Source organism: Mesorhizobium sp. LSHC420B00, assembly GCF_000503055.1.
GTDB lineage: Bacteria > Pseudomonadota > Alphaproteobacteria > Rhizobiales > Rhizobiaceae > Mesorhizobium.
Genome location: NZ_AYVY01000019.1, coordinates 1 through 112,363, shown reverse-complemented (window position 1 = coordinate 112,363; position 112,363 = coordinate 1). Strand labels below are relative to the sequence as shown.

General features: G+C 62.9%; 110 protein-coding genes, 2 tRNA genes, 1 other RNA gene, 6 pseudogenes and 2 riboswitches (1 of these 121 cut by a window edge). Of the genes and pseudogenes, 79 read left to right on the top strand and 40 right to left on the bottom strand.

The genetic code is table 11. From position 1 onward, the window contains the following. Window positions 1-100: the start of a TetR/AcrR family transcriptional regulator gene (locus X760_RS62695; RefSeq protein WP_023720820.1), read on the bottom strand. 590 nt of this gene lie to the left of the window's left edge; 100 of the gene's 690 nt are visible here — the first part of the coding sequence; the start codon lies at window positions 98-100; its stop codon lies off the left edge, out of view. Window positions 101-268: 168 nt separating this feature from the next. Between X760_RS62695 and X760_RS62690 the strand changes: the two genes are divergently transcribed. Both X760_RS62690 and X760_RS62685 read left to right on the top strand, forming a co-directional pair. After that, window positions 269-1,474: a multidrug effflux MFS transporter gene (locus X760_RS62690; RefSeq protein WP_023720819.1), complete on the top strand. Its 1,206-nt coding sequence runs from the start codon at window positions 269-271 to the stop codon at window positions 1,472-1,474. A 101-nt stretch (window positions 1,475-1,575) separates the two neighbouring features. Next, entirely contained in the window at window positions 1,576-2,355 is a 780-nt protein-coding gene (locus tag X760_RS62685; protein WP_245278654.1) for a LysR family transcriptional regulator, read from the top strand. Window positions 2,356-2,463: 108 nt separating this feature from the next. On the opposite strand, the gene X760_RS62680 is transcribed toward X760_RS62685, so the two are convergent. Beyond that, window positions 2,464-3,204: an SDR family oxidoreductase gene (locus X760_RS62680; protein WP_031194509.1), complete on the bottom strand. Its 741-nt coding sequence runs from the start codon at window positions 3,202-3,204 to the stop codon at window positions 2,464-2,466. Between the two features lie 403 nt (window positions 3,205-3,607). Here X760_RS62680 and X760_RS62675 point away from each other — a divergent pair, with 403 nt between their 5' ends. Then, window positions 3,608-5,404, top strand: coding sequence for an acetolactate synthase 3 large subunit (locus X760_RS62675; RefSeq protein WP_023720817.1), 1,797 nt, complete (start codon window positions 3,608-3,610; stop codon window positions 5,402-5,404). A gap of 82 nt (window positions 5,405-5,486) precedes the next feature. Here X760_RS62675 and ssrA read toward each other — a convergent pair. Next, window positions 5,487-5,842, bottom strand: a transfer-messenger RNA (tmRNA) gene (ssrA, locus tag X760_RS75075). A 162-nt stretch (window positions 5,843-6,004) separates the two neighbouring features. On the opposite strand from ssrA, the gene X760_RS62670 reads away from it, so the two are divergent. From X760_RS62670 to X760_RS0138785, 7 genes and pseudogenes are all read left to right on the top strand, one after another. After that, a complete protein-coding gene (locus X760_RS62670; protein WP_023676702.1) occupies window positions 6,005-6,316 on the top strand; it encodes a DUF2853 family protein in 312 nt (103 codons plus the stop codon). A 113-nt stretch (window positions 6,317-6,429) separates the two neighbouring features. Then, a complete protein-coding gene (locus tag X760_RS62665; RefSeq protein WP_023720816.1) occupies window positions 6,430-7,224 on the top strand; it encodes a thymidylate synthase in 795 nt (264 codons plus the stop codon). A gap of 273 nt (window positions 7,225-7,497) precedes the next feature. Further along, window positions 7,498-8,289, top strand: a complete 792-nt coding sequence (gene modA / locus X760_RS62660; protein ID WP_031194508.1) for a molybdate ABC transporter substrate-binding protein — start codon at window positions 7,498-7,500, stop codon at window positions 8,287-8,289. 15 nt (window positions 8,290-8,304) lie between these two features. Next, window positions 8,305-9,009: a molybdate ABC transporter permease subunit gene (gene modB, locus X760_RS62655; protein WP_023720814.1), complete on the top strand. Its 705-nt coding sequence runs from the start codon at window positions 8,305-8,307 to the stop codon at window positions 9,007-9,009. After that, window positions 9,006-10,118, top strand: a complete 1,113-nt coding sequence (gene modC, locus X760_RS62650) for a molybdenum ABC transporter ATP-binding protein (protein ID WP_023720813.1) — start codon at window positions 9,006-9,008, stop codon at window positions 10,116-10,118. Before modB ends, modC begins: the two co-directional genes overlap by 4 nt. Before the next feature lie 81 nt (window positions 10,119-10,199). Further along, window positions 10,200-10,370 (top strand): annotated as a pseudogene (locus X760_RS78080) (LysR family transcriptional regulator); the annotation flags it as partial. A gap of 70 nt (window positions 10,371-10,440) precedes the next feature. Further along, window positions 10,441-10,686: pseudogene (locus X760_RS0138785) on the top strand (LysR family transcriptional regulator); the annotation flags it as partial. 33 nt (window positions 10,687-10,719) lie between these two features. Here the strand turns inward: X760_RS0138785 and cobF are convergent. After that, on the bottom strand, window positions 10,720-11,493 hold the full coding sequence (cobF, locus tag X760_RS62645; protein WP_023720812.1) for a precorrin-6A synthase (deacetylating): 774 nt from the start codon (window positions 11,491-11,493) through the stop codon (window positions 10,720-10,722). Window positions 11,494-11,634: 141 nt separating this feature from the next. Between cobF and X760_RS62640 the strand changes: the two genes are divergently transcribed. The 5 genes from X760_RS62640 (at window position 11,635) to X760_RS62620 (ending at window position 17,041) form a co-directional block, all read left to right on the top strand. Continuing rightward, the gene (locus X760_RS62640; RefSeq protein WP_023720811.1) at window positions 11,635-12,645 is read left to right on the top strand and encodes a DUF4424 domain-containing protein; all 1,011 of its coding nucleotides are present in this window, start codon (window positions 11,635-11,637) and stop codon (window positions 12,643-12,645) included. Next, entirely contained in the window at window positions 12,645-13,163 is a 519-nt protein-coding gene (locus tag X760_RS62635) for a dihydrofolate reductase (RefSeq protein WP_023720810.1), read from the top strand. Before X760_RS62640 ends, X760_RS62635 begins: the two co-directional genes overlap by 1 nt. A 160-nt stretch (window positions 13,164-13,323) precedes the next feature. After that, window positions 13,324-14,418, top strand: a complete 1,095-nt coding sequence (gene hflK, locus X760_RS62630; protein WP_023720809.1) for an FtsH protease activity modulator HflK — start codon at window positions 13,324-13,326, stop codon at window positions 14,416-14,418. Continuing rightward, window positions 14,418-15,380 (top strand): protease modulator HflC, encoded by a 963-nt coding sequence (locus tag X760_RS62625; RefSeq protein ID WP_023720808.1) that lies wholly within the window; start codon window positions 14,418-14,420, stop codon window positions 15,378-15,380. Before hflK ends, X760_RS62625 begins: the two co-directional genes overlap by 1 nt. A 143-nt stretch (window positions 15,381-15,523) precedes the next feature. After that, window positions 15,524-17,041, top strand: coding sequence for a DegQ family serine endoprotease (locus X760_RS62620; protein ID WP_023720807.1), 1,518 nt, complete (start codon window positions 15,524-15,526; stop codon window positions 17,039-17,041). Window positions 17,042-17,088: 47 nt separating this feature from the next. Here the strand turns inward: X760_RS62620 and X760_RS62615 are convergent, their stop codons facing one another. Both X760_RS62615 and serB read right to left on the bottom strand, forming a co-directional pair. After that, a complete protein-coding gene (locus tag X760_RS62615) occupies window positions 17,089-17,661 on the bottom strand; it encodes a GNAT family N-acetyltransferase (protein ID WP_023720806.1) in 573 nt (190 codons plus the stop codon). Further along, on the bottom strand, window positions 17,658-18,545 hold the full coding sequence (gene serB / locus X760_RS62610; protein WP_023720883.1) for a phosphoserine phosphatase SerB: 888 nt from the start codon (window positions 18,543-18,545) through the stop codon (window positions 17,658-17,660). The genes X760_RS62615 and serB overlap by 4 nt, the downstream gene beginning before the upstream one ends. Here serB and miaA point away from each other — a divergent pair. The 3 genes from miaA (at window position 18,535) to X760_RS62595 (ending at window position 20,934) form a co-directional block, all read left to right on the top strand. Next, complete coding sequence (gene miaA, locus X760_RS62605) at window positions 18,535-19,503, top strand: tRNA (adenosine(37)-N6)-dimethylallyltransferase MiaA (protein WP_023720805.1); 969 nt, start codon at window positions 18,535-18,537, stop codon at window positions 19,501-19,503. The two genes, serB and miaA, sit on opposite strands and share 11 nt — an antisense overlap. Window positions 19,504-19,607: 104 nt before the next feature. Continuing rightward, complete coding sequence (locus X760_RS62600; RefSeq protein WP_023720804.1) at window positions 19,608-20,402, top strand: GGDEF domain-containing protein; 795 nt, start codon at window positions 19,608-19,610, stop codon at window positions 20,400-20,402. Window positions 20,403-20,547: 145 nt separating this feature from the next. Further along, complete coding sequence (locus X760_RS62595; RefSeq protein ID WP_023720803.1) at window positions 20,548-20,934, top strand: ester cyclase; 387 nt, start codon at window positions 20,548-20,550, stop codon at window positions 20,932-20,934. Window positions 20,935-20,978: 44 nt separating this feature from the next. Here the strand turns inward: X760_RS62595 and X760_RS62590 are convergent, their stop codons facing one another. Next, window positions 20,979-22,808 carry an ATP-binding protein gene (locus X760_RS62590; protein ID WP_023720802.1) on the bottom strand — a complete coding sequence of 610 codons (1,830 nt, stop codon included), beginning with the start codon at window positions 22,806-22,808 and terminating at the stop codon, window positions 20,979-20,981. A gap of 151 nt (window positions 22,809-22,959) precedes the next feature. Here X760_RS62590 and X760_RS62585 point away from each other — a divergent pair, with 151 nt between their 5' ends. From X760_RS62585 to X760_RS62530, 12 genes and pseudogenes are all read left to right on the top strand, one after another. Next, window positions 22,960-23,526 carry an XRE family transcriptional regulator gene (locus X760_RS62585; protein WP_023720801.1) on the top strand — a complete coding sequence of 189 codons (567 nt, stop codon included), beginning with the start codon at window positions 22,960-22,962 and terminating at the stop codon, window positions 23,524-23,526. A gap of 4 nt (window positions 23,527-23,530) precedes the next feature. Further along, window positions 23,531-23,845, top strand: coding sequence for a hypothetical protein (locus X760_RS62580; RefSeq protein WP_023720800.1), 315 nt, complete (start codon window positions 23,531-23,533; stop codon window positions 23,843-23,845). Window positions 23,846-23,906: 61 nt separating this feature from the next. Continuing rightward, window positions 23,907-24,431, top strand: a complete 525-nt coding sequence (locus X760_RS62575; protein WP_023720799.1) for a GNAT family N-acetyltransferase — start codon at window positions 23,907-23,909, stop codon at window positions 24,429-24,431. 231 nt (window positions 24,432-24,662) lie between these two features. Then, on the top strand, window positions 24,663-26,459 hold the full coding sequence (locus X760_RS62570) for an acetolactate synthase 3 large subunit (RefSeq protein ID WP_023720798.1): 1,797 nt from the start codon (window positions 24,663-24,665) through the stop codon (window positions 26,457-26,459). A 66-nt stretch (window positions 26,460-26,525) separates the two neighbouring features. Then, entirely contained in the window at window positions 26,526-27,098 is a 573-nt protein-coding gene (gene ilvN / locus X760_RS62565) for an acetolactate synthase small subunit (protein ID WP_023720797.1), read from the top strand. Between the two features lie 60 nt (window positions 27,099-27,158). Continuing rightward, window positions 27,159-27,755, top strand: coding sequence for a LysE family translocator (locus tag X760_RS62560; RefSeq protein ID WP_023720796.1), 597 nt, complete (start codon window positions 27,159-27,161; stop codon window positions 27,753-27,755). 168 nt (window positions 27,756-27,923) lie between these two features. Next, complete coding sequence (locus X760_RS62555) at window positions 27,924-29,177, top strand: efflux RND transporter periplasmic adaptor subunit (protein ID WP_023720795.1); 1,254 nt, start codon at window positions 27,924-27,926, stop codon at window positions 29,175-29,177. After that, window positions 29,174-32,202: pseudogene (locus X760_RS62550) on the top strand (efflux RND transporter permease subunit). Before X760_RS62555 ends, X760_RS62550 begins: the two are co-directional and overlap by 4 nt. A 56-nt stretch (window positions 32,203-32,258) precedes the next feature. Next, window positions 32,259-32,864: a nitrile hydratase subunit alpha gene (nthA, locus tag X760_RS62545; protein WP_023720794.1), complete on the top strand. Its 606-nt coding sequence runs from the start codon at window positions 32,259-32,261 to the stop codon at window positions 32,862-32,864. Further along, on the top strand, window positions 32,861-33,520 hold the full coding sequence (gene nthB / locus X760_RS62540; protein ID WP_023720793.1) for a nitrile hydratase subunit beta: 660 nt from the start codon (window positions 32,861-32,863) through the stop codon (window positions 33,518-33,520). The genes nthA and nthB overlap by 4 nt, the downstream gene beginning before the upstream one ends. Then, the gene (locus tag X760_RS62535; protein WP_023720792.1) at window positions 33,507-33,869 is read left to right on the top strand and encodes a nitrile hydratase accessory protein; all 363 of its coding nucleotides are present in this window, start codon (window positions 33,507-33,509) and stop codon (window positions 33,867-33,869) included. Before nthB ends, X760_RS62535 begins: the two co-directional genes overlap by 14 nt. Before the next feature lie 146 nt (window positions 33,870-34,015). After that, window positions 34,016-35,143 (top strand): ATP-dependent RecD-like DNA helicase, encoded by a 1,128-nt coding sequence (locus X760_RS62530; RefSeq protein ID WP_023720791.1) that lies wholly within the window; start codon window positions 34,016-34,018, stop codon window positions 35,141-35,143. Window positions 35,144-35,153: 10 nt separating this feature from the next. On the opposite strand, the gene X760_RS62525 is transcribed toward X760_RS62530, so the two are convergent. Beyond that, entirely contained in the window at window positions 35,154-35,558 is a 405-nt protein-coding gene (locus tag X760_RS62525) for an STAS/SEC14 domain-containing protein (protein WP_023720790.1), read from the bottom strand. A gap of 114 nt (window positions 35,559-35,672) precedes the next feature. Here X760_RS62525 and X760_RS62520 point away from each other — a divergent pair, with 114 nt between their 5' ends. From X760_RS62520 to X760_RS0138770, 4 genes and pseudogenes are all read left to right on the top strand, one after another. Further along, window positions 35,673-36,413 carry a pyridoxine 5'-phosphate synthase gene (locus X760_RS62520; RefSeq protein ID WP_023720789.1) on the top strand — a complete coding sequence of 247 codons (741 nt, stop codon included), beginning with the start codon at window positions 35,673-35,675 and terminating at the stop codon, window positions 36,411-36,413. Between the two features lie 71 nt (window positions 36,414-36,484). After that, complete coding sequence (locus X760_RS62515; protein ID WP_023720788.1) at window positions 36,485-38,467, top strand: potassium transporter Kup; 1,983 nt, start codon at window positions 36,485-36,487, stop codon at window positions 38,465-38,467. 158 nt (window positions 38,468-38,625) lie between these two features. Next, a pseudogene (locus X760_RS0138775) lies at window positions 38,626-40,476 on the top strand (potassium transporter Kup); the annotation flags it as partial. 5 nt (window positions 40,477-40,481) lie between these two features. Continuing rightward, a complete protein-coding gene (locus X760_RS0138770; RefSeq protein WP_031194503.1) occupies window positions 40,482-40,799 on the top strand; it encodes a hypothetical protein in 318 nt (105 codons plus the stop codon). Between the two features lie 41 nt (window positions 40,800-40,840). On the opposite strand, the gene X760_RS62510 is transcribed toward X760_RS0138770, so the two are convergent. Then, window positions 40,841-41,731: an SDR family oxidoreductase gene (locus X760_RS62510; RefSeq protein ID WP_023720787.1), complete on the bottom strand. Its 891-nt coding sequence runs from the start codon at window positions 41,729-41,731 to the stop codon at window positions 40,841-40,843. A 136-nt stretch (window positions 41,732-41,867) separates the two neighbouring features. Between X760_RS62510 and X760_RS62505 the strand changes: the two genes are divergently transcribed. Beyond that, entirely contained in the window at window positions 41,868-42,278 is a 411-nt protein-coding gene (locus tag X760_RS62505) for a helix-turn-helix domain-containing protein (protein WP_023720786.1), read from the top strand. A 255-nt stretch (window positions 42,279-42,533) separates the two neighbouring features. Here X760_RS62505 and X760_RS62500 read toward each other — a convergent pair whose 3' ends face one another. Next, on the bottom strand, window positions 42,534-43,259 hold the full coding sequence (locus X760_RS62500; protein WP_036245317.1) for a glutathione S-transferase family protein: 726 nt from the start codon (window positions 43,257-43,259) through the stop codon (window positions 42,534-42,536). Between the two features lies 1 nt (window position 43,260). Further along, window positions 43,261-43,566, bottom strand: a complete 306-nt coding sequence (locus X760_RS62495; RefSeq protein WP_023720784.1) for a Rieske (2Fe-2S) protein — start codon at window positions 43,564-43,566, stop codon at window positions 43,261-43,263. A 100-nt stretch (window positions 43,567-43,666) separates the two neighbouring features. Between X760_RS62495 and X760_RS62490 the strand changes: the two genes are divergently transcribed. Further along, window positions 43,667-44,119, top strand: coding sequence for a MarR family winged helix-turn-helix transcriptional regulator (locus X760_RS62490; RefSeq protein ID WP_023720783.1), 453 nt, complete (start codon window positions 43,667-43,669; stop codon window positions 44,117-44,119). A 37-nt stretch (window positions 44,120-44,156) separates the two neighbouring features. Here the strand turns inward: X760_RS62490 and X760_RS62485 are convergent, their stop codons facing one another. Continuing rightward, a complete protein-coding gene (locus X760_RS62485) occupies window positions 44,157-44,585 on the bottom strand; it encodes a DUF1772 domain-containing protein (RefSeq protein ID WP_023720782.1) in 429 nt (142 codons plus the stop codon). Between the two features lie 155 nt (window positions 44,586-44,740). Here X760_RS62485 and X760_RS62480 point away from each other — a divergent pair, with 155 nt between their 5' ends. The 5 genes from X760_RS62480 to X760_RS62460 all read left to right on the top strand — a co-directional run bounded on the left by X760_RS62480 (window position 44,741) and on the right by X760_RS62460 (window position 49,286). Continuing rightward, on the top strand, window positions 44,741-45,394 hold the full coding sequence (locus X760_RS62480; RefSeq protein ID WP_023720781.1) for a TetR/AcrR family transcriptional regulator: 654 nt from the start codon (window positions 44,741-44,743) through the stop codon (window positions 45,392-45,394). Between the two features lie 23 nt (window positions 45,395-45,417). Continuing rightward, on the top strand, window positions 45,418-46,437 hold the full coding sequence (ilvC, locus tag X760_RS62475; RefSeq protein ID WP_023720780.1) for a ketol-acid reductoisomerase: 1,020 nt from the start codon (window positions 45,418-45,420) through the stop codon (window positions 46,435-46,437). A gap of 238 nt (window positions 46,438-46,675) precedes the next feature. Beyond that, entirely contained in the window at window positions 46,676-47,653 is a 978-nt protein-coding gene (locus X760_RS62470; RefSeq protein ID WP_023720779.1) for a DUF3592 domain-containing protein, read from the top strand. Window positions 47,654-48,148: 495 nt separating this feature from the next. Next, window positions 48,149-48,670 carry a hypothetical protein gene (locus tag X760_RS62465; RefSeq protein ID WP_023720777.1) on the top strand — a complete coding sequence of 174 codons (522 nt, stop codon included), beginning with the start codon at window positions 48,149-48,151 and terminating at the stop codon, window positions 48,668-48,670. Then, window positions 48,663-49,286 (top strand): hypothetical protein, encoded by a 624-nt coding sequence (locus X760_RS62460; RefSeq protein WP_023720776.1) that lies wholly within the window; start codon window positions 48,663-48,665, stop codon window positions 49,284-49,286. The genes X760_RS62465 and X760_RS62460 overlap by 8 nt, the downstream gene beginning before the upstream one ends. Window positions 49,287-49,297: 11 nt before the next feature. Here the strand turns inward: X760_RS62460 and X760_RS62455 are convergent, their stop codons facing one another. Continuing rightward, window positions 49,298-49,582: a hypothetical protein gene (locus tag X760_RS62455; protein WP_023720775.1), complete on the bottom strand. Its 285-nt coding sequence runs from the start codon at window positions 49,580-49,582 to the stop codon at window positions 49,298-49,300. Between the two features lie 175 nt (window positions 49,583-49,757). Beyond that, on the bottom strand, window positions 49,758-50,345 hold the full coding sequence (locus X760_RS62450) for a BA14K family protein (protein WP_023720774.1): 588 nt from the start codon (window positions 50,343-50,345) through the stop codon (window positions 49,758-49,760). A gap of 187 nt (window positions 50,346-50,532) precedes the next feature. On the opposite strand from X760_RS62450, the gene X760_RS62445 reads away from it, so the two are divergent. Both X760_RS62445 and X760_RS62440 read left to right on the top strand, forming a co-directional pair. Beyond that, complete coding sequence (locus X760_RS62445) at window positions 50,533-51,645, top strand: endonuclease/exonuclease/phosphatase family protein (protein WP_023720773.1); 1,113 nt, start codon at window positions 50,533-50,535, stop codon at window positions 51,643-51,645. A 7-nt stretch (window positions 51,646-51,652) separates the two neighbouring features. Further along, on the top strand, window positions 51,653-52,381 hold the full coding sequence (locus X760_RS62440; RefSeq protein WP_023720772.1) for a hypothetical protein: 729 nt from the start codon (window positions 51,653-51,655) through the stop codon (window positions 52,379-52,381). Here the strand turns inward: X760_RS62440 and X760_RS62435 are convergent. The 4 genes and pseudogenes from X760_RS62435 to X760_RS62420 all read right to left on the bottom strand — a co-directional run bounded on the left by X760_RS62435 (window position 52,378) and on the right by X760_RS62420 (window position 55,959). Continuing rightward, on the bottom strand, window positions 52,378-52,620 hold the full coding sequence (locus X760_RS62435; RefSeq protein WP_023720771.1) for a hypothetical protein: 243 nt from the start codon (window positions 52,618-52,620) through the stop codon (window positions 52,378-52,380). The genes X760_RS62440 and X760_RS62435 overlap by 4 nt on opposite strands. A gap of 113 nt (window positions 52,621-52,733) precedes the next feature. Continuing rightward, window positions 52,734-53,951 carry an ABC transporter permease gene (locus X760_RS62430; protein ID WP_023720770.1) on the bottom strand — a complete coding sequence of 406 codons (1,218 nt, stop codon included), beginning with the start codon at window positions 53,949-53,951 and terminating at the stop codon, window positions 52,734-52,736. 2 nt (window positions 53,952-53,953) lie between these two features. Continuing rightward, complete coding sequence (locus tag X760_RS62425; protein WP_023720769.1) at window positions 53,954-54,661, bottom strand: ABC transporter ATP-binding protein; 708 nt, start codon at window positions 54,659-54,661, stop codon at window positions 53,954-53,956. A gap of 4 nt (window positions 54,662-54,665) precedes the next feature. Continuing rightward, a pseudogene (locus X760_RS62420) lies at window positions 54,666-55,959 on the bottom strand (efflux RND transporter periplasmic adaptor subunit). Window positions 55,960-56,070: 111 nt separating this feature from the next. Here X760_RS62420 and X760_RS62415 point away from each other — a divergent pair. Together X760_RS62415 and X760_RS62410 are read left to right on the top strand one after the other, a co-directional pair. After that, on the top strand, window positions 56,071-56,991 hold the full coding sequence (locus X760_RS62415; protein WP_023720768.1) for a PhzF family phenazine biosynthesis protein: 921 nt from the start codon (window positions 56,071-56,073) through the stop codon (window positions 56,989-56,991). A gap of 345 nt (window positions 56,992-57,336) precedes the next feature. Beyond that, window positions 57,337-57,412 (top strand) — tRNA-Lys (locus X760_RS62410). A gap of 78 nt (window positions 57,413-57,490) precedes the next feature. Here the strand turns inward: X760_RS62410 and X760_RS62405 are convergent. From X760_RS62405 to X760_RS62370, 8 genes are read right to left on the bottom strand one after another with little or no spacing between them, the layout of a single operon-like run. Next, the gene (locus X760_RS62405) at window positions 57,491-58,231 is read right to left on the bottom strand and encodes a hypothetical protein (RefSeq protein ID WP_023720767.1); all 741 of its coding nucleotides are present in this window, start codon (window positions 58,229-58,231) and stop codon (window positions 57,491-57,493) included. Window positions 58,232-58,257: 26 nt separating this feature from the next. After that, on the bottom strand, window positions 58,258-59,268 hold the full coding sequence (gene cobT, locus X760_RS62400; RefSeq protein WP_023720766.1) for a nicotinate-nucleotide--dimethylbenzimidazole phosphoribosyltransferase: 1,011 nt from the start codon (window positions 59,266-59,268) through the stop codon (window positions 58,258-58,260). A gap of 24 nt (window positions 59,269-59,292) precedes the next feature. Then, a complete protein-coding gene (gene cobS / locus X760_RS62395) occupies window positions 59,293-60,054 on the bottom strand; it encodes an adenosylcobinamide-GDP ribazoletransferase (protein ID WP_023720765.1) in 762 nt (253 codons plus the stop codon). Next, window positions 60,051-61,364: a cobyrinate a,c-diamide synthase gene (locus X760_RS62390; RefSeq protein ID WP_023720764.1), complete on the bottom strand. Its 1,314-nt coding sequence runs from the start codon at window positions 61,362-61,364 to the stop codon at window positions 60,051-60,053. Before X760_RS62390 ends, cobS begins: the two co-directional genes overlap by 4 nt. Next, entirely contained in the window at window positions 61,361-62,167 is an 807-nt protein-coding gene (gene cobA, locus X760_RS62385; protein ID WP_023720763.1) for a uroporphyrinogen-III C-methyltransferase, read from the bottom strand. The genes X760_RS62390 and cobA overlap by 4 nt, the downstream gene beginning before the upstream one ends. Continuing rightward, window positions 62,164-62,928 (bottom strand): precorrin-4 C(11)-methyltransferase, encoded by a 765-nt coding sequence (cobM, locus tag X760_RS62380; RefSeq protein ID WP_023720762.1) that lies wholly within the window; start codon window positions 62,926-62,928, stop codon window positions 62,164-62,166. Before cobM ends, cobA begins: the two co-directional genes overlap by 4 nt. Further along, complete coding sequence (locus X760_RS62375) at window positions 62,925-63,305, bottom strand: cobalamin biosynthesis protein (protein ID WP_023720761.1); 381 nt, start codon at window positions 63,303-63,305, stop codon at window positions 62,925-62,927. The genes cobM and X760_RS62375 overlap by 4 nt, the downstream gene beginning before the upstream one ends. Next, on the bottom strand, window positions 63,302-64,543 hold the full coding sequence (locus X760_RS62370; RefSeq protein WP_023720760.1) for a bifunctional cobalt-precorrin-7 (C(5))-methyltransferase/cobalt-precorrin-6B (C(15))-methyltransferase: 1,242 nt from the start codon (window positions 64,541-64,543) through the stop codon (window positions 63,302-63,304). The genes X760_RS62375 and X760_RS62370 overlap by 4 nt, the downstream gene beginning before the upstream one ends. Before the next feature lies 1 nt (window position 64,544). Here X760_RS62370 and X760_RS62365 point away from each other — a divergent pair, with 1 nt between their 5' ends. Further along, the gene (locus tag X760_RS62365; RefSeq protein WP_023720759.1) at window positions 64,545-65,327 is read left to right on the top strand and encodes a cobalt-precorrin-6A reductase; all 783 of its coding nucleotides are present in this window, start codon (window positions 64,545-64,547) and stop codon (window positions 65,325-65,327) included. On the opposite strand, the gene X760_RS62360 is transcribed toward X760_RS62365, so the two are convergent. From X760_RS62360 to X760_RS62325, 8 genes are all read right to left on the bottom strand, one after another. Next, a complete protein-coding gene (locus X760_RS62360) occupies window positions 65,291-66,055 on the bottom strand; it encodes a precorrin-3B C(17)-methyltransferase (RefSeq protein WP_023720758.1) in 765 nt (254 codons plus the stop codon). The genes X760_RS62365 and X760_RS62360 overlap by 37 nt on opposite strands. Beyond that, complete coding sequence (locus X760_RS62355) at window positions 66,052-66,810, bottom strand: precorrin-2 C(20)-methyltransferase (protein ID WP_023720757.1); 759 nt, start codon at window positions 66,808-66,810, stop codon at window positions 66,052-66,054. The genes X760_RS62360 and X760_RS62355 overlap by 4 nt, the downstream gene beginning before the upstream one ends. Then, a complete protein-coding gene (locus X760_RS62350; protein ID WP_156948158.1) occupies window positions 66,807-67,460 on the bottom strand; it encodes a precorrin-8X methylmutase in 654 nt (217 codons plus the stop codon). The genes X760_RS62355 and X760_RS62350 overlap by 4 nt, the downstream gene beginning before the upstream one ends. Further along, window positions 67,457-68,926 (bottom strand): precorrin-3B synthase, encoded by a 1,470-nt coding sequence (gene cobG, locus X760_RS62345; RefSeq protein WP_023720755.1) that lies wholly within the window; start codon window positions 68,924-68,926, stop codon window positions 67,457-67,459. The genes X760_RS62350 and cobG overlap by 4 nt, the downstream gene beginning before the upstream one ends. Then, window positions 68,923-72,729, bottom strand: a complete 3,807-nt coding sequence (locus X760_RS62340) for a cobaltochelatase subunit CobN (RefSeq protein ID WP_023720754.1) — start codon at window positions 72,727-72,729, stop codon at window positions 68,923-68,925. The genes cobG and X760_RS62340 overlap by 4 nt, the downstream gene beginning before the upstream one ends. Window positions 72,730-72,747: 18 nt before the next feature. Next, a complete protein-coding gene (cobW, locus tag X760_RS62335) occupies window positions 72,748-73,800 on the bottom strand; it encodes a cobalamin biosynthesis protein CobW (RefSeq protein WP_023720753.1) in 1,053 nt (350 codons plus the stop codon). Further along, a complete protein-coding gene (locus X760_RS62330) occupies window positions 73,797-74,231 on the bottom strand; it encodes a DUF1636 family protein (protein WP_023720752.1) in 435 nt (144 codons plus the stop codon). The genes cobW and X760_RS62330 overlap by 4 nt, the downstream gene beginning before the upstream one ends. A 37-nt stretch (window positions 74,232-74,268) precedes the next feature. Beyond that, window positions 74,269-74,473, bottom strand: a riboswitch (cobalamin riboswitch). 29 nt (window positions 74,474-74,502) lie between these two features. After that, the gene (locus tag X760_RS62325; protein WP_023720751.1) at window positions 74,503-75,702 is read right to left on the bottom strand and encodes a winged helix-turn-helix domain-containing protein; all 1,200 of its coding nucleotides are present in this window, start codon (window positions 75,700-75,702) and stop codon (window positions 74,503-74,505) included. A 337-nt stretch (window positions 75,703-76,039) separates the two neighbouring features. Between X760_RS62325 and X760_RS62320 the strand changes: the two genes are divergently transcribed. The 23 genes from X760_RS62320 (at window position 76,040) to X760_RS62210 (ending at window position 99,279) form a co-directional block, all read left to right on the top strand. Beyond that, on the top strand, window positions 76,040-76,405 hold the full coding sequence (locus X760_RS62320) for an NADH-quinone oxidoreductase subunit A (RefSeq protein ID WP_023720750.1): 366 nt from the start codon (window positions 76,040-76,042) through the stop codon (window positions 76,403-76,405). Further along, window positions 76,396-76,977 carry an NADH-quinone oxidoreductase subunit B gene (locus X760_RS62315; RefSeq protein ID WP_023720749.1) on the top strand — a complete coding sequence of 194 codons (582 nt, stop codon included), beginning with the start codon at window positions 76,396-76,398 and terminating at the stop codon, window positions 76,975-76,977. Before X760_RS62320 ends, X760_RS62315 begins: the two co-directional genes overlap by 10 nt. Before the next feature lie 5 nt (window positions 76,978-76,982). Further along, the gene (locus X760_RS62310; RefSeq protein WP_023720748.1) at window positions 76,983-77,585 is read left to right on the top strand and encodes an NADH-quinone oxidoreductase subunit C; all 603 of its coding nucleotides are present in this window, start codon (window positions 76,983-76,985) and stop codon (window positions 77,583-77,585) included. Next, the gene (locus X760_RS62305) at window positions 77,586-78,776 is read left to right on the top strand and encodes an NADH-quinone oxidoreductase subunit D (protein ID WP_023720747.1); all 1,191 of its coding nucleotides are present in this window, start codon (window positions 77,586-77,588) and stop codon (window positions 78,774-78,776) included. It abuts the gene before it with no gap. Further along, the gene (locus X760_RS62300) at window positions 78,773-79,180 is read left to right on the top strand and encodes a hypothetical protein (protein WP_023720746.1); all 408 of its coding nucleotides are present in this window, start codon (window positions 78,773-78,775) and stop codon (window positions 79,178-79,180) included. The genes X760_RS62305 and X760_RS62300 overlap by 4 nt, the downstream gene beginning before the upstream one ends. A gap of 35 nt (window positions 79,181-79,215) precedes the next feature. Continuing rightward, on the top strand, window positions 79,216-80,271 hold the full coding sequence (gene nuoE, locus X760_RS62295; protein ID WP_023720745.1) for an NADH-quinone oxidoreductase subunit NuoE: 1,056 nt from the start codon (window positions 79,216-79,218) through the stop codon (window positions 80,269-80,271). 10 nt (window positions 80,272-80,281) lie between these two features. Further along, complete coding sequence (gene nuoF, locus X760_RS62290; protein ID WP_023720744.1) at window positions 80,282-81,586, top strand: NADH-quinone oxidoreductase subunit NuoF; 1,305 nt, start codon at window positions 80,282-80,284, stop codon at window positions 81,584-81,586. A 78-nt stretch (window positions 81,587-81,664) separates the two neighbouring features. Beyond that, window positions 81,665-82,360: an NADH-ubiquinone dehydrogenase subunit gene (locus X760_RS62285; protein ID WP_023720743.1), complete on the top strand. Its 696-nt coding sequence runs from the start codon at window positions 81,665-81,667 to the stop codon at window positions 82,358-82,360. A gap of 74 nt (window positions 82,361-82,434) precedes the next feature. Next, window positions 82,435-84,516, top strand: coding sequence for an NADH-quinone oxidoreductase subunit NuoG (gene nuoG, locus X760_RS62280; RefSeq protein ID WP_023720742.1), 2,082 nt, complete (start codon window positions 82,435-82,437; stop codon window positions 84,514-84,516). Window positions 84,517-84,518: 2 nt separating this feature from the next. Beyond that, complete coding sequence (nuoH, locus tag X760_RS62275) at window positions 84,519-85,571, top strand: NADH-quinone oxidoreductase subunit NuoH (protein WP_023720741.1); 1,053 nt, start codon at window positions 84,519-84,521, stop codon at window positions 85,569-85,571. Then, complete coding sequence (gene nuoI / locus X760_RS62270) at window positions 85,571-86,062, top strand: NADH-quinone oxidoreductase subunit NuoI (RefSeq protein WP_023676622.1); 492 nt, start codon at window positions 85,571-85,573, stop codon at window positions 86,060-86,062. The genes nuoH and nuoI overlap by 1 nt, the downstream gene beginning before the upstream one ends. Before the next feature lie 118 nt (window positions 86,063-86,180). Then, complete coding sequence (locus tag X760_RS62265; protein ID WP_023720740.1) at window positions 86,181-86,801, top strand: NADH-quinone oxidoreductase subunit J; 621 nt, start codon at window positions 86,181-86,183, stop codon at window positions 86,799-86,801. Window position 86,802: 1 nt separating this feature from the next. Then, the gene (gene nuoK / locus X760_RS62260; RefSeq protein WP_023676620.1) at window positions 86,803-87,111 is read left to right on the top strand and encodes an NADH-quinone oxidoreductase subunit NuoK; all 309 of its coding nucleotides are present in this window, start codon (window positions 86,803-86,805) and stop codon (window positions 87,109-87,111) included. Window positions 87,112-87,121: 10 nt separating this feature from the next. After that, a complete protein-coding gene (nuoL, locus tag X760_RS62255; protein WP_023720739.1) occupies window positions 87,122-89,095 on the top strand; it encodes an NADH-quinone oxidoreductase subunit L in 1,974 nt (657 codons plus the stop codon). Continuing rightward, window positions 89,095-90,600 (top strand): NADH-quinone oxidoreductase subunit M, encoded by a 1,506-nt coding sequence (locus X760_RS62250; RefSeq protein ID WP_023720738.1) that lies wholly within the window; start codon window positions 89,095-89,097, stop codon window positions 90,598-90,600. Before nuoL ends, X760_RS62250 begins: the two co-directional genes overlap by 1 nt. 17 nt (window positions 90,601-90,617) lie before the next feature. After that, on the top strand, window positions 90,618-92,054 hold the full coding sequence (nuoN, locus tag X760_RS62245) for an NADH-quinone oxidoreductase subunit NuoN (protein WP_023720737.1): 1,437 nt from the start codon (window positions 90,618-90,620) through the stop codon (window positions 92,052-92,054). 4 nt (window positions 92,055-92,058) lie between these two features. Beyond that, window positions 92,059-92,880 carry a biotin--[acetyl-CoA-carboxylase] ligase gene (locus X760_RS62240; RefSeq protein WP_023720736.1) on the top strand — a complete coding sequence of 274 codons (822 nt, stop codon included), beginning with the start codon at window positions 92,059-92,061 and terminating at the stop codon, window positions 92,878-92,880. An 84-nt stretch (window positions 92,881-92,964) separates the two neighbouring features. Beyond that, window positions 92,965-94,635, top strand: a complete 1,671-nt coding sequence (locus X760_RS62235) for a ribonuclease J (protein ID WP_023720735.1) — start codon at window positions 92,965-92,967, stop codon at window positions 94,633-94,635. Between the two features lie 105 nt (window positions 94,636-94,740). Next, a complete protein-coding gene (mce, locus tag X760_RS62230; protein ID WP_023720734.1) occupies window positions 94,741-95,145 on the top strand; it encodes a methylmalonyl-CoA epimerase in 405 nt (134 codons plus the stop codon). Further along, window positions 95,142-95,426: a DUF1467 family protein gene (locus X760_RS62225; protein WP_023720733.1), complete on the top strand. Its 285-nt coding sequence runs from the start codon at window positions 95,142-95,144 to the stop codon at window positions 95,424-95,426. The genes mce and X760_RS62225 overlap by 4 nt, the downstream gene beginning before the upstream one ends. Before the next feature lie 561 nt (window positions 95,427-95,987). Next, a complete protein-coding gene (gene proS / locus X760_RS62220) occupies window positions 95,988-97,316 on the top strand; it encodes a proline--tRNA ligase (RefSeq protein WP_023720732.1) in 1,329 nt (442 codons plus the stop codon). Next, window positions 97,313-98,599, top strand: coding sequence for a lipoprotein-releasing ABC transporter permease subunit (locus X760_RS62215; protein ID WP_023720731.1), 1,287 nt, complete (start codon window positions 97,313-97,315; stop codon window positions 98,597-98,599). Before proS ends, X760_RS62215 begins: the two co-directional genes overlap by 4 nt. Beyond that, entirely contained in the window at window positions 98,596-99,279 is a 684-nt protein-coding gene (locus X760_RS62210; protein ID WP_023720730.1) for an ABC transporter ATP-binding protein, read from the top strand. The genes X760_RS62215 and X760_RS62210 overlap by 4 nt, the downstream gene beginning before the upstream one ends. A 404-nt stretch (window positions 99,280-99,683) precedes the next feature. On the opposite strand, the pseudogene lipB reads toward X760_RS62210, so the two are convergent. Then, window positions 99,684-100,503 (bottom strand): annotated as a pseudogene (gene lipB / locus X760_RS62205) (lipoyl(octanoyl) transferase LipB). A gap of 177 nt (window positions 100,504-100,680) precedes the next feature. On the opposite strand from lipB, the gene X760_RS62200 reads away from it, so the two are divergent. Continuing rightward, window positions 100,681-100,765: transfer RNA gene (locus X760_RS62200), tRNA-Leu, on the top strand. 143 nt (window positions 100,766-100,908) lie between these two features. On the opposite strand, the gene X760_RS62195 is transcribed toward X760_RS62200, so the two are convergent. Further along, window positions 100,909-101,730, bottom strand: coding sequence for a phosphatase PAP2 family protein (locus tag X760_RS62195; RefSeq protein ID WP_023720728.1), 822 nt, complete (start codon window positions 101,728-101,730; stop codon window positions 100,909-100,911). 429 nt (window positions 101,731-102,159) lie between these two features. On the opposite strand from X760_RS62195, the gene X760_RS62190 reads away from it, so the two are divergent. Both X760_RS62190 and X760_RS62185 read left to right on the top strand, forming a co-directional pair. Next, entirely contained in the window at window positions 102,160-102,477 is a 318-nt protein-coding gene (locus X760_RS62190; protein ID WP_023720727.1) for a metalloregulator ArsR/SmtB family transcription factor, read from the top strand. Then, window positions 102,474-102,956 carry an SRPBCC family protein gene (locus X760_RS62185; RefSeq protein ID WP_031194498.1) on the top strand — a complete coding sequence of 161 codons (483 nt, stop codon included), beginning with the start codon at window positions 102,474-102,476 and terminating at the stop codon, window positions 102,954-102,956. The genes X760_RS62190 and X760_RS62185 overlap by 4 nt, the downstream gene beginning before the upstream one ends. A gap of 197 nt (window positions 102,957-103,153) precedes the next feature. On the opposite strand, the gene X760_RS76560 is transcribed toward X760_RS62185, so the two are convergent. Then, window positions 103,154-103,375, bottom strand: a complete 222-nt coding sequence (locus X760_RS76560) for a hypothetical protein (RefSeq protein ID WP_156948157.1) — start codon at window positions 103,373-103,375, stop codon at window positions 103,154-103,156. Between the two features lie 277 nt (window positions 103,376-103,652). Here X760_RS76560 and mgtE point away from each other — a divergent pair, with 277 nt between their 5' ends. Beyond that, on the top strand, window positions 103,653-105,071 hold the full coding sequence (mgtE, locus tag X760_RS62180) for a magnesium transporter (protein WP_023720724.1): 1,419 nt from the start codon (window positions 103,653-103,655) through the stop codon (window positions 105,069-105,071). A gap of 139 nt (window positions 105,072-105,210) precedes the next feature. Further along, window positions 105,211-105,597 (top strand): MerR family DNA-binding transcriptional regulator, encoded by a 387-nt coding sequence (locus X760_RS62175; RefSeq protein ID WP_023676566.1) that lies wholly within the window; start codon window positions 105,211-105,213, stop codon window positions 105,595-105,597. Window positions 105,598-105,616: 19 nt separating this feature from the next. Here X760_RS62175 and X760_RS62170 read toward each other — a convergent pair whose 3' ends face one another. Both X760_RS62170 and X760_RS62165 read right to left on the bottom strand, forming a co-directional pair. After that, window positions 105,617-106,123 (bottom strand): isoprenylcysteine carboxylmethyltransferase family protein, encoded by a 507-nt coding sequence (locus X760_RS62170; protein ID WP_023720723.1) that lies wholly within the window; start codon window positions 106,121-106,123, stop codon window positions 105,617-105,619. Window positions 106,124-106,139: 16 nt separating this feature from the next. Beyond that, window positions 106,140-107,138: a DUF1624 domain-containing protein gene (locus X760_RS62165; protein ID WP_023720722.1), complete on the bottom strand. Its 999-nt coding sequence runs from the start codon at window positions 107,136-107,138 to the stop codon at window positions 106,140-106,142. A gap of 247 nt (window positions 107,139-107,385) precedes the next feature. On the opposite strand from X760_RS62165, the gene X760_RS62160 reads away from it, so the two are divergent. Then, on the top strand, window positions 107,386-108,585 hold the full coding sequence (locus X760_RS62160; RefSeq protein ID WP_023720721.1) for an MFS transporter: 1,200 nt from the start codon (window positions 107,386-107,388) through the stop codon (window positions 108,583-108,585). Here X760_RS62160 and X760_RS62155 read toward each other — a convergent pair. After that, window positions 108,564-109,757: an aromatic ring-hydroxylating dioxygenase subunit alpha gene (locus X760_RS62155; RefSeq protein WP_023720720.1), complete on the bottom strand. Its 1,194-nt coding sequence runs from the start codon at window positions 109,755-109,757 to the stop codon at window positions 108,564-108,566. The two genes, X760_RS62160 and X760_RS62155, sit on opposite strands and share 22 nt — an antisense overlap. Window positions 109,758-109,897: 140 nt before the next feature. After that, window positions 109,898-110,094: riboswitch (cobalamin riboswitch) on the top strand. Between the two features lie 35 nt (window positions 110,095-110,129). Here X760_RS62155 and X760_RS62150 point away from each other — a divergent pair. The 4 genes from X760_RS62150 to cobO are packed head-to-tail and all read left to right on the top strand — an operon-like array spanning window position 110,130 to window position 112,240. Then, complete coding sequence (locus X760_RS62150; protein ID WP_023720718.1) at window positions 110,130-110,309, top strand: CbtB domain-containing protein; 180 nt, start codon at window positions 110,130-110,132, stop codon at window positions 110,307-110,309. Between the two features lie 15 nt (window positions 110,310-110,324). Beyond that, window positions 110,325-111,107: a CbtA family protein gene (locus tag X760_RS62145; RefSeq protein ID WP_023720717.1), complete on the top strand. Its 783-nt coding sequence runs from the start codon at window positions 110,325-110,327 to the stop codon at window positions 111,105-111,107. Beyond that, entirely contained in the window at window positions 111,100-111,621 is a 522-nt protein-coding gene (gene cobU / locus X760_RS62140; protein ID WP_023720716.1) for a bifunctional adenosylcobinamide kinase/adenosylcobinamide-phosphate guanylyltransferase, read from the top strand. The genes X760_RS62145 and cobU overlap by 8 nt, the downstream gene beginning before the upstream one ends. A 1-nt stretch (window position 111,622) precedes the next feature. Continuing rightward, complete coding sequence (cobO, locus tag X760_RS62135) at window positions 111,623-112,240, top strand: cob(I)yrinic acid a,c-diamide adenosyltransferase (protein ID WP_023720715.1); 618 nt, start codon at window positions 111,623-111,625, stop codon at window positions 112,238-112,240. Window positions 112,241-112,363 lie beyond the last annotated feature (123 nt).

Here is a 112,363-nt window from a genome sequence, read left to right as displayed (position 1 = left end):
TTTCGCGGCAGAAGACCGAGGCGGCGGCGTCGACAATCGACATCCGCTTGGCTTCATGGCCCCGCGGCGGGAAAATGTCAGGAGAAACGTTGAGCTTCATGCAAAACTATATAGAGGTGGTTGACGAATTAGACAAGCCTGTCTAAATTTGTGGACCTGCACGAAGGGAGTTTCGTTCCGGAGAAGAGTCGGAACTCCACGGGATGGAACGTCCTAGGGTTACACGCCGGTCCTCGGCGGCAACCAGAATTCGAAAGAGCCTGCTATCATGAACGCCAAATTCCTCCGCATTGCGGTCGTGCTCGGCCTATTGTCCGCCATCGGCCCGTTTGCCATCGACATGTATCTTCCGGCCCTTCCGTCAATCGGCGAGGATCTGCATGCCGGCACTGCCGCGGTGCAAATGAGCCTGCTGATCTTCTTTCTTTCCATGGGCTTCGGCCAGATCGTCGTCGGACCGATCTCCGACATGGTCGGCCGCAAGCTGCCGCTCTACGGCGGCCTGGCGCTGTTCATGGTCGGCGGCGTCGGCTCGGCGCTGGCTCCCTCGATCGAATGGCTGATCGCCTTCCGCTTCCTGCAAGGGCTCGGCGCCAGCGCCGGCATGGCCGTGCCGCGCGCGATCGTGCGCGATCTGCATACCGGCACCGAGGCCGCCAAGTTGATGTCGCTGTTGATGCTGGTGTTTTCGGTGTCGCCGATCCTGGCGCCACTGACCGGTAGCCAGATCATCGAGAATTTCGGCTGGCGCGCCGTGTTCTGGACGGTGACGGGCGCGGCCGTGCTCGCCACCATCCTGCTGGCGACCTCGCTCAAGGAGACGCGGCCGGTCGAGGAGCGCGCCGGGTCGTCCTTCGGGACGGCACTTTCCGGCTACCGCTTCCTGATGGGCGACCGCAACTTCCTTGGCCTGACGGCCATCGCCGGCTTCGGCATTGCGAGCTTCTTCGTCTATCTGTCGAGCTCGTCCTTCATCCTGATCGACCATTACGGGCTGTCGCCTTCGGTCTACAGCGTGTTCTTCTCGATCAATGCGGTTGCCTTCATCGGCATGTCGCAGCTGACCGGGTTGCTGTCGGAGCGGTTCGGGCTGCAGCGCGTGGTACGCGTCGCGGTGACCGGCTATGCGACGACGATGGTGGTGTTGTTCGCGGTGATGGCCTCGGGTGTCGACCGGCTCGACGTGATGGCGGCCCTGCTGTTCGTCGGCTACGGTTTCCTCGGCCTGGTTATCCCGACCACGTCGGTGCTGGCCATGGAAGAGCATGGTGAGATCGCCGGCACGGCGTCGGCGCTGATGGGCACGCTGCACTTCGCCATCGGCGCGGTCGCCATGGGTGTCGCCGGCGTGTTCTTTGACGGCACGCCGCTGCCAATGGTGGCGGGCATCACGCTCTGCGCGGCGATCTCCTTCACGCTGGCCAAGGTAACGCTCGGCCGCAGCCGCGAAGCTGCGGAAGCGCCGGCGGAGTAAGCTTCTCCTAGCGAGACAAAAAAGGCCGGGCGATGTTCCCGGCCTTTCACGTTTGCGATCCCGGTTCAAAGCAGCCTATGCCTATATGACGGGTTCAGGACATGCAGCTTCGACATCTCAAGACATTCGTGGCGGTCGCCACCACCTTGAACATCACACGCGCCTCCGAGCGGGTTCATCTTGCCCAATCGAGCGTGACGGAACAGATCCAGGCGCTGGAAGCCGATCTGGGCACGTCGCTGTTCGACAGGTCACGGCGTGCCTTGAAGCTGACGGCGGCGGGACAGCGCCTGCTGGACTACGCAAACGATCTCCTCGACCTCGCGGACGAAGCCCGTTCCGCTGTCGCCGACGCGAGCGGCACGGTTGCCGGTCGCCTGACTGTCGGCGGCCTGGAGACGCTTTGCGTTACGCGCTTGCCAGCCTTGCTGAGCGAATTCCACCGGCGCTATCCAGACGTGGAACTGAACCTCCAGGCGGACGATAGCGGCCGGTTGCGTGCCGGCGTGGCCAGCGGGGCGCTGGACGTGTCTTTGCATTTCGGGGCCGCCCCGGTGGCGGCGCCGGAGCTGCGAAGCGAGCAGGTGGCAGAAGAAGAGCTCGTCATCATAATGCCGGCAAATCACCGGTTGGCCGGATATTCTGCCATAACGCCCGACGATCTGGCTGACGAGGCCTTCCTCGTCACCCAGCCCGGTTGCGTCTACAGGCGGATGTTCGACGAAACGTTTGCCGCAACGTTGCCTGACCATCCAAAACTGGTCGGCGAGTTCGCCAGCATGGGCGCGATACGGGGCCTTGTTGCAGCCGGTCTTGGATGCGCGCTGGTCCCGCGTCTCGTGGGTTCTGCGGCTGACGCCAATATCGTCGTGCTGCCTTGAGTCGGAAGCAGCCCGGTGACGCCGGTCACCATGGTATGGCGCCACCGGCGCATTCAAGCGCCGGTCTTGCAACTGTTCCTCGCAATGGTTCGCGAGGTCTGGCCATCACTAGACCAATCGCTGGCCACCATCGACATGAAGCACGGTTCCGGTGATGAAGCCGTTATGCATCAGGGACGTGATAGCTTGGGCAACGTCGGCTGCCCGGCCGATCCGGCCGACGAGCAGACGCTTTGCCATGGCGTCCAGCGCAGCCGTCTTTCCGCTGCCGACGACGGCATCCCAAATCGGCGTGTCGACCCAGCCCGGCGAGACGACATTGACGCGGATCGGCGCCAGTTCGACGGCAAGCGCGTAGGCGAGTGAGCCAAGGGCCCCATTAACGGCTGCCACCACCGAGCCTTTCGCCGCCGGACGATAGGCGGCGATGCCCGAGGTCAGCGTGATCGACCCCCTGGGCGTCAGACGAGGCGCGCCGTGTTTGGCGAGAAGAAGCGGCCCGACGATTTTGGAATCCATCACTTTCCGCGCTATCGAGACGTCCATCTCGGGAAGCAACACATAGACGCCGATGATGTCGGCGGCGGTCGAGACGATGTGGTCGAGCGTACCGACGTCCTCGAACAGGCGCTGGACCTCGTCCTCGCTTGTGACGTCGGCTGCGATCGTCCTCAGCCTTTCCGGGTGAGGCAAGTGCTGCCGTGCGGCCGACAACCGGTCCTCGGAGCGGCCGACGATCGTAACCTCGGCGCCGGCAGCAAGCTGCTGTTCGGCAAGCGACAGCCCCATGCCGGAACTGCCGCCAACGATCAGGATGCGTTCGGGTTTTGGCGTGGTTTCCTGGTTCATCTTATCTCCATCAGGTAGCTCGCGGGGCGTGACCGACACGCGGCGAGAAACTGAAGCCTTGTTCGACAAAGGCAGGGGAGAAGGGAAACGGGAAGATACGAATGCTGCCATCGGAGGTTCCGATGATGGAAAGCCCTTGGGTTTTCGCCTCAGCCTGAGACGCCTCAGCCTGAGACGTTGACGATGCGCGATTTTCTGTGTAGCAGCGATCATCATGAAGATCGCAATGGTTCTTGCAGTGGTAGGAAAGCGCACGGGCAGGATGGTGTAACCATCCGGCGACAGCCACTCGTGCGCGACAAACAGGCTCCCGACGGGGCCTTTTTTATGCCCGAAATTCTTCTTACGCCCGATTTCGGCGATGCCCCGTCAACCCATCCTCATCACGCTACGGGACAGAACCATGACAAGCGATAATTCCATTCAGGATACGAGCAACCGCATGACAGGAGCGGAGATCGTTCTCCGCGCACTCAAAGACAATGGTGTGGAGCATATTTTCGGCTATCCCGGCGCGGCTATTTTGCCGATCTATGACGAGATATTCCAGCAGGACGACATCAAGCATATCCTCGTGCGCCATGAACAGGGCGCCGGCCATGCCGCCGAGGGTTACGCCCGGTCCACGGGCAAGGTCGGCGTGATGCTGGTCACGTCAGGCCCAGGCACGACGAATGCCGTGACGCCCCTGCAGGACGCGCTGATGGATTCAGTGCCGATTGTCTGTCTGTCCGGACAAGTGCCGACAACATTGATCGGCTCCGATGCCTTTCAGGAATGTGACACGATTGGCATCACGCGATCCTGCACCAAGCACAACTCTTTGGTCAAAGACGTCAATGACCTGGCGTCAGCGATCCATAGGGCGTTCCACATCGCCCAGTCAGGGCGACCGGGGCCGGTTCTCGTCGACATGCCAAAGGACGTTCTGTTTGCGTCCGGCATGTACACGCCGCCTTCGGACGTTGCTGCGCTGAAAAATTATCAACCGAAGCTGCAGGGCGACATCAACAAGATCGGCCAGGCGATAGCGCTGATGGCCAATGCCAGCCGTCCCGTTATTTATGCCGGCGGCGGCATCGTCAATTCCGGCCCGGAAGCATCGACATTGCTCCGGGAGCTGGTTCAACTGACCGACTTTCCGGTCACCTCGACGCTTATGGGCCTTGGAGCTTACCCCGCCTCCGGCAAGAACTGGCTCAAGATGGTCGGTCTGCATGGTTCCTATGAGGCGAACATGGCGATGCACGATTGCGACGTCATGATCTGTATCGGCGCGCGCTTCGATGACCGCGTGACCTCGCGTGTGGATGCTTTTTCGCCCAACTCCAGGAAGATACATATCGATATAGATCCGTCCTCGATCAACAAGAACGTCCACGCCGATATCGGCATACAAGGCGATGTCGGCAATGTTCTGGGGGACATGGTTCGTCTATGGCGCGCATTATCTCAGAAACCGGATGGAAGCCGCCTTCAGGACTGGTGGAGAAAGATCGCCGCCTGGCGCGCATGCAATTCGTTCTCCTATGAGATGAACAACGACGTGATCATGCCGCAATATGCGGTGCAGCGCCTTTACGAGCTGACGAAGGATCGCGACACATACATCACCACTGAAGTCGGCCAGCATCAGATGTGGGCGGCCCAATTCTACGGCTTCGAAAAGCCGAACCGCTGGATGAGTTCGGGCGGCCTGGGGACGATGGGTTACGGCCTGCCGGCGGCGCTCGGCGTGCAGATCGCTCATCCGGACAGCCTCGTCATCGATATCGCCGGCGACGCGTCGGTTCAGATGACCATGAAAGAGCTGTCGACGGCAGTCCAGTACGACGCGCCGATCAAGATATTCATCCTGAACAACGGATATATGGGCATGGTTCGCCAGTGGCAGCAAATCCTTCATGGCAACCGCCTCGCGCATTCCTATTCCGAGGCCTTGCCCGATTTTGTCAAATTGGCCGAGGCGTTCGGAGCGGTCGGCCTGCGCTGTGACAAACCAGCCGACCTTGACGATGCGATACAGGAAATGATCGACGTGGACCGGCCGGTGCTCCTCGACTGTCGTGTTGCCAAGCTCGCCAATTGTTTTCCGATGATCCGGACGGGCAGAGGGCACAATGAGATGCTGTTGCCCGATGAGGCTACTGGTGAAACATTCGCCGGTGCGATCGACGCGGTCAGCCAGGGGCTGGTATAAACGCCGCGGCGTCTTGAGCGTATCAGGGCGCATAAAAAGCCCAGCCGGCGAGGCCTGCAGCTGCACATATCAAAAAAGAAGAAATGGAGGTTTCTGTTGCCAGGTACCTCCGAACCCCGCCTAGAAGTGCGAACCACTAGGGCTTGAATTGAAGCTATCGCACCGCTTACGCGGCGAGACGTGCTTCCGCATAGTTGTCGTTGGCAACTATAAGTTTAGCCCGATAACGGTGGTACAATGCCGGGCAAAAGTACGATCTTTACACCTTCGTCGATCCTATTTCGCCCCCAGCAAAAGCCGCTCTTGAGCAGCGGTTTTTGGTGGAGGCGCCGGGTACCGCCCCCGGGTCCGAACGGCTTATTTCATCGCCTGTTTATCACCATAGTCGGTCCAGCCGACGAGGCGAATATAGGGACTGGCGGTGGAAAATGAAAGGCCGGAATGCCACTTTCGTCCGTGTCAAAGTGGATCATCAAGGGGTTGACTTGCAGCCGGTCTCAACCGAAGCTTTGTGGCGGTTAGGAGACCCAGCGCACAGTTGCGGCAGCGCGCCACAATCCTCATCGACCGGATCCCGTGGCGCCGACGAGGGGAAATTCGATGGCCGATTATCTCGCAGACGTAAAAAAATATGATGCGGCGGCGGATGCCGACGCGGTCGCCAAGATCGTCAAGCATCTGGGCATCGCGCTCAGGAACCGCGATTCCTCGCTGGTGTCCTGCACCGACCCGGAGGAACTGAAGCGCGTCAGGAACAGCTGGGTCGCTGGCAAGCTCGGTGTCACCGACGGCGCCAAGGCGGATGCGGCTATCGAAAAGACCTGCAAGGCGATGGCGGCCGACAACAGCAAGAGCCGGGTGACGTTCTATTATCTTGTCGCCAAGGATCTGGGCATGCTCGGCTCGCTCTGAACAAACTCGCCGCTGATGCTGGCGAGGCTTCTGCTGGAATTGTCTCGCTTTGCTGTGTTCGGCCGACGGTCATTCGGCTATGATGGCTGACAACCCGAATCGGACCGGAGCCGATGCGCCACTATCTCGACCTTCTGAAGCATGTGCTGGAAAACGGCGCAGATCGCGGCGACCGTACCGGCACCGGAACACGCTCGATATTCGGCTACCAGATGCGCTTCGACCTGGCCCGCGGCTTTCCGGTCACCACCACCAAGAAGCTGCACCTCAAGTCGATCATCCATGAGCTTTTGTGGTTCCTGGCCGGCGACACCAACATCAAATATCTCAACGATCACGGCGTCTCGATCTGGGATGAGTGGGCCGACGAGAATGGCGATCTCGGCCCGGTCTATGGCAAGCAATGGCGTTCGTGGCCGGACGGTCATGGCGGCGCCATCGACCAGATTGCGAATCTTCTGAAGGAGATACGCAAAAATCCTAACTCGCGGCGGCTGATCGTTTCGGCGTGGAACCCTGCCGAGGTAGAGGCCATGGCGTTGCCGCCCTGCCACTGCCTATTCCAGTTCTATGTTTCGGAAGGCAAGCTTTCCTGCCAGCTCTATCAGCGCTCCGCCGACATCTTTCTCGGTGTGCCCTTCAACATCGCTTCCTATGCGTTGCTGACGCTGATGGTGGCGCAGGTGACCGGATTGAAACCCGGCGATTTCATCCACACGCTCGGCGACGCGCATCTTTACTCGAACCATTTCGAGCAGGCGCGCGAACAATTGCGGCGTACGCCCAAGGCGTTGCCGACGCTATGGATCAATCCCGAGGTGAAGGATCTCTTTGCCTTCGGCTTCGAGGATTTCCGGCTCGACAACTATTTCGCCGACGCGACGATCAAGGCGCCGATCGCGGTTTAGCACCCTACCTGACTGTGCATATCGAAATTGCCTACTGCGGCTACGCCCTCGGACGTTGTCAGCATCCATCTTGATCGACCGACGTCTGTGGTGCGCGCAACAGATTCCATGCGATATTTTCTTCGACCTCGATACCGCTGTATCTAAGGAGGTTATCGCAGGCGGAGAAAACCGCAGCTCAGAATGCCGTCGCCTGGTAAAGAGCCTTTCCTTGTTATGTTCACATGGATATATCGATGGACGGCTTCGGGCGATCCGAGACGAGGAGAGTTCATGCTGGCGCGCAAAGGTTCGACGACGATTGCCATCGCGGGTCTCGCTGCCATGCTGATGGCCGCGGTGCCGGCGGCCCATGCCGATGACAAGGTGGTCGTGTTTGCCGCGGCGAGCCTGAAGGACGGGCTCGATGCCGTCAACAAGGCCTGCGAGGCCAGTGTCGGCGAGGCGGCAACCATTTCCTACGCGGCGAGCTCGGCGCTGGCCAAGCAGATTGAAAGCGGCGCGCCGGCGGACGTGTTCATCTCGGCCGATCTCGACTGGATGAAATATCTTTCCGACAAGGAGCTGACCAAGCCCGACACCGAAGTGAAATTGCTCGGCAACCAGATCGTGCTGATCGCGCCGCAGGATTCCAAGGTTGAAACCAGGATTGAAAAGGGTTTCGATCTTGCCGGGCTCGTGGGTGACGGCAAACTTGCCATGGGCGATTTCAAGGCGGTGCCGGCAGGCAAATACGGCAAGGCGGCGCTCGAATCGCTCGGTGTCTGGTCTTCCGTCGAAGGCAACGTGGCGCAGGCCGAGAATGTGCGCGCCGCCCTAAAGCTGGTGTCGACCGGCGAGGCAGCACTCGGCATCGTCTATGCCACCGACGCGCATGCCGAGCCTGGCGTGAAGGTGGTCGGCACTTTCCCCGACAATACACATCCGCCGATCATCTATCCGGTTGCCCAGCTTGCGGATTCGAAGGGCAAGGATACCCCGGCATTCCTGAAATGCCTGCAATCCGCCAAGGCTGGCGAACTCTTCAAGGCGCAAGGTTTTACCGTGCTTGCGCCGAGCAACTGACGAACGGCCCTGAGCATGAGCTGGCTGCTGGATCTCGCTCCCGACGAATGGAATGCGGTCCGACTGTCCATCAAGGTGGCGACCGTGGCGATGATTGCCAGCCTGCCGCCGGGCGTAGCGATCGCTCTTGTGCTCGCCCGCGGCCAGTTCTGGGGCAAGACGCTGCTCAACGGGCTGGTGCATCTGCCGCTGATCCTCCCGCCGGTGGTGACCGGCTATTTGCTGCTTTTGACTTTCGGCAAGCGCGGTCCGGCCGGAGCTTTCCTGGCCGAACATATCGGCATCGTTTTTTCCTTTCGCTGGACCGGCGCCGCGCTCGCCTGCGGCGTGATGGGTTTTCCGCTGATGGTGCGGGCGATCCGGCTGTCGATCGAAGCGGTCGACCGCAAAATCGAGGCGGCCGCCGGCACGCTCGGCGCCAATCCATTATGGGTGTTCGGCACGATCACGCTGCCGCTGATCCTGCCCGGCCTGATCGCCGGTGCGATCCTCTCCTTCGCCAAGGCGATGGGCGAATTCGGCGCGACGATCACCTTCGTCTCCAACATTCCGAACGAGACGCAGACGCTGCCGTCGGCGATCTACACTTTCACGCAGGTTCCCGGCGGCGACGCCGGCGCGCTCAGGCTGACGCTGATCTCGATCGTCATCTCGATGGCGGCACTGGTCGCCTCGGAAGTGCTGGCGCGACGCGTCGGCCGGCGGATGGACATCGAATGACGGTTCAGGTCGACATCAGCCACCGGCTTGGCGATTTCGCCGTCAATGCCCGCTTCGAAAGCGCCGGGCGGCTGACTGCGCTGTTCGGGCCTTCCGGCTCCGGAAAGACGACGCTGATCAACCTGATTGCCGGGCTGATCCGCCCCGACAAAGGCCGTATCGCGGCCGACGGCCGTGTGCTGGTCGATAGCGATGCCGGCTTGTTCATGCCGAAGCACAAGCGGCGGATCGGCATGGTGTTCCAGGACGCGCGGCTGTTTCCGCATATGAGCGTGGCGAGCAATCTGCGCTATGGCCGCTGGTTCACGCCGGCTGCTGAGCGCTACGCGGATATCAATGGCGTGGTCGAACTGCTCGGGATCGGCCATTTGCTCGACCGGCGGCCGGCAAAACTCTCCGGTGGCGAGAAGCAGCGCGTGGCAATCGGCAGGGCGCTGCTTGCCAGTCCGAAATTGCTGCTGATGGACGAGCCGCTGGCGTCGCTCGACGAGGCGCGCAAGGCCGAGATCTTGCCTTATATCGAGCGGCTGCGCGACGAGACGAAAATCCCGATCGTCTATGTCAGCCACTCGATCGCCGAAGTGGCGCGGTTGGCGAGCGACGTCGTGGTACTGATGCAGGGCAAGGTCGCTGCTTCCGGTCCAACCGGAGTGATCATGCAGCGTCTGGATCTATTGCCGGCCGAAGAGCGCGGCGAGGGCGGTGCCGTGCTGGATACCGCGGTTCTGCGCCACGACGAGGCGTTTGGCATGACCGTGCTTGGCTCGGCGGCGGGCGAGATCCGTGTGCCGCTTCTGGCAACGCCGGTCGGTGCGCCGGTGCGCGTCCGCATCCGCGCCCGCGACGTGATGATCGCCACCGAGCAGCCGGTTGGCCTCAGCGCGCTCAACATATTCCCGGGCGCGATCATGGCGATAAAGCCGGGCGAAGGGCCTACGGTCGAGATCGGCATCGACTGCAATGGCGCAACCGTGCTTGCCCGCATCACTGAACAGTCGCGGCAGACGCTAGGGCTCCAGCTTGGTCGAAAGGTCTTCGCGGTGGTCAAGACGGTGAGCTTCGACCGGGCAAATACCGGCGCCGGCCTCCCCGCCGAGGCGGATGGGTGAACGGCCGATGATTCGCTATATCGTGTTGGAATAGCGGTATCGCTGGAGAACTTGTAGAATGGCGTGACCGCGGAGGAGCAAATGCCGTCGCTGAGCTTGCGGATAAATCTCGATCCAGATGGCCGCATCGGGCCGGGCAAGATCGAGCTTCTGGAACAGATCGCTGCCTTCGGCTCGATTTCGGCCGCGGCGCGCGGCATGGAGATGTCCTACAAGCACGCTTGGGATCTGGTCGAGGACATGAACCGCGTGAGATCGGAAGAGCACACGTCTGAACTCCAGTCACTTAGGCATGTCGTATGCCGTCTTCTGCTTGAAAAANATTTCGGCCGCGGCGCGCGGCATGGAGATGTCCTACAAGCACGCTTGGGATCTGGTCGAGGACATGAACCGCGTGTTCGGCAAGCCGCTGGTTGCGGCACAGACGGGCGGCAAGAAAGGCGGTGGCGCCCAATTGACGTCGGTCGGGCTTGCGGTGGTCAGCCGCTTCCGCGCCATCGAGCGGGCTGCGTCTTCAGCAGCGGCGGCGCATATGGAGGCGCTGCAGGCCGAGATCGATGCTGCGTGAACTCGGCGGAATTCATGCCGCGCTCAATCCCTGTCACTCCTCAGGCTCGCCCGGCTTGCGCAGCAGATAGGTGTCCATGATCCAGCCCTTTTTCCGGCGGGCCTCCTCACGAGTGCTGACGATCTCGTCGCTGACGTCGCCAATCCGGCCCGAGATGATGATCTCGTCGGGTGTGCCGAGATAGGCGCCCCAGTGGACGCTAACGTCCTTGTCGGCCAGCGTGTTGAAGGCGCATTTGCCGTCCAGCATGACGATGGTGCTGCCGGCGTTTTCGGGCAGACCTTCCTCGGCGAGCCGGCGGCCGGTGGTGATCAAAATGGCGTCGCCGATGCGGTTCAATGCCATTTTGTGACTGGCTGCGAGTGCCTGGATGGCGGTGATGCCAGGGATGACCTCCAGTTCGAACGCGACATTGCCTCTGAGGCGCACGCGCTCCAGGATACGCAGCGCGCTGTCATAGAGCGAAGGATCGCCCCAGATCAGGAAGGCGCCGCAGCCATCTTCGGGGAGTTCGCCGCGAATCAGGCCTTCATAGATCGCGGCGATCGCCTCGTGCCAGTCGTCGACGGTCGAGCGGTAGGAAGGCGCCGGCTCGGCGCGCACCGGCACATCGAATTCAACGCGGCGCGAGTTCGGATTGATGACGAAGCGGTCGCAGATCTGGCGGCGCAATTCGGCGAGATCGTTCTTCTTCGCGCCCTTGTCGGGGATGAACAGCACGTCGGCCCGATTGAGGCCGTTGATGGCCTGGACCGTCATGTGCTCCGGATTGCCGGCGCCGATGCCGATGACAAGAAGCTTGCGCATGAGCGAACTCCTGCCCGATCGAGACCGGCGTGTCTAGACCGACACGACAAGCCGGCACGCGCCGGCGCGTTTGCCGAAAGGCTTTGAAACGCCACATTGAACGGCTAGAGTCATGTTGGCATTTTCGCCGGGGGAGTTTCCATGTTCCGTTACGTCCTGACCGCAGCCTTGGCGCTCTCGGCTACGCCCGCACTCGCCAATGATTCGGTCGCCGAACTCGGCACCGGTGGGCTGATCCTGTCGCGCAGCGATGCGGTGGCGATGGAAAGCGAGGATCTCTACATCTCGCCGGAAAAGGTGACGGTCGATTACGTCTTCCGCAACAACACCGACAAGGATGTCGATGCGATCGTCGCCTTTCCGATGCCCGACATCGAAGGCGACCCCGAAGAAATACCGGCGATTCCCGAGGCGCAGAGCGACAATTTCCTCGGCTTCGAAGTGACGATCGACGAGGTGCCGGCAAAGCCGCAGCTCGAGCAGAAGGTGTTCGCGCTCGCCATCGACATCGGCGCCGACCTGGAGGCGCAGGGCGTGCCTTTCTATCCATTCGGCGATGCGGCCAAGGCAGCGCTGGCAAAGCTGCCGCAAGCGGTCACCGACGACTGGGTCAACCGCGGCATCATCATCGAAGACACTGCCGATGACGGTTCGGGCATGAAGACCGTCTATACGCCGTTCTGGCAATTGCGCTCGACCTATTGGTGGCGCTCGACCTTTCCGGCCAACAAGGCGGTGCATGTCTCGCATCGCTACAAGCCGAGCGTCGGCGGCACCTCCTCGGTCAGTTTCTTCTATGACGGCCAGTTCCAGGGCCAGTATGCCCCCTACAAGACCCGCTACTGCATGGATGACACGTTCGAGAACGCCGTGCGCAAGGCAGCCAAGGACGATCCCGACGGCTACCCCAAATATTTCGAGAACCGCATCGCCTATATCCTGACCACGGGCGGCAACTGGGCGTCGGGAAACATCGGCACGTTCAAGCTGACCGTCGACAAGGGCGATCCGAAGAACCTGGTCTCGTTTTGCGGCGAAAACGTCAGGAAGATCGGACCGACGACGTTCGAGATGAAGGCGCAGAACTTCTACCCCGAGCGCGACGTTGACATATTGCTGCTGGAGCCATCCGATGGCGGGAACGGCGGCTGATGGACCTCGCGATCTACGTCGCCATCGCCGAGAACGGCGTGATCGGGCGCGAGGGTGGGTTGCCGTGGCGGCTTTCCACCGATCTCAAGCGGTTCAAGGCCGATACGATGGGCAAGCCTATCATCATGGGCCGCAAGACCTATGAAGGCATCGGCCGGCCGTTGCCGGGCAGGCTCAACATCGTGGTGACGCGGGACAGGGCATGGCGCGCCGAGGGCGTAGAAGTCGCGCACTCGATCGAGGACGCAATCGCGCTGGCGACGGTGCGCGGGCGCTGCATGGCAGGCGCCGACGAGATCTGCGTCATCGGCGGCGGCGAGATCTATGCTCAGGCGCTGCCGCTGGCCGATCGGCTGCACGTCACCCATGTGCTGGCCGCGGTCGACGGCGACGCTCATTTCCCGCCGATCGACCCGGCACTGTGGCGGATAGTCTACTCACAGGAGGTTGAGGCCGGTGAGAAGGACAGCCATGCGACACGCTATTCGGTTTACGAGCGGCGCCGCGATGTGAATTGAAGACGACAAAGCGTCGCGACAGGTCTAAATGGACCCAAAGGCGGACTGTGACGGCAGCCGATCGCGTTGAAAGCGTGCCGTTGCATCCCTATAGAAGAATAATGTTGGATTTTGCGCCGGTGAGCCGGCGCTTGAGGGAATTCCAAGCGAAAGGACATTCATGCCCTGGAACGACAAGAGCGGCGGCGGCGGCCCGTGGGGCGGCGGCAACAATCAGGGACCTTGGGGACAGGGACCCAAGGGACCCAGCGGCCCGCAGGGCTCGCCTCCTGATCTCGAGGATATCATCCGGCGTGGGCAGGATAGGTTGCGGCGCGCACTGCCGGGCGGCGGTGGCGCGAGCCCGGCGGTGTTCGGGCTGATTGCTGCGGCGCTGGTGGTGCTGTGGGCGTTCAAGGCGGTCTACACCGTGCAGCCCGACGAAGTTGCGGTGGAGCTCAGGTTCGGCAAGCCGAAGGCGGAACTCTCGCAGCCTGGCCTGCATTTCCATTGGTGGCCCATTGAAACGGTCGAGACCGCCAACATCGCCGAGCAGCTTGTCAGCATCGGTGGCGGCAGCACCAGCGGCAATGGTCTGATGCTTTCCGGCGATCAGAACATCGTCAACGTGCAATTCTCTGTGGCCTATCAGGTTTCCGACCCGAAGGCCTATCTGTTCGACGTGTCCGACCCCGGCGGCATGCTGCAGCAGGTCGCCGAAAGCGCGATGCGTGAAGCGGTCGGCCGGCGCCCGGCGCAGGACATTTTCCGCGACGACCGGCAAGGAATTGCGGCGTCGGTGCGTGAGATCATCCAGACGACGCTGGACGGCTACAAGGCCGGCCTCAACGTCAACGCCATTTCGATCGAGGATGCCGCGCCGCCGCGCGAGGTGGCGGACGCGTTCGACGAGGTGCAGCGGGCCGAACAGGACGAGGACAAGTTCGTCGAGCAGGCCAATCAGTATTCCAACCAGAAGCTCGGCCAGGCGCGCGGCGCTGCCGCGCAGATCCGCGAAGACGCGGCCGCCTACAAGAACCGGGTCGTGCAGGAGGCCGAAGGCGAGGCGCAGCGCTTCATCTCGGTCTATGACGAATATGCAAAGGCGCCGGAGGTGACGCGCAAGCGGCTTTACCTGGAAACAATGGAGAGGGTGCTGAAGGATTCGAGCAAGGTCATCGTCGAGCAAGGCAATGGGCAAGGGGTCGTTCCCTACCTGCCGCTGCCCGCATTGCAGCAGAAGGCGCCGGCACCGGCCGCCGGAGGAAACCAGTGATGGCCAACCGTCTTCCCGTCATTGCGGTCATCGCCGCGGTCATCCTGTTCCTGCTCTATTCGTCTGTCTTCGTCGTCAATGCGCGCCAGCAGGCGCTGGTGCTCAGGTTCGGCGAAATCGTCGACGTCAAGAACCAGCCAGGCATCTATTTCAAGGCGCCGTTCTCCTTCTTCGATGCCGACACCGTGCAGCTGATCGAAAACAGGGTCCTGCGCTTCGACCTCGACAACATCCGCGTCCAGGTTTCGGGCGGCAAGTTCTATGAGGTCGATGCCTTTATCGCCTATCGTATCTCGGATCCGCGCGTGTTTCGCGCCGCGGTCTCCGGCCAGATCGAACTGGCCGAGGCCCGGCTGAGGACGCGTCTCGACGCCGCCTTGCGCCGCGTCTACGGCCTGCGCGACTTCGAGGCGGCACTCTCGGAAGAGCGCGCCGTGATGATGCGCGAGGTACGCGATCAACTGAGGCCCGACGCCACCTCGCTTGGCCTGCAGATCGAGGATGTCCGCATCCGCCGCACCGATCTCACGGCTGAGGTCTCGCAGCAGACCTTCGACCGCATGAAGGCCGAACGTCTCGCCGAAGCCGAGCGGCTGAGGGCGCGAGGCAATGAGGCAGCGCAGCGGATCAGGGCCCGCGCCGACCGCGAAGTGGTGGAAATCGTCGCCGAAGCGCAAAAAGAGTCTGAAATCCTGCGTGGTGAAGGTGAAGCCCAGCGCAGCGCGACGTTTGCCGGGGCCTATCAGCGCGATCCGGCCTTCTTCGATTTCTATCGATCGATGAATGCCTATGGCACGGCGCTGAACAGCACCGGAACGACGATGGTGCTGTCGCCGAATTCCGAGTTCTTCCGCTTTTTCCGCGACCCGAACAGCAAGGAAACGCTCGCGGCACCGGCGGCACCACCGCCAGCGCCGCCCGCTCCCGCCGCGCCAGCGGCACAGCCAGGCACCGGCCAGTAGGGCCGGTGCAGGGGAAGCCGGCGTAACGGAGGATTTATCCTCTGGCGGTAGCCGTAGCCGCAAACGTGCCTTATTTCTTGCCAACATGACGCGACGCGGCGTTTTTGCCGAAGCGCTTTTTTAGAACACCCGGAGGCCTTTCGATGACATCCACCACCCTTCTGCGTGCAGCGAGGCGGACGTTCATCGCCGGGGCCGCTGCGCTTCTGGTCGGCGCAGTTGCCGTTCCGTCGTTCGTGACGCCGACAGTGGCAGCCGACGGGCCACCCTCGGTTGCCGATCTCGCCGCCGGCCTGCTCGGCGCGGTGGTCAACATCTCGACTTCGCAGACGGTGAAGGGCACGGAGGGTCCGGGCGCCGTGCCGATGCCGCAGCTCCCGGAAGGCTCACCCTTCCAGGACTTCTTCGACGATTTCTTCAAGAACCGTGGCGGCGACAAGGGCGGCGGCGGGCAAAAGGTGCAGTCGCTGGGCTCCGGCTTTGTGGTCGACGCCGAGCAGGGCATCGTGGTGACCAACAACCACGTCATTGCCGATGCCGACGACATCGAGGTGAATTTCTCCGACGGGGTGACGCTCAAGGCGACGCTGGTCGGCACCGACACCAAGACCGACGTCGCGGTGCTGAAGGTCGATCCGAAAGGGCACAAGTTGACAGCGGTGAAGTTCGGCGATTCCAACACGATGCGTGTCGGCGACTGGGTGATGGCGATCGGCAATCCGTTCGGTCTCGGCGGCACGGTGACGGTCGGCATCGTCTCGGCGCGCAATCGCGACATCAATTCCGGCCCGTATGACGACTTCATCCAGACCGATGCCGCGATCAACCGCGGCAATTCCGGTGGACCGCTGTTCAACAGCAGCGGCGAGGTCATCGGCATCAACACGGCAATCATCTCGCCGTCGGGAGGCTCGATCGGCATCGGCTTCTCCATTCCGTCGCAGCTCGCCTCGGGCGTAGTCGACCAGCTTCGCCAGTTCGGCGAGACGCGGCGCGGCTGGCTCGGTGTGCGCATCCAGCCGGTGACCGACGACATTGCCGAAAGCCTGGGCATGGCGACCGCCAAGGGCGCGCTGGTTGCCGGCGTCATCAAGGGCGGACCGGTCGACAACGGCACCATCCAGGCCGGCGACGTCATCATCAAGTTCGACGGCAAGGACATCCATGAAATGCGCGACCTGCCGCGCGTCGTGGCGGAAAGCCCGGTCGGCAAGGCGGTCGACGTGATCATCGTGCGCAAGGGGGTCGAGCAGACCGTGAAGGTGACGCTCGGCCGACTCGAGGACGGCGAAAAGCTTGCCAGCGGCGGTGAAAACGGCAACACCGACCAGGACGATGCCGACAAGGCGCCTGCCGTTTCGACGGCTGCCGTGCTTGGCATGACGATCGGCGAGCTCAACGACGAGACGCGCACGAAATTCGGCATCGCCGCCGACGTCTCCGGCGTCGTCGTGACCGACGTCACCAAGGATTCAGCCGCTGCCGAACGCGGCATCCAGCCGGGCGAGGTGATCACCGAGATCGCGCAGGAATCGGTCGCCACGCCCAAGGACGTCATGGACCGGATCGGCGCGCTGAAGGAGCAAGGGCGCAAGAACGCGCTTTTGATGCTGGCGTCGAAGACCGGCGAGCTGAGGTTTGTGACAATCCGGATGGATTGAGTCCGGAAGAGCCTGTAACACTCTGATCTTGAAAAGAAAAAGGGCGGCTAGCGGGCCGCCCTTTTTCTTGCTTGCCAGTCTGTGCGTGACAGCCTGTAGAAGACATGTCGCCTGAGTGCGGTGTGGCTGTCCGGAACACCGGGATGGTCGAAGTCGGAGGCCGGGTCGGCGATCATGTTCAGGCGCTCCATGACGGCAGTGGACCGGCTGTTATCCTTGACGGCGAAGGACACGATTTCGTGGAGGCCAAGTCTTTCAAAGCCATAGGTGAGCCAGGCTTCGGCTGCTTCGGTGACATAGCCGCGGCCCCAGAATTCGGGTGCCAGCCGCCAGCCGATCTCGATCGTGCCGGGCGGCAGGAAGGGCAAATGATCGGTTCGGGTTATGCCGACGAAGCCGATGCATTCACCTGTGGCTGTGATCTCAGCGGCCGCGAAGCCGAAGCCGTTGCGATCGATAGCGGCGCGCAACTCCTCCATCTTGGCGTCAGCCTGGGCGCGGTCGCGGCGAAACGGAAAGAATTCCATGACGCGCTCGTCGGAATTGATGCGATGGAAGAGCTCGCGGTCACGATCTTCCCAGTTGCGCAGGATCAGGCGCTCGGTGCGGATCGGCGTCATTCGATAAATTCTTTCCGGCGATAACCCTGCAGATAAAGCAAGGCGGTGAGGTCGCCGTGGTCGATGCGGATCTTTGCCTCGGCTGCCACGGCCGGCTTGGCGTGCAAGGCGACGCCGATGCCGGCAAGACGGATCATGTCGAGATCGTTGGCGCCATCACCCACGGCAATGGCATCGGCAGGCGTCAGGCCGAGGCGGGCGGAAATCTCGATAAGGGCTTCGGCCTTGGCGGCGCGGCCGAGGATCGGCTCGGCGACCAAGCCGGTGAAGCGGCGATCCTGCTCGATCAGCCGGTTGGCGCGATTTTCGTGAAAACCGAGCAATGCTGCGATGCGGGTGGTGAAGATGTCGAAACCACCGGAGATCAGCGCCGTCCAGGCGCCGTTGGCCGCCATTGTCTGGACGAGCGTGCGACCGCCGGAGGCAAGCGTCAGGCGATTGTCGATGATGCGGTCGATGATTGCGGCATCGAGACCCTTAAGCAGCGCCACGCGCTCGCGCAAGGCCGGCTCGAATGCGATCTCACCGTTCATCGATCGCGCCGTGATGGCGGCGACGCGATCCTTGACGCCGATCTCGTCGGCAAGCTCGTCGATGCATTCCTGCTCGATCATCGTCGAATCCATGTCGGCGATCAGGACCTTCTTGCGCCTGTTCTCAGCCGGCTGGACGGCCACGTCGATGGGTTCGGAAGCAAGCGCGGCATGCAGGCGGGCCGTTATTTCGGAAGCTTCGGCGGTCTCCGGCAAATCGAGCTCGCAGGCGATGCCTTCGGCCAGCCAGCGAACAGCGCTTGCGCCGACCAACCGCGAGGCCATATTCGCTAGCGTCGGCGTCAATGCGCGGCCGGCGGGATGGGATAGAAGCGTGGCGATCAGCGGCATCGAAAATTCCAGCAGACAGGCGGGCGAAGGTCGCGTGAAGAACGCGATCCTGATAGCCGGGCCGACCGCCAGCGGCAAGTCGGCACTCGCACTCGACCTCGCCGAGCGCAATGGCGGTGTCATCGTCAACACCGATTCCATGCAAGGCTATTCGGTGCTCGACGTGCTGACGGCGCGGCCTGGTCCTGCCGAACTCGCCCGCGTCCCCCACTTTCTTTATGGACACGTCGATCCGTCCACCGCCTATTCCACCGGCGCCTGGTTGCGTGATGTCATGAAGCTGATCGACGACGGCACGCTTTCGGCGCGGCAAGTGATTTTCGTCGGCGGCACCGGGCTTTATTTCCGGGCACTCACGGAAGGTATTTCGGAGATGCCCGACATTCCGCAGTCGATCCGCGAGCGCTGGCGCTACGAGCTCCAGGAACAGGGCGCGGTGAGATTGCACCGCATCCTGTTGCGCGAGGATTCTGCGGCCGGCATGGTGCTGAAGCCGACGGATGGCCAGCGCATCGTGCGGGCGCTGGAGGTGCTCGACGCGTCGGGCCGTTCCATCCTGGACTGGCAGGCCGCGCGTGGCCAGCCGTTGATCGACAGAAGCAGCGCGCGCTTTTTCGTCATCGAGCCGGAGCGGGCGGCGCTGGTGGAGCGGATCGATGCCCGCTTCGACCGCATGCTGGACAAGGGGGCATTGGACGAGGTGAAGCAGCTTTCAGTGCTCGGCCTCGATCCCGACCTGCCGGCGATGAAGGCAATCGGTGTTCGCGAGCTTCAGGCCGCGCTGGCCGGCGCCATCAGTTTTCCCGAGGCTATCGAGCGTGCGAAGATCGCGACGCGGCAATATGCAAAGCGGCAGGCGACCTGGTTCAGGCACCAATTGGGTCCGGAATGGCACAGGTTGCGTCCCGGTGAGGGGATCAACTGGGTGATCTCACCCCCTCCTTCGAGCGCAACCTGAAAAGTCGACATCGAGGGGACATTTCGCGTTGAAGTTGTCCAGGTTAACTGTCCGTAAGCTCCCGCATGCCATAAGATCGATAGGAACTTTTCAACGGGGAGCAGATGCATTTCCACAAGGCGGAATCAGCGTTTTTCGTCTTTATTTTTGTGATCCTGGCCGCCGGCCTGGTGACGCTTTACGCCTATGGACTCCTGCAAACCCTGGCGGCCGACATTAGCAATACGCCTTCGGAACTCGATGAAATCGTCTATCTCAACAAGCTGCTGTTTGCGATCGGCGTGCTGCTGGCGACTGCGCTGTTCTTCGGCATTTTCTTCATCTATCCGCTGATCCGAAAGCAGGCGACGGAAGAAGGCAAGCTGCGCGCGATGACAGTTTCACTCAGTGCGCGCTCGGAGACGCTGGAGCATGCGGCGCTGACCGACAGCCTCACCGGCATGCAGAATCGGCGCTATTTCGACGATGCGCTGAAAGAATATCTCGAGGAGTTTCGCCGCATCGAAAAACCAGTCGGGCTGATGATCCTCGATCTCGACCACTTCAAGCAGGTCAACGACAGCCACGGCCACGATGTCGGCGACGAGGTGTTGCGGGCCGTCGCCAACTGTCTCAAGGACATGACACGCTATCACGACGTGGTGGCGCGCCTGGGCGGCGAGGAGTTCGCGGTGGTCACGCCCAATATGGACGCCGAGCTGCTATCCAAATTCGCCGAGCGCATCCGCAAGGCGATCGCCAGCATGTCGGTGCTGACAGGCAATGTCCGACTGAAAATCACCACCAGCGTCGGGCTTGCCGTCTGGGACCGCAAGGAAACCGCCGAGGAGTTCTATCGCCGCGCCGACCGCCAGCTCTATGAGGCAAAGAGGCAAGGCCGCAACCGCGTCTGCGCCTGAATCCCGTCATTAAATTCGTGATGCTGGAAATTCGGGATGCTGGCCGTCTGGTGCCGTTTTCTGCGCTTCCGGCGCTCGCAGACCGACGTCGCCAAGTAGGCTGAGACGGCGCCTTGCAAGGCTTGTGGGAGATAGAGGTGTTGCCGTGATCAAATCCGACCTCTCCGATCTTTACCGAGGCTATATTGCATGTCTGAACAAGCAGGATTGGCCAAATCTGGGGCAGTTTGTTCATGATGAAGCGATCCACAACGGTCGGCCGCTCGGATTATCCGGGTACCTCGAAATGTTGGAGAGAGACTTCGATGAAATTCCGGACCTTTACTTCGACATTCGGCTATTGGTTGCCGATCCGCCTTATATAGCGAGCCGGCTAAGCTTCAACTGCACCCCAAGGGGAACGTTCCTTGGGCTCGATGTAAGCGGGAAGAGAATTTGGTTTACCGAGAACGTATTCTATGAGTTTCAGAGAGGGAAAATTCGCCAGGTATGGTCCGTTATAGACAAGGCAGCCATCGAAGTTCAGCTTTGATGGTTGCCGACGCACCGATGAGGTCTGCCTAAACGTCGCTCGGCTCAATCGTTCTGGGGACGCAGGCCGAAGGTCGCCGGCTTGAGGCCGTAGCGCAAGTCGAAATCCTCGTCCCGCTGGGTACGTACGGCCGGCGGTTTGCGATAGTCGGAATCGCCGGCCTGCCGGCCCGGATCAATGACTTCCGCGAACGCCATTGCCTGTTGTGGTCTAGGCACGTTGCGCAGCCGTTCGACGATCGCAACGAGGTCGACATCGTTGCCGGTTTCGGAGGGCAAGGCGTCCTCGCGCTTGGCCGTGCCGGGGATCAAATCCTCGGAGAGTTTTTCGAATTTCATCCGCATCGTCGTCGCCACGCCTTCTCCGAAGGCAATGGCCTCGCGCTGCCCCATGGAAGACAGGAACGCCAGCGTCGAAGCCGAGGAATCGGCGATCGCCGAGCGGATGATCGCCTGGTCCTGCTCATTGGCGAGCCGCATGGCGAAGAACGTCGAGCACTGCGACAGGATGGTCGGATCAAGCTCGCCCGGGCGCTGGGTGACGACGCCGAGATAACAGCCATATTTGCGGCCTTCCTTGGCGATGCGCGACAGCGCGTGCCGGGTCGGCGCGAAACCGAGGCGCGGATCGGCCGGCATATAGCGATGCGCTTCCTCGCACAGGAAGAGCAGCCGCAAGCGGCCTTCGCTCCACAACGCCAGGTCGAACGCCAGCCGCGCCAGCACCGAGCATACGGAATTGACCACCTCGGACGGCATACCGGCCATTTCGAAGCAGGTCACCGGGCGGCCGTGATGCGGCACGCGGAAAATGTTGCCGATCGTCTCGTGAATGGTGTCCTCGATCAGGCGCGAGTTGAACATGAAACGGTAGCGCGGATCGGATGCCGCCGATTCGACACGTGTCTTCAGTGACCTGAGGGTTGGACGATCGTTCTTGCTTTCTAGCAATCCCATGCGTTCGTCGACCAGCTTGATGAGGTCGGCAATGCGATAGGGTACCGGCGCGTCGGCGGTCAGCGCGTCGGTGCTGCGCCGCAGGTAGTTGCCGGTGTTCGGATTGCGATAGAGGTTCTTGGCCGCGGGAATGAGATCGCGCAAGGCGTCGACCTCTTCCGGCACCGTCTCGCGGCCGCGAAACAGCACCTCGGCGAATTCCTCGAGTTTGAACATCCAGAAAGGCAGGTCGAGCGTCGTCGAATCGACCCTGAAGCAATATTCGGGCAAGGACGCGGCGAACTCGTTGTGTGGATCCAGGATGAGCACGCGCAGGTCGGGCCGGGCGGCGATCGACTTGCGCAAGAGCAGCGAGACGGCGGTCGATTTGCCGACCCCGGTCGTGCCGACAATGGCGAAATGGCGCGCCAGCGTATCGTCGATGGCAATATTGGCGTCGATGGCCTCGTCCTGCGACAGCGTGCCGATGGTAATCGAATGACGCCCGGCGAGATCGTAGACGGCCTGCAGGTCGCGGCTGCGGATACGATGGGCAATGGCGCCGATATGCGGATAGGTCGTGATGCCACGGTCGAACACCGGCTTGGCGCCGGGTTCGGCACCGTCGCGCACCTCTCCGATCAATTCGATGCTGACCTCGATCGGATTCTGGCCCTCGCTGCTCCAGGCGCGATCCGACTTGCCGATTTCGTAAACCAGGCCGACGGTTCGTGATGTGCCGAGATTGATCGAGATCATCTTGCCGACGCTCCATAGGCCGGTGACCGTGCCTTCGATATCGTCGGCATAGGCGCTGATGGTGGCTCGCGCGCCATCGCATTGCACGACATTGCCCAGAATCCGCTTGTCGTTCTGCTCCGCCCTGCGGCGCTCCAGCAAAGTCGGTTCACCAATGGAGGTTTCGCGTTCGACGAGCATGGACAGGCCGATCCCCTTTTCCCAAACAATGAGCCTAGGCGAACGGCGTTAAGGTGGGGTGAGGCCGGATGGTTTAGCGGACGTTAAGCGGTTTGCGAAAACTGGACGAAACGGCCGTTGCCGGAGCGCGTGATTTCGCTATAGTGGATGAATGGATAATATAGCGAACGATATCTCATCGATTATCGGCAGAAGGATACACGCCGAAAGGGTGGCTCGCAGCTGGTCTCTCGCGGAACTGGCGGAGCAGTCCGATGTCTCGAAAGCCATGCTGAGCACGATCGAGCGCGGCATGACGAGCCCGACGGCGGCGCTTCTTGTGCGCATTGCGGCCGCGTTCGGCATGACGCTTTCCACTTTGATCGCAAGGGCGGAGTTGCAAGGCGGTGGCCTGCTTCGCGAACGTGACCAGCCGGTCTGGCGCGATCCGTCTACGGGTTATGTGCGGCGGCACCTTTCGCCGGTTTCGGACATGCCGCTCGAACTGATCCGGGTCCAACTGCCGGCGGGCGCCAAGGTGAGCTTCCCGGCGGCCTCCTATGCCTTCATCAGACAACAAATCTGGCTGATCTCCGGGCAGCTTGAATTCATCGAGGGCGACGTCGTTCACAGGCTCGAGCCCGGCGACTGCCTGGCGCTCGGCGCGCCATCCGATTGCGTCTTCCACGCTCCGGGACCGGACGCCGCCGACTATCTGGTTGCATTGGCCAGGAGCTGAGACGATGGCGCGCCGTCCGAAACGCTCCGACAATGGCGGTCCGCCGCTCGACGACTACGACGGTCCGCCTTGGGGCAAGGGAGACCCCTATATCTTTCTTGCCTGGCGGACCGCCCATGCCCAGGCATGGAAAGTGCCGAGCCGCGAGATCATGCTGATGCGGCTGGACNTGGACAAGGCCGAGCGGCTGGGCCTGACTTATGAGGAATACACGCTCGAACTGCTGGAACGCGGGCGACATCTGCAAGAGGAAGACGCCGAGCGCATCGGGGAAATCCGCCGAGCCAGGAAGCGGAAGCGGACCAGTCATTTCGGCTAACGGTGCAGGCCATGCTGCCGCTCGATGCACTGCCGTTCCCGTTGCACACAGAGGAGACCACATGGATTCAATAGAAATCAACCTGCTCAGCAATACTGCCGGAACGAAAAAAATGCTGGTCGATTTGCTGATCGGCACGGTTGCCGCCGGCGGCTCGGTCAGCTTCATGCATCCCTTGGCGCCGGAGATGGCCGCAGCCTTCTGGAACAAGTCGCTTCAGGCGGTCAACAGAGGCGAAAGGGCGGTGCTCGGGGCCTGGAACGGCGAGGCTCTGGTCGGCACCGTCACCTTGCTGCTCGACTGCCCTCCCAACCAGCCGCACCGGGCCGAGATCGCCAAGCTGATGACCCGCCTCAATTATCGCGGCAAGGGCGTCGCAACCCGCCTGATGGAGGCGGCGGAAGCCGTTGCCATGGAGAAAGGCCGCACGCTGTTGGTGCTGGACACGGCAAAAGAGGAAGGGGCTTCCGGCCTCTATGAAAAGCTCGGCTTCACGCTGGGCGGCGAAATACCAGATTATGCGATGAAGCCGCATGGCGGGCTGACAGGCACCCTCATCTACTGGAAGCGCATTGGTACAGTCTGATCCTGCCCGCGCACATTCGCCGTTGACAGCACCATCAAACCAATTCTATTGTCCGCGACCATGAAAACGGCACTCATTCTCGTAGGAAAGCGCGTGGGCAAGGCGGTGTAACCGCCAGGCGGTGACCTCCCATGCGCAAGACACAGGCTCCCTCGGGGGCCTTTTTTATTGCCCGAAACACGACTAAACGACCAGCAATCGCCCGATGGCGAACAGTACGGGACCAGACCGATGAGCAGTGGACAGAATGAGCGGCGCGAAACGCCAAGAACCGAGATGACTGGCGCCGAAATGGTGGTGCAGGCGCTGAAGGACAATGGCGTCAAGCATGTTTTCGGCTATCCGGGCGGCGCGGTTCTGCCAATCTACGATGAAATCTTCCAGCAGGACGAGGTCGAGCACATCCTCGTTCGCCACGAGCAGGGCGCTGGCCACGCGGCGGAAGGCTATGCGCGCTCGACCGGCAAGGCCGGCGTCATGCTGGTGACCTCCGGGCCGGGCGCGACAAACGCGGTGACGCCATTGCAGGATGCGCTGATGGATTCGATCCCGCTGGTCTGCCTGACCGGCCAGGTGCCGACCTCGCTGATCGGCTCGGATGCGTTCCAGGAGTGCGACACGGTCGGCATCACGCGGCCCTGCACCAAGCACAACTGGCTGGTGAAGGACGTCAACCAGCTCGCGGCAACGATCCACGAGGCCTTCCATGTGGCAACGACAGGGCGCCCCGGTCCGGTCGTCGTCGACATCCCTAAGGACGTTCAGTTCGCCAAGGGCATCTATGTCCCGCCGCAGACGGCGCCGCGCACCAGCTACCAGCCGAAGGTCCAGGGCGACCTGCAGAAGATCAAGGCGGCGGTCGAGCTGATGGCCGGCGCCAGGAGGCCGATCATCTATTCGGGCGGCGGCGTCATCAATTCCGGCCCGGAGGCGAGCCATCTGCTGCGCGAGCTGGTCGACCTGACCGGCTTCCCGATCACCTCGACGCTGATGGGCCTTGGCGCCTATCCGGCGTCGGGCAAGAACTGGATGGGCATGCTCGGCATGCACGGCACCTACGAAGCGAACATGGCGATGCACGATTGCGACGTCATGCTCTGCATCGGCGCGCGCTTCGACGACCGCATCACCGGGCGGCTGACAGCGTTTTCGCCGAATTCGAAGAAGATCCACATCGACATCGACCCGTCTTCGATCAACAAGAACGTCCATACCGACGTGCCGATCATCGGCGATGTCGGCCGTGTGCTGGAGGATCTTGTGCGACTGTGGCGGGCAACCGCCAAGGCCGACAAGAAGGCGCTTCACCCGTGGTGGGAGCAGATCGCCAAATGGCGCGCGCGCGATTCACTCGCCTACAAGATGAACCATGAGGTGATCATGCCGCAATATGCCGTCCAGCGGCTTTATGCGCTGACCAAAGACCTCGACACCTACATCACCACCGAGGTCGGCCAGCACCAGATGTGGGCGGCGCAGCACTATCATTTCGAGAAGCCGAACCGCTGGATGACCTCCGGCGGGCTGGGCACGATGGGCTACGGCCTGCCGGCCGCGCTCGGCGTGCAGATCGCGCACCCGGATGCGCTGGTCATCGATATCGCCGGCGACGCTTCGGTGCAGATGACGATGCAGGAGATGAGCGCGGCGGTACAGCACGAGGCGCCGATCAAGATCTTCATCCTCAACAACCAGTACATGGGCATGGTGCGGCAATGGCAGCAGCTGCTGCACGGCAACCGGCTGTCGCATTCCTATACCGAGGCGATGCCGGATTTCGTCAAGCTCGCCGAAGCCTATGGCGGCCACGGTATTCGCTGCGACAAGCCGGACGAGCTCGATGACGCCATCAAGGAGATGATCGCGGTCAAGAAGCCCGTCCTGTTCGATTGCCGCGTGGCGACGCTCGCCAACTGCTTCCCGATGATCCCGTCCGGCAAGGCGCATAACGAGATGCTGTTGCCTGATGAGGCGACCGACGAAGCTGTCGCCAACGCGATCGACGCCAAGGGCAGGGAACTGGTGTAGCCTGGTTCAAGGAAGCTGTGCGGAAACAGCAGATTAGCACAAAAGTTTGAAATCGAGATTCATGTCATGAACGCACAGTTGCAACCGACCGGCTCCGCCTATTTCATCGCCAAGGAGACGGAAAAACCAGAGAACCACACGCTTTCGGTCCTCGTCGACAACGAGCCGGGCGTGCTTGCCCGGGTCATCGGCCTGTTCTCCGGACGTGGCTACAACATCGAGAGCCTGACGGTCTCGGAAACCGAGCACGAAAAGCACCTGTCGCGCATCACCATCGTGACGCGCGGCACGCCCCACGTGCTGGAGCAGATCAAGCACCAGCTCGAGCGCATCGTGCCGGTGCATCGTGTCGTCGATCTCACCGTGCGATCGCAGGAATTCGGACAGGAGCGGCCATTGGAGCGGGAGCTCGCGCTGGTCAAGGTCGCCGGCACCGGCGAATCCCGCGTCGAGGCGCTCAGGCTCGCCGATGCATTCCGCGCCAGCGTCATCGACGCCAACACCGAGCATTTCATCTTCGAGATTACCGGCAAGGGCTCCAAGCTTGATCAGTTTATCGCCATCATGAAGCCGCTCGGGCTGGTCGAAATCTGCCGTACCGGAGTGGCGGCGATGAACCGCGGCCCGCAAGGGATGTAGTCATCCAGCTTGGCTCTATCTCGTCGCTTTGCCACCGATCGCATTGAATAGGGGAACGGCATGACATTCGACGCATTCTTCGCCCTGCTGGTCTATGCCTTCGTGACCTCGATCACGCCGGGTCCGAACAATTTCATGCTTTTGGCCTCGGGTGTGAATTTCGGCTTGGTCAAGACCGTGCCACACATGCTCGGCATCGGCTTCGGCTTCCTCGTGCTGTTGCTTGCCGTAGGCTTCGGGCTTGGCGCCGTGTTGACGGCCTTTCCGGTGCTGCATACCGGGTTGAAGATCGCCGGCGGCCTCTACCTGCTTTATCTGGCCTGGAAGATCGCCATGTCGCGCTCGCTCGGCGGCGAAGGCGAGGCGAAGGGCCAGCCGATGCGCTTCGTCGAGGCTGCGGCTTTCCAGTGGGTCAATCCTAAGGCCTGGGTGATGGCGATTACGGCCATGGCCGTCTATACCAATCCGGAACGCCCGTTTGTGTCCGTGGTGCTGATCGCGGCCGCTTTCGCCGTCGTCATGCTGCCGAGCATTTCGACTTGGGCCGGTTTCGGCATGGCGCTGCGCGGTTTTCTGGCTGATGCGGTGCGGCTCAAATGGTTCAACATCGCCATGGGCGTGATGCTTGCGGCGACGCTGTGGCCGATGCTGCGTTAGCTGCCGTTTTATTGTGCACTGCACATTAAATCTTCGTAATGACGGCTTTTGGCCCTTTTTCGCCTTCGGCATCCTCTATTATCTGGCAAAAGCGCGGCAAGAGGCTGCGAGTTGAGCTAGACTGCGGCCACCGGATAGCGGCGTGTCGGATCGAGAGGCCTTTTGTCGATGCGCGGAAAGATCGTATTTGCGGTGATTGCTGCAGCCTGCGTTGCCGCGGCGGCGTGGCTTTATCATTCGCCCACCGCAATGAGCGGTCTTCAGCAGATGCTGTCGGCGAAGCAGACGACGGCGGCGGCGGACAAGCCCGCTGCAGCGGCAAATGCCGCGCGTTCGACTTCGGTGGTTGCCGCCACCGCCTCGACGGCCGATTTCCCGGTCCGGCGCTATGCCATCGGCTTTGTGTCCTCTCCCGCCGTGGTCAGCATCAACGCACGGGTCTCGAGCCAGATCGTCGCAATCGCGGTCAAGGACGGACAGATGGTGAAGGCCGGCGACCTTCTGTTCTCGCTGGACGATCGCTCATTGAAGGCCCAATTGGCACGCGATCAGGCGACGCTCGCAAAAGACCAGGCGCTGCTTGCCAGCGCCACGGCCGATCTTCAGCGCGCCAAGAATCTCGTCGCCAGGCAGGCCGGAACACAGCAGACCTATGATCAGGCCGTCGCGGCGCAGAAATCCGCCGCGGCCACCGTCGACGCCGATAAGGCGACGATCGATGCGGACGAGGTCCAGCTTGGCTTTGCCACGATCAAAGCGCCGATTTCCGGCAGGCTTGGCGCGGTCAGCGTCGCGGTCGGCGACCTCGTCACCACCAGCAACGGCAGCAGCACGTCGACGCCGCTGGTGACGATCACGCAGGTCGACCCGCTGCAGGTGAACTTCAATCTTCCGGAAAGCGATCTTGCCTTACTGCACAAGGCGCTGGCGGCGCCGCAGCAAGGCGCGGTGACGCTGACCAAGGACGGCGGCCCGAAGCCGATCGGCAAGGGAACGCTGGATTTTGTCGATTCCAGCGTGGACACGGCATCCGGCACGATCGCAACGCGGGCCAGCGTGCCCAACACCGATCTTTCGCTGTGGCCGGGCCAATATGTCAATGTCGTGCTCGATGCCGGCATCATGCCGCAAATGACGTCCGTTCCGACGGTCGCCGTCCAGCCCAGCCAGAAGGGCCCGTTCGTCTATGTGATCAAGCCGGACAACACCGTTGAAATGCGGCCCGTGCAGGTCGCGCTGACAGAAGGCGCCAACACCGCGATCAGCCAAGGATTGAAAAGCGGCGAGCGTGTCGTCGTCGAAGGCCAGACCAAGCTGAAAAACGGCGCGGCGGTGCGCGAAGGCAAGGCCTCGACCGGTACCGGCGACCAGGCGACTCCGAAGGTCGCGGAGGCCGACAGGACGGGCGGAACACAGCCATGATTTCCGAATTCTGCATCCGCAGGCCCGTCGCCACGCTGCTCATGTCGTTCGCCTTGGTTCTGGGCGGGCTATTTGCTTACAAATTCCTGCCGGTCGCGGCGCTGCCAAGCGCGGAATTTCCGGTTGTCAATGTCTCGGCCTCGCTGCCTGGGGCCTCGCCGGAAACCATGGCGACCTCGGTGGCAACGCCGCTGATCAAGCAGTTTGCCACTATCGCCGGCATCGATTCGATCTCGACGACCAATTCGCTCGGCACGACCTCGATTGCCATTCAGTTCGTGCTCAACCGCGACATCGATGCAGCCGCCGCCGATGTGCAGGCGGCGATCGCACGCACGCAACGACAATTGCCGCCGGAGATGACCAGCCCGCCGAGCTATCGCAAGGTCAATCCAGCCGACGCACCGATCCTGCTGATGTCGCTGGTCAGCGACACCATTCCGCTGACCGATCTCGATGCCTTTGCCGAGAATGTGATTTCGCCGTCGCTGTCGACGATCGACGGCGTTGCGCAGGTTTCGATCTACGGCCAGCAGAAATATGCCGTCCGCGTCCAGATCGATCCGACGGCGCTCGCCGCACGCGGCATCTCGATCGACCAGCTGCAGACGGCCATTGCCTCGGCCAACAGCAACACGCCGCTCGGCGTGCTCAAGAACAACAAACAGCAGTTGACCATCACGGCGAACACGCAGCTGACCAATGCGGCGGGATTCTCCAACATCATCATCGCCACCAAGAACGGCCATCCGGTGCGGCTCGGCGAGGTGACCCGCGTCATCGATTCGGTCGAGACCACGACGACGGCAAGCTGGTATGACGGCACCCGCGCCATCATCATGGCGGTGCAGCGTCAGCCGGATGCCAATACCGTCGATGTCGTCGACCGCGTCAAGGCGATGCTGCCTTCCTTCGAGGGTCAGATGCCGGCAGCTGCGAGCATCCAGTTGCTCAACGATCGCTCAACATCGATCCGCGAGGCGGTCGACGACGTGCAGTTCACGCTCCTGCTCACTATCGCGCTGGTGGTGATGGTGATCTTCCTGTTCCTGCGCCGGGTGACGGCGACGGTGATCCCGGCCGTGGCGGTGCCGATTTCGCTCATCGCCACTCTGGGCGTGATGTACCTGTTCGGCTTTTCCATCGACAACATCTCGCTGATGGGACTGACGCTNCGATCTCGATCTCGCTGGTCGCCGTGTTCATTCCCGTGCTTTTGATGGGCGGCGTGATCGGGCGCATCTTCAACGAGTTCGCGGTGGTGGTGACGGTCGCCATCCTGGCGTCGATGTTCGTCTCGCTGACGCTGACGCCGATGCTGTGCTCGCGGCTGTTGTCGTTATCGAAAGCCGAGCAGAAAGCAGCGCACGGCGCGGACCATAGGCAAAACGTCTTCATGCGGGGCTATGACCGGCTGCTGACATTCTGCCTGCGCCACAAGTTCCTGGTTTTCCTTGTCTTCCTGGTAACCGCCGGGCTGTCGGTGTGGCTGATCCAGATCTCGCCGAAGGGCTTCTTCCCGCAGGAGGATATCGGCCAGGTCTCGGTGACGACCATCGCGCGCCAGGACATCTCCTTCGACGCCATGGTCAAGTTGCAGGGGCAAGTGGCTGATGTCTTCTCCCATTCGCCCTATGTCGCGCATGTCGGCTGGTCGGCGGGCAGTGGAAACAATGCGCTCAACCAAGGCCAGCTGTTTGTACAGCTGAAAGACAAGGACCAGCGCCCCAATATCGACAAGGTGCTTGCGGATCTGCGGCGCCAGCTTGCCAATGTGTCCGGCATCGAAACCTACATGCAACCGGTGCAGAACCTGCGGCTCGGCGCGCGCGCTTCGGCGAGTGCCTACCAGCTTGCCGTGCAGGGCCTCGATACCGGCCTGACGAATGTCTGGGCGCAAAAGTTGACGGACGCGATGGCTGCCGATCATGGCGCCTTCACCGATGTCACCAATGACCTGCAGAACAACGCGTTGCAGGCGACGCTGGTGATCGACCGCGACAAGGCAGCGACGCTTGGCGTCGATACCGACACGTTGCGCTCCAGCCTCTATGGCGGTTTCGGCACCCAGCAGGTGTCGACCATCTTCGGTTCGGCCGACAGCTATAAAGTGGTCATGGAGCTCGACCCGAAGATCGAGTGGTCGCCCGAACGGATGCTGGCGATCAAGGTAAGGACGGTCAGCGGCAGCCTGGTGCCGCTCGGTGCGTTCGCCCGTGTCGATCGGACCGCCGGCGCTTTGACCGTCAATCAGCTCGGCCAGCTTCCGGCAGTGACCATTTCCTACAATCTGCCGCAAGGCGTGGCCCTCGGCGACAGCGTGAGCCACATCAATGCGCTGAAGGACAAGATCGGCATGCCGCCGACGATCTCGACCGCCTTCTCGGGCACGGCGAAGACGTTCCAGGATTCGCTTTCCAACCAGGGGCTGCTGATCGGCGGCGCGATCCTGACCATCTATATCGTGCTCGGCATGCTCTATGAGAGCTTTATCCATCCGCTTACCATCCTGACCGGGCTTCCGTCGGCGGTGCTCGGCGCGCTGGTGGCGCTGCGGCTGGCGGGGATGGATTTGTCGGTGATCGCGGTGATCGGCATCCTGATGCTGATCGGCATCGTCAAGAAGAACGGCATCATGATGATCGACGTGGCGCTCGAGCTCAGGCGCGAGGGAATGTCGCCTGTCGAATCCATCCACAAGGCCTGCCTTATGCGCTTCCGGCCGATCATGATGACCACGCTTGCCGCGCTGATGGGTACCATCCCGATCGCGCTCGGCACCGGCGCCAGCGCGGAATTGCGCCAGCCTCTCGGCGTGGCGGTGGTCGGCGGCCTTGTCGCCTCGCAGGCACTGACGCTGTTCGTCACGCCCGTTATCTACGTCTACATGGAACATTTTTCCGGCTGGCTCGTCAGCGTATGGGCGGGGCACCGGGGCGAGCCGAGCCCGGTCGAGGCGGTCGACCAGCCGTCACTGTTCGACGACGAGGAAGAACCGGTGCCGCAGAAGGCGGCAGCCGAATAGCACTGGGCCAAGCCGTGGTGCTTGCGGCCGGAGGTCCGCGATCGTAATTTGATGCCATGCTGCACAATCACGACCACGACAACGAGCTTGATGCTTTTGCGGCGCGTGTGCGCGCACTGGAGACGATTCTCACCCGCAAGGGGCTGATCGATCCAGCGGCGATCGACGTCATCGTCGATACCTACGAAACCAAGGTCGGGCCGCGCAACGGCGCAAAGGTGGTGGCGAAGGCCTGGGTTGATCCCGGGTTTGCCGCATGGCTGAAGCGTGATGCGACGGCGGCCATCGAATCGCTCGGCCACACCGGCCGGCAAGGCGAACACATGCAGGCGGTGTTCAACACGGCCGACACGCACAACCTCGTCGTCTGCACGCTATGCTCCTGCTATCCATGGTCGGTGCTCGGCCTGCCGCCGGTCTGGTACAAGGCGCCGCCCTACCGTTCGCGCGCGGTGATCGATCCGCGCGGCGTGCTCGACGAATTCGGGCTGACCTTGCCGGCGACGACGGCAATCCGGGTGTGGGATTCGACCGCCGAGCTGCGCTATCTGGTGGTGCCGATGCGGCCCAGGGACACAGAGGGCTGGGATGAGGCACGGCTCGCCGATCTGGTGACGCGCGATGCCATGATCGGCACGGCGCTGGCGCGGGAACCGGCATGAACGGGCCGCAGGATCTCGGCGGCCAGATGGGTTTCGGGCCGGTCGCGCCTGAACAGGACGAACCCTATTTCCATGCCGATTGGGAAAGGCGGGCGCTGGGCGTGACGTTGTGCGCCGGCGCCATGGGCGCCTGGACCATCGACGAGAGCCGGCACGCGCGGGAATCGCTGCACCCGGCCGACTACTATGCGTCGAGTTATTACGAAATCTGGATCAAGGCGCTGGAGGTGTTACTCAAACGCCATGGTTTCGTCAGCGACCGCGATCTGGCCAGGGGCGATGCGGTCGACCCGGCAGCGACACCCAAGCGGGTCCTGAAGGCGCAAGACGTTTCGGCGGTGCTGGCCAAGGGCGGGCCTTGCGACCGGCCGGTCGCCGTCCCGCCGCGATTCAAGGCAGGCGACCTCGTGCGAACCAAGAACTTTCATCCGACCGGCCACACCAGGCTGCCGCGTTACGCGCGCGGCAAGCGAGGCGTCATCGAGGCCATGCGTGACGGCTTTGTCTTTCCCGACACCAATGCGCACGGCCAGGGCGAAAACCCGCAATGGGTCTATACGGTGGCTTTCACCGGCAGCGAAATCTGGGGCGAGGGCGCCGACCCGAAACTTGTCGTGTCGATCGATGCCTGGGAGAGCTACCTTGAACCGGCGTGAGACGAACTCAGCCGCCGTGCTGCCCGCCGGTGTCGAGGCGCCGGTCTTCGCCGAGCCGTGGCAAGCAGAGGCCTTCGCCATGACGGTGGCGCTACACGACAACGGGCTGTTTTCGTGGACCGAATGGGCGGACGCCTTATCGGCCGAGGTGAAGCGGCCGGGCGCCGCGAGCGACGGCCATGATTATTACGAGCACTGGCTGGCGGCGCTGGAGAATTTGCTGTCGACCAAAGGCGTTGCCGGTAGAAACGATGTCGACAGCCTTGCTGCTGCCTGGGAACGCGCCGCGCATGCTACGCCGCATGGCAAGCCGATCCTGCTGGAGAACGACCCACAGCGGGCTGGGTAAGCTGCCATCGCTCGGCGTTGTTCTCTTTACGTTCCTCTTCGTCGCTGATAGCCTGGCCCTGTCGCAGCAGCGTGATTGCTGGCGATGAAATTGATGGTGACGGCAGTCACCTTGTCTTTCCCTCGCGAATCCGGTCTGTCGCACTGATGGAATTTTCTCCTCAACAGGACGAGGCGCTGAAGGCGGTGGCCGGCTGGCTGAAAGCCGGCAAGCCGCAGCTGTTCCGGCTGTTCGGCTATGCCGGCACCGGCAAGACGACGCTGGCGCGCTATTTCGCCGAGCATGTCGACGGCCAGGTGCAGTTCGCCGCCTTTACCGGCAAGGCGGCGCAGGTGCTGCGTTCCAAGGGCGCGGTCAATGCCCGCACAATCCATTCGCTGATCTACCGGCCGAAAGGCGAGGAATCGGTAGCGGACGAGGTGACCGGCAAAACCTCGATGTCGCCGACCTTTTCGCTCAACCGGCAGAGCCCGATCTCGCGGGCCAAGCTCGTCGTCATCGACGAATGCTCGATGGTCGACGAGCAGCTTGGCCGTGACCTGATGAGCTTCGGCACGCCGATCCTGGTGCTTGGCGATCCCGGCCAGTTGCCGCCGATCTCCGGCGGCGGCTTCTTCACCGACCACGAACCGGACATTCTGCTCACCGAAATCCATCGCCAGGCGCGCGACAACCCGATCATCCGGCTTGCGCTCGATGTGCGCGAGGGCCGCGAGTTCATGCGCGGCGACTATGGCGCGGCGCAAGTGATCGGCAAGGAAGACGTCACCCAGGAATTGGTGCTGAAGGCGGACCAGGTGCTGGTCGGCACCAACCGCACGCGCCGTCGCTATAATCAGCGGCTGCGCGAGCTGAAGGGGTTCAACGCCGATTATCCGCAAGCCGGCGACAAGCTGGTCTGCCTGCGCAACGATCCAGCCAAGGGGTTGCTCAACGGCTCGCTGTGGAAGGTGATGACCTCGTCGCGCGAGACGGTCAAGCCCGGCATCAATCTGCTGGTCTCGCCGGAGGAAGACGATCCGGATCGCGGCGTCGCCAAGATCAAACTGCTCAAGGCGGCGTTCGAAGATCCGGACGCCGACATTCCCTGGCAGCAGAAGAAGCGCTTCGACGATTTCGATTATGGCTACGCGCTGACCGTGCACAAGGCGCAGGGGTCGCAGTGGAACGAGATCGTGCTTTTCGACGAAAGCTGGGCATTCAAGGAAACCCGGCAGCGTTGGCTCTACACCGCCATCACGCGCGCGGCCGAACGGCTGACGATCGTCCGATAGGGCGGCCGTATCAGCGCTGGGCGATCGGTCTGGCGCCAAGCCATTCCCAGGCGGCGGTTTCGTCCTTAGCCTCGAAATGCCGGAGTTCGATAGGCAAAGAGGCTGGCAAGAAGGCTCTTGCCTCCGCTATCCAGTTCGGCTCACCGACCGCCGCGCAGCGGCCGATATGCTCCACCGCGTGAGCTATGCCCTGTTCGATCGTCTCGTCCGATACGTCGGTCCAGTCGACACCCTCATGATCGATCAGGCGCACCAGCACGTCGATTTTCGTGTGCAGCGCGTAGGCTGCCTCCAGCAATCCGAACAGGTTTTCGGCATCAGCCGCTGCGACATGGCCGACGACATCGATGGCGAAGAGGTCTTCGCGATCGGTATCGATGCGGCGGATCGCCGGCACGGCATCGAGAAAATTCAACAGGAAACTCCTTGCGCTCGATTTTCTTCGTTCCCCTGGAACACCTGAAACCCTCTGTCTGTTCCCCTTAAAGGCGCTATAGATGCGCGCCGAGATCAGCCTGGAACCGTGCAAATGCCTGCAAAGCTTTCCGTCAACCTCAATGCCATCGCCATGCTGCGCAACCGGCGCGACCTGCCGTGGCCAAGCGTGACGGGGCTCGGACGCATCGCCCTTGCCGCCGGTGCGCATGGGCTGACGGTGCACCCGCGACCCGACGAGCGGCACACCAGGCATTCCGATCTGCCTGAGATCAGGGCGCTGATCGACGACGAGTTCCCGAGTGCGGAATTCAACATCGAGGGCTATCCGACCGAGGAGTTCCTGGCGCTTGTGGAAAAGCATCAGCCGGAACAGGTGACGCTGGTGCCCGACGACCCGGTGCAGGCGACTTCCGACCATGGCTGGAACTTCGCCGCCGGGGCTGCGTTCCTGACACCGGTCGTCAAGCGCCTGAAGAAGGGAGGCTTTCGCGTATCGCTGTTTTCCGATCCGGATCCCGATGGCGTGAAAGCCGCTCGCGACACCGGCGCCGACCGGATCGAACTCTACACGGGTCCATACGGCAGCTATCATTCCGATTCGGCAAAAGCGGCGAAGGAATTGGAGAAATTGGGAAAGACGGCGGATGCCGCACTTGCTGCAGGGCTCCAGGTCAATGCCGGGCACGACCTTGTGGTGAGCAATTTGCCGGCACTGGCCAGGCGCATCCCGGCATTGGCCGAAGTGTCGATCGGACATGGGTTGACAGCCGATGCGTTGGAGTATGGCATGGCCGCAACGGTCAGGCGGTTTCTGAAGGCTTGTGGCTGGTAGAGAGAGGCGAGCCGATAGGCCGTGCGTTCCCGGCATGGCAGCGCGTCCGCACGTCTATGGGAGTGTCGTCCATGGCCCTTGCTCACGCCGGTAGCGAGGCAGAACCCATCGAGCAATCCAGCCACTCCACCGTCGAGCAGCACAGCACCAAGGTGCTGATGCTGGGCGCGCTGGGCGTGGTTTACGGCGATATCGGCACCAGCCCAATCTATGCATTTCGGGAAGCGCTGCACGCATCGTCGGGACCGGTAGCGCGCAACGACGTCCTTGGCGTGCTGTCGCTTATCGTCTGGGCGCTGACGATCATCGTCACGATAAAGTACGTCGCTTTCGTTCTCAGAGCCGACAACAAGGGCGAGGGCGGCACGCTGTCGCTGATGTCGCTTGCGCGCAGCGCTTATCCCAATGGAGCCAAGCTCATCCTGGGGATCGGGCTGTGCGGCGCGGCGCTGTTTTTCGGCGACGCCATCATAACGCCGGCCATCTCCGTGCTTTCGGCGGTCGAAGGCCTGGAAGTGGTGACCCCGACGCTGAAAACCTATGTGGTTCCGATCACGCTGGTCATCCTGGCAATGCTTTTTGCCGTGCAACGCTTTGGCACCGGCAGGGTGGCGGCCGTGTTCGGACCGGTGACGGCAGTGTGGTTCCTGGCGATCGGCGCCGCCGGGGTGTACCATCTGCTGGACGACCCGTCGGTCCTGCTGGCGATCAATCCCTATTACGCGGTCGCTTATCTGGCCAATACGCCCACCGGTGCCTTCGTCATGGTCGGGGCGGTGTTCCTGGCGGTCACCGGGGCCGAAGCCCTCTATGTCGACCTCGGTCATTTCGGGCGCAGGCCGATCGTGCTGGCATGGTTTTCCGTGGTGTTCCCTTGTCTGCTCCTCAACTATTTCGGACAAGGCGCGTTCGTTCTGGCCAACGGCGGCAAACCCACCAATCCATTCTTCCAGATGCTGCCTGATTGGGCGCTGATGCCCATGGTTGGGCTGGCCACGGCAGCGACCGTGATCGCCAGTCAGGCGGTGATCTCCGGCGCTTTCTCGCTGACCCGCCAGGCGGTGCAGCTCAATCTGCTTCCGCGCATCGAGGTGCAGCATACGTCCGAAATGCAATCCGGCCAGATCTACATGCCGCGCGTCAATCTGGTGGTTGCGCTGGGCGTGATGTTGCTGGTGGTCGGCTTTGGCGGTTCGAGTTCGCTGGCTTCCGCCTATGGCATTTCGGTGACTGGCGAAATGCTGATGACAACCATCCTGCTGTTTGTCGTGATGCGGTTCCGGTGGAAATGGCAGCTTGCACTGGCGGCGGCGCTCACACTGCTGTTTGGCACGATCGATACCGGATTTTTCCTCGCAAACATCGTCAAGATCCTCGAAGGCGGGTGGGTCTCGATAACAGTCGCTTGCGCCATGGGGCTGATCATGTCCACCTGGATCCGCGGCACCCGCTATTTGTTCGAAAAGACCCGCCGGAACGAGATTCCGCTCGATTTCCTTGCCGGCAATCTGCTGAAGAAGAAGCCGCATCTGGTGTCGGGCACCGCAGTGTTCCTGACCAGCGATCCGCTGAGCNATCTGCTGAAGAAGAAGCCGCATCTGGTGTCGGGCACCGCAGTGTTCCTGACCAGCGATCCGCTGAGCGCGCCGACCGCGCTGATGCACAGCCTCAAGCACTACAAGGTGCTGCACGAGCAGAACGTCATCCTTTCGGTGGTGACGGCACCGCAGCCGGTTGTGCCCGACAGCGAGCGCGTCAAGATGGAGACGGTCAACGAACTGTTCATGCGGGTGACGCTGACCTTCGGCTATATGGAGCAGCCCAACATCCCGCGTGCGCTGGCGATCTGCCGCAAGCAGGGCTGGAAGTTCGACATCATGACGACATCCTTCTTCCTGTCGCGGCGCTCGCTCAAGGCCTCGCCCAATTCCGGCATGCCGGTCTGGCAGGACAAGCTGTTCATCGGGCTGGCGCGCACGGCGGCCGATGCGACGGAATATTTCCAGATCCCGACCGGACGCGTGGTCGAGATCGGGACGCAGGTGGCTATTTAAAAACGTGTCCGTTGCGACATTCCAGGTAGTCTGCCGATGGGACTGAGTCTGCCAAGTCGTGGACGACTCGCAATATCGGGACGGAGCCATTACGTGACGGCACTTGATATTGCAGCGCAGCAAGCGTAGAGCACCGCCCGCTTATCGGAGTGTCGTCCATGGCCCTTGCCAATGCTGGTAACGAGGCAGAACCTGTCGAACAATCGAGCCATTCTGAGGTCGAGCAGCACAGCACCAAGGTGCTGATGCTGGGCGCACTCGGTGTGGTTTACGGCGATATAGGCACCAGCCCGATCTATGCATTCCGAGAGGCGTTGCATGCATCAGCCGGCGGCAACGTCGCCAACCGTGGCGACATCCTGGGCGTACTCTCGCTGATCATCTGGTCGCTGACGATCACCGTCACCATCAAATACATCATGTTCGTGCTTCGTGCCGACAATCGCGGCGAGGGCGGGGTGCTGTCGCTGATGGCGCTGGCGCGCAACAGTTTCCCGACGCGCTCGGCGGTGATCCTCGGCATCGGCATTGTCGGCGCGGCGCTTTTTTTCGGCGACGCAGTCATTACGCCGGCGATCTCGGTACTATCGGCGGTCGAAGGCATGAATGTCGTCACGCCGACATTCCAGCCCTATGTGGTGCCGCTGACGCTGGCCATCCTGGCGATCGTGTTTGCGGTACAGCGGTTCGGCACCGGCGGCGTAGGATTGGTGTTCGGGCCAGTCACGGCGCTGTGGTTCCTGGCCATCGGCCTTTCCGGCATTAACCACATCATCGCCGATCCGGAAATCCTGCTGGCGATCAGCCCGCATTACATCGTGTCGTTCCTGGTCAACTCGCCCGACGTCGCCTTCGTCACTGTTGGTGCGGTCTTCCTCGCCGTCACCGGCGCTGAGGCGCTCTATGCCGATCTCGGCCATTTCGGCCGCAAGCCGATCGTGCTCGCCTGGCTGGCAATTGTGTTCCCTTGTCTGTTGCTCAACTATGTCGGGCAAGGTGCCTTCGTGCTCGCAAATGGCGGTGTTGTCGGCCATCCCTTCTTTGAGATGAACCAGGGCTGGACGCTTATTCCGATGGTCGTGCTGGCGACGGCGGCGACCGTCATCGCCAGCCAGGCGGTGATCTCCGGCGCTTTCTCGCTGACCAGGCAGGCGGTGCAGCTCAACATGCTGCCGCGTTTCGTCATCCAGCACACGTCGGAAAAACAGTCGGGCCAGATCTATCTGCCGCGCATCAACCTGATGCTGGCGCTGGTGGTGATGTTGCTGGTGGTCGGCTTCGGCGAATCCAGCCGCCTGGCCTCGGCCTACGGTATTTCGGTGACCGGCAACATGCTGGTGACGAACATACTGCTTTTTGTTGTAATGACGCGCATCTGGAAATGGCCGCTCGGCGTCGCGGTCGCCTTGATGGCGGTGTTCGCCTTCGTCGATACCGGCTTCTTTGCAGCCAACATAGTCAAGGTGTTTGAAGGGGGCTGGTCCTCGCTTGCCATTGCCGCAGTTATTGTGCTGACCATGTGGACCTGGATCCGCGGCACCCGCTATTTGTTCGAAAAGACCCGCCGGAACGAGATCCCGCTGGATTTCCTCGCCGGCAATCTGCTGAAGAAGAAGCCGCATCTGGTGTCGGGCACCGCAGTGTTCCTGACCAGCGATCCGCTGAGNGCCGGCAATCTGCTGAAGAAGAAGCCGCATCTGGTGTCGGGCACCGCAGTGTTCCTGACCAGCGATCCGCTGAGTGCGCCGACGGCGCTGATGCACAGCCTCAAGCACTACAAGGTGCTGCACGAACAGAACGTCATCCTTTCGGTGGTGACGGCGCCGCAGCCTGTCGTGCCCGACAGCGAGCGCGTCAAGATGGAGACGGTCAACGAGCTGTTCATGCGGGTGACGCTGACCTTCGGCTACATGGAGCAGCCCAATATCCCGCGCGCGCTGGCGATCTGCCGCAAGCAGGGCTGGAAGTTCGACATCATGACGACATCCTTCTTCCTGTCGCGNCGCAGCCGCTGATGCCCGACAGCGAGCGGGTCAAGATGGAGACAGTCAACGAGCTGTTCATGCGGGTGACGCTGACCTTCGGCTATATGGAGCAGCCCAACATCCCGCGTGCGCTGGCGATCTGCCGCAAGCAGGGCTGGAAGTTCGACATCATGACGACATCCTTCTTCCTGTCGCGGCGCTCGCTCAAGGCATCGCCCAATTCCGGCATGCCGGTCTGGCAGGACAAGCTGTTCATCGGGCTGGCGCGCTCGGCGGCCGATGCGACGGAATATTTCCAGATCCCGACCGGACGCGTCGTCGAGATCGGGACGCAGGTGGCTATCTAAACAAACGGCCGTGCCCCTTGAGGGCACGGCCATTGTGAGGCTCAGCTCACCAGAGCCGCCTTGTTTGCTTCAAGAAATTGCTTCAGCGGCTGCGGCTTCCTGCCGGACAGCGTCTCGACCGCGTCGGTCACCATGCTGATGCGACCGGAGCGGGTGTTGGTATCGAAGGAAACGATAACGGGGGCGAAAGCCTCGGGAACGCCGGCTGCCTTCAATCCCTCGGTCAGCGCTTCATCCGAAAGCTGGACAACTTCGATCGGCTTGCCGGTGATCTCGGTGACGAGGGCTGCAATTTCGGCCATCGTGTGGGCCTTGGGGCCGGTCAGCGTGTATGTCGTGCTTTCGGTTGCGCTCGAAGCGAGGCCGGCGGCAATCGCGGCAGCCATATCGTCGCGCGCGCCGTGGGCAATGCGGCCGTCTCCAGCGGACGTGTACCACTGCCCAGAGGCGATGGCGTGCGGCAGCGCCAGGAACAGGTTCTCCTGATACCAGCCGTTGCGGAAGATAGTGGAGGGGATACCGCTCGCCTTGATCGCCTGCTCGGTGCCGTGGTGATCGGGCGCAAACAGCACCGGCGATCCTGGCTCCGGATTGGGCATCGATGTGTAGAGCAGATGCGAAACACCCGCGCTTTTTGCGGCGGCGACTGCGGTCTCATGTTGCTTCAGGCGCTTGCCCGGAATGGCGAGCTCGTTTGTCGAAATGATCAGAACCCTGTCGGCGCCGGTAAATGCACTGGCCAACGATGCGGTGTCGTCGAAGTCGACCGTCCTGATGGTGACGCCTCGGGCTGCCAGATCGGCCAGATTTTCCGGATTGCGGGTAGCGGCGATGATGCGCTGAGGGGAGACCTTGAGCGTGTCAAGCAGATGATTGATGACGCCGCGGCCAAGCTGGCCGGAGGCGCCGGTGACGAGAAGGGTGTCGGTCATGAAAGGTCCTGACGTTGCGCCGGAGCGGCGGGTGCATATGTTAGTCTCAAAAAGAGACCAGCACTAAAATAGGAATTGACCCATCCTCGTAAAGAAGGCAGTTTTGCGGGAGGTAGGCACAGCCAGGGAACCAGCCATGGACGGCAAGATCGTCAATCTGAGATCGAAGCTCGAGATCTACAAAGCAGGCAGCGGTGGCGGAAACCTTGCGGATTGCCCGGTTCGCGACGTGATCCAGGGCATAAGCAACAAATGGAGTTCGCTGCTGATGGAGGCCTTGGCCGAGAAGCCGTACCGCTTTGGCGAGTTGCGGCGCCTCGTGCCCGATATTTCACAGCGCATGCTCACCCAGACGCTGCACGATCTGCAGCGCGACGGCTATGTGCATCGCGAGGTTTTTCCGACCAAACCGCCGAGCGTTGAATACAGCCTCACCGATCTCGGGCGCTCGATGTTTGGACCCTTGCACCAGCTGATCCAATGGGCCGAGCTCAATCACGGCGCTGTACGCGAGGCGCGGAAGGTTTTCGATGCTGCCGAAGGCTGAGTCTCAAGGCCGAGACAGCGGCTTGATTTAGCGACAACGCTGAAGGATTGTCCGGCCTGGGTCGGGTCGGGCAAATGGGCAATTCTCTGGACATCGCGATTGCCGGCGCGGCGATCAGTTACGCGCTCATCGGAACGGACGTATCGATACTGCGCTGGAGGCTTGCGTCCGCGACAGGCTGGTGGCCAGTGGCAAGCATTCCGCCGGAAACGAATATCCTTGCCTCGATGGTTACAGGCACTGTGATCAATCCATTCAAGCCGATCGGGCTTGCGGAAGCCCGGTGGCCGGATCGTTTCGGCGGATGATTTCCGAAAGGTGCGAGCCCTTCGCCTGTAGGAATGTATGGAGGCGTTGCGGATAATCGGGAGCGACCGCGTCCTTCACGGATGGGCGTTTGCGCAACGCCTCGCGCCACACCTGGACATGCGGCTTTCCGTCCAGGATGCCGAAATCGCCGATCCGGTCGAAGACGTCGAAATAGCGGAAAATCGGCCCGTAGACCGCGTCGACCAGTGAAAAGCGCTCACCGGCGAACCACGGCCCAACCGCGCCATTCGCCAGTTCCACTTCCAGGCGATCGAACACCGCCGATAGCGCCTCGCTTTCGGCGAGCAACGCGGCTTCCGTAGGCGCTGAATAGAAGCGGCCGATGGCATTGAGGATTGCCGAGCCAAACTCGATCCAGGCGCGATGTCGGGCACGGGCATAGGGATCGGTGGGATGCAGCGGATTGGGCTGGGTTTCCTCGAGGAATTCGAGGATGACGAGCGATTCGAAGATCACCGTTTCCTGGCCGTCATGCTCAACGCGAAGCAGCGGCACCTTGCCGAGCGGCGATATCGCCTTGAACCAGGCAGGCTTGTTGGCGAGATCGACGGCGATGCGCTCGAACGGCACGCCCTTTTCGCGAAGCGAAATCGCCGCGCGCTGCACATAGGGACAAAGATGGTGGCTGACGAGGATGAGCTTGTCGGTCATCTCACTCTCCCCAGACATAGTTCAAGGCGCCGTTCTCGACGCGGGTGGAGAGGAACATCAGGCGGGAGCCCTTCGGCGCTGGGCCTTCGAGGCGATCACCGTTCGCCATGTCGAACGAGGCGCCGTGCCATTGGCAGACGAGCTTGCCGTCCTTGCAGTCGAGCGGGCCACCGAAATGCAGGCAGACGTTGGCGGCGGCGCGGATACGCTCGCCGCTGCCGTAGACATGGACCTCGCGGCCGAAAAACGGAGCGATCAGGCTGCCTGTTTCCGGAATGTCGGCGATCCTGCAGATTTCATGCTTCATCGGAATTGCCTCTCATGATTGATGCGATTGCATCTATATAGATGCATTTGCATCGATCGTCAAGCTTGATGCAGTTGCATCTATCGCCTACGATGTAATCATGACCGGGATTCCTTCACCTCCAGCAATCAAAGCCTGGGCCCGCCTGATGCGGGTTTCGCGCCAGTTGTTGGAACGAGCCGAGGACGCGCTGAAGGACAGTGGCCTGCCGCCGCTTGCCTGGTACGACGTGCTGCATGAGCTTGCCGAGGCGGGCGAGGGCGGATTGCGGCCGTTCCAACTCACCGAGCGCACCCTGTTTGCGCAATACAACATCTCGCGGCTGCTGGCGCGGCTCGAAGCCGACGGGCAGGTCGAGAAGCTTCCAGTTGCCGATGACGGCCGCGGGCAAACCATCCGCATCACCGGCAAGGGGCGCGAGACGCGCCGCCGCATGTGGGTCGTCTACGGCCGCTCGATATCGGAGTTGGTCGGCTCCCAGCTTTCCAACGATGATCTGGACACGCTGTCGGCTCTGCTTGGGCGCCTGCGAGATCCGCCCGCCCTGGCGTGACACGCCTTCGTGCCGAAGATGGCGCGGATCTGCGAGGTCAGGCACTGCCCCAAAGGAATGCCAATGTCGCCAGAACCCCAAGCCCGACGCGGACCAGATGCAGATTGCCCCATTTGACGATCATTGTCCGAGCCTCAGGATTGACGGTGTTAGCGTCCATTACCTCCAGCAGCCGATTTGCCGGCATCATCACCAGCAGCGTCCATGGCCAAGGCAGGATGATCAGCACGGCGCCGGCCAGATAAGCGAGATTGCCGGTCTGCCACCACGCGACGAGGCCCAGAATACAGGCGATGACGGCGATCGAGGCCTGCATGGCGGCGCCGCGCTTGTAGGAAGGCTGCCATTCCTGCAGCAATGCTTTGTCATCGAGGCGAAGCCGCGCCGGCTGTTCGGCGACGCTGACGTAGATAGCCGCGCCTGCAAACACAGCGGCAACGGTCAAGGCAAGCAATCCGGCGAGCATGATCCGTGTCTCCCGTAATGCCCCGCATGGAGCAAGCTACAGAAATAAGGCTTGCGCCGGGTCGGGCAATACGCCATAAAGCCGAACCGTAACGTACGGTACGCGGTCGAGTTCGTATCTGAACTGCGGGTGAGTTCGCCTCCTGAGGAAAGACTGTGTTGCACGCTGTGACCGACATCGACACCAGCGAGACGCTGACGGAGCGGCAGAAGGCCGTGCTCGACGCCGCCCTTCGCCTGTTGGTCGAAGAGGGCGATCAGTTGACCATGACCGCCGTGGCGCGGCGGGCGAGCTGCTCGAAGGAGACGCTCTACAAATGGTTCGGCGATCGCGACGGGCTGTTGACGGCAACGGTGCAATGGCAGGCGTCCAAGGTGCGGGTAGTGCCGGTCGACCGCAAGGGACTCGATCTTGCCTCGCTGACGGCGAGCCTCGAACGCTTCGCTTCGGACTGGCTCAGGGTAATTTCGAGCGACACCTCGATCGCGCTGAACCGGGTGGCGGTCGGCCATGCTAGTTCGGGGAAGGACGATCTAGGCGCCATCGTGCTGGAGAACGGCCGCTTCGCGCTGGCCAGGCGGCTGAAGCCGGTGCTGGAGGCAGGCAAGGAAGCTGGTTTCCTCGAGTTTTCCGACGCTGAGATGGCTTTCCGCACCTTTTTCGGGCTGGTCGCCCGCGACGTGCAGATCCGCCTGCTGCTCGGCGACCGGCTGGAATTGACTGATGCGGCGATCGGCGGCGATGCCGTCCGGGCGACGCAGCAGTTTCTCGCTCTTTACGGGGCAAAAACCGGGCCGCAGGGCCTCTGAATTCAAAACGGGAAGGAAGAAAAATGCGTGTCTATTACGATCGCGACGCCGATCTCAACCTGATCAAAGGCAAGAAGGTTGCCATCATCGGCTATGGCAGCCAGGGCAGGGCGCATGCGCTCAACCTCAAGGATTCCGGCGTCAAGGATATCGCCATTGGCCTCAAGGCCGGCTCGGCGACCGCGAAGAAGGTCGAGGCCGACGGGCTCAAGGTGATGAGTGTGGCCGATGCCGCCAAATGGGCCGACCTGATGATGATGGCGACGCCCGACGAGCTGCAGGCCGACATCTACAGATCAGAGATCGCGCCGAACATCCGCGACGGCGCGGCGATCGCCTTCGCCCACGGCCTCAACGTGCATTTTGGCCTGATCGAGCCAAAAGCCTCGGTCGACGTCGTCATGATCGCGCCAAAGGGCCCGGGCCACACGGTGCGCGGCGAATACCAGAAGGGCGGCGGCGTGCCGTGCCTGGTCGCGGTCAACCAGGACGCTTCGGGCAATGCGCTCGATTTGGCGCTCTCCTACGCCTGCGGCGTCGGCGGTGGCCGTTCGGGCATCATCGAGACCAATTTCCGCGAGGAGTGCGAGACCGACCTGTTCGGCGAGCAGGTGGTGTTGTGCGGCGGTCTGGTCGAGTTGATCCGCGCCGGTTTCGAGACACTGGTGGAAGCGGGCTATGCGCCGGAAATGGCCTATTTCGAGTGCCTGCACGAGGTCAAGCTAATCGTCGACCTGATCTATGAAGGCGGCATCGCCAACATGAACTATTCGATCTCGAACACCGCCGAATGGGGCGAATACGTCTCGGGTCCGCGCATCATCACCGCCGAGACCAAGGCCGAGATGAAGCGCGTGCTCAAGGACATCCAGACTGGCAAGTTCACCTCGGAATGGATGCAGGAATACCGCGCCGGCATGTCGCGCTTCAAGAGCATCCGCCGCAACAACGACAGCCACCAGATCGAGGAAGTCGGCGCCAAGCTGCGCGCGATGATGCCGTGGATTTCCAAGAACAAGCTGGTCGACAAGGCCAAGAACTGAAGGAAATCCACGTTCGTTTCGTTACGCGTCCTCGGGCTTCGCCCTGCGGGCGCGTGGGAATTTCCAAGAACAAGCTGGTCGACAAGGCCAAGAACTGATCGCAATTTCATTGTCGATCAAGAAAGCCGGCGGAGCGATCCGCCGGCCTTTTTGCGTTGATTTCTCAGCAGGCGCGCTATTCCCGCTGTCGTGGTATGCGTGTGCAGGGCATGGCACAAAATGGCCAAGGGGGTGAGCGTTGGAACTCAAATTTCTGTTGGTCGGGTTTGCCTGCGCGGTTGCCGGCATGCTGTCCCTCGTCACCTTGCTGAAGTGGTGGGAGGTGAGGGCGGTCAGCCGCTGGTCTCCGACGCAGGGAAAGATCATCTCGTCGCGGGTCGAGGCTCGCGAGGTGACCAGTTCGGGATCCGGTTCGGACAGCAGAGGGTCGACCGAGATGCGCAACTTCCCGGCGATCACCTTCGAATACAAGGTGAACGGCAAGAAGTTTCGCAGTTCGCACTACAGCGTGCAGGAGAACCTTGGAAACTTTGCGGTGGCGGAAACCCTTGCGAAATTTCCAAACGGGGCCGGCGTAACCGTCTTCTACAATCCGGCCGATCCAGCCAAGGCCGTGATCGAACGCACCATGCCCGACGGTTCCTTCAAATTCATGGTCCAGCTTTCGGCCGGGTTGGTGGTCGGCGCGCTGGTATTGGTCTTCTCCGTTGGCGGCGTCCTGGAAGCGATCCGGCCGTTTTTGCCCAAGCCGCAGAACCTCGGCGCCGCGGCCCTGCTGCTTTTCATGGGATTGTTTGTCCTGCGCATGGGCTTTGCCCAGAAGTCACTTGCGGAACAGGCGGCCAAATGGCCCATCACGGCAGGACGCATCGACGCCTCGGGCCTGCAGAAATTCGAGACCCGCGACAGGTCCGGAGGCGGCTATCGGCCTTGGCACACAGTTTTCAAATCCCGCATCGTCTACAGCTATAGCGTTGCCGGCCAGCGCTACGCCGCCGATCGCATCGCTTGCGGCGCAAACGTGACGGCGTCGCTGCCGAGCCTCGTCAGCGGTCAATCACAGCGCTACCTCGAGGGCGACAAGGTCGAGGTCTACTACGATCCCGCCAATCCGGCTGCAGCCGTTCTCGAATGCAGGGTGCGTGGGCTTTGGCTACTGTGGATCTGCGCCGCTGGCTTCCTTGGTGGAGCCGCGCTTCTGGTAGGCGTAATCTGAAGCTGCTGTTCTAGATGCTGCATATCCAGCGGAAGAAGGCACCTGTCGTCAGCATCTGACAAGAACTCCGCTGTCGAAGCCAGGCCAGGTCAATCTCACCGTCGTGCCATTGCCAACGATATGGACGAGACGCGAGAACGGCTCTTCGATCGTGGGATCAGAACCGTAGCATTGGCTGGCCCGCGCCACCCAGCCCGTGGATATCTTGCGAAACGTTGCGTGTTCGCAGCCGAAAGCAGGAACCGACAGTGCCTCAGGGTACAATGTGTAAACAGTCTGGCGTTGAACATCCGCGACGGCGCTACAGTTCGATCTGTCCCCGGACCATGTGCCCACATAGGGTTCCGTGGCAAAGGCGCTGCCGCACGAAAATGTTAAGATCGAAATGAGCATCAAGAGATTTCGCATCATCGATTTCTTTCTTTCGACCGGGCCTCGGGTCATGCTAAAGCATCGATGCTTAAACTTCACAATGCTGCTGCTCCAGGGACTCAAATGATCATCCGCAAAGCAGCAGCTATTTTTCTGAGCATGCTGAGCCTGTTGCAAGCAGCGAACGCGACAGAATGTTCGCTCAGCCACGCGACCTATCGCGAGCCGCGTTCGGGAGCGACGATACAGTTCCGGCCCATCGACCGCGAACCGGCCGCGCTGACGACAGAGGTCTTTTCGCTGATCGTGCCCAATACCCCCATTCGTCTGCCATCGGACATCACCTGGACCAATGGCAAGTACTCGTTTCCTGTGGGGACGATTCGGCACACCTGCAACGACGACGATCGTGAGGCGGGTCTCGAGGACGGCACCGGGCTGTGCAGAGTGTGGGATGGGCAGGTCTATGCGTTCAACGCAGGCGGTGCCGAGCAGTTGAGCTCCCTCGATGCCTCGCCGGCACCAACAGGGTTGCTGCTGCCTGACTTTGGCGCGATTTTTACCGAATGGCCCGATTTCGCCAAAGCCAACCCCGATGGTTCAGCCTGGGATGCCTTTACCTTGACGGGTTGCAGCGATGAATAGCAAGAGACTGCCGGCCTGCATCTGCGCCCTGCCGGTCCTTCTGGCCATGGCCATCGGGGCGCGTGCCGACCAAAGCAAGCCGTCGCGTCCGCCTGTCGACAAATGCACCTGGGAACGGCTGGCGGACAGAGATGTCGGGCTGGCTGCCTGGGTACAGCGCTGCGATTTCGGATTCCGCCAGATCCATTTCGAGCTTGGCGGCAATGCTCTTGCCATCAAATACAGCGATGGCGGGCCGGCCGATCCCGTCGTCGAAGTCTTCGATATGCTGCCGGGCGAGGCCGCTGGCGCCGCGTTGCAGCGAATATACTCGCAGAAGACCGAGAAGGCTGTCAGCACACGTTGCGTGCTCATGCCTTACACCGAAGGGGTCACGCCCACGGGCACCCTGCGGTATGTCTTCAGTCCCAATGCCGTTTATCTCAGTGAATTGAAAGCCGTTGCAGACCCTGACGAGGTCGGCGAACCGCCATGCGGCGAATGGGGCGAAGCCCCGGACGGCATTCATTATTTCGAGGTACAATCACCCGAGCTGCGAAAGCTTCTGTTCATTCGCGTTGGCCAGGAGGAGCCGCTGTTTGACGAGCAGACACTGCAAGTCCTGCCACCCGGATAGGGCCGGGAACCTCAACCGTAGTGCCAGCTGGGCTTTGGTTCGGTGCCGGTGAACATCACCCCAATTCGGTCCTCGCGGCGCCAGCGGACCTCCGCCTTGTAGGCAATGCCGTCGGTTGGAACGTAGAGCAGGAACTCATCGGGCACGCGCGCGTCGATCGAGACCTTCAATTCGGCACGGCCGGCATGCATGTTGCGCAGCGTGCATGTGACCTCGGAGTTGGTCATGCCGGTCAGGATCGCCGCACCCTTCAAGACGCGCTGCCGGCGTTTGTCCCTCTGTTCGTCCTCGGCCATCGTACGCAATCCAGCGATCTTTCGCGTCTCGGGCGTTCTGATCGGGAGGATTATTAGACCTGGCTGATAAAAATAGCGTTATCGCTGGTGGAGGCTGGACGATTTTCGCGATTCCTGGCTGAAAGAAAAAGGCGCCGCGAAGCACGGCGCCGAATGATGCTTGTTGTCGGCCTGCTCAGCTATAGGGCGAATAGCATTGCTGGCGCCGGCCGTTGTAGGGCTGGAACGTGTTGTCCCAGGCGCGGTACGACCGGTAGCGATTGTAACACCATTGGACATGCGCGCTGGACAGCCGCTGTGTCCGGTAATAGCGCCGCGGTGGCGGCGCGTCGTAGTAGTTGTAGTTGTTGTACAGGCTGCCAAGGCCGAGCCCCAGGCCCAAGCCAAGAATCGCGGCGCCCGCACCACCATCATCATAGTAGCCGCCACGGTAATGGCGGCGATGATGGCGCCTACGCCAGCTGTCGTCCCAGCCGCCATTGTCCCAGTGTCTCGAAAAATGACGGCCGCGGAAATTGTTGGACCGCCATCTCCAATCATTGTCGCCGTGCCATTGCCGAAAGCCGCGATGGCGCCAACGCCAGATCTGCCTGTCGTTGCCGCCTGCCCAATCTTCACGAATTTGCACGATGTCGGCGGCATTGCCCGCCACCGGCAGCAGGGGTTTGGGCATCGGCCCGGCAAGCGAGGGGGCCGAGAGGCCGGCTATCAGACCGAGGGCCATCAGCCCGGATCTGACGGAAGATAAAAAGAGCGGTTTCATCGCACTCTCCTAAGATTCAGGCCCCACGCCCAGAATACCCAGGGAAGAGCCCATTCATGGAACTTTCCATCTGAACGGAGGATGAACAAAAAAGGTTCCATCAACCATGACGAGCGCGCGGTCAATCGGGGCCGCCTGGGTTCTACGCCCTTGTTTTCGAGCGCGCTTGCGGGCAAAGGTCAAAGCCATGTCGCTGCGCCTTGCCACATTCAACGTCGAAAACCTGATGAACAGGTTTGATTATTCCGGATACCGCAATCAGCTCAACGAAGATCGCACGCTGGCGCTTTTCGACATCCAGAGCGAGGCCGAATACAAGATGCTCGAGCAGGCGCGGGCGATCGCGCAGTCTGACGACACGCGGCAGTTGACGGCACTGGCGATCGCGGCCACCCGCGCCGACATCATCTGCATGCAGGAGGTCGACAATATCGAGGCGCTGAGGGCCTTCGAATATGGCTATCTGTTCAAGATGGTGGGGCAAGGCTACCGGCAGAAATACACCACCGCCGGCAATGATTCGCGCGGCATTGACGTCGCCGTGATGATGCGCAACGAGACCGCGCAGGGCCAGCCGATCGAATTCGTGCGTATGACCAGCTACGCCTATGTCACGTTCGAGCAATTCGGGCTGCACACGGCGGAATTGGCTGCGCTTGGACATCAGGCCAATGAACGCATCTTCCGGCGCGACTGCCTGGAAATCGATCTGACGGTGGCTGGCGCGCCGTTGACACTCTATCTCGTGCATTTCAAGTCGATGGGCTCTCCCCGCAACGGCCTCGACGGCCGTGAAGCAACAATGCCGCTGCGCATCGCCGAGGCGCAAGCGGTGCGGCGGATCATTGAGGAGCGCTTCGGCAAGGACCATGCCGCCGACAAACGCTGGGCAATCTGCGGCGACATGAACGACTACCGGCAGCGCGTGAAGATTACCGGCGATGCCGTCGACGGCTATCGCTTCGAGGTCATCGACGAGACCCGGTCCTGCATCGACGTGCTCACTGCCGGCGGTTTTTGCGAAAACGCGGTCGAGCGGCGGCCGGAAATGGATCGCTGGACTTTCTATCACACGCGCGGACCGGAAGAGCGGCATCTCTGCCAGCTCGACTACATCCTTTTGTCGAGGGCGCTAGCCAGGCAGAACGCCACCGCCGTTCCCGATATCATCCGCAACGGCCAGCCCTGGCGGACCATATTTCCGGCGGGCCAGGAGGTCGAGCGCTTTCCACGCGCCGGGTGGGACCGGCCTAAGGCATCCGACCATTGCCCGGTAGCAATTGCCCTCGACATGGCGTGAGACACGCGTGAGTTTCGACCTGCCGCGCAACGTCATCCTGCCGGTCGATGCCATCGACGTCAGGCTCGATCCCGGCCCACATCCGTTCGAGCGCGATAATGCCGAGGCGATCGCCGCAAACTGGCGGCGTGAGACCGCAGCCAAGCCGGCGCTTTTTGACGGCACCGTGGTGCTGCTTTCCGCTCTCAGCTATCGCGACAATCGCCTCGTCGGCCGCTGCCATGCGGTGCGTTATTCGACCTTCATGCTTTGGCGCAGCAATAGGCAGGTGCCTGGCGCCGAACATGCCTACGCGCACGCCATGCTGGTCGCCGGCGACAACGCGTTGGTGGCGATCCGCATGGCGCCGCATACGGTCAATGCCGGGCGCGTCTACTTCGCCGCCGGTTCGTTCGAGCCAACCGATTTCCACGACGGCCTTGTCGACGTCGACTTCAACATGATCCGCGAGGTGCGGGAAGAGACCGGCCTCGACCTATCAGGCGCGGCACGCGGCAGGCACCATTACGCCCTGTCGACGGCAAGCGGCACGGTGATCTTTCGCCGCTACCGCGAGACGGCCTCCGCCGACGACCTGGCACAGCGGATCAGCGCTTTCGTCGCCGCCGAGTCAGAGCCTGAAATCGAAGGCCCCGTCATCATCCGCAATGCCGCCGATCTGCCGGACGGGCTGATGCCGCATATGAGACCGCTGATCGAATGGCACTTTGCGAGCGAGCAAGGCTTCCGACTCTAACGTCGTAGCCTGCCTTCAATAGCCTTGCGGTCGTTGCGGGCGGCGACAAAATACAACAGCACGCCGAGACCCAGGAGCGCCCCCATCGCCGTTCCCATCGTCTGCCCAATTACCTGCTGGAAGTCAGCGGTGACGCGATCGGGATTCTCCATCCCATAAAGGATCAAATTCCACCAAAGCCCTGCCAAGGCGGCTTCGACGATCACAATCGCCAGAGCCAGTCGCGCTTTCTTGCTCATCCATTGTTCCCCCTTAGTCCCCAACAGCATTGTTATCATTGCCGAATGTGCTGCGACAAGGGCAGGTTGCATAAAAAATCGGCAGCGTCTGGAGGCGACACTTGCTGCAACGCCTACTCATATCTCAGCGCGTCGATGGGGTTGAGCCGTGCGCCGCGCAGCGCCGGGAAGAAGCCGAACACCATTCCGATCAGCGCGGAGAAGCCGACCGCAAGCAGGATGACCGCCGGGCTTGGAGCAAACGGGATCGTCAGCGTCAGCGAGGCAAGACCGGCAAGCGCCAGGCCGATCAGGATGCCGATGATGCCGCCAAGCAGCGACAGCACGGTTGCCTCGACCAGGAACTGGATGAGGATATGCTTTTCGTGGGCGCCGATGGCGAGCCTGATGCCGATCTCGCGCGTGCGCTCGGTTACCGACACCAGCATGATGTTCATGATGCCGATGCCGCCGACGAGCAGGCTGACGCCGGCGACGGCGCCGAGCATGCCAGTCATGGTGGTGGTCGCGCTGGCCATGGCATCGGCGATCTGGGTCATGTCGCGGATCGAGAAATCATCGTCACGGTCGGGCGTGATGCGGCGTGTGTCGCGCAAGATGTCCTCGACGCGCTGCTGCAGCACCGTGGTCAGCGTACGGTCGTCGGCGGCGACATAGATCGAGTCGATGTCGCGATTACCGGCAATGCGACGCTGATAGGCGGCAAGCGGCATCAGCACGACATTGTCCTGGTCCTGGCCGAAGCCGGTATAGCCCTTCGGTTCGAGCAGGCCGATGATCTTGCAGGAGGTGCGGTTGACGCGGATGATCTCGCCTTCGGGATCGCCGGCGCCGAAGAACTGCTGGCGCACCGTCTCGCCGACGAGGCAGACGCCGGTGCCGGAGCGGGTTTCCGAATCGCTGAAGGGGCGGCCCGAGACCAGCTTCCAGTCGCGGGCATCGAGATAGGCGCTGTCGGTGCCGGTGACGCCCGAGGTCAGGCTTTCGGTGCCGAAAATGACGCGCACCTGCTTTTGCGACGCCGGCGAGATGGCGCGCGCGCCGTCCAGGTGCGCGACAAGCGCGGCGAAGTCCTTGTCGGCAAGAGGCCGGACCACCTGGTCGAGCCCTCCCGGGCCGCCGGGTCCGGCCGGCCGGCCGGAACGAATGACGAGCAGGTTGCTGCCGAGCTTGGAAATGTCGGACTTGACCTTCTCAGTGGTGCCCGAGCCGATGGTCAGCATGGCGATAACGGCGGCGACGCCGATGACGATGCCGAGCAACGTCAGGAACGAGCGCAGCACGTTGCGGCGGATGGAGCGGAGCGAGAGGCGAACGGTTTCCCAGATCATGGCTAGGCCATCTCGAGATTGGCTGTGTCCGAGGCGACATGGCCATCGAGGAAACGGATCGTGCGCTGCGCATAGCCGGCAACATCGGCTTCGTGCGTGACCATCGCGATGGTCAGACCGAGCTCGGTATTCAACTGCGTCAGGAGCTCCATGATCTCGTGCGTGCGGGCGGTGTCGAGATTGCCGGTCGGTTCGTCGGCGACGAGCAGCGTCGGCCTGGTGACGATGGCGCGCGCGATCGCCACGCGCTGCTGCTGGCCGCCGGACAGCTCGGCCGGCGTATGATGCTCGCGGCCGATAAGGCCGACCTCGGCAAGTGCCTGCATGGCCAGGCCGCGGCGCTCGCGGGCACCGACGCCGCGATAGATCAGCGGCAGTTCGACATTCTCGGCGGCCGTGGTGCGCGGCAAGAGGTTGTAGCCCTGGAAGACGAAGCCGACATAGAGGTTGCGCAGCACGGCGCGGCGGTTGCGGTCGAGACGGCCGGCGTCGATGCCTTCGAAGCTGTAAGTCCCGGCCGTCGGCGTGTCGAGGCAGCCTATGATGTTCATCGCCGTCGATTTGCCTGAGCCAGACGGCCCCATGATGGCGACGAATTCGCCGCTTCTGATGGCGAGGTCGACGCCGGCCAGCGCGTTCACCCGGGCCTCGCCCTGGCCATAGCTTTTCCAGACCTTGTCGAAGCTGATGAGGGCCGCGCCCGACGCCACAGTCTCAGCTCCGCTGCTGCGAGGCGGTAATGACTTGTGCGCCTTCCTCAAGGCCGGAGACGATCTCGGTCAGTTCGCCGTCGGTCGAGCCGACCCTGACGTTGACCGGATGCGGCAGGCCGTTCTCCAGCACGTAGAGCGTGCGCGAGCCGTCGGTGGGCTTCGTCGCCACCTGGCGCTGGCGGTTGCCGCCGGGGCGTCCCATGCGGCCGGTAAACAGGGTCGGTGAGGCTCCAGCCGCGCTCCGCCGTCTGCGCCGGCCGGTAGCGGAAGGCGATGGATGGCACGGTGAGCACGTTCTTGGCCTGCTTGGTGACGACCGAGACGGTGGCGGTCATGCCGGGCCGCAACAGAAGCTCGCTGTTATCGACATCCAGCCTTGCATCGTAGGTGACGACCCCGTCGGTGGTGACCGAAGCATAGGAAATGTCGCGGATTTCGGCGTCGAACGGCCGCTCAGGGAAGGCATCGACGGTGAAGCGCGCATGCTGGCCGGGCCTGACGGCGCCGATATCGGCCTCGTCGACTGCGGCTTTCAGTTCCATGTTCTTCAAATCCGCGGCGATGACGAACAGCACCGGCGCCTGCAGCGAGGAGGCGACCGTCTGGCCGGGATCGACCGAGTGCGTCAATATGATGCCGTCGATCGGAGCGTAGATGGTGCTCTTGGCAAGATCCGTCTGCTGCGCCTTGAGATCGGCATTGGCCATGGCGAGGTTGGCTCTGGCGATGTCGAGCGCCGCCTTCGAGCGGTCGCGCGTGGCGGTCGCCGCTTCAAGCGACTGGTCCGTCGCCATGCCGCGCTTGGTCAGTTGTACCGCGCGCACCAGACCCATTTCGTTTTCGGCGAGGGTTACGGTGGCGTCCTCGACGCTCGCCGCTGCTGCCTTTGCGGAAGCCTGGGCGCGCTCGATCTGTACCTCCAGCTTGGCAGTGTCGAGAGCGGCCAGCACATCGCCTTTCTTCACCAGCTGGTTCTCGTTGACCGAGACCGAGCGGACGACGCCGGAGAGTTCGCTGGAAATATCGACCTGGGTGAGGGGCTGCAGCGTGCCGGTAGCCGAAACCGCGACGGTAAGATCGGCCATGGCGGCCAGTGTCGTGGTATATTCGATCTTGGCGGGCGAGCCGGAATACCACTGGTAGCCGACAACCGCCGCGGCGACGGCGAGCAGCGCAAGCAGCGCGTAAAGCCAACCGCGACGGCGTTTTGTCTTCAGGCCCTGGTGGTCAAGCCCGAGCGCCGTCTCGATGACGGAAGCGGATTCCGTCTTTGGCAGATTGACAATCTGGTCCACGCCGGACCCCTATGTTCAGTGATATCCCATCAGTGCACAAATCAGGCTTTATGGTTCAAAATTCAAATTAAATTTCGCTCATGTTGGGAATGAGGCAGAGGACTTACTGAAATGCAGCCGCGGAATTACTTGCTTTACGACGTATTCACCACTACCCGGCTGGCCGGCAATCCGCTGGCCGTCGTGCTGGACTGTGACGGGCTGGACCTTGCGGCGATGCAGGCCATGGCGCGCGAGTTCAACCTGTCCGAAACCGTCTTCGTGCTGCCGCCCGATAATCCCAAACACCGGGCTCGTATCCGTATCTTCACGCCCGACTATGAAATGCCGTTTGCCGGCCATCCAACCGTCGGCTCGGCGATAGCGCTGGCCGAATTGGCAGGGGCCGAAAGGGCCGAGAATGGCGCTGGCATCTTTGTGCTCGAGGAGAATATCGGCCCGGTGCGCTGCGCTGTCAGCAAGCACGATAGTTCGACCTTTGCCGAGTTCGACTTGGCGAAACTGCCGGCGCAGCTGGAATTGTCGGCCGATCCCGAGGCGATCGGTGCGGCCCTTGGCCTTGGGCCGCACGAGATCGGCTTCGAGAACCACCGCGTTTCATTTTGGTCGGCTGGAGTGCCTTACGTGACCATCCCCGTCGCCAATCTAGAGGCGGCTGCCCGGATCAGGCTGGACAACCAGGCGTGGACGGAACTGGCGCCGCGCAAGAGCGAATGGGCCTTCGCCAGCCCCTATGTGTATTGCCGCGAGACGGTGCACCACGACAGCGCCTTCCATGTCCGCATGGTCGTACCCGGCAACCCTTCCTACGAAGACCCGGCGACCGGCTCGGCGGCCGCCGCCTTCGCCGGCGCGATCATGCATTTCGACCGGCCGACGGATGGTGCGTCGCAGCTGTGGATCGAGCAAGGGCTGGAGATGGGCCGGCCGTCGCGCATTCGCCTCGAACTGAATGTCGAAGGCGGCAAACTGGCAGCCGCCCGCATCGGCGGCCATGCGGTCAAGGTGGCGGAAGGCAAGCTGTTTGTCTGATCCTACCCTTACGCTTCGTCATCCTAGGGCGGAGCAGGAGCGAAGCGACTCGCGAAGACTCTGGGATCCATGCCGTGACCGGACGGCAACGCGCCGACGGTGCAAGCTGGACTTCAACTAGCCGCCGTCTTTCTGCTCATTTGCGGACGGATGCTAATCCGCGTCGCTGCGTTCTTCGACGACTGTCACGGCACGGGTCCCAGGGTCTGCGCTCCGCTTCGCGTTCGCTCCGCCCAGGGATGACGAGACCCCCGGTGCGATTTGTCGGGAAATGAATCCGGCAGGGCTGGACATGGCGGATGTCGGCGGCTATATGCCCGCCAACGCCGGTTTTGCCGGCCGAGTGGGTGCGTAGCTCAGTTGGTAGAGCAGCTGACTCTTAATCAGCGGGTCCACAGTTCAATCCTGTGCGCACCCACCAAATTTTTCAGAAAATTGGTGGAAAGACCTAGAAAGCGGGATGTTTCGCCGCTGTCGGGTGGCCGCATTTATGCAACCGCTATTGGATAGTTGGCCGCAGACAGCTGAGGATCGCCCGCACTATGGCCAAGACGCCGTCGACGGCATCGAAGTTTGTCCTGCTTTTACCGACGGTCCATTTAAGGTCGGGTGCTTCGGGCAAACGGAGGTCCTGACAGACAAACCAGCCTGAAAGCATAAAGAGGTCTAGATGTCTCGGATCGCCTTCCGAATAGTAAGGAAATTGGAAGAACAATCTTACGGGGCCACCGTATGCTAGCTTGAAAGTCATCGAGAATCTAATATCATGACCAAATTTGTCTTCGAAGATTCCGCTAAAACTAAGGTCTCGGGCATCGTATTGATGCCATTGCGTCGATAGCCCCAAAGAACTCCAAGCCTTAAGGGTATGGGCTTTCAGCTCCTTGCGATTAGGGAATTTTGCCTCTTCAGGGTTATAGGGAGTAGGCGGATCGACATAGTCCGTCTCGGTTCTCCACTCCTCCGCAGCGCTGCGAAGATCTTCGAAAATCTGAACGATTTTCGGATTTGTCTGCTCGCCGGAAAAAATTGAAATTCGCCATTGAGAAATCATCTCGCACAGTTCTTCGACCGTATGGCCGGATCGCTCTGCCCAATCCGCCGTGGCCAGTATCCACGGCGAATTGTATTTCAACCCAGCAAAAGCTCCGCTCTTGCTGTCGAAATCTTCGATAATCCGAGCAAGAATATCGCGAAGCCCCTGTTTGGGGTTTCCGAAATGTTGCGAGGGTTCGTTCATCGACGCAGCCCAAACTTTGCGAGCGTTTACGTCTCCGAAACACCAGCCTCAGCAAAGCTTGCCATGCGGGCGTGGCATTCGAGCGCTGAACGAACAATGTTGACGGCGAGGCAGGCGCCGGAGCCTTCGCCGAGCCGCATGCCGAGATCAAGCAGCGGCGGCAGGCCGAGCGCTTCGAGCAGGCGGCGATGGCCGGATTCGGCGGAGACGTGGGCAGCGAGTGTGTGGGCGAGGCCTGCCGGGTGCAGTTTCGCCAGGGGTGCGGCGGCGGCGGTGCAGACGAAGCCGTCGAGCAGCACCGGCACACCAAGACGGCGAGCGGCGAGCGTTGCGCCGAAGATGGCGGCGAGTTCGCGCCCGCCAAGCGTGGCTGCGATCTGCAGGGGATCAGTGAGAGCCTCGGCGTGGCGCTTGAGGCCGGCCTCGATGGCGACGATCTTGCGCACAAGGCCGGCATCATCGACGCCGGTGCCGCGCCCGGTCCATCTTTCCGCGCCGCCGCCGAACAGCGCGGTTGAGATGGCCGCCGCCGGGGTGGTGTTGCCGATGCCCATTTCACCGAAGCAGACGAGGTCGAGATCCTTGCTGACCGCGTCGTAGCCCGCGGAGACAGCGGCGAGGAAGGCCTCGTCATTCATTGCGGGTCCTTGGGTGAAATCGCCGGTCGGACGGTCGAGGTCGAGCGGGATGACGTCGAGTTCGGCACCGGCAATGCGGGCAAGCTGGTTGATGGCGGCGCCGCCGCCGGCGAAATTCGCCACCATCTGCACGGTGACTTCCGAGGGGAAGGCCGACACGCCCTGTGCGGTGACGCCGTGATTGCCGGCGAAGACGAAGACCTTGACGCGGTCGAGTTTTGGCATGTCGCGGCCCTGCCAGCGCGCCAGCCAGGCGGCTATCGCCTCCAGCCGGCCGAGGCTGCCTTGCGGCTTGGTCAGGGTGTCCTGGCGGTGGGCGACGGCATTGGCCGCGGCGTCGCTGCCATTGGGCAGGTCGAGGCAGGCGGCGCGCAGTTCATCGAGCGATTTGAAAGGCATGGGGGCAAAATCTCCGAAACAGAGTCAGGACAGGGAAACGGAAGCGACGAGCAGGATTGCGATCTCGCCGAGCTGCTGAAGGGCGCCGACGGTGTCGCCGGTCTGGCCGCCGATCTGATTGAGGCAAAGCGCGCGGAAGGCGGCGAATAACAGACCGAGCAGGATGATCGCGAAAACGGCAGCGCCGAACCCAAGCGCCAGCAGTGGGATGGCGCCGAGCACGGCCCCGATACCAGCGGTCTCGGCCGAGACCGTCCCCGCATTGGCCGAGAGGCCGTCTGCGCGCGCTGGCGGCAACAGGTGCATGAACGCGCCGAGCAGGCCGCGCGAAGCGGCATGCGCGGCTATGAGGGCCCAGAACACGTAGACCGGGCCGGCGAGTTCGGCGAGCAAGGTCCAGCGGATCAGCAGCGAGACAGCAAGTGCACAAGCGCCGTAGGCACCGATGCGGCTGTCGCGCATGATCTCCAGCTTTCTGTCGCGTGTCTTGCCGCCGCCAAAACCGTCGGCGACATCCGAAAGCCCGTCCTCATGCAGACAGCCGGTGGCGAGCAAGATCGCGGCAAGGGTCAATGCGGCGGCAGACCCTCCGGCCAGGCCGAGCCTTGTCCCGATGGCGTAGACCAGCGCACCGGCCAGAGCGACGGCGAGGCCGGCCACGGGCGCCGCCCAGATCGCGGCAGCAAGGCTACGGACGCGGAAGTCGGTTCTCGGCAGCGGCAGCCGGGTGAAGAAGACGAGGCAAAGCGCGATGTCCTCGAAAATCTGCCGTTGCGAGGCCTTCATCCACCCCTCGCAATGGCATGGAAGAAGGTGCCGCTGACATGGCCGCGCCGGTAGCCGGAGGCGCCGAGCGGATTGCCTTGCCCATCGGCGAGGTCGGCCAGCGGCTCGTCATTGCCGGTCGCGATCATCTGCGCATAATGGAATTCGTGGCCGCGGATCAGCGTGCCGTGGCTGCCGAGCGGGCACCCGGAACGCAGCCGCGCCTCGCGGTAGCCGAGATTCATCTTGCGCTTGGCGAAGCTGGTCGAATGACCGAGCAGGCCAAGCATTCGATGCGTCTCGCCCGACGCGTCCTCGAGCGCCTCGCCGAGCACCATGAAGCCGCCGCACTCACCATGCACCGGCCGCGTAGCGGCGAACCGCGCCATGCCGGCTCTGAAATTCGCCGCGGCGGCGAGGCGACCGGCGTGAAGCTCGGGATAGCCGCCGGGCAGCCAACAGACATCGCAATTGTCGCCTGGTGCTTCGTCGGCGAGTGGCGAGAAGGGAATAATCTCGGCGCCGGCCTTGCGCCAATGCATGGCGACATGCGGATAGAGGAAGCTGAAGGCGGCGTCCTCGGCAAGTGCAATGCGCTGGCCGGGGGGCGGCAGCGCGTCGCCGAAATTGCCCGGCGCGGGCGTGAATGGCGCCGCCAGCGCCATGATGGCGTCGAGGTCGAGCGAGCGCTCGACCATGTCGGCCAGCCGGTCGAGGTGCGCCATCAGATTCTCATATTCGCCGGCCTGGACGAGGCCGAGATGGCGTTCGGGCAGGTTGAGCGAGGGATCGCGCAAGATAGCGCCGACGACAGGCAGCCCGAGTGCCTCGATGGCATCGCCGCATAGCCGGCCGTGGCGCTCGCTGCCGAGCCGGTTGAGCACGACCCCCGCCATGCGCACATCCGGATCGTAGGTGGCAAAACCCTTGGCGACGGCCGCTGCCGTGGTCGACTGGCCGGAAACGTCGAGCACCAGCAGCACCGGCAGGCCGTAGAGCCGGGCAAGGTCGGCAGCCGAGCCGGACCGTCCTGGAGCAGCCGGAATCCCGTCGAACAGGCCCATGGCGCTTTCGAGAAAGATAAATTCGGCATCCTCGTTCGCTTCACCAGCCAGCGCGTTGAGCAGGGCAGGCGGCATTGCCCAACTGTCGAGATTGACGCCGGACAGGCCGGTGGCTGCGGCGTGGAAGCCGGGATCGATATAGTCCGGGCCGGATTTGGCGCCGCGCACCTTCAGGCCGCGCCGGGCGAGCGCGCGCAGAATGCCGATGGTGACGCTGGTTTTGCCCGAGCCCGAGCGCGGCGCGCCGATGATGATGGCGCGGGTCATGACTCACCCGCCAATGCCGCGCGCATCGCGACGATGCCGCCAACGACGATCAGCGCCGGCGAGGTCAGACCGGCGGCCGCTGCCTCTTCCGCAATGGTGGCGAGCGTGGCGACGACGATCCGTTCCTGCGGTGTCGTCGCAGCGACAATTACCGCGGCGGGCGTCGAAGGCGCCAGCGCGCCCTCAAGCAGCGAGGCGGCGATCAGCGGCAGATTGGCCATGCCCATATAGATGACCACCGGCTGGCCGGTACGGGCGATGGCCGCCCAGTCGAGATCGTCATCGGTGCCGGCGGCGTGACCGGTCGCCAGGATCAGCGCCTTGTTGATGCCGCGCATGGTGCCGGGAATGCCGGTGGCGGCCAGCGCGCTGAGGCCGGACGTCAGGCCAGGCAGGATGTGGAACGGGATGGTTTCCCCGGCCAGCGCCAGCGCCTCTTCGCCGCCACGCCCGAAAATATAGGGGTCGCCGCCCTTCAGCCTGACGACGCGCCGGCCCTCGCGCGCCAGCCGGACCAGCAGAGCGGTGATGTCGTCCTGCTTCATCGATGGTTTGCCACCGCGCTTGCCGGCATAGAACAGTTCCGCGCCCTCGGCGACGGCGACGACTTCGGGCGAGACCAGCGCGTCATAAACCAGCGCGTCGCACTGTCCGAGGGCGGCCAGCACTTCCAGCGTCAGGCAGCCGGGATCGCCAGGGCCGGCGCCGGCCAGCCAGACATGTCCGGGCTCCAGCTGGCGCGGCTTGAAGTTCAGCCGGGTGAGCGCCTGCTCGACAGTAGTGTTTCTATTGCTGCCGCTCACGATCCGTCTCGTCCGCGAAAACGCCGCTGGTAGTGGGCGTCGTAAAGTGAACTTTCACTAAAATCTTCCGCCGCCAGCGAGCGGCCGACGAAGATGATCGCCGTGCGTTCCATAGGATCCGCGCCTAGCTGCGCCCCAATGGTCGCCAGCGTGCCGGTCAACACCCGCTCGTCCGGCCAGGAGGCGCGGAAGACGACCGCGACTGGGCAGTCGGCGCCGTAGTAGGGCGTCAGCTCGGCGACGACGCGGTCGACAGCGTGGATGGCGAGGTGGATGGCGAGCGTGGCGCCGGTGCGGCCGAAGCCGGCCAGTGTTTCTCCGGGCGGCATTTTCGAGGCGCGGCCGGAGATGCGGGTCAGCACCAGGCTTTGCGCGACTTCCGGAATGGTCAGCTCGCGGCGCAGCGCGGCGGCCGCGGCGGCAAAAGACGGCACGCCCGGCGTCAGCGTGTAAGGGATGCCGTGCTTTTCCAGCCGGCGGATCTGCTCGGCAACGGCGCTCCACACGGAAAGGTCGCCTGAATGGAGGCGGGTGACATCATGGCCGGCCGCGTGGGCTGCCAGATATTCGGCCTCGATCTCGTCGAGTGACATCGGCGCGGTGTCGATCAACATCGTTCCGGGCGCGCAGTGCTGCAACAGCTCCGGCGCGACGATCGATCCGGCATAGAGGCAGACGGGACAACTGCCGAGCAGACGGCTCCCGCGCAAGGTGATCAGATCGGCGGCACCCGGGCCGGCGCCGATGAAATGGACGGTCATACCGCATCTCCGCTGATGGCGATGGCGCAGGTGACAGCACCGAGCACGGTGCGTGGTCCGAGCAGTTTTGCGCCTTTGCCGGCGGCGGCAAGCGCGGAGGCTTCGGAAACCGACGGCGTGCCGGCGTGCTCCTGTGATAGGTTGGAGTGGCTGGTTGTAGATGCAGCTTTGAGTTCGTCCTGCTCGACAACGATCACCGGAAGGCGGAGTTCGCGTCCGGCGGCGAAGATTGCCGCTTCATCCTGCTTGAGAGACGCGGTCGCGAGCGCCGAAAGCGCGGGCAGGGCAAGCCCGTGCGCCTCCAGCGCGGTTTCTACCGCAGCAAGCACGTCGCGTGCGCTGACGCCTTTGCGGCTGCCGATGCCCGCGACCATCATGGCTTCACCCAGCTCCATTGGGTGACCGGCATAGCCGGCCGCCAAGCCTGCATCGAACCGACCGGCGAAGCACGGGATATGGCGATGCGGGTGAGCTCGCCGCCGAGCGCAGCGTGACGGGAAAGCAGCAGTGCCTCCATCTCCAGCGTCACCGCGTTGGCGACGAGGCGGCCGCCGGCGGGTAAGGCATCGATGGCTCTTTCCAGCACGCCGGCATCGCTGCCGCCGCCGCCGATGAAGATCGCCGCCGGCGTTTCCAGTCCGGCAAGAGCTTGCGGTGCCGAACCTTCAACGACGGCGAGACCGGGAACGCCGCAGGCCGCGGCGTTGTGTCGGATGCGCGCGGCGCGGGCCGGATCGGCTTCGACGGCGATGGCGCGCATGGAGGGATGCGCGAGCATCCATTCGACGCCGATGGAGCCGGAGCCGGCGCCAATGTCCCACAGCAGTTCGCCGCGCCTTGGCGCGAGAGCGGACAGGGTGACGGTGCGCACTTCGCGCTTGGTGATCTGGCCGTCGTGCTCGAACAAATGATCGGCAAGGCCCGATGTCAGCGGCAGGACGCGTGCTTGCGGGGTCGAATCAACTTCGATTGCGAGCACGTTGAGTGGGTTGATCTTTTCGAGGTCGAAAGCGCCGGCGTTCGCCGAGCGCAGCCTTTCGTTCTGCCCACCCAGCGCCTCCAGAACCGTCAACCGCGAGGCGCCGAAGCCGAGTTCGGTCATGAGACGGGCAATCGCTTCCGGTGCATCGCTATCCGAGGTCAGCGCCAGAATGCGGGTGCAAGGATGCAGCAACGGCCGGATCAGGTCGAGCGGGCGGCCATGCAGCGAAATGGTCTCGACGTCCTGTAGCGCCCAGCCCAAGCGTGAGGCGGCCAGCGAGAAGGCCGAGGGCGCGGGGATCACCCGCATATCCTCCGCCGCGACCTTGCGGGCGAGGGTGACGCCGACACCGTGGTAGAAGGGATCGCCGGAGGCCAGCACGCAGACGCGTCTGCCGGAGAGCGCCTGCACGTCGCGCATTTCGGCATCGAAAGGCGTCGGCCAGGCGCGCGCTTCACCTTTGGCGAGCGATGCGACGAGGGCCAGGTGGCGCTTGCCGCCGAAAACGAATTCGGCACCCGCGATCAACTGCTTGGCCTCGTCGCCGAGACCCGCTACACCGTCCTCGCCGATGCCGATGATCGTGAGCCATTTTGGAGTGAGCACGGCGGCGCGCGGACCTTCAGCAGGCATGATGACCCACCGCATTCTGATCCTCGGCGGAACCACCGAAGCCCGGCAGGTGGCCGGAATACTCTCGGTGCGCTCCGATCTCGCGATTACGCTTTCGCTGGCCGGCCGCACTGAAAACCCGGCCGCGCAAGGCGTGCCGGTGCGGGTTGGCGGCTTTGGTGGCGTCGACGGGCTGGCGTTGTATCTCCACGAGACGGACGTCGACCTGCTGATCGACGCCACGCATCCCTATGCGGCGCAGATCTCCGCCAATGCGGCGGAAGCAGCGCGCCGATCCGGCGTGCCGATCGTTGCGCTCAAGCGCCCAGGCTGGGAGCCTGCCGAAGGTGACCAGTGGACGCTGGTCGACGGTGTTACCAGCTCGGTGACGGCGCTGGGATCGGCGCAGCGCCGCGTGTTCCTGGCGCTCGGACGGCAGGAGATCACTGCCTTCGAGGCTGCACCCCAGCACCACTATCTCATCCGTAGCGTCGATCCGGTCGAACCAAGACTTACTGTGCCCGACGCGACCTATCTCTTGGCGCGCGGGCCGTTCCAGGAGCCGGACGAACACTCGCTGCTTCAAGAGCACCGCATCGATGTCGTCGTTTCCAAAAACAGCGGCGGCGAAGCGACCTACGGCAAGATCGCCGCAGCGCGGGCGCTCGGCATCGAGGTGGTCATGATCCGCAGGCCGGCGTTGCCGGACGTCACGTCGGCTGAGACGGTCGAATCTCTTGCCGCGATGGTCGATCATTTTCTGGTCGGTCATGTTCTTGGGCCCGCTGCCGACCGTGGCGTATAGACCAGCGCTGGCTTTTCACCGCGCTTGATGATCCGGGTTTCCGGTGAACCGATGATGATGCAGGTGGCCATGTCGGCATTTTGCGCATCGGCTTCCGCCAGCAAGAAAACTTCGATGCGCTCGTCGGGACGGCCGGCGGCGCGACCGAAGATCACCGGCGTGGTGCCCGGCAGGATCGCGGCAAGGCATTCGAAGGCGCGGCCGAGTTGCCAGGGGCGCGCCTTGCTGATCGGATTGTAGAGCGCGATGACGAAGCCGGCGCCGGCCGCGGCCAGCAGGCGCAGCTCGATCAAATCCCACGGCTTCAGATTGTCTGACAGCGAGATGGCGCAGAAATCATGGCCGAGCGGCGCGCCGATGCGGGCGGCGACGGCGAGCATGGCGGTGATGCCAGGCACGATGGCGATGTCGACCGCGCGCCACTCGACCGGCCCCGCCTCGATCGCCTCGCAGACGGCCGCCGCCATGGCGAAGACGCCGGGATCGCCGCCCGATACGACCGCGACATTGTGGCCTTCCGCAGCCTTCAGCAGCGCGTCCCTGGAGCGCGCTAGCTCCTCGCGATTGTCGGAAGCGACGCGAATCTGGTCGGGACGCAGATCAAGCCGGTCAAGATAAGGCTTGTAGCCGTAGAAGAATTTCGCCTCGGCGACGGCCCGGTTCGCTTCCGGCGTCACCTGGTCGGCGTTGCCAGGCCCCAGGCCGATGACGGTCAGGCGGCCGCTCATGCTTCGGCTCCCAATGCGCTTGGCCGCCCCGACCAGCCGGCGACCAGCACGATGGCGAAATAAGGCGCCTGGTCGTCCTTTTTGTCGGCAAGCCGCATCGAGACGCCGCCCGGCATGGTGCCGCGCTCGACATAGATGGCCCGCGGCAGCTTGTCGGTCGCCTCCAGCGCACGCCTGATCTTGGGCAAGTTGCGGCCGACCTTCATGATTACGGCGGCATCGGTGTCGGCGAGGCGGCGCGTCAGCTCGAATTCGCTCATGGTGCCCGGCAGCACCGTCAGCACGTCGTCGCCCTGGACGATCGGTAGGCCGGTCGCCGACCAGCAGCCGGACATGGCGGTGACGCCGGGAATGACTTCGGTCGGAAAGCGATGCGCCAGCCTGACATGCAGATGCATGTAGGAGCCGTAGAAAAGCGGGTCGCCTTCCGAGAGCACCACAACCATCCTGCCGGCGCTGAGATGCTCGGCAACCTTTTCGGCCGACTGCTCGTAGAAATCCGTGATCTGCGAGCGGTAGTCGCCATGATCCTTGTCGATCTCGGTGGTCACCGGATAGAGCAGCGGCAACTCTATCAAATCAGGGCGAAAATGGGTTCCGACGATGGCACGCGCGTTGCTGTTGTTGCCGCGCTTGGCGAAATGCGCAACGACATCGGCCTCCGCCAGCGCGCGCACTGCCTTCAGCGTCAAGAGTTCTGGGTCGCCAGGACCGGTGCCAACGCCGACCAGCCGACCTCTTGCGATCGCATTCATAGGCCCGGCCTCGCCAGTGCGTTGAGTGCGGCGGCGGTCATGGCGCTGCCGCCCAGCCGGCCGCGCACGATGGCGTAAGGCACGCCATAGGAATTTTCGGCCAGCGCATCCTTCGATTCGGCGGCACCGACAAACCCGACCGGCATACCGATGATCGCCGCCGGCTTCGGCGCACCATCGCGCAGCTTTTCCAGCAGATAAAACAGGGCGGTCGGCGCATTGCCGATGGCGACGACCGAACCGGCCATGCGCTCGCCCCACAAATCGATCGCCGCGGCCGAGCGGGTGTTGCCGATTTTTCTCGCGATGTCGGCGGTCCGCGGATCGCGCAGCGTGCAGATCACTTCGTTGCCGGCCGGCAGCCGCGCGCGCGTGACGCCATGCGAGACCATCTGTGCGTCGCAGAAGATCGGCGCGCCGGCGCTCAACGCTGTGCGCGCAGCGGCGACGAAATCGCGTGAGAAAACGAAATGCCGCGCAGCCTCGACCTGGCCGCATGCATGGATCATGCGGATAGCGACGTCGGCCTCGGCTTCGGAAAAGCGCGACAGGTCGGCCTCGGCGCGGATGATGGCGAAGGAGCGCTCATAGATCGCTGTGCCATCATGAATATAGTCGTAGGTGATGGGGTTCTGGGCGGGCATGCTCATTCCTGTCGGTAAGCTTTGACGACGCCGGCCGTGCCAAGCCTTGCAAGGCAGGCGGCGGCAGTCTGGCCTCGAAGTCGTTTTCTGCGGATTGCCGCTGCAATGCCGCCGATGCCGCGCGAGGCGTCATCGCCCGGCCTGTATCCGGCAGGAAACATCTTAGCCGTCCCGTCCACGACAAGTCCGGCTCCGTTTTCGCTACCGACCAATGTCAGCGCCGCCGGACCGGGATGGGCGCAGCCCTTGGCGCAGCCGGAGATGTGCAGCGTCAAGGAAGAATCGAAGATGTCGCGGTTTTCCACGGCGATGGTCTCGGCGATTTCGCGCGTCGCGATGCGGCCGGAGGCACAGGCGGGAGCACCCGGGCAAGCGGCGATCCTGGTGCGCGGGTCGGCGGCGTCGGTGACGAAGCCGAGGGTTGCGGCGGCTTGGTGGAGCGGCGGGCAGGCCGCTGGCGCGAGGCCGAGGAAAACCAGCGCGCGGCCCGGCGCCAGGCGGATTTCGGTGGCGCCAAGGGCCAGCGCGCTCTGCGCGAGAGCGATGATCTGGTTCGCCGGCATGCTGCCGAAGGGTAGGCCGATGCCGAGGGCGGTTCCGGCTGCAGCCAAGTCGAAAACTCCGATGGGCCGGCGATCCTTCGCGCCCCCCTCTGTCCTGCCGGACATCTCCCCCACTTGGGGGGAGATCGGCAGCTTCGCCGGTGGCTCACTCTTAGCATGCTTATCGATTGGCGAAAGCTGAGATGAGGGCGCAATCTCCCCCCAAGTGGGGGAGATGTCCGGCAGGACAGAGGGGGGCGCGAAGGATCGCCAATTTGCCAGAGATCTCAGCTGTCTTTCTGTCAAATCCCGCGCATGGGCATCGCGCCCCTTTTCGGCAACCATCCTTAGGATCGCAACGGCGATGTCGCAGGCCGCATCTTCCTCGGCCATGACGAGTAGCGTCGCAGTCTGACCGCCGCCGGCGATAGCCACCTGCCATTGCGTCCCCGCATCGGTCCGCACCGCAGCCAGCCTGGCATCGGCCGTCACTGCATCCAAGGTCAGCTGTCCGCCACCGTCGACAATCACCGAGACCTTCGGGCCAAGACGCTGCGTGACGCCGGCGTCCTCGATTGCCGCCCGAATCCGCTCCGCTAGCGGGCGCGGATCGGCGATTTCCTGCGGGTCGAGCCCGGCCAGCGGACCAGTCTCGACCGGCACGCCGGTGCGAACGGCAACACCCAGCGCATCGACCTCCATCGCCAGCAGCCGGGCGCTTTCGGGCGTCAGGCCGCGTATCTGCAAGCTGCCGCGGGCGGTCACTTCCATAATGCCGTTGCCGTGGCGCAGGGCGGATTCGCAGAGTCCGATCAACGACTTCGGCAACAGTCCTCCAGCGACCGGATTGAGCCGCACCAGCAGCCCGTCGCCGGTTTGCATCGGTGCCGACAAAGCAGGGCAGGCGCTGCGTCGGGAGAAAGCGTTCATGCCGCCACCCCAAGCGCCTGGGCTTCGGCAATCAGTGCGGCGAGATCGTCATCGATCGAATTGCGCAGCGGATGCCACAGACCGCGCCGTCGTGCCGACATGAAACGTTCGGCCATGACCTTCGCCGCCGACGGGTTCTCGCGCAGGATGAAGGCGCGGACAACGGGGTCGCCGAGATAGGCGTCGTGCACGGCCTCGATCAGCGCGCCAGATATGGCATGAGTGGTCTCGGCAAAGCCGACAAGCCGGTCGACCGTCTCGGCGAATTCCGAGGCGCCGCGCGGCCCGTGGCGCATCTGGCCGGCAATGAAGCGCGGATTGACGGCGCGTGCCCGTACGACGCGGGATACGGCGTCCCCAACCGAGCGTGGCTTGGGCTTTTGCGGATCCGTGGTGTCGAGCACGATCACGTCAGCGTTTTTGCCGAGCGCGGCAAGCGCTGCCGAAAAGCCGCCGATAAAGGCGACGTCGGCCGAGCCTTCGAGGATGTCGCGGCCGGGATCGTCGCCGGTATGAACCAGAAGGTCGGCCTCAGCGATGCGGCCCTCAAAAGCGCCGGGCGCCGAAATGCCTTCGCCCTCGGCGCCGCCATAGGCATGCGAGGTGGCGGCGAGATAGGCGCGGCCGATCTCTTCGCGCGCGGCCCAGTCGCCGCTTGATAGCAAGTCCTCGATGCCGGCGCCGTAAGTGCCGGGCGAGGTGCCGAATATGCGCGGGCTGATCTTGCCGTCTGCACGGGTTCTCGCCGCCAGCGGGTTTTCCGAATCGTCCTCGTCGCGGGTCGCGACGGCGTTGGCGGCGGCATCGATCAGCGCGATCTGGGTTGGGAACATGTCGCGGAACAGGCCGGATATGCGCCAGGTGACGTCGACGCGCGGGCGGCCGAGCGTTGCCGGCGGCAGCACCTCGATGCCGGTGATGCGGCCGGTGGCGGAATCCCATTGCGGCCGGCAGCCCATCAGCGCCAGGCCTTGCGCGATCTCCTCACCGCCGGTGCGCAGCGAGGCCGAGCCCCAGAGGTCGATGACCAGCGAGCGCGGCCAGTCGCCATGCGATTGCATGTAGCTGCGGACGACTTCTTCCGCTGCCACCTTGCCCAGATCATAGGCGGTCGGCGTCGGCATGGTGCGTGGGTCGGCGGTAAACAAATTGCGGCCGGTGGGCAGCACATCGCGCCGGCCACGCGCCGGTGCACCGGCCGGACCGGCGGCGACATGGCGGCCGTCGAGGGCCGCGATGAGTGCTACTTTCTCGGCTGCCGCACTCTGCTCGCGCAAAGGATCGGTTTCGCCCTCAGGCGAGCGACCGTAGATATGCAGGCCGTCCTTGATGGCGAAATCCTTGAGATCGCAGAGCCAGGCGTCGATGCGGCGCAAGGCTTCGTCGGCTGCGTCGGTCCTGGCGACGCCGGCCTCTGAGGCGAGGCCGGTCTTTTCCGCAGTCTCGACGATCAGCTTCGCCAGGCGGTCGCGGCGGCGGCGGTCGAGCCCGTCGGCCTGGGCATATTCGTCAACCAGTCGCTCGAGTTTATGCTGCTCTTCGTCCAGCCCGGCGCCGGTCAGCGGCGGCGGCAGATGGCCAAGCGTGACGGCGGCAATGCGTCGCTTGGCTTGTGCTGCCTCGCCGGGGTTGGAGACGATGAAAGGATAAATGACGGGCAGGGGGCCGGTGACGATTTCGGGAAAGCAGTTTTCGCTGAGCGCCACGGTCTTGCCGGGCAGCCACTCCAGCGTGCCGTGGGCGCCGACATGGATAATTGCATGGATGCCGAGCGACTTACGCAGCCACAAGCCAAAGGCGATCAGTGCATGGCGCGGCGGCAGTGTCGGGTCGTGATAGTCGGCGCGACGGTCGGCTGAGCGCCCGCGATCAGGGGCGAGGGCTACGGTGATATTGCCGAAGGTGGCGGCGCGGAAGGGGAATTTTGCGGTGGTGGGCGCTTGGACACCCCCCTCTGCCCTGCCGGACATCTCCCCTTCAAGGGGGGAGATTGGCAGTTCGGCTGCCGGCTCTCCCTTAACGCCCTTGGTAGTTGGCGAAAGCAGAGACAACAGCGCAATCTCCCCCCTCGAAGGGGAGATGTCCGGCAGCACAGAGGGGGGTGCCTCGCGCGAACCTGTCTCATCATCCGTATTCCCCCATGCGGCCTCCACCGCAGCGATGGCCGCCGGCGGCAATTCCTTCGAGAAGGTCAGATAATCCTGCAAAGCCAGTCCCTGGTCGGCTGGCTCCAGCACCTCCAGCAACTGACGCGGCGTTTGCGGAATCCCTTCAACGGCGTAGCCCTGTTCGCTCAGGTCGTGCAGCATCGCCAGCACGCTGGACGGCACGTCGAGACCGACGGCATAGCCGGTGCGGCCGGGCGCGCTCGGATAGTCGGGGATCAGGATGGCGAGCTTGCGCTCCGCACGCGGCGTCCGCTGCAGACGCACGAAGGCCTCGATACGGTTCGCGACCTGCGCCACGCGGTCAGGCTCTGGCCGGTTGGCGAAGGCGCGGAAGGCCAATGCCGGATCGATCTCGCTTTCGCTCTTGAAGGAAATGGCGCCGGCCAGGATGCGGCCGTCGAGCTCGGGCAGGACGACATGCATGGCAAGGTCGGCGGGCGCCAGGCCGCGCTGGTTGTTCTGCCAGATGTCGCGGCGGGTGGTCGCGACGACGACCTGGAACACCGGCACTCCGGCGCGGTCGAACAGCGTCTCGACGCCGGGTTCGGCGCCCGAGGCGAAAGCTGTGGCGGTGATGATGGCGGCAGGGTTCAGCGCGGCAAACGCGGTTTCGACAAAGGCGAGCGATGCCGCGTCCTTGAGGCTGGAGACGAAGATGGGGACCGGCGCTATGCCACGCTGCCCGAGCGCCTCGACAAGCGCATCGATGGGCGCGACATCGGCGGCGAGCAGCATCGAGCGGTAGAACAGGATGGGGATGATGGGGGCGNGCGCATCGATGGGCGCGACATCGGCGGCGAGCAGCATCGAGCGGTAGAACAGGATGGGGATGATGGGGGCGGGTTCGGCGGACGGTAGGTTTAGGCTGCGTTCCGTCGCGCCCCCCTCTGTCCTGCCGGACATCTCCCCCACAAGGGGGGAGATCGCCTGGTCATCGTCGCCTTCGTCAATGTTCGATGTTGCAGAAGTCGCGAGACGGTCAGTGACAGCCGATCTCCCCCCTTGTGGGGGAGATGTCCGGCAGGACAGAGGGGGGCGCGAAGGAATGCCGACGCTTGATAAGTCCATTCTTTCTATAACGCCGCGTCCCGGCTCGTAAAATCCCGCCTTTGGCACGCTGACAGGTTCAGCGACCGCCGCACCCGATCCGGCGAGACTTGCCAACCTCTGCACCAGCGCCGTCATATTCGCCGGGCCACCTTCGCGGAAATAGTCGAGCAGACCATCAAGTTCCTGGCGCGGCAGCGTCGAGCCTTCGATCAGCCGCAAATCCTCGTCGTGGCTCTCGCCCGGTAGGAGCGCCAGCTTAATACCGCGATTTCGCGCGACAACGGCAAGCTGGTCGCAGCCGTAGCGCCACCAGTCGTAACCGCCGAGGATGCGGACCAGGACGACCTTGGCGTGGCGGGCGACGCTGTCGATCCAGAGGTCGACGGACATCGGGTGGCGCAGGTCGCGCAAGGCGGCGAGCCGCATCGACGGCAGGCGGTCCGCATCTGCCTTCCACGCCGCCGCCAGCCCGGCGAGGTCGCTGTCGGTGAAGGACAGCGCCACGACATCCGCAGGCGTTTGCCTGAGATCGACAGGCTCGGCGAGATCGTCGAGCGAGGCGGATGTGGTGGTGAGGATGTGCATCGCGGCTCGTACCTGGGATCAGCCGGCGAGGATACGCTCGATCGCCGGGCGGTTCAGCCCTTTCAGGCCGATGACGACGAGGCGCGAGCGACGATCGTCTTCAGCGGTCCAGGCGCGGTCGTAATAGTGGTTGACGCGCGGACCGACGGCCTGCAGCAAGAGCCGCATCGGCTTGCCGCCGACGTCGACGAAACCCTTGACGCGCAATACGTTTTCTTCCTCCGCCGCCGTGGCGACGCGTTGTGCCAGCTCGTCCGGGTCGGACACCGACGCAATGTCGATGACGAACGAGTCAAAGTCGTCATGTTCGTGGTCGAGCTCGTCGTCGTGATGGGTCTTGCGGTTCTCGATGTCGTCCTCGACGGCGAGACCAAGGCCGAGCAGCACCGACGGATCGACCTTGCCTTGCGAGGTCGGCACGATCTTCACCGCCCGCGCAACATGCTTGCCGATGACGGCATTGGCGCGCGCCGCGCCGGCTGCGTCCAGCAGGTCGCTCTTCGACAGGATGATCAGGTCGGCACAAGCGAGCTGGTCTTCGAACACCTCCTCGACAGGATCGTCATGGTCGAGCGTCTCGTCCTGCGCGCGCTGCGCCTGCAGGGCGTCCATGTCGTTGGCAACGCGGCCATCAGCCAGCGCCGGCCCGTCGACGACGGCGATGACGCCATCGACCGTGACGCGGCTTTTCACCGACGGCCACTGGAAGGCCTGGACCAGCGGCTTGGGCAGGGCCAGCCCGGACGTCTCGATCAGGATGTGGTCGACCTTCGGCGTCAGCGACAGGATCTGGTCGAGCGCGGGGACAAAGTCGTCGGCGACAGTGCAGCAGATGCAGCCATTGGCCAGCTCGACGATGTTTTCCTCGGGGCAAGTGTCGATGCCGCAGCCCTTCAGGATCTCGCCGTCGATGCCGATATCGCCGAACTCGTTGACGATGATGGCCAGGCGCTTGCCTTTGGCGTTTTCGAGCAAATGGCGGATCAGCGTCGTCTTGCCGGCGCCGAGAAAGCCGGTGACGACGGTGCAGGGGACGCGCGAAACGTTGGCGGCCGAATCTGGGGAAGTCATATCAAGTCCTTCAAAAGGTCGAGGGGAGGGATGCGGGCAACCAAGCCGCGCTTCAGGCAATCGGGACGGCCGCGCCACGGAATGAGGCCGTCCGTCGAAGTAGCGAACAGCTTTGCCCCCGTCACCAGATCGGTGCCGCTGGTCGTGGTCAGGTCGCCGAAGACATAGCTCCAGCAGCCGTCGCGCAGCATCGCGGCGCTGAGCCGGCGCTTGCAATTGCCGAGGCATTCGACGGTGCGGATTTTAATGTTTTCGCTGGAAGCGGCGCGGCGCGTGTGCTCGGCGAGCAGTTCGCCGGCGCGGGGATAAGCGTCCGAACCGGTCTCGTCACGGCAGGACGAGCAGACGATGACGGTAACGCCGGCCGGGGAATCACCATGGCCGGACAATAAATCCGCTGTCTCAGCCGGAAAACTGCTGTCGCGTTCCAAATCAGGCTCCTTGCCCGGAAAACCCGCCAGGCGATCGGATTCTTATGTCCTAGACGGCAGGTCTCCTGGCTCGCGGGTCATCGCCTGGGTGCCGCCTTCCCGGGAATATCCCAGTGGTTTTCGGCCTTGGCTCGTCGCTTACAGTTGCGGGGACAGCCGCGGATTTGAAATCGAGATTTCGCACCGCATTCCCTCTTGGCCCTTGCCGTTGCGGGCAGGGGACCGTCTGGAACGGATTTAGGCTTGTGAAGGCAGTCGTGTCAACGCACGTCTATGACGCGGCGATATCTGCGAGCGGCTGGCCGAGGTCGCCGGCAGCCGTCACCTCGATGCGCTCGAGCCCGAGCCAACCCTGCATCTGCTTCAATTCCTCGAAAAGGGCGGCGGCAGTTTGCGGCGGGGCGCCGGGCTCCGAATAGGCGGCATGGACGCGCAATACGCCGGCCGGGCGGTCGGCCCTGAGGTCGACGCGCCCGACGATGCTGTCGCCGAGCAGGAACGGCAGCACATAATAGCCATACTGGCGCTTTTCGGCCGGCGTGTAGATCTCGATGCGGTAGTGGAAGTCGAACAACCGCTCGGTGCGCGACCGCTCGAAGACGACGGGATCGAACGGCGCAAGCAAGGCGCGCGCCTCGATCCTGCGCGGCAAACGGGCGTCCTTGTGGAGATAGGCTGTTTTGCTCCAGCCTTCGACGCTCACCGGCAACAGGTCGCCAGCCTCGACCAGTTCCTCGATGCGGCCCTTGATGTCGGCGGGCGAGAGGCGGAAATAGTCGCGCAGATCGCCCGCCGTGGCGACGCCATGGGCGCGGGCGGAGATGCGCAGCAGTTCGCGGTGGGCGTCCGCGGGGGACGGAACTGGCAAAGCGAGTACCGTTGGCGGCAGCACGCGCTCCGGCAGATCGTAGAACCGCTCGAAACCACGCCGGTGCGCCGTGGTGATGCGGCCCGCCCAGAACAGCCATTCGAAGGCATGCTTGGCATGGCTCCAGCCCCACCAGCCGCCCGAGCCCTTCTGGCCTTCGAAAGCCGACGCCGCGATCGGGCCTCGTTCAGCGACCTCGCGATAGATGTCCTCAATGTAGGCGGCGTGCTCGCGCCCCCATTTTGCCAGTCCGCTGTACATTTCCTCGCCGCGCTCGGCCCGCCGCATGCGCCAGCGCATCAGCGGATAGGTCTCGACGGGCAGGAACGAGGCTTCATGCGCCCAATATTCGAAGACCATGCGCTTGCGTGTCACCGCGGCGTCGTCGAGCAGCGCCAGCTTGTAGGGGCCAAGCCGCGAATAGAGCGGCATATAATGGGCGCGAACCACGGCGCTGACGGAATCGATCTGCAGCAGGCCGGTACGTGCAAGCACCCGGGCCAGATGCCGGCGGTCAGGCGTGCCGCTGGGGCGCGGGTCATTGAATCCCTGTGCCGCAAGCGCAATGCGACGGGCCAGGGCAAGCGAGATTTTTTCTTTCATGAAGGCGGTATCCGGACGATGTTAGACAGAGAAAATGACCTGCGATTCCGCCCCCATGCTAGCAAGGTTTTGGCGGCATCTATGTCAGGAGAGAAAAGTGGAGTGAAAAGTGAAGGAAATCAAACAGGAGCGGATCGGACCAGTTTTCCCGGATATGCCGTCCAGCACCGCGATTTGAACAAGGTTTGACTTGCTTCGCCGAAAGCGCTGCGCTAACCCTCGCCGCGTTGCAGCATAGAGCCCCCTTAAAACGGTTCAGTGGTTAATCTGTCACGCTTCCGCAAGTGGGTCCGGTGCTGTAATCAGAGTGGATTGGCCGCCAACGGAAAACTGCAGCATGAACGCACTTTTAGGTTCGTACCTGCCCATCGTCCTGTTCATCGGCGTGGCGCTGGTCGTCGGCCTGGCGCTGCTCGCCGCACCGTTCCTGGTGGCTTACCGCAACCCCGATCCGGAAAAGCTTTCCGCCTATGAGTGCGGCTTCAACTCGTTCGACGACGCCCGCATGAAGTTCGACATCCGCTTCTACCTGGTGTCGATCCTGTTCATCATCTTCGATCTGGAGGTGGCCTTCCTGTTTCCTTGGGCAGTGTCGTTCAGTCAGATCGGCATGCTCGGTTTCTGGTCGATGATGGTGTTTTTGGCGGTGCTGACCATCGGCTTTGCCTATGAATGGAAAAAAGGAGCGCTGGAATGGGATTGAACGACAGTTCCGGCACGCTCGTCGCGCCGAAGCCCAAGGGCCTCATCGACCCCAACACCGGCAGACCGGTGGGGGAGGATGATCCGTTCTTCCTGGAGATCAACAACGAACTCGCCGACAAGGGTTTTCTCGTCACTTCGACCGAGGCGCTGATCACCTGGGCGCGCAGCGGCTCGTTGATGTTCATGACCTTTGGCCTCGCCTGCTGCGCCGTCGAGATGATCCACACCTCGATGCCACGCTACGACAGCGAGCGTTTCGGTGTCGCGCCGCGCGCGTCTCCGCGCCAGTCCGACATCATGATCGTCGCCGGCACGCTGACCAACAAGATGGCGCCGGCGCTGCGCAAGGTCTACGACCAGATGCCGGAGCCGCGCTACGTCATCTCGATGGGCTCCTGTGCCAATGGCGGCGGCTATTATCATTATTCCTATTCGGTGGTGCGCGGCTGCGACCGCATCGTGCCGGTCGACATCTACGTGCCCGGCTGCCCACCGAGCGCTGAAGCGCTGCTCTACGGCATCCTTCTGCTGCAGAAGAAGATCCGCCGCACCGGCACGATCGAACGGTGAGCGGCATGACCCAGGCGTTGAATGACCTCTCGACCTATCTTGGCGAGAAGCTGACCGGCCGGATCGGCGAAGCGGTGCTCGCCTATGGCGAACTCACTATCTCGGTCGAGCCGCGCGACCTGATCGAGGTGGTGACCTTCCTGCGCGACGACCCGAAATGCCAGTTCATTTCGATCATCGACGTTTGCGGCGCAGATTATCCGTCGCGGGCAAAGCGCTTCGACGTGGTCTATCACCTGCTGTCGCCGAGGCAGAATATCCGCATCCGCATCAAGGTCCAGGCCGACGAAGAGACGCTGGTGCCGTCGATCACCGGCATATATCCCGGCGCGGACTGGTTCGAGCGCGAGACCTACGACCTCTATGGCGTGCTGTTTTCGGGCCATCCCGATCTGCGCCGGATCCTGACCGACTACGGCTTCGAGGGCCATCCGCTGCGCAAGGACTTTCCGCTGACCGGCTTCGTCGAGGTGCGCTACGACGACGAAGCCAAGCGCGTCATCTACGAGCCGGTCGAGCTCAAGCAGGAATTCCGCAATTTCGATTTTCTGTCTCCGTGGGAAGGTACGGATTACGTGCTTCCGGGAGATGAGAAGGCAAAGCAGTAAATGGCTGAAACCTCCGTTCGCAACTTCAATATCAATTTCGGCCCGCAACACCCTGCTGCGCATGGCGTTTTGCGCCTTGTGCTGGAGCTTGACGGAGAAGTCGTCGATCGCGTCGATCCGCATATCGGGCTTTTGCATCGCGGCACGGAAAAGCTGATCGAGCACAAGACTTATCTGCAGGCCGTGCCCTATCTCGACCGGCTCGACTATTGCGCGCCGATGAACCAGGAGCATGCCTTTGCGCTCGCCGCCGAGCGGCTGCTCGGTATCGAGGTGCCGAAGCGCGGGCAGCTTATTCGAGTTCTCTACTCCGAGATCGGCCGCATTATGTCGCACATCCTCAATGTGACGACGCAGGCGATGGATGTCGGCGCGCTGACGCCGCCGCTCTGGGGTTTTGTCGAGCGCGAAAAGCTGATGGTGTTCTATGAGCGCGCCTCGGGCTCGCGCATGCACGCGGCCTATTTCCGGCCGGGCGGCGTCCACCAGGACCTGCCGCAGAAGCTGATCGAGGACATCGGCAAGTGGATCGACCCGTTCCTGAAGTCGGTCGACGACCTCGACGCGCTTTTGACCGGCAACCGCATCTTCAAGCAGCGCAATGTCGACATCGCTACCGTCTCCCTGGCCGACGCTTGGGCCTGGGGCTTTTCCGGCGTCATGGTGCGCGGCTCGGGTGCGCCGTGGGATCTGCGCAAATCGCAGCCCTACGAATGCTATGCCGAGCTGGACTTCGACATTCCGATCGGCAAGAACGGCGACTGCTTCGACCGTTATCTGGTGCGTATGGAAGAGATGCGGCAGTCGGCGAAAATCATGCGCCAGTGCGTCGACCTGTTGCTCGGTAAGGAGGGCAGCGGGCCGGTGTCTAACCTCGACGGCAAGGTGGTGCCGCCGAAGCGCGCGGCGATGAAGCGCTCGATGGAAGCGCTGATCCATCACTTCAAGCTCTACACCGAAGGCTACCGCGTTCCGGCCGGCGAGGTCTATGCCGCGGTCGAGGCGCCGAAGGGCGAGTTCGGTGTCTATCTCGTCTCCGACGGCACCAACAAGCCCTACCGCTGCAAGCTGCGCGCCCCCGGCTTTGCGCATCTGCAAGCGATGGACTTTTTGTGCCGCGGCCACATGTTGGCCGACGTCACCGCCGTTCTCGGCTCCCTCGACATCGTGTTTGGTGAGGTCGATCGGTGAATCGCATTCTGAGCCTCACGTTAATCGTCATTGCTGTCGCAATGCACCCTGCATATGCAATCGAGTGCGGAGCCTCTATCGATGCTTCCGATCTTGTGAAGCAGCACTTCAAGCTGAGCTACGTCACGCTTGGCATGCAAGAAAGTGCGACAGCAGAATCCGCCGATGTCGATGCTTTCTATTTCAAGAGAGATACATGCGAGTGTAGCGTCGCAGCGCCGGATGGCGCGAGTTTCTCTAAGGCGGAGGTATCGGCAGCCGCTTCCGGCAAAACAGGGTTCGCGCGGCTTGTTGCTCGCTTGGCTGGTAAATCCGGCGTTTGCCCGCCTGTCATGACAAATTCGCCGACTTTCCAATGTTTCGACGGTACGGCGAAACTTTGTAAGGAGGCCGCAGCAAGATGACGAACCTATACGTCTTTGGTGAGGTCGATCGCTAAATGTCAGTCCGCCGTCTCGCAGAAGCCAGCCTCCAGCCAGCCTCCTTCGCCTTCAACCGGGCGAATGCGGCAGCGGCGAAGCAGTGGATCAAGAAATATCCGAAGGGGCGCGAGCAATCCGCGATCATCCCCTTGCTGATGCTGGCGCAGGAGCAGGAAGGCTGGGTGACCAAGGCGGCGATCGAGACGATCTCCGACATGCTCGGCATGCCCTATATTCGCGGGCTAGAAGTCGCCACCTTCTATACGCAATACCAGCTCAATCCGGTCGGCACCCGCGCGCATGTCCAGGTCTGCGGCACCACGCCCTGCATGCTGCGCGGCTCGGAATCGCTGATGGATGTGTGCCGCTCGAAGATCCATCACGACCAGTTCCACACCAACGACAAGGGCACGCTGTCGTGGGAGGAGGTCGAATGCCTCGGCGCCTGCGTCAACGCACCGATGGTTATGGTCTTCAAGGACACATACGAGGATTTGACGCCGGAGCGGCTTGCCGAGATCATCGACCTCTATGACGCCGGCAAGGGTGCTTCGGTGACGCCAGGACCGCAAAACGGCCGCGTCACCTCAGAGCCGGCCAGTGGCCTGACGACCCTCAAGAGTGAAAAGGCGATCCTCAAGGTAACCCGCGACCGGGAAACCAAGGCGGCGACCAAGGCGGGGCCGGCGACTGCCGCCGCAGCACCAGTTCCGTCTGCGGCTTCGACCGCGCCTGCACCGGCGCCGGTTGCGCCCTCGAATGCCAGCAAGCCGAAGACCGACGCGGTCGAGACCAGCCCGGCGCTGAAATCGCCGTCGGCGACAAAAGTCGCGCCCGCGGCGGAAAAGGCGGCGAGCGTTGCAGCGCCGCTGCATTCGGCCGCCAATGCCAACAAGGCCGAGTCGCAGGTCGAGGACGTCTCGAAACAGCGCAAAGGCCCCAAGAACAAGGCCGAGCCGGCGTCTGCTTTCAAAGCGCCGGAGGCCAAGGTTAAACCGGCGAAGGCCGCCGCCAAGGCGGCCAAGCCGTCGCCCGGAAACAAGAGCCGGCCGACCGGCAAGAAGCCGGTCTGAGGAACGAGCAATGCTTCAGGACAGAGACCGCATCTTCAACAACATCTACGGCCGCTTCGACAAGTCGCTGGCCGGCGCCATGGCGCGCGGTGCCTGGGACAACACGCCCGGCATCATCGCCAAGGGGCGCGAGTGGATCGTCAACGAGATGAAGGCCAGCGGCCTGCGCGGACGTGGCGGCGCCGGCTTCCCGACTGGGCTGAAATGGTCGTTCATGCCCAAGCAAAGCGACGGCCGGCCGAGCTATCTCGTCGTCAATGCCGATGAATCCGAGCCCGGCACCTGCAAGGACCGCGACATACTGCGCCATGACCCGCACACGCTGGTCGAGGGCTGCCTGATTGCCGGCTTCGCCATGGGCGCGGTCGCCGCCTACATCTATGTGCGCGGCGAGTTCATCCGCGAGCGCGAGGCGCTGCAACGCGCCATCGACGAGGCCTATGCCGCCAAGCTGATCGGCAAGAACAATACCTCCGGCTACGATTTCGACATCTACATGCACCATGGCGCCGGCGCCTATATCTGCGGCGAGGAAACGGCGCTGCTCGAAAGCCTCGAGGGCAAGAAGGGCCAGCCGCGGCTGAAGCCGCCGTTTCCGGCCAATGTCGGCCTCTATGGCTGCCCGACGACGGTCAACAATGTCGAGTCCATCGCCGTCGCGCCGACCATCCTGCGCCGCGGTGCCGCCTGGTTCTCGTCCTTCGGCCGGCCCAACAATGTCGGCACCAAGCTGTTCTGCATCTCCGGCCACGTCAACAATCCGTGCACCGTCGAAGAGGCGATGTCGATCCCGTTCCGCGAGCTGATCGAGACGCATTGCGGCGGCATTCGTGGCGGCTGGGATAATCTGCTGGCGGTCATTCCGGGCGGAGCGTCGGTGCCGCTGGTGCCGGCCGAGCAGATCATCGACGCGCCGATGGATTTCGACGCGCTGCGCGACCTGAAATCGGGCCTCGGCACGGCAGCTGTCATCGTCATGGACAAATCGACCGATATCGTGAAAGCGATCGCGCGGCTTTCCTATTTCTACAAGCACGAAAGCTGCGGCCAGTGCACGCCCTGCCGTGAGGGCACCGGCTGGATGTGGCGGGTGATGGAACGGCTGGTGCGCGGCGAGGCGCAGAAGCGCGAGATCGACATGCTGCTCGATGTGACCAAGCAGGTCGAGGGCCACACGATCTGTGCGCTTGGCGACGCGGCGGCATGGCCGATCCAGGGCCTGATGCGACATTTCCGCGGCGAGGTGGAGCGGCGCATCGACGAGTTTTCGCGCAACGCACACCGCGCCGAACCGGTGCTGGCGGCGGCAGAATAGAAGAATTCAAAAATGCGGGCGAATGTCCGAGACGAGGAAACGAGCGCGGGGCAGACGGAAACGACCAGGAGACCACCTATGTCGCTGTTTTCGACACCCGACGATTTTACGCCCGATATGGACCCGTTGTTGAAGATGAACCAGGATCTGACCAGGATGATGCCGAAGGAGATGGCCAATGCCGTCAATCTCCTGGCGCATCCTGTCGCGAGTGCGGCGGCGATGGCGGCACTCGGCATCGGTCTTGCCAACCACGCCTTTGGCATCTGGATGGGCGTGCTTTCGGGCGCGGCCGAAACTTCGCAGCGGCTTTGGCAGCCGGTCGCCGAGGATTTCGAGGCCAGGACGGAACGCTTTTCCGCGACCGGCAAAAGCTCCTCGACAAAGGCGCGCGCAGCGACCAAAACCCTGATTGCCGAGGCGCAGTCCTTCGCCAATGACGTGACCGACATTGCGACGAGCACCGCGGCGCGGAGCTTGGCGAATGCGAGCACCGTTGCATCGGATGCCTCGGCCGGGCTGATGCCGGAAGATTTCAAGCAGCCCAAAGCGATGGACCGGCCAGCTGAGCCGGCCGACCTCAAGGCGATATCGGGCATCGGGCCGAAACTGGAAAAGGTGCTGAACGGCCTTGGCATCTGGACATACGCCCAGATCGCCGCGTGGACGCCGCAAGAGATCGCCTGGGTCGAAGATTACCTGTCGTTGAAGGGCCGCATCGGCCGTGACGGCTGGATCGGTCAGGCGGCCGCGTTGGCCGGGGTCAAAAAGTGAATTCAATATCGTGCGCGGTCTCGGCTGCGTCCGGAAGGAAAGATTGCGGAACGTCCGCAGGGGTTTGAGGCGAAATGGCAAAGCTCAAGGTCGACGGGAAAGAGATCACTGTACCCGACCATTACACGCTGCTGCAGGCGGCCGAGGACGCCGGCGCGGAAGTTCCGCGCTTTTGCTTCCACGAGCGGCTGTCGATCGCCGGCAATTGCCGCATGTGCCTGATCGAGGTCAAGGGCGGGCCGCCCAAGCCGCAGGCGTCTTGCGCCATGGGCGTGCGCGACCTGCGCCCCGGCCCGAACGGCGAGCCGCCGGAAATCTTCACCAACACGCCGATGGTCAAGAAGGCGCGCGAAGGCGTGATGGAATTCCTGCTGATCAACCATCCGCTGGATTGCCCGATCTGCGATCAGGGCGGCGAGTGCGACCTGCAGGACCAGGCGATGGCGTTCGGCGTCGATTCCTCGCGCTACCACGAGAACAAGCGGGCGGTCGAAGACAAGTATATCGGGCCGCTGGTCAAGACGATCATGAACCGCTGCATCCATTGCACGCGCTGCGTCCGCTTCACCACCGAGATTGCCGGCATATCGGAGCTCGGCCTGATCGGCCGCGGCGAGGATGCCGAGATCACCACCTATCTCGAAAGCGCCATGACCTCGGAACTGCAGGGCAATGTCATCGACCTTTGCCCGGTCGGTGCGCTGACCTCCAAACCCTACGCCTTCCAGGCGCGGCCATGGGAACTGACCAAGACAGAATCCATCGACGTGATGGACGCCGTCGGCTCGGCGATCCGCGTCGATAGCCGAGGCCGCGAAGTGATGCGCATCCTGCCGCGTACCAACGAGGCGGTGAACGAAGAGTGGATTTCCGACAAGACCCGCTTCATCTGGGACGGCTTGCGCACGCAGCGCCTCGACCGCCCCTATGTGCGCAAGGATGGCCGGCTGGCCCCGGCAAGCTGGGCCGAGGCTTTTGCCGCGATCAAGGAAGCGGTGTCGAATGCGGCACCCGAAAAGATCGGTGCCATTGCCGGCGATCTCGCAGCCGTCGAGGAGATCTACGCGCTGAAGCTTCTGATGGCTTCGCTCGGCTCGAAGAACACCGACTGCCGCCAAGATGGTGCCGCACTCGATCCGTCGCTCGGCCGGGCGAGCTATGTCTTCAACCCGACGATCGAAGGCATCGAACAGGCCGATGCGGTGCTGATCATCGGCGCCAATCCGCGCTTCGAGGCGTCCTTGCTCAACGCCCGCATCCGCAAGCGCTGGCGGGCCGGCAATCTGCCGGTCGGCGTCATCGGCGATGTCGGCGATACGCGCTATGATTACGAGCAGCTCGGCGCCGGGCCGGAATCGCTGAAGGATCTTGCCGACGGCAACGGCAAGTTCTTCCAACTGCTGAAGAAGGCGACGCATCCGCTGATCATCGTCGGCCAGGGTGCGCTGGCGCGTGCGGACGGCGCGGCCGTGCTTGGCCAGGCGGCGAAGCTCGCCGTCGCCGTCAACGCCGCAAGGGCCGACTGGAACGGTTTTGCCGTGCTGCACACCGCGGCGGCCCGGGTCGGCGGCCTCGATGTCGGCTTTGTGCCGGGCGAGGGCGGCAGGAAGGTCGCCGGCATGCTGGGCGAGACCGACGTGCTGTTCCTGCTCGGCGCCGACGAGATCGATATGGCCAAGACCGGCGGCGCTTTCGTCGTCTATATCGGCACGCATGGCGACAAGGGCGCGCACCGCGCCAACGTCATCCTGCCGGGTGCCGCCTATACCGAAAAGTCGGGCACCTTCGTCAACACCGAAGGCCGCGTGCAGCAGACCAACCGGGCCGGCTTTGCGCCCGGCGAAGCACGCGAGGACTGGGCGATCCTTCGGGCACTGTCGGATGTGCTCGGCAAGAAGCTGCCGTTCGATTCGCTGCCGCAATTGCGCGCAAAGCTCTATGCGGAATACCCGCATCTTGCCCGCATCGACCATGTCGCGGCCGGCGACCCGGCCGACATCGCCAGGGTGGCCAAGCTCGGCGGGCGGCTGAACAAGGGCACCTTCACCTCGCCGGTCAAGGATTTCTACCTGACCAACCCGATCGCGCGGGCTTCCGCGGTGATGGCCGAGTGCTCGGCTTTGGCGAAGAACGGCTTCAGGCAGGCGGCGGAGTAGACATGGACACCTTCTTCTCCTTCTACGTGCTGCCGGCGCTGCTGATCCTTTTGAAGTCGGTCGTGCTGATCGTCGTTCTGTTGATCTTCGTCGCCTATGTGCTTTACGCCGACCGCAAGATCTGGGCGGCGGTGCAATTGCGTCGCGGCCCGAACGTCGTCGGCCCGTGGGGCACGCTGCAGGCCTTCGCCGATCTGCTGAAATTCGTTTTCAAGGAGCCGGTGATTCCGTCCGGCGCCAACAAGGGCGTCTTCCTGCTGGCGCCGCTGGTGTCGGCGGTGCTTGCGATCTCAGCCTGGGCGGTCATCCCGGTCAATGAGGGCTGGGCGATCGCCAACGTCAATGTCGGCATCCTCTATGTCTTCGCGATCTCCTCGCTCGAGGTCTATGGCGTGATCATGGGCGGCTGGGCGTCCAATTCGAAATACCCGTTCCTCGGTGCGCTGCGCTCGGCGGCGCAGATGGTGTCCTACGAAGTCTCCATCGGTTTCGTCATCGTCACCGTGCTGCTTTGCGTCGGCTCGCTCAACCTGACCGATATCGTTTTGTCGCAGCAGGATGGGCTGGGCACGAGGATCGGCCTGCCCAATACCTTCCTCGACTGGCATTGGCTGTCCCTGTTTCCGATGTTCATCGTCTTCTTCATCTCGGCGCTGGCGGAAACCAACCGTCCGCCCTTCGACCTCGTGGAAGCCGAATCGGAACTCGTCGCCGGCCATATGGTCGAATATTCCTCGACGCCGTTCCTGTTGTTCTTCCTGGGCGAATATGTCGCCGTCGTCCTGATGTGCGCACTGGCCACCATCCTGTTCCTTGGCGGCTGGCTGCCGCCCTTCAATTTCGCGCCGTTCACCTGGGTGCCGGGGCTGATCTGGTTCGTGCTCAAGGTCTGCCTGGTGTTCTTCATGTTCTCGATGGTGAAGGCGTTCGTGCCGCGCTATCGCTACGACCAGCTGATGCGGCTCGGCTGGAAGGNCTGGAAGGTCTTCCTGCCGATCTCGCTGTTCATGGTGGTCGCCACCGCCGCCTTCCTCAAGATCACGGGGTTTGCCTGATGTCAGCATTGTCCCAGGCCGCCAAGTCACTGCTATTGCAGGATTTCGTCAGTGCTTTCTTCCTGTCGATGCGCCAGTTCTTCGCGCCGAAGGAGACGATCAATTATCCGCATGAGAAGGGGCCGGTCAGCCCGCGCTTCCGTGGCGAACATGCGCTGCGCCGCTATCCGAACGGCGAGGAACGTTGCATCGCCTGCAAATTGTGCGAGGCGATCTGCCCGGCGCAGGCCATTACCATCGAAGCCGGCCCGCGCCGCAATGACGGCACGCGGCGCACCGTGCGCTACGACATCGACATGGTGAAATGCATTTATTGCGGCTTCTGCCAGGAAGCCTGCCCGGTCGACGCTATCGTCGAGGGGCCGAATTTCGAATTCGCGACGGAGACGCGCGAGGAGCTTTATTACGACAAGGACAGGCTTCTGGCCAATGGCGACCGCTGGGAGCGTGAGCTGGCGCGCAACATCTCGCTGGATGCGCCTTACCGCTGATATTTGACGCATGGACGGGGCGAGGGGCCTCGTTTAAGGAACACGCAACTTGCCGACCGGAGGCGGTGGCAAAAAACAGGACGAACGTCCTGTTCGGACAGGAAACCCGGGGGAACCCATGCTGAGTGGACTAGAGGCGGCCTTTTTCTACCTCTTCGCCTTTGTCGCGGTGGCATCGGCGTTCATGGTCATTTCGGCGCGCAATCCCGTGCATTCGGTGCTGTTCCTGATCCTGACCTTCTTCAACGCCGCCGGCCTGTTCATGCTGACCGGCGCCGAGTTCCTGGCGATGATCCTGCTCGTCGTCTATGTCGGCGCGGTGCTGGTGCTGTTCCTGTTTGTCGTCATGATGCTCGACGTCGACTTCGCCGAAATGAAGGAAGGCGCCCTGCAATATGCACCGATCGGCGCGCTGGTCGGGCTGATCCTGGCGGCGGAGCTGATCGTCGTGCTCGGCGGCTATACATTCGCGCCGAAACTGGCGGCGACGGTCGCCAAGCCCATTCCGGACCTGGCCGCGCGCTCCAACACGGCGGCGCTCGGCGACATCCTCTATACGGATTACCTCTATTACTTCCAGGTGGCGGGGCTGGTGCTGCTGGTCGCCATGATCGGCGCCATCGTGCTGACGCTGCGCCACAAGCCGGGCGTCAAGCGGCAGTCGATCGCCGCCCAGGTCGGCCGCACGCCGGCAACCGGAGTGGAAATCCGCAAGGTCAAGACGGGCGAAGGAGTCTGAGATGGTCGTCGGCATCGCGCACTACCTGACCGTATCGGCGATCCTGTTCACGCTCGGCGTGTTCGGCATCTTCCTGAACCGTAGGAACGTCATCGTCATCCTGATGTCGATCGAGCTGATCCTGCTTGCGGTCAACATCAATTTCGTCGCCTTTTCGGCGGCGCTCGGCGATCTGGTCGGCCAGGTGTTCGCACTGTTCGTGCTGACCGTCGCGGCGGCCGAGGCGGCGATCGGCCTTGCCATTCTCGTCGTCTTCTTCCGCAACCGCGGCTCGATCGCGGTCGAAGACGTGAACATGATGAAGGGTTGACGGAACCACCATGTATCAGGCCATCGTCTTCCTTCCGCTGCTCGGCTTCCTGATCGTCGGCCTGTTCGGCACCTCGCTCGGCGCCAAGGCTTCCGAATACATCACCTCAGGCTTCCTGGTGATCGCGGCTGTGCTGTCGTGGGTTGCCTTCTTCTCGGTCGGCTTCGGCGGCGGCGAGGTGTTCACCGTGCCGGTGATGCGCTGGATCCAGTCGGGCGGCCTCGAAGCGTCGTGGGCGCTGCGGATCGACACGCTGACCGTAGTGATGCTGGTCGTCGTCAATACGGTGTCGGCGCTGGTCCATATCTACTCGATCGGCTACATGCATCACGACCCGGACCGGCCCCGCTTCTTCGCTTATCTGTCGCTGTTCACCTTCGCCATGCTGATGCTGGTGACGGCCGACAACCTCGTGCAGATGTTCTTCGGCTGGGAAGGTGTCGGTCTGGCCTCCTATCTGCTGATCGGCTTCTGGTACAAGAAGCCGTCGGCCAATGCGGCTGCGATCAAGGCCTTCGTCGTCAACCGCGTCGGCGATTTCGGCTTCGCGCTTGGCATATTCGGCGTGTTCGTGCTTTTCGGCTCGGTCAATCTCGGCACCATCTTCGCCAATGCGGCGACGTTCATTCCGGCCGAAGGCGCGCAGCAGGGTCCGGCCGTACTGACCTTCCTCGGCTATGCGCTTGATAAGCAAGCCGCGATGACAGTCGTCTGCCTGCTCCTGTTCATGGGCGCCATGGGCAAGTCGGCGCAGGTGCCGCTGCACACCTGGCTGCCGGATGCCATGGAAGGCCCGACGCCGGTCTCGGCGCTGATCCATGCCGCCACCATGGTGACGGCAGGCGTGTTCATGCTGGCGCGGCTGTCGCCGCTGTTCGAGCTGTCGCATTCGGCGCTGACCGTGGTCACCTTCATCGGCGCCTTCACCGCCTTCTTCGCGGCGACAGTTGGCCTCGTCCAGAACGACATCAAGCGTGTCATCGCCTATTCGACCTGTTCGCAGCTCGGCTACATGTTCGTGGCGCTCGGCGTCGGCGCCTATGGCGCGGCGATCTTCCATCTGTTCACGCACGCCTTCTTCAAGGCGCTACTGTTCCTCGGCTCGGGTTCGGTCATCCACGCCGTCTCCGACGAGCAGGACATGCGCAAGATGGGCGGCCTGAGGACGCTCATCCCGACGACCTACTGGATGATGGTGATCGGCACGTTGGCGCTGACCGGCGTCGGCATCCCGGTGACGATCATCGGCACGGCCGGTTTCTTCTCCAAGGACGCCATCATCGAAGCCGCTTTTGCCAGCCACAATGCGGTCGCCGGGTTTGCCTTCATATTGCTGGTCGTTGCCGCCTGCTTCACCTCCTTCTATTCCTGGCGGCTGATCTTCATGACCTTCCATGGCGAGCCGCGGGCCAGCCATGAGGTGATGCACCATGTCCATGAATCGCCGCCGGTCATGCTGGTGCCGCTGTTCATCCTGGCGGCAGGCGCCCTGTTCGCCGGCGTGATCTTCCACGGCGCCTTCATCGGCGAGGGCTATGCCGAATTCTGGAAGGTGTCGCTGTTCACGCTGCCTGACAACCACATCCTGCACGAGATCCACGAACTGCCGCTTTGGGTCGAGCTCGCGCCGTTCATCGCCATGCTGATCGGCTTTGCGATAGCCTGGCAATTCTACATTCGCGCGCCGGAAATGCCTCGGAGCGTCGCGGCCAACCATCGCCTGCTCTATGCCTTCCTGCTCAACAAATGGTATTTCGACGAGCTCTACGACTTCCTGTTCGTGCGGCCGGCAAAGCGCCTCGGCAGCTTCCTGTGGAAGACCGGCGACGGCACTATCATCGACGGGCTCGGGCCGGACGGCATCTCGGCGCGCGTCGTCGACGTCACCAACCGCGTCGTCAAGCTGCAGACCGGCTATCTCTATCACTATGCCTTCGCCATGCTGATCGGCGTTGCCGCACTCGTCACCTGGATGATGCTCTGATGACCGCCTGGCCGATCCTATCGCTGGTCACCTTCCTGCCGCTGGTTGGTGTGTTGCTCATCCTTTTCGTGCGTGACGACAGCGACAATGCGCGCCGCAACATCCGCGCCATTGCGCTGTTCACGACCGCCTTCACCTTCGTGGTTTCGCTGTTCATCTGGACCGGCTTCGACAATTCGCAGCCCGGCTTCCAGTTCGTCGAGAAGTTTGCCTGGCTGGATTCCGGCATCTCCTACCATATGGGCGTAGATGGCATCTCCATGCTGTTCGTCATCCTGACCACCTTCCTGATGCCGCTCTGCATCCTCGCTTCGTGGGAATCGATCGAGAAGCGCGTCAAGGCTTACATGATCGCCTTCCTGTTGCTCGAGACGCTGATGATCGGCGTGTTCTGCGCGCTCGACATCGTCCTGTTCTATGTCTTCTTCGAAGCCGGCCTGATCCCGATGTTCATTATCATCGGCGTGTGGGGCGGCAAGCGGCGCGTCTATGCCTCGTTCAAGTTCTTCCTCTATACGCTGGCCGGCTCGGTGCTGATGCTGCTCGCTATCATGGCGATGTTCTTCCAGTCCGGCACCACCGACATCCCGACGCTTCTGACCCACAACTTCCCGGCCAATATGCAGACCTGGCTATGGCTTGCCTTCTTCGCTTCCTTTGCGGTGAAGATGCCGATGTGGCCGGTGCATACCTGGCTGCCGGACGCCCATGTCGAAGCGCCGACGGCCGGCTCGGTGATCCTGGCCGCCATCCTGCTCAAGATGGGCGGATATGGCTTCCTGCGTTTTTCGCTGCCGATGTTTCCGATCGCATCCGAAATGTTCGCGCCGCTGATCTTCACGCTCTCCGTCGTCGCCATCATCTACACCTCGCTGGTGGCGCTGATGCAGGAGGACATGAAGAAGCTGATCGCCTATTCGTCGGTCGCCCACATGGGCTTCGTTACCATGGGCATCTTCGCGATGAACCAGGAAGGCGTCCAGGGTTCGATCTTCCAGATGCTTTCGCACGGCCTGGTCTCAGGCGCGCTGTTCCTCTGCGTCGGCGTCGTCTACGACCGCATGCACACGCGTGACATCGACGCCTATGGCGGGTTGGTCAACAACATGCCGAAATATGCAACCGTGTTCATGATCTTCACCATGGCCAATGTCGGCCTGCCCGGCACCAGCGGCTTCGTCGGCGAGTTCCTGACCATGCTCGGCGTGTTCCGGGTCAACACCTGGGTGGCGTTCTTCGCCGCCACCGGCGTCATCCTGTCGGCGGCCTATGCGCTCTGGCTCTACCGCAAGGTGATCTTCGGCGCATTGACCAAGGAAAGCCTGAAAGGCCTGCTGGACCTGTCGACACGCGAGAAGGTGATCATCTATCCGCTGGTCGCGCTGGTCATCTTCTTCGGCGTCTATCCGGCGCCGATCTTCGACGCGACGGCCGAATCGGTCAAGGCGCTCGTCACCAATGTCACTGCATCCATCGGCGCCGCGCAGACCGCGGCGGCGAACTGACTGGGGTTTTGCGAACCATGACGCCGGACCTTCTCTCCAGCCTGTCGCTCTCGACGCCAGAGCTGATCCTCGCCATCGGCGCCTTGGCGCTGTTGATGCTCGGCGCCTATTCGCGCGCCAACACCACCGTCACAGTGAGCGGCCTTGCCGTCGCCGTGCTGGTGATCGCTGGCGCCTGGCTGATCTTTTCCCCGGGGCAGGGCAACGCCTATGGCGAAGCCTTCATCCAGGATCCGTTCGCCCGCTTCATGAAGGTGTTGGCGCTAATCGGCTCGGCGGTGACGCTGGTCATGTCGGTCCGCTTTGCCCAGGCGGAGCATTTCGACAAGTTCGAATATCCGGTGCTGATCCTGCTCTGCACGCTCGGCATGATGCTGATGATCTCGGCCAACGGCATGATCGGGCTCTATCTCGGCCTCGAGCTGCAGTCGCTGGCGATCTACGTGCTGGCGGCGATCAACCGCGACAGTCTGCGTTCGACCGAGGCCGGCCTGAAGTATTTCGTCCTTGGCGCGCTGTCTTCGGGCATGCTGCTTTACGGCATCTCGCTGGTCTACGGCTACACCGGCAATACCGGCTTCCAGGAGATCGCCGCGGCGCTGAGCGGCGGCGAGCGCCAGCTCGGCCTCGTCTTCGGCCTGGTTTTCGTGCTGGCCGGCCTTGCCTTCAAGATCTCGGCGGTGCCGTTCCATATGTGGACGCCCGACGTCTATGAAGGTGCGCCGACGCCGGTGACGGCTTTTCTGGCGGCGGCACCCAAAATGGCGGCGATGGCGCTGATGGTGCGCGTCACCATGGGCGCCTTCAAGCCGATCGCCGCCGACTGGCAGCAGATCATCGTCTTCATCTCGATCGCGTCGATGGCGCTCGGCGCCTTTGCGGCGATCGGCCAGACCAACATCAAGCGGCTGATGGCCTATTCCTCCATCGGCCATATGGGCTATGCGCTGGTCGGCCTTGCCGCCAACAGCCAGGACGGCGTGCGCGGCGTCGCCATCTACATGCTGATCTACCTGGTGATGACGCTCGGCACCTTCGCCTTCATCCTCGCCATGCGGCGCAAGGAGGGCAATGTCGAGCAGATCAGCGATCTCGCCGGCCTGTCGGCGACCAACCCGATCATGGCGACGATCCTCACCATCCTGATGTTCTCGCTGGCCGGTATCCCGCCGCTCGCCGGCTTCTGGGGAAAATGGTACGTGTTCCTTGCCGCCATCAATGCCAATCTCTACGCGCTGGCGATCATCGGCGTGCTGGCCTCGGTGGTGGGCGCCTATTATTATCTGCGCATCATCAAGATCATGTGGTTCGACGAACCGGTCGGCGGCTTCGTTCCGATGGCGACCGAACTGCGCGTCGTGCTCGGCGTCTGCGGCGCCTTCGTGCTGTTCTATGTGCTGATCGGCGGCCCGATCGGAACCTATGCCGCTGCCGCAGCCAAGACCTTCTTCTGACGGAATGACATTCAGGCTGGCTCCAACCGCGGCTTCGGAAGGGTTCCGGCTCGAGGCGCACGACACGGTCGGCTCCACCAATGCGCTGGCGCTGGAGCACGCGCGGGCCGGCGATCCGGGCAAGCTCTGGGTCGTCTCAAAAAAGCAGGAAGCCGGGCGTGGCCGCCGTGGCCGCGCCTGGGCGACGCCCGAAGGCAATCTGGCAGCGACGCTGCTGGTGATCACCAACACCGAGCTTCGGCTTGCCGCGACGCTCGGCTTCGTTGCCGGACTGGCGCTGGCCGACGCGCTCGACGCTGTCGTGCCGAAGGGCAGGATCGCGATCGGCCTCGATGGTGCGAGCCAAGGCAAGAACCGTTTCGAGCTGAAATGGCCGAACGATGTGCTTGCCTCGGGCGCCAAGCTCGCCGGCATCCTACTGGAATCGGCGATGCTGGAGGGGGGCCGTTCCGCAGTGGCTGTCGGCATCGGCGTCAATGTGGTGGCTTATCCCAGGGATTTGCCCTATCCAGCGACGTCGCTCAACGCGCTGGGGTCTGCTTGCGATGCCGAGACGCTGTTTCTGGCGCTGTCGGATGCATGGAGCGAGAATGCTCGGCTGTGGAACGAAGGGCGTGGGCTTGCCGCCGTCAGGCAGCGGTGGCTGGCGCGTGCGGCGGGGCTTGGCGGGCAGGTTGCTGTCAGAATTGACGGTAATGTGGTGCGCGGCACCTTCGAGACCATTGACGAGGACTGCCGTTTCGTGATCCGCGACGATGAAGGTTCGGTTCTGACGATCGCCGCCGGCGACGTGCATTTCGGCGCGGTTGCCTCGGCCGGCGGTTGACTGGCCAATACGTTTGACTGGCCTGTATTTGACCAGCTTGAATTTGACCGGCCCAAGAGTTTGACGGGCAAGGAAGGAAAGATCATGGCGAAAGCGGAAAACGCCGAACTTGTCTTCGTGCCGCTCGGCGGTGTCGGTGAGATCGGCATGAACTTCGCCCTCTACGGCTATGGCCCGGCCAATGCGCGCGAATGGATCGTCGTCGATGTCGGCGTCACCTTTCCCGATGCAACCCTGCCCGGCGTCGACCTGGTGCTGCCCGACACGCGCTTCATCGAGGAGAATGTCGCCAATCTGCGCGGGATCGTCATCACCCATGCGCATGAGGACCACTACGGTGCGCTGCACGACATCTGGCCGAAGCTCAAGGCGCCGGTGTGGATGACGCCGTTCAGCGCCGGCCTGCTGGAAGCCAAGCGGCAGGGCGAGCAAGGGGCGCCGAAAATTCCGGTGACGATCTACCGGGCCGGCGAGAAATTCACCGTCGGTCCGTTCGAGATCGAGGCCATCCCCGTCGCGCACTCCATTCCCGAGCCGATGTCGCTGGCGATCACCACTCCGGCCGGCGTCGTCATCCATACCGGCGACTGGAAGATCGATCCGGCGCCGACGGTGGGGCCGATGACCGACGAGTCACGCTTCCGCGCCTATGGCGACAAGGGCGTGCTGGCGCTGATCTGCGATTCCACCAATGCGTTGCGGGAAGGGGAATCGCCGTCCGAAGTGGCGGTGGGCGAGGGCATCAAGAGCGTCATCCAGAACGCCAAGGGCCGTGTCGCCGTCACCAGCTTCTCCTCCAATGTCGGGCGCATCGTCTCCATCGCCAAGGCAGCGCGGGATGCCGGCCGCCAGTGCCTGGTGCTTGGCCGCTCGATGAAGCGCGTCATCGATGTGGCTGATGAACTCGGCTATATGGACGGCTTGCCGGAATTCATCGCCGAGGAAGATTACGGCTTCATCCCGCGCGAAAACCTCGTCATCATCTGTACCGGCAGCCAGGGCGAGCCGCTTGCCGCACTCGCCAAGCTGTCGCGCGACGAGATGAAGTCGGTGGCGCTGACTGCCGGCGACACGGTGGTGTTTTCCTCGCGCACCATTCCCGGCAATGAGAAGGCGATCCTCGAGATCAAGAACCGCCTGATCGATCTCGGCATCAAGATCATTGAGGACGGCGATGCGCTGGTGCATGTCTCCGGTCATCCGCGCCGCAGCGAATTGCGCAAGATGTATGAATGGGTGCGGCCGCAGATCGGCGTTCCCGTGCATGGCGAGGCGGCGCATCTGGTGGCGCAGGGCTCGCTGATGTCGACGTCCGGCATCGGCCAGGTGGCGCAGGTGCGCGATGGCGACATGCTCAGGCTCTATCCGGGTGCGGCTGCGATCATCGACCAGGTGCCGTTCGGCCGCATCTACAAGGACGGAAGGCTGGTCGGCACCGACCAGGCGATGGGCATTCGCGACCGGCGCAAGCTGTCCTTCGCCGGCCACGTCGCCGTCAATGTCGTGCTCGACGACAAATACGAACTCGCCGGCGATCCCGATCTCGTCGCCATCGGCGTCGCCGAGGCCGATGGCAGCGGCGAGAGCCTGGAAGACCTGATGATCGATGCGGCAATCGGCGCCGTGGACTCCATCCCCCGCCAGCGCCGAAAAGACCTCGACCTGGTCCAGGAGGCGGTGCGGCGCGCGGTGCGCGGCGCGGCCAACGAAGCCTGGGGCAAGAAGCCGCTGGTGACGGTGTTCGTCACGCGGTAAGGGAATAGGGGAGTAGGGCAGTACGGCAGTACGGCAGTAGGGGAGAAAGTAGTTTTCCCTACTCCCATACTGCCCTATTGCCTTACTGCCCTAAGGACGCAGTCAATGCTCGGACGCCTCAACCATGTCGCGCTTGCCGTGCCGGATCTGGCTGCGGCGGCGGCGGCCTATCGGGGTACGCTTGGCGCCCGCGTGACCGCGCCGCAGGCGCTGCCGGAGCATGGCGTGACGGTGGTGTTCGTCGACGTCGGCAATACCAGGATCGAGTTGCTGGAGCCGCTCGGCGAAGGCTCGCCGATCGCGGCATTCCTCGAGAAGAATCCGTCCGGCGGCATGCACCATGTCTGCTACGAGGTTGACGACATTGTTGCGGCGCGCGACCGTCTCAAGGCCAGCGGCGCGCGCGTGCTGGGCGATGGCAATCCGAAGACCGGCGCGCATGGCAAACCTGTATTGTTTCTGCACCCCAAGGACTTTTTCGGCACGCTGGTCGAACTGGAGCAAGCATGAGCTGGGTCTCTTTCATCGCCCTGTTCTTCGCCACATGGTGGGTGGTGTTGTTCGCCGTCCTGCCGTTCAGCATGCGGACGCAGGACGAGGACCAGGATGTGACGCTGGGTACGGTTCCGAGCGCGCCGCGCGGACCGCATATGGTGCGCGCCGCACTGCGCACGACGATCGCCACACTGGTCCTGATGGGCATCTTCTACGGCATCACGAGAGGGCTTGGTCTCGGCATCGACGACATCCCGCACATCGTGCCGGATTTCAACCAGAGCCCAGCGCATTAGCCGGCTACCCAATGTCCTGCTATCCAAGACCTATGCCGACGCCCTGAAATCAAGCTCAGCCAGCAAGGTCAACCCAAGTAAAGGCCGTGGGCCGGATTTGGGCTGACGCAACGTCATGTAGTTTGGCAATCTGTCTTGCTAACCAAATGATTGCACAAAAAAAATGCAAGGCGCGAGGCCTTGCAATTTAAACGCGTCCGATCTGTTTCCGGTGTCCGGCGGCAGCGAGTTACCGCGCCTAGATCGCATCCTCCCAAGACTTTGACCGCGTAGGAGGGCAGATTTTTCTCCGCCCTCTCGGTTATCGGGGCACACTAGCCTAAGGCGGGTGAAAATGTCACGAAGAATTTTGCCCGGAAACAGGCAATCTCGTGCTGCAGTGCACAATAGTACGGCAGGCGTTGCTTGCGAAACGCCCAGCAAGCCGTGTGCGGCAATTGCGGCGTCTGTGCAGCGCCTGGGCCGGGTTTCCATTCCGCCATGAAATGGCTATGAAGCCGGGGCAAGCAAGCCTGCGCTGCGCCGATTCCGGCGCCGCCATCCTCTCTCACGGACCAGTTCATGCGTTTGTCGCGCTATTTCCTGCCCATCCTCAAAGAAAATCCGCGCGAGGCCGAGATCGTCTCGCATCGGCTGATGCTGCGCGCCGGCATGATCCGCCAGCAGGGGCAAGGCAGCTTCTCCTGGCTGCCGCTCGGCAAGCGGGTACTGGACAAGGTCTGCCGGATCATTCGCGAGGAGCAGAATCGCGCCGGCGCGCTCGAAATCCTGATGCCGACCATCCAATCGGCCGAGCTGTGGCGCGAAAGCGGCCGCTACGAAGACTACGGCAAGGAGATGCTGCGCATCAAGGACCGGCAAGATCGCGACATGCTCTACGGCCCGACCAACGAGGAGATGGTCACCGAGATCTTCCGCTCCTACGTCAAGTCCTACAAGGACCTGCCGCTCAACCTCTATCATATCCAGTGGAAGTTTCGCGACGAGGTGCGCCCGCGCTTTGGCGTCATGCGTTCGCGCGAATTCCTAATGAAGGACGCCTATTCCTTCGACCTCGATTATGAAGGCGCCAAGGCCGCTTATAACCGTATGTTCGTGTCCTATCTCAGGACGTTCACGCGCATGGGGCTGCAGGCGATCCCGATGCGCGCCGACACCGGGCCGATCGGCGGCGACCTCAGCCATGAGTTCATCATCCTGGCCGACACCGGCGAGAGCCAGGTGTTTTGCCATCGCGACTATCTCTCGCTTGATGTACCAGGGGCGAATACCGACTTTTCGAATGACGCCGAGATTGCCGAGATCGTCAAGACATGGACGACGCCCTATGCCGCCACCGACGAAATGCATGACGAGGCGGCATGGGAAAAGCTCTCCGAAGCCGACAAGGTCTCGGCGCGCGGCATCGAGGTTGGCCATATCTTCCATTTCGGCGACAAATATTCCAAGCCGATGGGCGCCAAGGTGACCGGGCCGGACGGCAAGGATCATTTCGTCTCTGGCGGTTCCTACGGCATCGGTCCGTCGCGGCTGGTCGCGGCGATTATCGAGGCCAGCCATGACAATAACGGCATCATCTGGCCGGAAGCGGTGGCGCCGTTCGACATCGGCCTGATCAACATGAAGGCTGGCGATGCCGAATGCGACCGCGTCTGCGGTGAGATGCATGCCGCCTTTGCCGCCGCCGGCAAGGAGGTGCTCTACGATGACACCGACCAGCGGCCGGGAGGCAAGTTCGCTACCGCCGACCTGATCGGACTTCCGTGGCAGGTGATCGTGGGGCCGCGCGGCGTCGCAGCCGGCGAGGTCGAGATCAAGAACCGCAGGACCGGCGAGCGCGAGACGCTGCCGATCGGCGACGTGAAAAAGCGTTTCGGTGCCGCCGCATGAACGAAGCGGCAGCAGCCAAACCTTCGGGCGCAGGACCCTTTTCCGGCTTTGAGCGTATGGTTGCGTGGCGCTATCTGCGCTCGCGCCGCAAGGAGACGGTGATCTCGGTCATCGCCTCGATCTCCTTCCTCGGCATCATGCTGGGCGTTGCCACGCTGATCGTCGTCATGGCGGTCATGAACGGCTTTCGCGCCGAGCTGCTGACGCGCATTCTCGGCGTCAACGGCCATCTGATCGTGCAGCCGTCCGATATGCCGCTGGAGGACTATGCCCAGGTCGCCGGCCGCATCAACGGCCTGCCCGGTGTCAAATACGCCATTCCGCTGATCGACGGACAGGTGCTGGCGCAAGGCAATGTCGGCGGCGGCACCGGCGCGCTGGTGCGCGGCATACGCGGCGAGGATCTCGGCAAGATCACCATCGTCGCCAACAACATCAAGGAGGGCTCGATCGTCGGCTTCGACACCGGCGAGGGCGTCGCCATCGGCAGCCGCATGGCCGAGAATCTCGGCCTTGTGCTCGGCGATACGATCACGCTGATCTCGCCCGAGGGCGACGTCACGCCGCTCGGCACGACGCCGCGCATGAAAGGCTATCCGATAACCGCGATCTTCGAGGTCGGCATGTCGGAATATGACAGCTCCATCGTCTACATGCCGTTCTCGGAAGCGCAGCTTTATTTCAACATGGACGGAAGGGCGCAGACGATCGAGATCTATGCCGACGACCCCGACAATATCGACGCGCTGAAGCCGAAGGTCGAAGAGGCGGCGCAGCGGCCGATCAGCCTTGTCGATTGGCGGCAACGCAACAAGACGTTCTTCGATGCGCTGCAGGTCGAGCGCAACGTCATGTTCATGATCCTGACGCTGATCGTGCTGGTGGCGGCGCTCAACATCATTTCGGGCCTGATCATGCTGGTCAAGGACAAGGGCCACGACATCGCCATCCTGCGCACCATGGGCGCCACGCGGGGTGCGATCCTGCGCATCTTCCTGATGACGGGTGCCGCGATCGGCGTTGTGGGCACCATCGCCGGCGTGCTGCTCGGTGTCGTGATCTGCCTCAACGTCGAGCGCATCCGCCAGTTCTTCTCCTGGCTGGCCGACGAGCGGCTGTTCAATCCCGAGCTTTATTTCCTCAGCCAATTGCCGGCCCGCATGGATGCCAGCGAGACGATCTCGGTCGTTCTCATGGCTTTGGCGCTGTCGTTCCTGGCGACACTGTTTCCGGCGTGGCGCGCCGCCAGGCTCGATCCGGTCGAAGCGCTGAGGTACGAATGATGGCCGAGGCCATTATCGAGCTGAAGAGCGTCGAACGGCACTATGTGCAGGGGCCGCGCAAGCTGACCATCCTGAACGGCGCCGATTTTTCGCTTAAGCGTGGCGAGATGGTGGCGCTGGTGGCGCCGTCGGGCACCGGCAAGTCGACGCTGCTCCACACCGCCGGGCTGCTGGAGCGGCCGGACGCCGGCGACGTGATCCTGGCGGGGCGCGCCTGCGGCCGGCTTTCCGACGACGAGCGCACGGCGATCCGCCGCAACGATGTCGGCTTCGTCTACCAGTTCCATCATTTGCTGCCTGAATTCTCGGCGCTGGAAAACATCATGATGCCGCAGCTGATAAAAGGGCTGGCGCGCAAGGAGGCGGCCGAGCGGGCGGCGCAATTGCTCGACTACATGCAGATCGGCAAGCGGGCGCAGCATCGCCCTTCCGAGCTCTCCGGCGGCGAGCAGCAGCGCGTCGCCATTGCGCGCGCCGTCGCCAACGCACCGCTGGTGCTTTTGGCCGACGAGCCGACCGGCAACCTCGACCCGGTGACTGCTTCCTATGTGTTCGAGGCGCTGGCAGCGCTGGTCCGGCAATCCGGCCTGGCGGCGCTGATCGCCACCCATAATCACGAGCTTGCCTCGCGCATGGATCGCCGCGTGACGCTTGCCGACGGCAAGGTCGTCCCGCTTTAGGGTGTGCTAAGACCGAGGTGATGCCGGCCTGCGAACTGGCGTGCGCCGTCCGCTATTTTTCGTGCGCGCTCTCGGCCCGAAACCGTCGGCAATCTGCCTCTCAACCCTTTCTTAACCCTGCCGAAATTGACCGCACGCAATTCCGGCCATGCCGGGATTGCGATCGTTGACATTCGAACAAAATTAGAACAAAATACGAACATACTAACAACAGGAGAGAGTTATGACCGATCTTGTTCAGGATGTCGTTTCGCTGGTGTGCATGAGCACGTTCCTCATTTCCATGGCAATCTGGATCGGCGCGATGTGAGGATGCGCTGAAAGACATGGCTCGAACGCTGACGACCCGTTCTTCGCGGAGGCGAGGGGCGCAGCGTAGGACTACGGTCTTCAGTGAGGTTCTGTCAGCCGACTTTGCGGGCCGCCTCGACCTGCAAAGGCGCTGCCGGGCCGAAGACATCTTCGAAGGCTGATTTCAGCGCCAGGTCGAGATCGGCCATTGTTACGGGAAGGCCGAGATCGATGAGGCTGGTGACGCCGTGATCCTGGACGCCGCACGGCACGATGCCGCTGAAATGGCCGAGATCCGGCTCGACATTGATGGCAATGCCGTGAAAGCTCACCCAGCGCCTCAGCCTGATGCCGATGGCAGCGATCTTGTCCTCGGCGACCGAGCCGTCGGGCAAAGCGGGGCGATCCGGCCGCACCACCCAGACGCCGACGCGGTCCTCGCGGCGTTCGCCGCGTACGTTGAAGGCGGCCAGCGTGCCGATGATCCATTGTTCGAGTGCCGCGACGAAGGCGCGGACATCCTCGCGCCGCCGCTTGAGGTCGAGCATGACATAGGCGACGCGCTGGCCCGGCCCATGATAGGTGTATTCGCCGCCGCGCCCGGCGGCAAAGACCGGGAAGCGGTCCGGCTCGATCAGGTCCTCGAAACGGGCGCTGGTGCCGGCGGTATAGAGCGGCGGATGCTCGACCAGCCAGACCATCTCGCCAGCCGCGCCGCTGCGGATTGCTTCGGCGCGCGCCTCCATCACGGCGAGCGCATCGNACCAGCCAGACCATCTCGCCAGCCGCGCCGCTGCGGATTGCTTCGGCGCGCGCCTCCATCACGGCGAGCGCATCGGGATAGGCGGTGAGCCCGGGCTCAATGCGCCATTCGACCGGCGCCGAGCCGGGCGAGGGCAGGAACGACGTGGCGATCTGGCTGCGTTCTGTCATGATATCTCGTCTCGCCCCTCATATGGCGGCAATCGGTACAAACGTCCAGTTCCGGGCACGTTCGGCGCTTTGCAGAGTTAAGCCGATATCCGGCCGATTATTGCTGGCCGCGCACTTGTTTCACCGGAAACGATTTGCTACACGCCGCGGGCCGGTTCGTTCTGGCTCCTACCACGTGCGGTCGTGGCGGAATTGGTAGACGCGCAGCGTTGAGGTCGCTGTGGGGCAACCCGTGGAAGTTCGAGTCTTCTCGACCGCACCATTAAATTCGAAAGCGCCCCGTTGAGTTCGAGCACGGCAAAGAGCGTCTTTGTCAGGCGCGAGGCTTTTTTGCCTGCGATCGCGAGTTTGGCCGATGCGAAAACGCCATCGGCGCGTAGCCATATATGCGGTTTGCGTGGATAATTATTCGCGCACCAGGCGTCCGGTTGCCCACCAGATCACAGATACAGCAGCGATCGATACGTAGCCGTCCAGGGCATAGTGCCATCCAGTGTACACCGATCCGTACAGGATCAGGGCTGCAAACGCCCAACCCAGAGCGCCCAGCCAGAGATTGATCGAGGACAGCAAATAGGCGTTCAGTGCGGCAAAGGCGACATGCATGCTTGGCATGGCCGAGATGCCGCCGCCAAGGCTTGGCCGGCCACTCCGGTAAGCCATCAGGAGATATGCTGCGGGTTCCCGCACCATGTAATTATGGTCCAGTCTGTCCAAGGCGGCATTCAGTCCGTGGAAGCGATCCACGCCAACAAACTGGTGGTAGTAAACCGGCCCGACCGATGCCAGCGCCAAAGCCAAGACAGTTCCGAGGATGCACAACGTCAGCGCTGCCGCGCTGAGATAGCGGATGCGCGCAATCTCGTCCGACCAGAGCGCCACGAAAAGGATGGTGCCGAACCACTGGTAGAACCAAATGACTTCATAGCTGTTGAAGACGACGAGCGACCACCCGTTGCTGTCGAGCTTATGGGCGATCTCCCACGGCGGCATCCCGTGCAACCATTCATCAGCGTCGGCTAACCAGTGGTCGGCATAGTATGGGACGACGGACGGGATGGCGATCTTGTAGGTGGAGAACGCGGTCAAGCTGGCAAAGAAGAACAGCAGCACCAACAGACAGCCGCGCCAGCGCCCTTGAACCAAATCCAGGGCGTAGCGAACCGGTTGCCGTCGGCCATGGATGAGCGCGGCACAACAGACGCCACCGATAAACAAGACCGGCATGCCAATAAGAAACTTGTGAGAATAGATTAGGGCTGATGTACGGAATACTTCTGGATATAGTGCAGATGCACCTAACACGTACATTGCCATAAACAAGGAGAGGCGCAATTGCCATATGGCTGAGGGCCTGTGGCGAGAGGCTTCCGTAGTTAGGGCCAAGCCAATTTACCCGTTCTTAATGTTTCGCCGGAGAGACATATACACCGATAAGGTGAAAACCTTGCCGTCAGGTTTACTTTTCCCCGGTGGTCGACACCTGCCGGCTCGCATGCGGTGGATAGATTCCCTGAGCAATCTTGCATCCGCATTGCTGTCCATGCCCCGCGCGAAGGAATTGCCCGGAGCCTCGGGGTCGAACCGGCCGGTGCTTAAACACGGGCCCGCCACTCCCTCGGTTGACCTATCATAAGTTTTAGCTTATCATAAGTCATGGTTTATGATTACGCAGGAATGGTGGCCTTGGCCGATCCGACACGCCGCAAGGTGTTCGAGCTCATCGCCGATCGGCCGCGCTCGGTCATCGATCTGACGCGGGTGCTTCCGGTCTCGCAGCCGGCGGTATCGCAGCACCTCAAAGTGCTGAAGGAAGCCCGACTGGTCCGTGCCGAGCCCAAGGGCGCCAGCAATATCTATCATCTCGACCCGCATGGGCTCGGCGAGATGCGCGCCTGGCTCGATCGCATGTGGGGCGATGCGCTCGACGCCTTCAAACGGGAAGTCGACAACAGCAAGGAGAAGAGGAAATGACGACTATGATCAAGCCCGCACCGGTCAGGAAGTCGGTGACCGTGGAGGTGCCGCTCGACAAGGCATTCGATGTGTTCACGACAGGGTTCGGACGGTGGTGGCCGGCTTCGCACTCGATCGGCAAATCCGCCCTGACGACCGCGGTGATCGAACCGAAAGCCGGCGGCCGCTGGTACGAGATCGGCGAGGATGGGTCAGAATGCGATTGGGGCGAGGTTCTCGCCTGGGATCCGCCGTCGAGGCTGACGCTCGCCTGGCGTATCGGGGCCGACTGGCGCTACGATCCGGCATTGCTGACCGAGGTCGACATCCGCTTTGTCGCGCTCGGCGAGAATTCGACGCGGGTGGAACTCGAGCACCGGCTTCTGGAGAACATGGGCGAGACCGCAGAAGCAGCGCGCCAGGCCTTCGAATCGGAGCGTGGCTGGAGCGGTGTCCTTGGCGCCTACGCGGCTGAGGCCAAACGCTACGCTGCCTGATCGGCAGGCCTCTAAGCCCGATATCCAGCGAGGCCGTCGCACCGTCGGCCTCGCCTCATTCCCGGTGCAGCATATGCCGTTCTGCCCGACCACCGGGACTGTTGTTGTTGGGCGACCGATTCCCCGACCGGGGCACACCACACCTGGCGTTGTCGCGGACTGCCCGGCGGTTGGTCGGCGGCGATGGCAGAGCTGGATTACCGGTGCTTCTCGACGAAAGCCTTGCAGGCGGGTGACAACTGCTCGATCATGCTCTGAAGGTCGCATTTGCCGATCGGTGTCATTGGGCAAAGCCGTTTGTAGTCAGGCTTGCATTCCTTGCCCTGAAAAGATTTGAAGGCCTTTGCATCGGCGGTAATCGGGTTCAAAAGTATTCCCGAACAAACCAACGCAAGACTGGTAAACAGATACTTCCCCATAAACACCCTCCCTTTATTACCGGTAATTATAGAGATGCTAAATTAGAATCCTCTAATTATCAATCTTGAATTATCAATCTTGGGCAACCGGCAGCTCGCAAGGTCGCCTGATATCCGTCGGTTGCGCACAGAGAGGCCGATGCTCAAGCCAAATCGCGCCGCCGCTCCATCCTTGTGTTTGACCATGATCTTTTCGGAAAACCGGTTTCCACTTTTCAGGATCATGGTCTAGACCTGACAGGCATCTTATCCGGAAATCCGATGGCGGGAGGCGCTGGTGGAAGGCCAGGACGAACACATGACCGGCGCCAGGGCCGCTGAGGAGCGCCGCGCCGACATCTATGACGAGGACGGCGTCATCCTGTCGTCGTTTCTCACCCAGATCGGTGCCGCGATCGCCGATCGCGATACGCTGACGCTGAAGCGCGAAGTCGACGATCTGCACCAGTCGGAACTCGGCCACCTGCTCGAGGCGCTGCACCCGGAACAGCGCCGCGCCCTGGTCGAATTGCTGGGCAAGGATTTCGATTTTTCCGCGCTGACCGAGGTCGACGAGGCGATCAGGCGCGACATCGTCGACAATCTGCCCAATGCGCAGATCGCCCAGGCCGTGCAGGAGCTCGATTCCGACGATGCCGTCTACATCCTCGAGGACCTCGACCAGGAGGACCAGGACGAGATCCTGTCGCAACTGCCGTTCACCGAGCGGATCAGGCTGCGGCGCTCGCTCGACTATCCCGAAGAGACCGCCGGCCGCCGCATGCAGACGGAGTTCGTCGCGGTGCCGCCATTCTGGACGATCGGCCAGACCATCGACTACATGCGCGAGGACAACAACCTTCCCGACCGTTTCAGCCAGATCTTCGTCATCGATCCGAGCTTCAAGCTGCTCGGCGCCATCGACCTCGACCAGATCCTGCGCACCAAGCGCTCGGTCAAGGTCGAAGAGGTCATGCATGAGACCAGGCATGCCATCCCGGCCACCATGGACCAGGAGGAGGCGGCACGCGAATTCGAACAATACGATCTTCTGTCCGCTGCCGTCGTCGACGAGAACGAGCGGCTGGTCGGCGTGCTGACCATCGACGACGTCGTCGACGTCATCCAGCAGGAGGCCGAGGAAGATCTGCTGCGCATGGGCGGCGTCGGCGACGAAGAACTCTCGGACAGCATCCTTTCGACTTCGCGCTCGCGTGTGCCGTGGCTGCTGGTCAACCTTTTGACGGCCTTCCTCGCGGCTTCGGTGATCGGCCTGTTCGACCGCACCATCGAGCATATCGTGGCGTTGGCGGTGCTGATGCCTATCGTCGCCGGCATGGGCGGCAATGCCGGCTCGCAGACCATGACCGTCACGGTGCGGGCGCTGGCGACGAGGGACCTCGACATCTACAATGCCGGCCGCATCATCCGCCGCGAAATCGGGGTGGGCTTCATCAACGGCATCATCTTCGCCATTCTGATCGGCATCGTCGCGGCTGCCTGGTTCCACGATCGCAATCTCGGCGGCATCATCGCGGCGGCGATGATCATCAACATGTTCGTCGCGGCTCTGGCGGGCATCCTGATCCCGCTGCTGCTCGACCGCTTCAAGATCGACCCGGCTGTGGCTTCGGCGGTTTTCGTCACTACGGTCACCGATGTCGTCGGTTTCTTTGCCTTTCTCGGGCTTGCCACATGGTGGTTCGGCGTAGGCTGAACGGCACCTCAATTGACTTTTACGTAAATGCCATGCGAGGCTTTGAAAGGTGCCTTGTCCGCCGATTCTGGTACGCGCCTGGGCGCCGGCGGCGCCGGCCAGTTGGAACTCGCGGCGTGGCCGGGGCATTGGAGTGACGATGCGGGAATATTATTCGATCACGGAGCTGACCCGCGAATTCGACGTGTCGACGCGGACGTTACGCTTCTACGAGGACGAAGGGCTGGTGCAGCCGGTAAGGCGCGGCCGCACCCGGCTGTTCCGTCCGTCGGACCGGCATCTCATCCGGCAGATCATGCGCGGCAAGAGGCTCGGCTTCTCGATCAACGAGATCCGCGAAATCATCCAGATGTACAGGGAGCCGCCCGGCGAGGTTGGGCAACTCAAGCTGATGATCAAGCGCATCGAGGAAAAGCGCGAGGATCTTCGCCAGAAACGCCGCGACCTCGAGGAGACCCTGGCCGAGCTCGACCAGGCCGAGGAATCCTGCGTCGAGCGGCTGGTTGAACTCGGCGTCACCACGTAAGCGCGGTGTCAGCCTCGGCTCAAATCCAGCGCCGCACCCTTTTGGCGTAGTCCCGGTACTTCTTGCCGAATTTGGCCGTCAGCACCTTCTCCTCGCTCTCGATCGTCAGCTTCTGCGTCAGGAACGCCGCGATGACCGCCAGCGGCAGGAACCAGGCGATCCCCGAGACAAAGGCGAGGCTGACCAGCAGCAATGTGTTGGCGAGGTAGATCGGATTGCGGCTGACGGCGAAGGGTCCGGTGGTCACCAGATGGTCCGGCACGCCGTTCGGGTTGAGCGTCGTCTTGGCGCGGATCATGGTGCGGATTGCCGTGAACCAGAGCGCGGCGACCGCCAACAGCCCCACAAGCCCGGCGGCGAACAGGATGTCGCCGAGAAGATCGCCGATCCACGGCAGTGGATAGAGAAACCCTAGCGCGACGCTGACGATGATGGCGGCGATATAGATCAGCGGCGGCCATGGGATGTGCCCCAGCTTCGGCTGCCCAGGATTTTGCTGCACGGGTTTCGGGTGACTGTCGCTCATTGCTGTCCTCCCTCGATTAGCGCGTTCTCGGTTCCGCCGCCTCGGTTTGGGCGGTACAGGTGCCGGCGAGCTCGCCAATATGCGCCTTCCACTCCGGGGACTGGTCGTTGCTGTAGAGCCGGTCAAGCGAGGCTTCGCCCTGGAGAGTGTCCAGCATGCAGGCACAATAGCTGGAGCAGAACTCGGTGTCGCGCGCCTGCTCGCAGGATATTTGGCAGGATTTCAGAAAGTTCACCTCCCTGCTTTCGACCCGCGCCGGCATGAATTGCGAAAACAGCCAGACCGAGCCGATCAGCAGCGGCTGATGGATCAGATAAAAGGCAAGGCTGTGCCGGCCGATGAAGACCAGCGGGTTTGCCCAGCGGCCTGGCGTCATGGCCGACAGCCGGGTCAGCACGCCGGAGGTGGCGGCGAGTTTGGTAACCGCGATGCCGGCAAGCACGGCGCCGAACCAGGGCAGCAGCGGAACATAGTCGTTGGAGTGCGGATTGGTCGCCGATAGACCGACCCACCACAAAGCCGGATGATCGAAGGCCTCGGATCTGAGGTAGAAGGGCGCCGCGATGACAAACGCCGCGACAAGCAGCGTCAGCAGCGCCGGCAGCCGCAGGAACGCCAGGCCGAGCAGGCTGGCGAGCGTGATCTCGTGCAATATGCCGAAAAAAATGAAGCCGTCGGGCGTGGCGATTCGGGTGACCAGCGATATTGCGAGAGCCGCCCCGGCAACCATGGCGAAGCGCTTCCAGAAGCCTGTCCAGCGGATTTTCTTGCCATGGGCGAGATAGAGGCTGACGCCGACCAGGAACAGGAAGCTCGAGGCGATGCAGCGCGCGTAGATTTTCCACCAGCCGAAGGCGGTGAGGCCGGGATCGGTGTAGCCGAAAAATTCGAGATCCCAGGTGAAATGATAGCTCGCCATGGCAAGCAAAGCGATGCCGCGTGCGATGTCGATGGCGGCGATGCGCTTCGCCTTCGGTAGATCCTGAACGGCGGTGGTCGGCGTGGCGATGCTCATCGGTCTCGCTGTCTTGGTTCAGCCCCGGCAAGACGACTATCACGGTTGCCACCGTCAAAAGAAGCAGTCCTCGCGTCGCGTTGGCGCGGGTCAGCATTAGAACTCGCTTTAGGCCAGAGCCGGAAAGCCTTTGGCCGGCTTCGCTTTTTGCCGTGAAGGCGTCGGTTTCCTGTTACCCGGCCAGGAATCGCCGCGGCAGATTTGTGCTCCAAACCCTGCTTTGGGCGATTCTGCTTCGGGGAAAGCAATGGCTACCCATGTGCGCCATCCTATCTGGCTTGCGGCCTTGCGGCCGGCGGATGCACGCACCTTCGCCTCGCTTTATGCGGTCGAATCGTTCGCGCGCGCCACCGTCTCCAGCGTCATCCCGATCCAGGCCTATGAGATCCTGCACAACGAGCAGATCGTCTCGATCCTCTACACGGTCGTGGCAATGCTCGGCCTCTCGGCGACGCTGTTCATGCCGATGTTGATCCGGCGCTTTGCCCGGCGCTGGGTCTATACCGCCGGTGCCTGCCTGCTGGCCGTCGGCTCGCTGTTCTTCGTCACTCATACGCTTGCTGGCCAAACGGTCGGCATGCTCTGCCGCGTCATCGGCGCCAGCGCGCTGGCGATCACGCTCAACCTCTACATCATGGACCACATCCGCAAGACCGATTTCATGCAGGCCGAGTCGCTGCGCATGGCGTGGTCGATGCTTGCCTGGACCGCCGGGCCGACGCTCGGCATTTTCCTCTACACGCGTTTCGGCATCTATGCCGCGCATAGCGCGGTGGCCGTCTTCGCCATGGCCCTGCTGGCGCTGTTCTGGACCTACCGGCTTGGCGACAACCCGTCGATCCGCCCGGGCAAGACGCGGCCGGTCAATCCGCTGGCCAATATCGGCCGCTTCGTCGCGCAGCCAAGGCTGAGGCTGGCCTGGCTGATCGCCTTCGGCCGTTCCTGCTTCTGGACGACGTTCTTTGTCTATGGGCCGCTGTTCATGGTGATCACCGGCGAGGGCGAGCTCGCCGGTGGCCTCTTGGTTTCGGCCGGCAATGCGCTTTTGTTCATGGCCATCTTCTGGGGCAGGGCGGGAAAGCGTTTCGGCGGCCGGCGCACCATGACGTTTGCCTATTTCGCCATGTCGGCGACGCTGCTGGCGGCCGGCGCCGTCGGCGAGGCCGCGCCGCTCGTCACCGGCGCGTTGCTGCTTTGCGGTGCCTTCTTCACCATCGCGCTCGATGCGCTGGGCTCGACCGCGTTCATGCGCTCGGTGCGCTCGTATGAGCGGGCGCAGATGGCGGCGGTCTACCGCACCTATCTCGACTTTTCCGAGCTGACGCCGCCGCTGGTCTATTCAGTGGTGCTGGCGTTCTTCGGCCTGGGCGCGGTTTTCGCGACGCTCGGCCTGCTGGCGGCGGTCTGCGGCTTCGTCACTTGGCGCTATCTGCCCAAATCGCTTTGATGTTCAAGCGCCGCATGCCGCTCGCGCACCCAGTTGTGGAAGCGGTGCAAATCATATTCCTCGGGCATCAGCACGCCGGCCTTATGGCGCATCGAGCGCAGGCCCTTCTGGTTGACCTCGCAGATATCAGCGTCTTCCTCCAGCACCTGGGTACCGAAGGCGACGATGTTGTCGATATCCGCAGCCGGATCGACGAGCGCTTCGGGCGAAAAAAGCCATTCGGCGGTGAGTTCGGTCTGCTCCGGCCCAAGCGGCACCAGCCGCACGGTCCTGACATAGTCGACATGGCCGACGACGAACATCGACGGCAAGTTGGTGGCATAGGTCTGCCCGGCAGCACGCTCGGCCGGCGTCAGGCTCGAAAAGACCGAGCCGTGGACGCGCCCGTCGCGCGACCAGGTTTCGGCCCCGGCCCGCAAGCCGCCGGCAAATTCCGGCGCGTCATTGTCGGCGTGGCGCGCCCATTCGGGGTCGTCGTGCCGGCCCATCAGGCCGCGGCCATAGATCGGCACCAGCCGCGACAGGTCCTTGTGGACGCCAGGGCAGTGCAGGCACTCGTTGAAGTTCTCCCAAAATATCTTCCAGTTGCAGTTCATAACCTTGCGCAGCACATGGCCGCTCAGCAGCGTTTCCAGCGGCCAGTTGGCGAGGTTGCCGGATGCCGGATCGAAGGATGTTTCAGCCGAACCGGCAGCGTCTTGCGCGAGGTTGACGAAAACGAAACCGCGCCACACCGAAAGCGCGACGCGGTAGAGCGGATGATCGGCCTTGTCGAAACCGTCCGGCAGCGATTTCGACGGCACGCGCACCAGATCGCCGCGCAGCGAATAGGACCAGGCGTGGTAGGGGCAGGTGATGAGCCGCGCCTTCAGCCGTCCTTCGCTCTGCTGGCAAAGCTGCGAGCCGCGATGCCGGCAGGTGTTGTGAAAGGCGCGCAATTCGCCGGTCTCGTCGCGCAGCACGACGACCTCCTGCGTGCCTATGCGAAACGTCCTGAAAGCCAGCGGATGGGCAAGGTCGGCCTCGCGGCAGACCAGCAGCCAATTGCGATACCAGATGGCCTCGAGATCGCGCTGATAGCCTGCGATGTCCCAATAGGCCGATGACGGCAGCGTCGGCTCGGCCCGCGTCAGGCCGTTATAGGGACCGCGCTCATTCGGGCTGGGTTGCATGCCGGCTTCCTCCCCATCCGCCAGCCGACACCCGGCTGTGAGAATTGTCAATTGCGGCGCCGGCCGGCGAGCTTGGCGAGGCGGCGCATTCGCCACACGATCCGGCGGAATTTGGTTTGCCGGGCGCGGCGATTCTGCCTATAGTCGCTGATGTCGTCGGTTCCGTTTGGAACCAAGAGGGAATGCGGTGCGGGCGAAATTCTTGCCCAATGCCGTGGCTGCCCCCGCAACTGTGTGCGGTAGTCCTCTCCATATGCCACTGAAGATTTTCTTCGGGAAGGTGGGGAAGGGCGCTGATCCGCGAGCCAGGAGACCTGCCGGCGACAGGAAACTGACTTCTATGCCCTCGGGTGGAGGGCGAAAGGACAAGACATGAATACCGCTTCCGTCTCGCTCGGCGCTTCCGTCTCCTCGCAGTCGCGTTTCATGCAGCTGGCGCTTGCTGCATTCCTCGGCATTTTCGTCATGGGCTTTGTCGGCTTCTCGCACATCGATGCGGTCCACAATGCCGCCCACGACTATCGCCACTCGATGGGCTTTCCCTGCCACTGACAAGGGGCTGACATCATGACACTGTTTCGCAACGTCGTGTTCATCGCGGCGATCGCAGGGCTCGTGGCCGGCGTCGTTCTCGCCTGCATGCAGGCCTATGCCACGGTGCCGCTGATCCTGAAGGCGGAAGTCTACGAACAGGCCGGCGGCGGCCATGACCATGCCGCGGCACCTGCGGCACCGGTCGAAAACGCCGGGGGCACGATGGCTATAAGCAGCGCCGCGCCGGCACCGGCTGAAGCAATGGCTCCGGCGGAGGACGAAGGCTGGGCGCCGGCCGACGGTTTCGAACGTTTTGCCTTCAGCGTCGTTGCCAATATCGTCACCGGCATCGGCTTCGCGTTGGTCCTGGTTGCGGTTTCGGAGTTCGCCGGCGGCATCGGCAATTGGCGCCAGGGCCTGTTCTGGGGGCTTGCCGGCTTTGCCGTGTTCACGCTGGCGCCGGGCCTCGGCCTGCCGCCGGAATTGCCGGCAATGCCGGCGGCCGACCTTGTCCAACGCCAGATCTGGTGGTGGGCAACGGTGGTGGCGACCGCCGCCGGTCTCGGCCTGCTCGCCTTCCGCAGATCGCTGCCGCTGGCGGTCCTTGCGGTGGCGTTGATGGTGGCGCCGCATATTGTCGGCGCGCCGCAGCCCGACAGCTTCGAGACGACAATCCCGGAAGGCCTGCATCATCAGTTCGTGGTGGCGGTGACGCTGACCAATCTGGTGTTCTGGCTGGTGCTCGGCGCGGTCGTCGGCGTGGTGCGCGGCCGCTTCACCGGCACGGCGACCAGCCTGCGCGACAGCTTTGCCTGACCGCGCTGCCGGGGCGCTGACCCTGATCATCGGCGGTGCGCGCTCCGGCAAGAGCGTGCATGCCGAGAGGCTGGTGAGTGCCTGTCCGGCGCCATGGAGCTATATCGCGACGGCGCAAGCCTATGACGAGGAGATGCGCGAACGGATCGCGCTGCACCGCTCGCGCCGCAGCGCCGGCTGGACGACCATCGAGGCGCCGCTCGACCTTGCCGGCGCGATCGAGGCACTGCCTGACGGCCAGCCGGTGCTGATCGATTGCCTGACGCTGTGGCTGACCAACCATATGCTGGCCGAACATGATGTCGAGGCCGAATGCCGAAGGCTGGCAGATGTGCTGTCGCGGCCGCGTGGACGCTGGTTCGTGGTGTCCAACGAGGTCGGCCAGGGCATCGTGCCGGAGAATGCGCTGGCAAGACGGTTTCGCGACGCGGCCGGCCGGTTGAACCAGGACGTTGCCGCCGTCGCTGACACCGTGCTTTTGATGGTGGCGGGGCTGCCGCTCAGGGTGAAATGACATGGCTGATACTATCGACCCCAAGGACGAGGAGCGCCACCGCGCCAAGATGGCCAAGCGCAAGGCGGTGCAGGACGCCGAGGTTGCAGCCAAGACGGTCGAGAAAGGGCTGTTGATCGTCAACACCGGTCCGGGCAAGGGCAAGACCACGGCCGCCTTCGGGCTGGCGCTCAGAATGCTCGGCTACGGCAAGCGCGTCGGCGTCGTCCAGTTCATCAAAGGCAAATGGCACACCGGCGAGAAGGATGCTTTTGCCTGCTTCGGCGACCGCGTCGTCTGGCACGCCATGGGCGAGGGCTTTACCTGGGAGACGCAGGACCTGAAACGCGACATCGCGGCGGCCGAGGCCGCCTGGGCCAAGGCACTCGAGCTGATGGCCGAGCCGTCGATCAGCCTGGTGGTGCTCGACGAACTCAACATCGCGCTGCGCTACGACTACCTCGATCTCGAAAAGGTGGTCGCGGCGCTGAAGGCGCGTCGCGAAGGCCTGCATGTCGTCGTCACCGGCCGCAACGCCAAGCCGGCGCTAGTCGAGGCGGCCGATCTGGTCACCGAGATGGGCGTGACCAAGCACCACTTCTCCGCCGGCGTGAAGGCGCAGCAGGGGATAGAGTTCTGAGGGGTTTGGCGATCGGGGAAAGGCGTTTCGGAGCAGGCGGCGCCGGCGAAGCTGCCGATCTCCCCCCTTGTGGACCTGTTGCGCAGTCATGAGCAAAAGCTTGCGGCGGCGGGGTTGCGGCGG

Bases quoted from the DNA above. Each gene is read 5' to 3' on its own strand.
- X760_RS62305 (WP_023720747.1), top strand. From the start codon at position 77,586: ATGGCTGAAACCTCCGTTCGCAACTTCAATATCAATTTCGGCCCGCAA.
- serB (WP_023720883.1), bottom strand. From the start codon at position 18,545: ATGCCGCTGATCGCCACGCTTCTATCCCATCCCGCCGGCCGCGCATTG.
- nuoL (WP_023720739.1), top strand. From the start codon at position 87,122: ATGTATCAGGCCATCGTCTTCCTTCCGCTGCTCGGCTTCCTGATCGTC.
- mce (WP_023720734.1), top strand. From the start codon at position 94,741: ATGCTCGGACGCCTCAACCATGTCGCGCTTGCCGTGCCGGATCTGGCT.
- X760_RS62625 (WP_023720808.1), top strand. From the start codon at position 14,418: ATGGCCAACCGTCTTCCCGTCATTGCGGTCATCGCCGCGGTCATCCTG.
- X760_RS62455 (WP_023720775.1), bottom strand. From the start codon at position 49,582: ATGGCCGAGGACGAACAGAGGGACAAACGCCGGCAGCGCGTCTTGAAG.
- X760_RS62570 (WP_023720798.1), top strand. From the start codon at position 24,663: ATGAGCAGTGGACAGAATGAGCGGCGCGAAACGCCAAGAACCGAGATG.
- X760_RS62415 (WP_023720768.1), top strand. From the start codon at position 56,071: ATGCAGCCGCGGAATTACTTGCTTTACGACGTATTCACCACTACCCGG.
- nuoF (WP_023720744.1), top strand. From the start codon at position 80,282: ATGCTTCAGGACAGAGACCGCATCTTCAACAACATCTACGGCCGCTTC.
- X760_RS62555 (WP_023720795.1), top strand. From the start codon at position 27,924: ATGCGCGGAAAGATCGTATTTGCGGTGATTGCTGCAGCCTGCGTTGCC.
- X760_RS62185 (WP_031194498.1), top strand. From the start codon at position 102,474: ATGACGACTATGATCAAGCCCGCACCGGTCAGGAAGTCGGTGACCGTG.
- X760_RS62210 (WP_023720730.1), top strand. From the start codon at position 98,596: ATGATGGCCGAGGCCATTATCGAGCTGAAGAGCGTCGAACGGCACTAT.
- X760_RS62190 (WP_023720727.1), top strand. From the start codon at position 102,160: ATGGTTTATGATTACGCAGGAATGGTGGCCTTGGCCGATCCGACACGC.
- modA (WP_031194508.1), top strand. From the start codon at position 7,498: ATGCTGGCGCGCAAAGGTTCGACGACGATTGCCATCGCGGGTCTCGCT.
- cobS (WP_023720765.1), bottom strand. From the start codon at position 60,054: ATGAAGGCCTCGCAACGGCAGATTTTCGAGGACATCGCGCTTTGCCTC.
- ilvC (WP_023720780.1), top strand. From the start codon at position 45,418: ATGCGTGTCTATTACGATCGCGACGCCGATCTCAACCTGATCAAAGGC.
- X760_RS62430 (WP_023720770.1), bottom strand. From the start codon at position 53,951: ATGATCTGGGAAACCGTTCGCCTCTCGCTCCGCTCCATCCGCCGCAAC.
- X760_RS62365 (WP_023720759.1), top strand. From the start codon at position 64,545: ATGACCCACCGCATTCTGATCCTCGGCGGAACCACCGAAGCCCGGCAG.
- X760_RS62315 (WP_023720749.1), top strand. From the start codon at position 76,396: ATGGGATTGAACGACAGTTCCGGCACGCTCGTCGCGCCGAAGCCCAAG.
- X760_RS62250 (WP_023720738.1), top strand. From the start codon at position 89,095: ATGACCGCCTGGCCGATCCTATCGCTGGTCACCTTCCTGCCGCTGGTT.
- modC (WP_023720813.1), top strand. From the start codon at position 9,006: ATGACGGTTCAGGTCGACATCAGCCACCGGCTTGGCGATTTCGCCGTC.
- nuoN (WP_023720737.1), top strand. From the start codon at position 90,618: ATGACGCCGGACCTTCTCTCCAGCCTGTCGCTCTCGACGCCAGAGCTG.
- X760_RS62450 (WP_023720774.1), bottom strand. From the start codon at position 50,345: ATGAAACCGCTCTTTTTATCTTCCGTCAGATCCGGGCTGATGGCCCTC.
- X760_RS62670 (WP_023676702.1), top strand. From the start codon at position 6,005: ATGGCCGATTATCTCGCAGACGTAAAAAAATATGATGCGGCGGCGGAT.
- X760_RS62520 (WP_023720789.1), top strand. From the start codon at position 35,673: ATGCCTGCAAAGCTTTCCGTCAACCTCAATGCCATCGCCATGCTGCGC.
- X760_RS62235 (WP_023720735.1), top strand. From the start codon at position 92,965: ATGGCGAAAGCGGAAAACGCCGAACTTGTCTTCGTGCCGCTCGGCGGT.
- X760_RS62445 (WP_023720773.1), top strand. From the start codon at position 50,533: ATGTCGCTGCGCCTTGCCACATTCAACGTCGAAAACCTGATGAACAGG.
- proS (WP_023720732.1), top strand. From the start codon at position 95,988: ATGCGTTTGTCGCGCTATTTCCTGCCCATCCTCAAAGAAAATCCGCGC.
- X760_RS62155 (WP_023720720.1), bottom strand. From the start codon at position 109,757: ATGCAACCCAGCCCGAATGAGCGCGGTCCCTATAACGGCCTGACGCGG.
- X760_RS62600 (WP_023720804.1), top strand. From the start codon at position 19,608: ATGCATTTCCACAAGGCGGAATCAGCGTTTTTCGTCTTTATTTTTGTG.
- X760_RS62585 (WP_023720801.1), top strand. From the start codon at position 22,960: ATGGATAATATAGCGAACGATATCTCATCGATTATCGGCAGAAGGATA.
- X760_RS62325 (WP_023720751.1), bottom strand. From the start codon at position 75,702: ATGAAAGAAAAAATCTCGCTTGCCCTGGCCCGTCGCATTGCGCTTGCG.
- X760_RS62640 (WP_023720811.1), top strand. From the start codon at position 11,635: ATGTTCCGTTACGTCCTGACCGCAGCCTTGGCGCTCTCGGCTACGCCC.
- X760_RS62165 (WP_023720722.1), bottom strand. From the start codon at position 107,138: ATGAGCATCGCCACGCCGACCACCGCCGTTCAGGATCTACCGAAGGCG.
- X760_RS62320 (WP_023720750.1), top strand. From the start codon at position 76,040: ATGAACGCACTTTTAGGTTCGTACCTGCCCATCGTCCTGTTCATCGGC.
- X760_RS62285 (WP_023720743.1), top strand. From the start codon at position 81,665: ATGTCGCTGTTTTCGACACCCGACGATTTTACGCCCGATATGGACCCG.
- cobM (WP_023720762.1), bottom strand. From the start codon at position 62,928: ATGACCGTCCATTTCATCGGCGCCGGCCCGGGTGCCGCCGATCTGATC.
- X760_RS62500 (WP_036245317.1), bottom strand. From the start codon at position 43,259: ATGACCGACAAGCTCATCCTCGTCAGCCACCATCTTTGTCCCTATGTG.
- cobF (WP_023720812.1), bottom strand. From the start codon at position 11,493: ATGCGCAAGCTTCTTGTCATCGGCATCGGCGCCGGCAATCCGGAGCAC.
- X760_RS62355 (WP_023720757.1), bottom strand. From the start codon at position 66,810: ATGAATGCGATCGCAAGAGGTCGGCTGGTCGGCGTTGGCACCGGTCCT.
- hflK (WP_023720809.1), top strand. From the start codon at position 13,324: ATGCCCTGGAACGACAAGAGCGGCGGCGGCGGCCCGTGGGGCGGCGGC.
- X760_RS62435 (WP_023720771.1), bottom strand. From the start codon at position 52,620: ATGAGCAAGAAAGCGCGACTGGCTCTGGCGATTGTGATCGTCGAAGCC.
- cobG (WP_023720755.1), bottom strand. From the start codon at position 68,926: ATGAACGCTTTCTCCCGACGCAGCGCCTGCCCTGCTTTGTCGGCACCG.
- X760_RS62530 (WP_023720791.1), top strand. From the start codon at position 34,016: ATGGAATTTTCTCCTCAACAGGACGAGGCGCTGAAGGCGGTGGCCGGC.
- X760_RS62175 (WP_023676566.1), top strand. From the start codon at position 105,211: ATGCGGGAATATTATTCGATCACGGAGCTGACCCGCGAATTCGACGTG.
- X760_RS62505 (WP_023720786.1), top strand. From the start codon at position 41,868: ATGGACGGCAAGATCGTCAATCTGAGATCGAAGCTCGAGATCTACAAA.
- X760_RS62170 (WP_023720723.1), bottom strand. From the start codon at position 106,123: ATGAGCGACAGTCACCCGAAACCCGTGCAGCAAAATCCTGGGCAGCCG.
- X760_RS76560 (WP_156948157.1), bottom strand. From the start codon at position 103,375: ATGGGGAAGTATCTGTTTACCAGTCTTGCGTTGGTTTGTTCGGGAATA.
- X760_RS62390 (WP_023720764.1), bottom strand. From the start codon at position 61,364: ATGACCCGCGCCATCATCATCGGCGCGCCGCGCTCGGGCTCGGGCAAA.
- nuoE (WP_023720745.1), top strand. From the start codon at position 79,216: ATGTCAGTCCGCCGTCTCGCAGAAGCCAGCCTCCAGCCAGCCTCCTTC.
- X760_RS62215 (WP_023720731.1), top strand. From the start codon at position 97,313: ATGAACGAAGCGGCAGCAGCCAAACCTTCGGGCGCAGGACCCTTTTCC.
- X760_RS62405 (WP_023720767.1), bottom strand. From the start codon at position 58,231: ATGAACGAACCCTCGCAACATTTCGGAAACCCCAAACAGGGGCTTCGC.
- cobT (WP_023720766.1), bottom strand. From the start codon at position 59,268: ATGCCTTTCAAATCGCTCGATGAACTGCGCGCCGCCTGCCTCGACCTG.
- X760_RS62575 (WP_023720799.1), top strand. From the start codon at position 23,907: ATGGATTCAATAGAAATCAACCTGCTCAGCAATACTGCCGGAACGAAA.
- X760_RS62510 (WP_023720787.1), bottom strand. From the start codon at position 41,731: ATGACCGACACCCTTCTCGTCACCGGCGCCTCCGGCCAGCTTGGCCGC.
- X760_RS62310 (WP_023720748.1), top strand. From the start codon at position 76,983: ATGACCCAGGCGTTGAATGACCTCTCGACCTATCTTGGCGAGAAGCTG.
- nthA (WP_023720794.1), top strand. From the start codon at position 32,259: ATGCTGCACAATCACGACCACGACAACGAGCTTGATGCTTTTGCGGCG.
- X760_RS62145 (WP_023720717.1), top strand. From the start codon at position 110,325: ATGACACTGTTTCGCAACGTCGTGTTCATCGCGGCGATCGCAGGGCTC.
- X760_RS62460 (WP_023720776.1), top strand. From the start codon at position 48,663: ATGAATAGCAAGAGACTGCCGGCCTGCATCTGCGCCCTGCCGGTCCTT.
- X760_RS62590 (WP_023720802.1), bottom strand. From the start codon at position 22,808: ATGCTCGTCGAACGCGAAACCTCCATTGGTGAACCGACTTTGCTGGAG.
- X760_RS62690 (WP_023720819.1), top strand. From the start codon at position 269: ATGAACGCCAAATTCCTCCGCATTGCGGTCGTGCTCGGCCTATTGTCC.
- X760_RS62225 (WP_023720733.1), top strand. From the start codon at position 95,142: ATGAGCTGGGTCTCTTTCATCGCCCTGTTCTTCGCCACATGGTGGGTG.
- X760_RS62265 (WP_023720740.1), top strand. From the start codon at position 86,181: ATGCTGAGTGGACTAGAGGCGGCCTTTTTCTACCTCTTCGCCTTTGTC.
- X760_RS62350 (WP_156948158.1), bottom strand. From the start codon at position 67,460: ATGAGCATGCCCGCCCAGAACCCCATCACCTACGACTATATTCATGAT.
- X760_RS62495 (WP_023720784.1), bottom strand. From the start codon at position 43,566: ATGAAGCATGAAATCTGCAGGATCGCCGACATTCCGGAAACAGGCAGC.
- nuoI (WP_023676622.1), top strand. From the start codon at position 85,571: ATGTCAGCATTGTCCCAGGCCGCCAAGTCACTGCTATTGCAGGATTTC.
- X760_RS62370 (WP_023720760.1), bottom strand. From the start codon at position 64,543: ATGCCTGCTGAAGGTCCGCGCGCCGCCGTGCTCACTCCAAAATGGCTC.
- cobW (WP_023720753.1), bottom strand. From the start codon at position 73,800: ATGACTTCCCCAGATTCGGCCGCCAACGTTTCGCGCGTCCCCTGCACC.
- X760_RS62160 (WP_023720721.1), top strand. From the start codon at position 107,386: ATGGCTACCCATGTGCGCCATCCTATCTGGCTTGCGGCCTTGCGGCCG.
- X760_RS62675 (WP_023720817.1), top strand. From the start codon at position 3,608: ATGACAAGCGATAATTCCATTCAGGATACGAGCAACCGCATGACAGGA.
- X760_RS62680 (WP_031194509.1), bottom strand. From the start codon at position 3,204: ATGAACCAGGAAACCACGCCAAAACCCGAACGCATCCTGATCGTTGGC.
- nthB (WP_023720793.1), top strand. From the start codon at position 32,861: ATGAACGGGCCGCAGGATCTCGGCGGCCAGATGGGTTTCGGGCCGGTC.
- X760_RS0138770 (WP_031194503.1), top strand. From the start codon at position 40,482: ATGCCCGACAGCGAGCGGGTCAAGATGGAGACAGTCAACGAGCTGTTC.
- nuoG (WP_023720742.1), top strand. From the start codon at position 82,435: ATGGCAAAGCTCAAGGTCGACGGGAAAGAGATCACTGTACCCGACCAT.
- X760_RS62240 (WP_023720736.1), top strand. From the start codon at position 92,059: ATGACATTCAGGCTGGCTCCAACCGCGGCTTCGGAAGGGTTCCGGCTC.
- X760_RS62195 (WP_023720728.1), bottom strand. From the start codon at position 101,730: ATGCCGGTCTTGTTTATCGGTGGCGTCTGTTGTGCCGCGCTCATCCAT.
- cobO (WP_023720715.1), top strand. From the start codon at position 111,623: ATGGCTGATACTATCGACCCCAAGGACGAGGAGCGCCACCGCGCCAAG.
- X760_RS62615 (WP_023720806.1), bottom strand. From the start codon at position 17,661: ATGACGCCGATCCGCACCGAGCGCCTGATCCTGCGCAACTGGGAAGAT.
- X760_RS62485 (WP_023720782.1), bottom strand. From the start codon at position 44,585: ATGCTCGCCGGATTGCTTGCCTTGACCGTTGCCGCTGTGTTTGCAGGC.
- nuoK (WP_023676620.1), top strand. From the start codon at position 86,803: ATGGTCGTCGGCATCGCGCACTACCTGACCGTATCGGCGATCCTGTTC.
- ilvN (WP_023720797.1), top strand. From the start codon at position 26,526: ATGAACGCACAGTTGCAACCGACCGGCTCCGCCTATTTCATCGCCAAG.
- X760_RS62360 (WP_023720758.1), bottom strand. From the start codon at position 66,055: ATGAGCGGCCGCCTGACCGTCATCGGCCTGGGGCCTGGCAACGCCGAC.
- X760_RS62685 (WP_245278654.1), top strand. From the start codon at position 1,576: ATGCAGCTTCGACATCTCAAGACATTCGTGGCGGTCGCCACCACCTTG.
- X760_RS62560 (WP_023720796.1), top strand. From the start codon at position 27,159: ATGACATTCGACGCATTCTTCGCCCTGCTGGTCTATGCCTTCGTGACC.
- X760_RS62620 (WP_023720807.1), top strand. From the start codon at position 15,524: ATGACATCCACCACCCTTCTGCGTGCAGCGAGGCGGACGTTCATCGCC.
- X760_RS62635 (WP_023720810.1), top strand. From the start codon at position 12,645: ATGGACCTCGCGATCTACGTCGCCATCGCCGAGAACGGCGTGATCGGG.
- X760_RS62665 (WP_023720816.1), top strand. From the start codon at position 6,430: ATGCGCCACTATCTCGACCTTCTGAAGCATGTGCTGGAAAACGGCGCA.
- modB (WP_023720814.1), top strand. From the start codon at position 8,305: ATGAGCTGGCTGCTGGATCTCGCTCCCGACGAATGGAATGCGGTCCGA.
- X760_RS62490 (WP_023720783.1), top strand. From the start codon at position 43,667: ATGACCGGGATTCCTTCACCTCCAGCAATCAAAGCCTGGGCCCGCCTG.
- X760_RS62375 (WP_023720761.1), bottom strand. From the start codon at position 63,305: ATGATGGTCGCGGGCATCGGCAGCCGCAAAGGCGTCAGCGCACGCGAC.
- X760_RS62465 (WP_023720777.1), top strand. From the start codon at position 48,149: ATGATCATCCGCAAAGCAGCAGCTATTTTTCTGAGCATGCTGAGCCTG.
- X760_RS62150 (WP_023720718.1), top strand. From the start codon at position 110,130: ATGAATACCGCTTCCGTCTCGCTCGGCGCTTCCGTCTCCTCGCAGTCG.